The following is a 96,505-nucleotide window of genomic DNA, read 5'->3' as shown; positions in this document are numbered from 1 at the left end:
CGTGCCATCTAGAAGGTAATTCCGGCTTCGGCAATGAAGACTTCCAACGCTGGCGAGTCGCTGTCGAAGACGTCAGGACCGAACGTCTCGATGTGGAACGTGATAGCCGACTTGACATCAGAAAGGGCGTCTTCGTAGGTGTCGCCTTGGCCGGCGACGACGCCTCGCAGTCCGAGCGGATAGGCAACATACCCATCGCTGTGCTTCTCAACAATGACCCTGAGCTGTTTCGTCATATGGGCCCCCTGTCTGCGGGGATCTTTGCTCTCTTCCCGGACTCCCTCAGCGACCCCTTCCGTTAACTTTGCCCATTCAACCTGGATTATGCAAAGGTCTTCCGCACGAGAACGCTCCTCGCTTGCTTCCGCCTAGTGGATGATCCCGCCGCCTTCCACCACCAGCAACTGCCCGGTCATGAAGTCGCTGTCGGCGCTGGCCAGGAACAGCGCGGTGCCGGTGACGTCCTCGGGCACCTGGATACGCTTGAAGGCCCGGCGGCCGGCGCTGTCGGACCGCCGTTTGCGGATCTCGTCGGTGATGACGTCCTCGCTCATGGTGGAGCCCGGCGTCATGCAATTCACGTTGATGTTCCAGTCGCCGAGTTGCCGGGACATGACGCGCGTCAGCGCCACCACCCCGCCCTTGGAGCTGGTGTAGTGCGGCATGTTGCTGGTGCCGTTCAGGAACGTCCCCGAGGCGATGTTGATGATCTTGCCGGACTGCTGGTCCTTCATGACCGGGATGACGGCGCGGCAGCACATGAACACGCCCTTGAGGTTCACCTCCATGACCCGGTCCCATTCGTCCAGCGGGCAGTCCTCCACCCGTCCCATCCACATCTGCTGGGTCACGTAGATGGCGGCGTTGTTGAGCAGCACGTCGATGCGGCCGAAGCGGTCGAGGGTTTCGGCCACGAGGCCCTCGATGCTGTCGTATCGGCTCACGTCGGTGGAACGCGCCCACCCCATCTGACCCGCCCGATTCAGCTCTTCGGCCACGGATTCGCCCGCGGCGCCGTCGATGTCGGCGATGACGACCTGGCCTCCCTCCTCCGCGAACCGCTTCGCGTAAGCCTTGCCGAGTCCGTGTCCGCCGCCGGTGATGATGGTGACCTTGTCCTTGAGTCGCATGGATGCCTCCCGTTTCGGATGGCGGCGAGTATAGCACACCGGACGGAGCGATCGTCCGCGGCGCGGTCCGCCGATTGATCTATCCTTCCCTGTAGGCGTAAAAAGGAGAAGCGGCGCCGCCGCCGCGCATACGGGCAGACAGGAGGTTTACCGTGCAATTCGTTCGATTGTTCACCGGGGACGACGGCCAGTCCCACTTCGAGGATATGGATGCCAGCGCGGAAGGCGGCCGTTTCTTCGAAACCCTGCCGGTCACCGGCCTGGTCTTGAAGAACGATCCGGCCACCCATCTGGGAGACTTTCATACCGCTCCGCGGCGCCAATACTGCATCACCCTCGCGGGTTCCGCCGAGATCCGGGTGGGCGACGGCACCTCGCGGACCTTCGTGGCGGGCGACGTTTTCCTCGCCGAGGATGTTACCGGGCAGGGCCACACGCTGGTGCCGGACAACTGGGCCAGGGCCTTCGTTCACATCGACTGAGAAACGCCAAAGAGAACACGGGTCACGGGGGCTCCAAGACTTCCCCGTTCCTGCAAGGAAAGGAGACGGACATGAGCAGTGAGGAAATAACCCCGGTCAAGGTCAAGAAGATCGGGCACGTGGTGTTCAACGTGAGCGACCTCGAGCGCAGCACCAAGTTCTGGACGGAGATCATGGGGTTCCACGTGTCGGACGTGAACGAGCGCGGCATGATCTTTCTCCGCAACGCGTCGGATCACCATACCGTCGCGCTGTTCCCGTCCAAGTCCAACAAGGGGCAGCCCGAGCCGGACCAGGTGGCGTTCAACCATTTCGCCCTGGAGGTGGGAACCGTCACCGAGCTGTTCAAGATCCGCGACTTCCTGAAGGCCAAGGGCGTGCCCATCCTGTACGAAGGGCGCAGAGGGCCCGGCTGCAACCCGGGAGTGGAGTTCACCGATCCCGACGGCTTCCAGATCGAGCTCTATGCCTCCATGGACCAGATCGGCTGGGAGGGCGAGAGCCGGCCGGCCGAGCAATGGTCCCGCGCCACCACCCTTGAGGAAGTGCTGGAGAAGCCCATCCCCGGCGTCTTCTACGAGTGATCCGAACAACCCCGGGGCAGGGGCCGTGCGGCTCCTGCCCCGTCTCCTATCCAAGGCTACAGCAAAGCTGAACCCGATGGCGGTGAATGTCATAATGCCGGCCATGGGCGCGACCCAAGAAACGGGCCGGCTGGTGCGCTGGCTCAAGCAGGAAGGGGACTCCGTCACCAAGGGCGAGATGTTGATGGAGGTGGAGACGGACAAATCGGTGGTGGAGGTGGAGGCGCCGGCTTCGGGAATCCTGGCCCGCGTCACCGCGGTTCCGGATGACGACATCCCCGTGGGGCAGACCATCGCACTGGTCATGGAGCCGGGTGAGGCGACATCCGCGCCGGGGAAATCCGCAAGCCCGGCGCGTCCGGGCAAGCGCAAGGGTCGCGCGCCAACGCGGCAGCCAACGAAGGCCCCGGCGGTGGTAGCGCCATCGCACGCGGCCGACCCACGAACAGGACGAACTCTCGCATCTCCTGCGGCCAAGCGGCTGGCGAAAGAGCAGGGCCTGGATCTCGCCGGTCTGACGGGCACGGGACCGGAGGGCGCGGTGGTGGCCCGCGACGTGCTTTCCACGGCCACGGACGCGCCGGCGGAAGCCGGTGCCGGGCGTTCCGTCCCTCTCAGCCGCATGCGCCGCCTCATCGGCGAGCGCATGGCCTCCAGCAAGCAAACGGCGCCGCACTTCTACCTCGACATGGAGGTGGACATGACCGGCGTCGAGTCCCGGCGCGAGGCGTTGAAGCAGCAGGGGACGGGTTCGGTTCCGTCCGTCAACGACTTCATCCTGAAGGCCGTGGGCAGGGCGCTGGCGGAATCGCCGGCCATGAACGCGTCGTGGACGGACAAGGGAATCGAACAGTATGGCGAAGTCAACCTCGGCATGGCCGTAGCCGTCGACGACGGCCTCGTGGTCCCGGTGATCCGCAATGCCGACAAGCTGCCCCTGGAGGAGCTGGCGCTGCGCAGCCGTGAGCTGGCAACCCAGGCTCAGAACCGCAAGCTGATGCCTACGGATTACCAGGGCGGCACGTTCACGGTATCCAACCTCGGCATGTTCGGCGTCGACAGCTTCACCGCCATCATCAATCCACCGCAATGCGGCATCCTGGCCGTGGGCCGTGTGGCGCCCCGCGTGGTGCCGCATGACGGTCATATCGCCATCCGCTCCATGATGACCATGACCCTGTCCGCCGACCATCGCGTCGTGGACGGCGCCATCGGCGCCCGGTTCCTGCAACGGGTCAAGCTGCGTCTGGAGGACGGTTTGGAGACAGCAGTATCATCTGCCTGACTCTCGGTTGCGGGGATGCACCCTTAATGGAATTCGACCGAAACTACGATGCGCGAGTTAGAAACGCTGCTTTTGAGTGGCTTGCGCACCAGGTTTCACTCCATGGCGACGTATTGTCGCGTGAAAGGCTTGCACGGGGATTCGAGCTGGACCAACGACGGGTTCCGTTGCTAAGTCCGCAAGGGATATTCAAGCCCGCCGTCATGTCTGTGCCGTTGTCTATCACCATCGCTCCCGATGGGCCATACGACGATGAGTTCGGCTACGACAATCTCTTGAGATACCGGTATCGTGGAACGGATCCGCAGCACCGCGACAACGTCGGACTGCGGTTCACGATGCAACACAAACTCCCGCTCGCCTATTTTCACGGGATCGTTCCGGCGAGGTACTTGGCGATCTGGCCTGCGTACATCGTCCGCGACGCACCTGAGGATCTCGCATTTTCGGTAGCAGTGGACGATCCCGATCGGCTCGAGTTGTTCTCACAGGTGCCCTACGATACCGGAACCGTAGCCGATATTCGGCGAGAGTACCTCACGACAACGGCTGTGCGCCGGCTGCACCAACGCGCGTTCCGTGAGAGGGTCCTGCGGGCGTACCGTCATCAGTGCGCCTTCTGCCGACTGCGTCATGGTGAGTTGCTTGACGCAGCGCACATTATTCCAGATACGGAGCCGGACGGTCAGCCGGTTGTGCGCAACGGCTTGTCGTTGTGTCGACTGCACCACGCCACGTTCGACCGTTTCTTCGTAGGGGTGCGGCCCGACAGGACCATTGAAGTGCGTACGGATATTCTCAAGGAATTTGATGGTCCGACACTTCAGCACGCGATTCAGGGGCTTCACGACCAGCCCATTGCGCTACCCCGCAGACCCGCGGACAGGCCCTCCGTCGAGTTCCTCTCCAGGCGATATGATCGATTCCTCGAAGTGGCCGGGGCCGTTTGAACGCGCCTTGTCACGGGAACGCAGCCGTCCGCGATCGTATTCCGCTACGCCTTCCCCGCCGCGCAGCGTTGTCGGTCACATCCCCGGCCAGCTCTCCATCGGCTCCGTGGACTTCACCAAGCGCATGCCGGCGGAAGCGGCCTCGTCCAGGGTCTGTTCGGCGGCTTCGGTGAAGTCGGCGGCGATGGCGCCGTCTTCACCCCGGACCACCACCGATGACATGCAGTCGGTCATAAGGTAGACCTTGCCCGCCAGCGACGGATCCTCCCGCCGGATCTCTTCCAGCAGGTCCTGTACGGTGCTCTTGACGCAGTGGCTGGCGGCCTGGCCGCCGACGATGAGCGCGTCGGCCTCCACCAGGGTCTTGTAGAAGCGTGCGTTGCGCTCCGCAAGGACGCCGCCGTCCCAGGTGGTCAGGACCTCGGGGCGCAGCACGGAGTAGTTCTCCGTCAGGTTGTGGGAGCCCTTGATCTCGGCCCAGGACTGGGTCGAGCGCGCCAGCGAGTGCAGCGTTCTGGCCTCGTCGACGACGCCCGTGACGGTGTGGCCGGGGCTTCCCACCAGGCAGTGGGGCGGCCACAGGTAGAGGGTGTAGCGGCCGCCGGCCGCCAGCTCGTGGTTGTAGAATCGGCACTGCTCCACCAGCCAGTCGTAGCCCTTGTCGGTGACCCACGGGGTCATGGCCGGGTTGGGGAGGACGTCCTCCTTCAGGACATTACCCGCGGGATCGATGTTGACCAGCACCTTGGCGTCGCGGCCGTCCACTGTGATCAGTGTATGAGGCGCCAGCGGCTCGCCGTGGGGGTCCACCCAGAACCAGGGAAAGAAGATCTGCAAGTTGTAGTGGCTGTCCAGGGTGCAGCGGATGTGGGTGAGCCGCGCGAGGTTGCGGTAGATGAACTCCGCGATGCGCCGGTTGTCGTCCACCGCGCCGCGGCCGTCGCGGCCGCCCACGTAGAGCGTGCCCTCGGGGTGGCAGAAGTCCCGCTGGACGTCGATGAGGAGTAGATCGATCCTCCTGGCATCGGCCGCCGCCGGCGTGATCCCGAACTCCCGCCGGAAGCGGTTGGCCTCCTCGAAGACCGTCATGCGGTCCGGCGCGTACGAGAAGTCCGCCGCGTTGTCGGCGCGGTAGCAGGCAGGCGTCTGTTCCATGTCCTGTGCCATAATGAGCCCATTCTACCAGCGGCCCGTCCCCAGGCAACACCCGCGTTGCCTTCCCCCGGCGGCCGGCCCTGTGACATATAGGAAGGCATGGTGGCCCGCTGGTTCGAGCTTTCCGTCCAGGCCGAAGGCCCGGTGCAGGACACGATCTCCAGCTTCCTCGTGGAACAAGGCTCCACGGGTGTTGTCTGCGGCGACCGTTCCCTGCGCGCGTTCTTTCCCGACACCGCCGACGCCGCCGCCCTCAAGCTCGCGGTCCGGCGCTATCTGCGCGGGCTCCGACAGGTCTTCCCGGATTGCCTCGTGGGGCGCACCCGCTGGCGGGTGATGGCCGGGAAGAACTGGCACGATTCCTGGCGCGGCCGCTTCAAGCCCCAACGGATCGGGCGCCGGCTCGTGGTGACGCCGCCGTGGCTCCCACCGCCGGAGAACCGCCGCCACGTGGTTTTCATCGAGCCCGCCATGGCCTTCGGCACCGGCACCCACGAGACCACCCGCTGCTGCCTCGAGCTGATCGACGAGTTGTGCGCCGGTGCCGCGCCGGCCAAGGCACTGGACGTGGGCACCGGGTCCGGCGTCCTCGCCATCGCCATGGCCCGGCTCGGGGTGGACGAGGTGCTGGCGCTGGACAACGATCCGGTGGCGCTGGAGGCGGCCCGGGTCAACCTCGGGCTCAACGGGATGGACGGGCCGGTGACCCTGAGCGGCATGCCCGTCGCCCGCGTCCGGCGCCGCTTCCCGCTGGTGGTGGCCAATATCATTCTGGAGACCCTCGTGGAGCTTGCGGCTCCGCTGAACCGGCGCGTGGCCGCCGGGGGTTCGCTGGTCCTGTCGGGGCTGCTGCGCGAACACGTTCCCGTGGTGATGCCGCGTTTCCGGGACTTCCGAATCGCCCAACGCAAGGACCGCAAGGAGTGGAGCACCGTGCTGCTCCGCAGGGAACCATGAGCCTGCCGCGCTTTCTCGTTTCGCCCGATTCGGTGCGCGACGGCAGCGCCACGGTGGCGGGTCCCGAGCTCGCGCACATGCGCAAGGTCTTGCGCCTCCGCCCCGGTTCCAGGGTGCTGCTGTGGGACGGCGAGGGCACCGAGCACGAGGCCCTGATCCGCGCTTATGAAGGTGGAGTTGCCGCCATGACCGTGGTACGGTCCTATCGCCCGGAGCGGGAGTCCCCCCTGGCGGTCACGCTGGCCCAGGCCGTGGGCAAGGGCGACAAGATGGACTGGATCGTGGAGAAGGCCACCGAGTTGGGGGTGACCCGAGTGACGCCGTTCTTCTCGTCGCATACGGTGCCGCGGTTCGGCGGCGACAAGGGCGAGCGCCGCCGCGAGCGCTGGCGGAAGATCGCCGCCGCGGCGGCGCGGCAGTCCGGGCGCACCCGCATCCCGGAGATCGACGAGCCGGACCGGTTCGACGCCATACTCGACCGGGACTGGCGGTGCGATGTCCGGCTGTTCTTCTGGGAAGACTCGCAAGGCAGGGGACTGGCTTCCCTTGAGAGAGAATTGAACAGCCCGCGGTCCGTGCTGGTGATGGTGGGCCCGGAAGGCGGTTTCAGCGGGGAGGAGGCGGCGCGAGCCGAGGCCCGCGGGTTTCGCACCGTGGGGCTCGGCCGGCGCATCCTGCGCACGGAGACCGCGGCCCTGGCGGCGGTGTGTGCCGTGCAGTTGTTGTGGGGCGACCTGGGGTGAGGCGGAGGAGGTACGACGTCATCGAGAACAGGAGGTTCGTCATGGACAAGGATACCGAGGAAACCCTGAGCCGGCTGCTGCGCCGCGCCGGGCTGGAAATGGCCGAGAGCGACCGCGCGCGCTTCATCCCCATGCTGGAAGACTACATGGAGAGCCTGGACAAGCTTCACTCCATCAACCTGGCCGGCGAACAGGTGGGCGGGGTCTTCCGCCCCGACACGGACGAAGACCGGTAGGGCGGTCTGCGCAACGACGAGGAACGGACATGTCGGATTTGTGTTTTTCCAGCATTGACAGCATCGCCCCGCGCTTGCAGAAGCGCGAGGTGTCGCCCGTGGAGTTGACGCAGGCCTATCTCGACCGGATTCATGCCGTGGACGGCGACCTGCACGCCTACGTGAACCTCATGGAGGAGGGCGCGCTGGCAGAGGCGCGCACGGCGGAGCGGGAGATTCAGAACGGCCGCTATCGGGGACCGCTGCACGGGATACCCTTCGCCGTCAAGGACCAGTACGACGTCGAAGGGGCACTCTCCATGGTGCGCATCCCGCAACCGCCCGGACCGGGAGAAGACTGCGCCGCGGTGCGCCGCCTGCGCGAGGCGGGAGCGGTACTGCTCGGCAAGCTCAACATGAGCGGCCTTCCGGGAGGCATCAAGGGGGCGCGGAATCCCTGGAACCTCGACCACGTGCCGGGAGGCTCCAGCACCGGTTCCGGTGCCGGCATCGCCGGCGGGCTGTGCATGGGCTCGCTGGGCGAGGACACCGCGGGATCCATCCGCAATCCCGCGTCCTTCTGCGGCATATCCGGCCTGAAGCCCACCTACGGGCGGGTCAGCAGGTTCGGACTGGCGCCGCTGGGGTGGTCGCTGGACACCGCCGGCCCCATGACCCGGGTGGTGGAGGATCTGGCGCATATGCTCCAGGTCCTGGCCGGCTTCGATCCCAGGGACCCCACCTCGAGTCAGGTGGAGGTCTCCGACTACAGCGCGGACCTGCGGGCCGGCGTTTCGGGCATGGTCGTCGGGGTGCCGCGGGATTACTTCAAGCTCATCGACACCGACCCCGAGGTCCTGGACCTGTTCGACCGAGCGCTGGCGGACCTTGAGTCCCTGGGCGCCAAGGTCCGGGACGTGTCGGTGCCGAGCATGGAGTATGCCACCATCGCCAACGGTCTCATCTACTCGTGCGAGTTCTACAACATCTGCCGGGCCGACATGGACGCGGCCATGTCGGGTGAGGCGTCGGAGTCCCGCCGCGCGCGCCTGTTCATCGGCGCGGTGTCCACCTCCGGCGACTACGTCCAGGCCCAGCGGATGCGCAGCCGCCTCAGGCGGGAGTTCAACGCGGTGTTCCGTGAGGTCCACGTCATGGCCCTTCCGACCAATCCGACCCCCGCGCCGCTGGCCGCGGAACTGGACGGACTGGACGCCGTGAACAAGATGCTGCGCCCGGACTACCCCTCGCCGGCCAACCTCGCCGGTGTGCCGGCCCTGGCCATTCCGTCCGGTTTCAATTCCAAGGGCCTGCCGGTGGGCATGCAGTTCTGGGGCAAGGCCTTCGCCGAGTCCACGCTGCTGAGGGTGGGCTACGCCTACCAGCAGCACGCCCGCTGGTTCGAGCGCCGGCCGCCGGGGTAGCACGCGGGCCGAGCGTCCCGCCCGGTAGCATACGAGTCTGCCGGTGCGCGTTAGCGTGACCGCGGTGCTGGAGAAACCGGCTCGGAGTCTCCGCTTCCCACTGGAAGGAAGTGGCTCAAGGGCAGAACACTCTGCGCCGGGGGCTGACGCTGGGGCGGCATCGCGTTAGGGGGTGGTTTCAAGGATTGTGGCGGGTTGTCGTCCGTGGCCGCGATACGGATGGGATCTGGGCTCACCTTGCTGGACATCCTCGCGCTCGGCCCGGATCGGATACCCGCCTCCAGACTTTCTATGGCCAGGCGAACCGCGGGAAGGTGGGTGCGACTCACCCGCACCCTGTGTCCCCCGGTCAGTTCCAGGAACCTGCGATGTCGGTCCCGCACCAACGTCACCACGTGGCGAAAGGACACCCAGGAGGATCGGTGCACCTGCATTCCCGCGTCACCGAGCTCGGTGACGGCGTCGGCGAAGCGCATCAGGATGATGCCGCGCCCGGCGGAGGTGAACGCTTCGACGTAGTGATCGTTCATTTTGAGATAGATCAGGTCACGACCCAGCTTCGCGGGAAGTCGCGCGAAGAACGGGGAGTCGGGCTGAGATGGGTCTGCCGGCACGGCAACCGCCACCGAGCCTTCGTGGGGGTGCGCCGCGGGAATCCGACCGCGTGGCTCCGAGGCCGCCTCCGGAAACCGATCGACGGGATGGCCCTGGCGTTGGCGTCTGGAGATCAAATACGAGACGAAAATGCTGCCCAGTACCATCGGAGGAAAAACCCACACGTAGAGCGCGACCAAGTCATGGGCCGGGTACTCGGGCCACAGAACCCGGTCGAGCGTGTAGATGAGCGCGGTAGATGATATGGCCAAGCCCGCGGTCACCGCGGTCAAAGCGAATAGGAGCTGTCCCAACGGTCGCGAGTCCCAGAGATAAAGAGCCAGGACTGCCGTGGCGTAACAGATGGGGAAACAAAAGACGCCGGCGATTCCCCACAAGGCGAGACGTTGCGGCCAATCGAGGGTCGCGTAGGTCCCCGCCGCGCCGATGACGGTGTAAAGAACAACGAAGGCGGCCGTCGTCGTAATCGACAGGAGCACGACAGCCGGCGTTAGCATCTCGCGATACGCCGGTTGCCAGGTTCGTGAATTGTGTTTTACGCAGTCAACGTTACCAAAATCGTGGTTTGGGCAAGCTCTCGTTGTATTCACGTAGCCACTCCAGCGTCAAACACACCATACGTCCTGGGAGACGCGCCAAATGCAGTGCACAAACGATCAGGATTTTAACAAAAGTAGTTTCCTTACGCAAGTTGATGAAGTAATTTTGAATAAACAGCTTTGTTTCGCTACGGATCTTGTCCCTCACGCGGATTCCCGCGTATAGGCCCGGCCGAGAACCGTGCCCGGAGACGATCCGGAAGTCACCCCGAGAAGGAGCATGCCCGAAATGGTCGACAAGGATTTGGAAACCCTGACGATTGCCGAAGTAGCGCCGAAGATTCGTAGCGGCGAGGTTTCGCCAGTGGTACTCACGAAGCTCCATATCGAGCGGATCGAGCGGCTCAATCCGCTGCTGAGCGCCTATCTCACGCCGACGCCCGAGAGCGCCATGGAGGAGGCCGCGGCCGCGGAGAAGGAGATCGCCGCCGGCGATTACCGCGGCCCGCTTCACGGCATACCGGTGGCCATCAAGGACAATCTCGCCACCCGCGGGGTGCGCACCACGGCCGGCGCCAAGGCGCTGTCCGGGTGGATTCCGGACTTCGACGCCACCGTGGTGACCCGGTTGCGGGAGGCCGGGGCGGTGAACCTTGGCAAGACCCAAATGCACGAATGGGCCAAGGGAAGCCATGGGGTGAACCCGTTCTACGGCACCCCGCGCAACCCCTGGAACCTCGAGCGGATCCCCGGCGGCTCCAGCAGCGGCTCGGCCGTGGCCGTTGCCGCGGGCATGTGCATGGCGTCGGTCGGCACCGACGCCGCCGGATCGGTGCGCAATCCGGCGGCCCTGTGCGGCATCGTCGGGCTCAAGCCCACCTACGGGCGCGTCAGCGTGTTCGGCGGTGTCCCCGGCACGGGTGGATACTCCACCAACCATTTCGGTCCGCTGACCCGCAGCGTGACAGACTGCGCGCTGATGATGCAGGTCATCGCCGGATACGATCCCCAGGACCCGCTGAGTGCCGCGGCCCCGGTGCCCGACTATTCCGCCGGTCTCGGAATGTCCGTCGAAGGAATGCGCGTCGGTATCATCAAGGGATACTTCGAGAAGTTCGCCTCCGACGAAGTCAAGCAAGCCTTTGCCGGAGCGCTCGACACCCTGCGTTCCCTGGGGATGACGGTAGAGGATGTCACCGTTCCCCACATGGACCTGATCCCCGCGGTCCAGCTCTGCGCCAGCCGGGTGGAGAGCACGGGGGACGCCGAGTACTATCTGCGGCACCATGCCCGGGACTACAGCCCGAGCATGCTTTCCACCCAGATCCAGGCGCTGACGGTGTCCGGGCTGGACTACAACCAGTCGCAACGCATCCGCCGCCTCATCTGCGACGGATTCGACGACGCGTTGGAAGAGGTCGACGTAATCGTGGCGCCGACCGGCCCGGTGCCGGCCATTTCCATGGAAGATTCCCAGGCCGGTTACGTGACCGTCGACGGCGCGAAGATGCCGCTCCAGGGAGCCTACGGCAATTTCTTGACTCTGTGCACCATCCCGTTTAACGTCAACGGGCTGCCGTCGCTGAGCATCAACTGCGCCTTCTCGAAGGACGGCCTTCCCATCGGCGTGCAGATCGCGAGCGGTTCGTTTCGCGAGGACACGGTCATGCAGGTAGCGCACGCCTATGAGCAGGCATCGCCCGCTACCGGCAAGGAGCCGCCGCTGCCCTAGTGTTGTGTCTCACAAATAGGTTTGCAAAGATGCGCAGGATTTTTCGTTGTCGGCAAGGCGCGATGACGAGCAGTGGCGGGTACCACGCGAGGAAGAGCAACGCGGCCGACGGCGAAAGAGACCAGCAGATTTGTAAACCTATTTGTGAGACACAACACTAGTGTTTTGCCCAACGCCGAGAAGCAGGGTCGGATGGCTTGAGTTTCACGAGTCCGGCGCCGATGGCCGGAAAGGAGACGATCATGAACGGTTTCATCGATGCGGATACCCACGTCATCGAATCGGAAGCGATCTGGGAGCTCATGGACAAGGACGTCTACGACCGCCGGCCGATCCTTCTCAAAGCGCCAGGCGACACCGAGTACCAGACTTCCAATGCCTTCTGGCTCATCGACGGACAGATCTTCCCCAAGTCCGTGGGCAAGGGCAGCGCCCGGCTCAGCACGCCGGCCGAGCAGGAACGCCAGTGGACGCGCCAGGACATCGACCTGGGCGTGCGCCAGTTGACCGACCCGGCGGCGCGGGTACGGTCGCTGGACAAGCGCGGCGCCGAGGCCGAAGTCATCTACTCCACCCTCTGGGGCGTGTATCTCACCGATGACGTGGACTTGGACGTGGCGCTGTGCCGCGCCTACAACACCTGGATGGGGCAGGTGTGGGCTCAGGGCGACAACCGCCTGCGCTGGACCGCGGTCTTCCCGCTGACCTCCATCGAGGAGTCCATCAAGCAGTTACACTACGCCAAGGAGCACGGCGCCGTGGGCGTGAACATGCGCGGCATCGAAGGGGACCGTTCCCTGGCCGAGCCCTACTTCTACCCGCTCTACGAGGAAGCGAGCCGCCTGGACTTCCCCATCTGCATCCACATCGGCGCGGGCTCGCCGGCCATCACCAGCGTGTTCGACGTGCGCGTGAGCCACACGTTGCCGCACCTGCGCATGCTCCCGCTCATCGCCTTCCGCGACCTGGTGGCCAACCGCATCCCGGAGAAGTTCCCCGGCCTGCGCTTCGGCTTCGTCGAGGCCGGAGCCTCCTGGGTGCCCTACCTGCTGCACCAGCTCCGGCGGACGACCCGGGGACAGAACATCCCCATCGGCCCGGCGCTGTTCGAGGAGTGCCGCATGTGGGTGGTGTGCGAGGTGGACGAGGACCTGCCGATGCTGCTCAACTACATCCACGAGGACCACATCATGATCGGCTCCGATTACGGCCACCTCGACCAGTCCTTCGAGGACAACGTCGCCGCCAAACTGCGCGCCCGCGGTGACCTCCCCGCGCGGGTGGTGGAGAAGATCCTGGGCGACAACGCCCGGGCGTTCTACGGGATGTAGGGACGCAGGGCGTTCGAGGCGCCTACGTCTCCAGCATGGTGGGGTGGAACATGTCCTCGGGGGCGAAGCGCGCCCGGGTGAGGCCCTGCCGCTGGGCGTACTCCAGCATCTTGTCGACCTCGGCCCGCGTTTCCCGGAAACCCCAGCGATAGGGGTCGTCGCCGGCGGCGGCGTGCTCCTCTTCCCACAGGGCGCGGTACCAGAGGCCGGTCTGGTGCACGCGCTGCCACTCCAGCCACTCGTAGCAGCGCCTCTTGGACTCCTGCCACGCGTCGAACAGGCTGCGCGCCACCCACGGGTGTCGGTCCAGGATCGAGGTGCGGACGAGCAGGGTGTGCTGGATGGGGAAGAAACCGGTCCGGCGGTAGTACTCGCGCTCGCGCCGGGCGTAGTCGGGGAACAGGAAGTCCACGCGCGGGCGGTGCTCGGGGGCCAGGGTGGCGGTGGTGATGACCGCGTCGAGCTCTCCCGCCAGCAGCATCTCCCGCAGCTTGCCGTACCCGTCCACCACCTCCAGCTTGAGCCAGTCGGGCTGCGTCCACTCCTGGAGGTTCTCGGGAGGCCGCCCCGCCACCCAACGGATGGAGCGGAGGTCGACCCCGTGCTCCTCCTCCAGGATGCCGCGCGCCCAAAGGGCGGTGGTGGTGAACCAGCTCTGGATGCCCACGCGCTTGCCGTTGAGGTCGGTGGGCTCGGCGATGCCGGCGGCGGTGTTCACGTAGATGTAGGAGTGCCGGAACATGCGCTTCACGAAGATCGGGATGGCGGTGAAGCCCAGGGTCCTGAACGGCAGGTCGACGATGTAGCGCCCGGTGAAGAACTCGGCCACGTCGTAGTGGCCGCCGTGGCCGTCGAAGTGCCGGTTCACGTCATCGGCGTCCACGTGGACCCGCAGGTCGATGCCCTCCGGCTTGACGCTCCCCTCGATGAGTGCGCGGGCGCGGTCGTAGGGGGCGCAGATCATGCTCAGTTCCAGTGGCATGCGGTTCCCTTCATCCTGCGCATCTTCATCAATGTGTCCCTCAAGTGCAACTCCGGATGGGTGCAAGCGGCCGGCGGTTGATTCCGCCGGGCCGATGATTCACAATCGGTGCGCCACGGCCGCCGGTCGACGGCCTCGGAATCAGGGTCACGGGCATCGATCGGATGACCCGGCGGCGCGTACACAACGAGAGCGGGCATCATGCAATATCGGATGTTGGGTAGCACGGGACTTCGCGTTTCCGAGATCGGATTCGGCTGCGGCAACGTCGGCGGGTTGATGGTGCGGGAAAGCCACGACGAACAACTCGACGCGGTTCGCCATGCGCTGGACCTGGGCATCAACTATTTCGACACCGCCAGGGCCTACGGAGAGGGGAAGTCGGAGACCCACCTCGGGCGTGTGCTGGAAGAGGTCGGCGAAGACGTGGTGCTTTCGACCAAGATCCGCCTCGAAGCGGATGCCCTGGACGACATCGCCGCCGCCGCCGCGTTCGAGGTCGAGCAAGGGCTCGCGCGTCTGGGGCGCCCCTCGGTGGACCTGATCCAGCTCCACACCCGCTTGGCCATGAAGCGCGAAGACGGGCGTTTCGCCATGACCCCCGGCGAGGTGTTGGGGCCGGGTGGCGTCATCGAGGCGTTCAAGCGGCTGCGCGACCAGGGCCGCGTGGGCTTCTTCGGATTCACCGGCCTGGGCGAGGTCGAGGCCATCCACGCACTGGTGGACAGCGGCGAGTTCCATTCCTTCCAGGCCTACTACAACCTGCTCAATCCCAGCGCCGGCCAGCCCGTGCCCGAAGGCTTCAGCGCCCTGGACTACGGACGCGTCATCGACCGGGCCGCCGCCCGGGGCATGGGCGTCGTCGTCATCCGGGTGCTGGCCGCCGGCGTGCTGAGCCCGACGCCCGAGTCGGGAGGCGGCACCAGCCGCGAGCCCCTTTCCGCCGGCTCCGACTACGAGCGCGACGTCGCCCGCGCCCACAAGCTCGGCTTTCTCCAGGACCACCGACTGGAATCCCTGCCGCAAGCCGCCATGCGCTTCGCGCTCATGAAGCCCGAGGTGAGCACGGTGCTGGTAGGGTTCTCCAACAACGCGCAGATCGACGAGGCCGTCGCCTGTTCGGGCGCCGGCCCCCTGCCCGACGCCGCCATGGCCGGTTTGCGCGAGATGTGGGACAGCGACTTCGGCGACCGTTCATGACGTTCGACTCGTCATTGCCGCGAAACAGGCACCACCGCCCCGAATCGTCATTCCCGCGGAAGCGGGAATCCAGGGGTGGCGAGGCGGGAAACGCCGCCGTAGTGCCCCGCCGCCGCCCCTGGATCCCGCTTCCGCGGGAATGACGGAAAAGGGGCCGCTCAGCGCCCCTGGCCGATACGTTGCACGTGTTCCTGCACCACCTCGCGCGGGCACAGGGCGATGAACCCCTTGGATCCCAGGAACAGCAGCAGGATGTCGTCGAAGTGCCCCAGGGCGGGCAAGAGGTCGGGGACGAGATCGGCCGGCATGATCAGGTAGCCGACCACGCCCAAGGCCAGCAGCTTGGCCTTGAATCCGACCCGCCGATCCTTGAAGAGCCGCCAGAAGAGGCGCAGGAAGCTGGGCAAGTGCTGCACCAACCCCAACAGCCGGCGCGGCCCGAGGCGCAGGAGGTAAGCGAGGGAGCTCAGTCGAATCATGGGGTCTTGGGCCGTGCCGGGGATTCCGCCGCCGGGGACGGTTCCCGCCGGAACAACGTGCCGCGGTCGCCGGCCAGGAGCGCCTGTCCGTCGCCCACGGCTACCGCGGTGAGCCGCTCGGGGGTGCCGAGGCGGGTGCGTTGCCACCGGGCGCCGTCCCAGCCGAATAGTGCGCCCGCCGCCCCCGCGGCCCAGCAGTCGCTTGGCGAAGCGCAGGCGACGGTGCGCAGCCGGAAGAAGGAGCCGGGCACGTCCGTCTTCTTCCAGACGGCGCCGTCGTACTCGAAGATCGCGCCGTGGTCGCCCACGGCCCAGCCTCGGCCGTCGCCGGTAAGGACCACGTCGTACATGCGCGGGACGTCCCGCATGTTCGCCTTCCGCCAGTGGCTGCCGTCCCAGCGCGCGAAGAACCCGTCGCCCACCATCCAGCCGGAGCGGTGCGAAGCAAAGGCCATGCCGTGGATGCGCGCCTTGCCCGCCGGGCTCAGGGCGTGGCCCCACTCCTTGCCGTGCCACTCGATGAGGCGTCCGTCGCGGGTGCCCGCGAAGCAGCGGTCCGGCGCCGCGCACCCGGCGCCCCAGAGCATGCCTTCCGAAGGCTTGCGCCGGTTCAGGGGATTCTTCACCCGGGTCCACGCCGTGCCGTCGTAGTGCAGGGACAAGGCGTCGTCCCCGAACACCCACACGTCGTCGGGCGCGTTCACGACGAACTTCCTCGGGCTCACCTTGGCCGGATGGTCCACGGCGTTCAAACGGTTGCCGTCCCAGCGCAGCAGGCGGCCGTCGCTCGTGCCGAGGAACGCACGGCCACGGTCCAGGATGGCCACGGCGGTGACGTTCGGGGGAGGCTTCTTGCCCTGGCGCGGACTGCTCCAGGCGACCTTCTCCCAGGCACCCGCCCCGGCGGGCAGGGCGAGACAGGCGGCGATCAGCAACGCGGCACCTTGAGTCCGGGGGAACGCTGGCATGTAACTTCGTCCGCCTCTCTAGTGTGGTGTCTGGTTAATGCGAATTAACCAGACACCACACTTGCGCAGAGCAGTGACGATCGCACGGAGCAGTAGCCGTAAGCGGTTCAATGCACGGGTCGGATCGGCGAAGTGTAGACGGACATCGACTCAACTTGCGGCGCCGGCGCCCGCGCTCCATATTGCGATCAGTTCCGCGGCATCCACCACGTCGGCGAAGCGCTCCATGCGTTTCAGTGCTTCGTGATGCGCGTTCTCGCGGTTCGTACCCACGCAGTCGCGCGCCACGATCATGGACAGGCCGCGGTAGAACCCGTCGCGGACGCTGCCTTCCACGCCCGAATCGGTGCGGCAGCCGACGACGACGACCGCGTCCCGGTTCCAGTTGCCCAGCAACTGCTCGAACTCGGTGCCGAGGAAGATGGTGGGGCGGCGCTTCTCGATGCGGATGTCATCCTCGTCGGGCTGGAAGGGCTCGATGAGTCGCCAGCCGAAGCTGTCGCGGGTGCGCCGCGGCGCAAGCTCGCCCGGATGGTCGACGCCCTGGTCCTTCATGGCGCGGCGGATCATGGCGGGCGCCTCGTCGCGCCACGCGTAGGGCGTGGCGAAGGCGTAGACCACGGGCACGCCGCCGCCCTTGGCCGCGGCGACGAGCGGCGGGGTGGCGCGCAGGAGCTCGTCCTTGTTGAACGAGCTGCCGGCCTGGTCGTTCTGCATGTCCCAGACCAGCAGGACGGCCCTTCGCGGAGCCGCGACCTCGGCCAGGGTCATGGGAATGGTTCTGCCTTCGAATTCGATCATGGCTCTCTTTCACGGATGTCGAGAAGCGGCGGGCACGCCGAAAGTGGATCGTGGCAGAGGATAACGGCGGGCCGAAACCGTGTCAACAACGCATCCCGGTCGTTTTTGACAACGCCGGGGGTTCGCGCTACTTGTACGTTTCGACCGTCTCTAGTTCGGGAGAATAACGGATGGAATCTCGCGACGGCATGCAGGCCTCGGTACGCATCAGCGGCGGCAAGGGCAACCACAAGGCAGACGACTCGTTTCGCGCCAAGGATCCCCTGACGGTAGTGATCTTCGGGGCGTCCGGGGACCTGAGCAAGCGCAAGCTGATTCCCGCGCTGTACCACCTCGAGCAGGCGGGCTATCTGCCCGAGCGTTACGCGGTGGTGGGCTTCTCGCGCACGGAAATGACCGACGAGGCGTACCGGGAGCGCATGATCGGCGAAATGCGCGAGGACTTCGCGGACGTGGACGCCGGCAGCCCCCTGTTCGCGGCGCTCCACTACCAGCCGGGCAACAACACCGACATCGAGTCCTTTCACCGGCTCAAGGCCCGGCTCGACTCCCTCGACGCCGAACGCGACCTCCCCGGCAACCGGCTGTTCTACCTCTCGGTGGCGCCGGAGTTCTTCACGCCCATCATCCGGAACCTGAACGCCGCGGGCCTCATCCGGAATCCCGAAGAGCCCCAATGGTCCCATGTCATCATCGAGAAGCCGTTCGGACACGACCTCCGGAGCGCGCGGGAGATGAACGAGGAGGTCACCGGCATCCTCGACGAGAGCCAGATCTACCGCATCGACCACTACCTCGGGAAGGAAACGGTCCAGAACATCCTGAGCTTCCGCTTCGGCAACGCCATCTTCGAGCCGCTGTTCAACCAGAAGTACGTGGAGAACGTCCAGATCACGGTGGCCGAAACCCTGGGCATGGAAGGGCGGCGCGGCGCGTTCTACGACAACGCCGGAGCGCTGCGCGACATCGTGCAGAACCACATGCTGCAACTGCTGTGCCTCATCGCCATGGAGCCGCCCGCGGCGGTGGAGCCCGTGTCCATCCGCGACGAGAAGGTGAAGCTCTTGCGCGCGCTGATCCCCTGCGGCACGCCCGAGGAGGTCCGGGAATGCACGGTGCGGGGGCAGTACGGCTTCGGCGAGTTGCGCGGCGAGGTGGTCAAGGGTTACCGCCAGGAGGAAGGCGTGGACCCACTGTCCACCACCGAGACCTACGTCGCGCTGCGCGCCAAGATCGACAACTGGCGCTGGGCAGGCGTTCCCTTCGTGCTGCGCACGGGCAAGCGCCTGCGCAACCGCGTGTCGGAGATCGCGGTGCAGTTCAGGCATCCGCCGCTGCGTCTGTTCCGCCATCAGGCCGCGCCCAACGGACACGCCATGGCCGCGGCCAGCGCCAACGTGCTGATCCTGCGCATCCAGCCCCAGGAAGGCATCAGCCTGTCCTTCGCGTGCAAGCGTCCGGGAATGCAGATCAACCTGGCGAAGGTCAACATGGATTTCATGTACGAGGCCTTCGAACAGCGTTCGCCCGAGGCGTACGAGCGGCTCTTGCTGGACGCCATGCGCGGCGACGCGTCGCTGTTCACCCGCTCCGACGAGGTGGATTACGCGTGGCGCTTCACCGACTCGATCCTGTCGGGCTGGCAGGATCTGCCGGCGCCCCGGTTCCCCAACTATTATCCGTTCACCGACGGCCCCGACGAGGCCGACCGCCTGTTGCTGGACAGCAGCACCGGCTGGCGCCAGTTGGGCCAGATGGGCATCGCGGACGTGGGCAGGTAGGGGCGAACCTCGCGCTGGAGTTTGAAAAAGACCAAGAGGTGATGGAGTTGCGATCGGAATTTCGCGACGGGACCTTCGAGATCGACGGGACCCGGGTCCACTATCTGGAGGCCGGCGATCCGGAGCAGGAGACGTACGTCTTCGTCCACGGCAACCGCGACCACAGCCACACCTGGGACTTCCTGCTGGAGTCCTTCGACAAGGCGGGCTTCAGCCTGCCTCACATGGTGGCCCTGGACCTGCGCGGCCACGGCGACAGCGGCTGGGTCGGCCAGGAGCGCGGCTACCGGCACGAGGATTTCGTGCTGGACGTGGTGGGCCTGCTGCGCCACATCAAGAAGGACCGGATCACGCTGGTGGCCCACTCCCTCGGCGGCAGCATGGCCGTGGTCTTCGCCGGCGCGCTGCCGGAGAAGATCAAGCGGCTCGTGATCATCGAGTCGGCGGGTCCCTACGGCCGCACCGAGCGCGAGACCCCCGAGCTGTTCGGCCGCTGGACGCGCGACGACGGCTCGGACACGATCCTGACCTACTATGCCACCGTGGCGCAGGCCGCCGATGCGGTTTGCCGCCGCTTCCCGCTGATCCCGAACCGGGTGGCGATGCACATGGCGCGCCACGGCACCCGCCGGACCCCGAACGGCTTGGTGTGGAAGTACGATCCGCGGGCGCGCAACCCGTCGTACTCGTCCCTCTCCGAAGCCCAGGTCCAGGCCTTCATCGAGCGTATCGACTGTCCCACGCTGCTGGTGTTCGGCGCGGATTCGGGCTACCGGGCGTCGCCGCGCTACGACCGGATCGCACACTTCCCCAACAAGACCCTGGTGGAGATCCCCGGCGCCGGCCATCACGTGCAGCACGAAAAGCCCGACGAACTGGCCGCCGTGCTGATCCCGTTCCTGAATAACCACGGGTGACGCCCGCCCCCGGGAACGGCGTGAGCGCCGCTATTTTCCGTCATTCCCGCGAAGCTTGCCCCGGACTTCGATCCGGGGGCGGGAATCCATGGGTGGCGAGGGGTCACCACACCCAACCCCGCAACGAGGAGGAAATCATGGATTTTGAACTGCCCGAGGAACTGCAACTGCTTCAGGAAACCGTGCGGAAGTTCGTCGACCAGGAACTCATCCCGGTGGAGATGGAGTGCCGGGACGGCGTGAAGCTCAAGCCCGAGTACCGCGAGCGCTTCGAGGCCAAGACCCGCGAGATGGGGTTGTGGATGCTCGACGTGCCCGAGGAATTCGGCGGCGCCGGGCTGAGCCTGCTGGGCCAGGTCATCGTGTGGGCCGAGGTGGCGCGCTCGGTGGCGCTCCCGTCCCGCGGCCACAGCATCTTCGGACCCGAGGTGCGGCCGGTGCTCTACGCCATGAACGAAGAGCAGAAGGAACAATACCTCTACCCGCTGCTGCGCGAGGAGAAACGCGCCTGCTTCGCCCAGACCGAGCCCGATGCCGGCTCCGATCCCGGCTCCATGCGCACCCGCGCCGTGCGCGACGGTGACGAGTACGTGATCAACGGCGTCAAGCGCTTCATCAGCGACGCGGACGAGGCCGACTTCGCCCAGGTCATGGTGGCCACCGATCTCAGCAAGGGCTCCCATGGTGGCATCTCCTGCATCCTCGTGGACATGGACAACCCGGGGGTGCAGATCACCGCCAAGTACAAGACCATGATGGGCTACGAGCCGTGCGAGATCGTGTTCGACAACTGTCGCGTGCCGGCGGCGAACATGATCGGCGCCGAGGGCGAGGGCTTCAAGCTCGGGCAGAAGTGGCTCGGCATCGGCCGCCTGAAGCACGGCGGCCGCGCCATCGGTGTGGCGAGTCGCGCCATCGAGATGGGCGCGCGCTACGCCAAGCAGCGGGTGACCTTCGGCAAGCCGTTGGCCGAGCGGCAGGCCATCCAGTTCAAGCTGGCGGACTCCTACACCGAACTGCACGCCGCCACCCTGATGGTCTACCACGCGGCCTGGAAGTACGACCGGGGCGAGGACATGCGCAACGAAGGTTACATGGTCAAGGTCTTCGCCGACGAGATGTCCTTCCGGGTGGTGGACCGGGTGCTGCAGATCCACGGCGGCGTCGGACTCACTACCGACCTGCCCATCGAGTACTGGTTCCGCGATCAGCGCAGCCGGCTCATCACCGAGGGCGCGTCCGAGGTCATGCGCATGGTCATCGCGCGGCACGTGTTGCGGCAGTTCGACTGACGCGTGCTTGCGGGGGCGCGCGGCTCTAGTCAACCGGACACCACACTAGATTTGGCGGCGCACGCGCCTCGTGCTATAAACATGCAATTCCAGCGAGGTCGACCATGAAACCCGACATTCACCCCGAGTACAAACCCGTGAACGTGGTATGCGCCTGCGGCCACTCCTTCGAGATCCGCTCCACCGCCAAGGCCATCCATACCGAGATCTGCGCCAACTGTCATCCCTTCTATACCGGCAAGCAGAAGCTGCTCGACACCGCCGGCCGGGTCGAGAAGTTCAAGAGGCGATACGGTATCAAGGATTGAGGAAGTTCCCGACCGGCTCTGACGGCGAAGGGGCAAAGGGTGGCGCGAATTCCCTTTGCCCCTTTGCTTTTTGGCATCAGGCAAGACCGTGAGCATGCTCGACAAGATCGCTGAAGTGGAGAGCCGTTACGAGGAGCTGGAGACGCTCCTTGCGGATCCCAGGCTGCCGGAGGACCGCAAGGAGTTCTCCAGGGTCGCCAAGGAACGCTCCGATCTGGCCGAGGTGGTGACCTGTTACCGCGAGTGGCGCAAGCTCGATCAGGAGATCCAGGATAACCGCGAGCTGCTGGAAGACGGCGATCCGGAGATCCGGGAGCTCGCGGCCCAGGAGCTGGAGGACCTGAAGGAGCGCCAGGAGGCGCTGGAGCAGCAGCTCAAGATCCTGCTGCTGCCCAAGGATCCCAACGACGACAAAAACGTTCTCCTGGAGATCCGGGCGGGCACGGGCGGCGAGGAGGCGTCGCTGTTCAGCGCCGACCTCTTTCGCATGTACGGCAGGTATGCGGAAGAAAAGGGCTGGAAGGTGGAGATCCTGAGCTCCAACCCCACGGGCCTGGGAGGCTTCAAGGAGATCATCGCCCTCATCGAGGGGAAGGGCGCCTACAGCCAGCTCAAGTTCGAGGGCGGCGTGCACCGTGTCCAGCGGGTTCCGGTGACCGAGACGTCGGGGCGTATCCACACCTCGGCGGTGACGGTAGCCGTTCTTCCCGAGGCGGACGACGTGGACGTGGACATCGACCCGAAGGACCTGCGCATCGACGTGTTCCGCTCGTCGGGGCCGGGCGGCCAGAGCGTGAACACCACCGACTCCGCGGTGCGCATCACCCACGTACCCACGGGCATCGTGGTGTCGTGCCAGGACGAGAAGTCGCAGCACAAGAACAAGTCCAAGGGGCTCAAGATCCTGCGCGCGCGTCTGCTCGAGAAGACCCAGGAGGCGCAGCGCTCGGAAATCGCCGCCTCGCGCAAGCTCATGGTCGGCAGCGGCGACCGCAGCGAGCGCGTACGCACCTACAACTTCCCCCAGGGCCGCGTCACCGACCACCGCATCAACCTGACCCTCTACAAGCTGGACCAGATCATGGACGGCGGCGTGAAGGACCTGATCGACGGCCTGATCACGTACCACCAGGCCGAAGCGCTGCAGGCCACGGGGTGAACCGTTGGATGCGGCGAAAGCAGCGACGCGCGCGAACGTCACGACCGGGGAACAGCCCGCGCCAGGACCACCGCCCCTGGATTCCCGCTTCCGCGGGAATGACGAACCTGGAACGGCAGTCCCGGATGGCGCGAAAGACCCAGCCATTGTCATGGACGTCCTTCGTCGCGCCACCGCTCGGCTCGCGGAGGCGGGCTGCTCGACATCCAGGCTCGATGCCGAGTTGCTCTTGATGGAAGCGCTCGGATGGTCACGCGAGGATCTCTACCGGAGTCCCGAGACGGTACTGGATGCACGCGAGACGGAACGCTTCGTGGCGCTCGTGGGCCGGCGGGCGGGCGGTGAACCGGTAGCGTACCTGAGAGGGACGCAGGAGTTCTGGTCGTTGGAGTTCGCCGTGACTCGGGACGTGCTCATTCCGCGTCCCGAGACGGAGCATTTGGTGGAGGCCGTGGTTGATTCTCTATCCGAGCGCCACGGTTGGCAGCGAGTCCTGGACCTGGGGACCGGCAGCGGCGCCATCGCCCTGAGCGTGGCCAGGGAATGCCCGGAGGCGGAGGTGTGGGCCACGGACGTTTCCGCGCCGGCGCTGGCGGTGGCGCGGAAGAACGCGCGCCGGCACGGGGTCGGGCGGCGTATCCACCTATTCCAGGGCGACCTGTGTGCGCCGGTGCGGGATCTGCCGGGATACTTCGACGCGGTGGTGTCGAACCCGCCCTACATCTCCACCCGCGAAATGGCGCGGCTGCCCCGGGACGTGCGCGAATGGGAGCCGACCCTGGCTTTGGACGGCGGCGTGGACGGGATGGGGTTCTACCGGCGCATCGTCGAGGAAGCAATCCCGCTGCTCCGGGAAGGCGGATTGCTCGCCGTGGAGGTCGGCGCCGACCTGGGCGACGCCGTGTGTGAGCTGTTTCGCGCGCACCGGGACATCCGCGGGGTACGGATGCAGCGGGACTACGCGGGTCTGCCAAGAGTGGTAGCCGCGGAGAGAATACGGGTAACCGGTAGGGCGGGAAACTAGTCTGGGCGGACCACCAGACGAGGTCAGCGGACTTGGACAGCATCATCATCAACGGAGGGGCGGTTCTGGAGGGCACGGTGGCCCTCGGCGGGTCGAAGAACGCGGCCCTGCCGGTGATCATCTCGGCGCTGCTCTCCGCCGACAAATGTTCCTACCGCCGAGTGCCCGCCCTGCGCGACGTGAGCACGACCCTGCGCCTGCTGTCGCGGCTCGGCGTCACCATCGAGAAGGACCTGTTGGCGGACGGCCATCTGGAGCTCACCGCGGCCCACATCCACGACCTTGAAGCGCCCTATGACCTGGTCAAGACCATGCGCGCGTCCTTCCTGGTGCTGGGGCCGCTGCTGGCGCGGTTCGGCGAGGCGCGGGTATCCACACCCGGCGGCTGCGCCATCGGTTCGCGGCCGGTGGACCTGCACCTCCGGGGGCTGGAACGCATGGGCGCGTGCATCCGCCAGGACCACGGCTACATCGAGGCGCGGGCGAAGGAGCTCAAGGGCGCCGTCATCGATCTCGACTTCCCCTCGGTAGGCGCCACGGAGAACCTCATGATGGCCGCCACACTCGCTCGCGGGGAGACCGAGATCCGCAACGCGGCGTGCGAGCCGGAGATCGTGGAGCTGGCCGTGGTGCTGACCGAGATGGGCGCGCGGGTCGGCGGAGCCGGTACGGGGGTCATCTGCGTGGAAGGCGTTTCGGAGCTTCACGGGACGGAGCACGAGATGGGGCCGGACCGCATCGAGGCGGGCACGTTCATGGTCGGTGCCGCCCTGACCGGAGGCGACGTGCGGATCGAGGACGCCAGAGCGCACGACCTCGAAGCCTTTCTGGCCAAGCTCCGGGAGACCGGTGCACGGGTCACGGCCGAGCCCGGCGGCGTCCGCGTCACGGGCAACGGGCGGGTTCACGGCACGGACGTGGCCACGCAACCCTATCCGGGCTTCCCCACGGACCTGCAGGCGCAGATGATGGTGTTGATGGCGGTGGCGGACGGCGCCAGCGTCATCACCGAGAACATCTTCGAGAACCGGTTCATGCACGTCCAGGAGTTGAACCGCATGGGCGCGCGCATCGCCCTCGACGGCCATCAGGCCGAGGTCCGGGGGGTGCCCGAGCTTTCCGGCGCGCCGGTGATGGCCACCGACCTGCGCGCCAGCGTGTCGCTGGTGCTGGCCGGTCTGGTGGCGCGGGGCGTGACCGAGGTGGCGCGGGTGTACCACCTGGACCGGGGCTACGAGAACATCGAGGGCAAGCTCGCCGGTCTGGGCGCGGACATCCGAAGGGTGGCGCGTGACGATTGACATCGTGAAGACCACGGATGCGGGCTTCCGGAAGAAGCTCGACCGGATCCTGCGGCGGCGCGGCGAGATCGAGAAGGACGTCGAGGCGCGCGTGGCCGAGATCATCGACAACGTGCGCCGGCACGGAGACAAGGCGCTGGTGCGCTACGCCAAGGCGTTTGACGGCGTCGCCCTGAAAGCGTCCGGGCTGGAGGTGTCGGCGGACGAGATGGAACGGGCCTGCGAGGAGGTCTCCAAGGAGGACCTGCGGGCGTTGCGGCTTGCGGCCGCGCGCATCCGGCGTTTCCACCGCCGCCAGATCGAGAAGAGCTGGAGCTACCGCGATTCCCTGGGCCTGGAGCTGGGTCAGCGCATCCGCCCGGTGGAGCGCGCCGGCGCGTACGTGCCGGGCGGCAAGGCCGCGTACCCGTCCACCGTGCTGATGACCGTGATCCCGGCGGTGACTGCGGGCGTGCCGGAGGTGGCCGTCACCACCCCGGTGCGGGAAGAAGCCGCGCTGGTGCTGGCGGCCGCGCGCGTGGCCGGCGCTCACCGGGTCTTCCGCGTGGGCGGAGCCCAGGCCGTGGCGGCCCTGGCGTACGGCACCGAGACCATCCCGCGGGTGGACAAGATCGTCGGCCCCGGCAACGTCTACGTTGCGGCCGCCAAGCGTCTGGTCTTCGGCCAGGTGGACATCGACTCCATCGCCGGTCCCAGCGAGGTGCTGCTGCTGGTGGACGGCTCCGCGGACCCGCGTTACGTGGCCGCGGACATGCTTTCCCAGGCGGAGCACGACGAGCTCGCGGCGGCGGTGTGCGTCACGCCGTCCATGGCCACGGCGCGCAAGGTTCAGGCGGCCATCGAGGAGCAGCTCAAGAGCACCCGGCGCCAGGCCATCACCCTCGGGGCGCTGCGCCGGTTCGGCACCATCATGGTGACGCGTTCGCTGAAGGAAGCGGTGGAGATCACCAACGCCATCGCCCCCGAGCACGTGCAGATCATGGTGCGGGAGCCGGACAAGTACGTGGACGCGGTGCGCAACGCCGGCGCGATCTTCATCGGCGCCCACGCCACCCCGGCCTTGAGCGACTACGTGGCCGGCCCCAACCACGTGCTGCCCACCGGCGGGAGCGCGCGCTTCTTCTCGCCCCTGGGCGCCTACGACTTCCTCAAGCGCACCAGCATCGTGCGCGCGGAAGCCCGGGGCCTGAAGGCGCTGGCCCCGGCCGTGATCCATCTCGCGCGCCGCGAGGGACTGGATGAGCACGCGCGAGCGGTGGAGGCGCGGCTGGCGGACCGCTGAGGTGATGGATTTGGCGTCCTTCGACTTCGGCTCGCTACGCTCAGGACGCCATTCGCGACATAACGCTTACGCAGGTCAGGAGACATCAGATGGGTAGAACGGCAACGGTCCATCGCAAGACCAAGGAGACGGAGATCACCGCCACCCTGGACATCGACGGCAAGGGGCAGGCGCGGGTGGACACCGGCATCCCGTTCTTCGACCACATGCTGGAGATCTTCACGCGCCACGGGCTGTTCGACGTGACGGTGAGGGCGGTGGGTGACCTCGAGGTGGACTACCATCACACGGTGGAGGACGTGGGCCTGACCCTGGGACAGGCGTTCAAGGACGCCCTGGGCGACAAGCACGGCATCCGCCGGTTCGGCGAAGCCACAGTGCCGCTGGACGAGGCCCTGGCGCGGGTGGTGGTGGACCTGAGCGGCCGGCCCTACATGGCCTACCGCGTCAAGATCCGCGGCGGCCGGGTCGGCACCTTCGACACCGATCTGCCGCACGAGTTCTACCAGGCCTTCGTCAACCAGCTCGGCATGAACCTGCACATGGACGTCCAGCACGGCGAGAACCCGCACCACGTCATCGAGGCATGCTTCAAGGGGTTCGCCCGGGCCATGGACCGGGCCACGGGACTGGACGAGCGGATCGAAGGAGTGCTGTCCACGAAGGGGAGCTTGTAGAAACGTCCCGAATCGTCATTCCCGCGGAAGCGGGAATCCAGGGGATGTGGAGGGGGGCTACGGCGGCGTGTCCCCGCCGCACCCCTCCTGGATTCCCGCTTCCGCGGGAATGACGTTCCGTTACGGAATGGCGTCATGAATTTTGTCACAGCCTGTTCGGCGGGAAAGACGATTACAAGTTGTTTGACGGACTGGAGGACTCCTGGTGATCGCGGTTGTCGACTACGGCATGGGTAATCTGAGGAGCGTGCAGAAGGGGCTGGAGCGGGTGGGCTTCGAAGCCGGCGTCACGCGCGACCCCGGACGCATCGCGGACGCCCGGGGCGTCGTGCTGCCCGGCGTGGGCGCGTTTCACACTTGCATGGAGAACCTCCAGCATTTCGGGTTGGTGGACGTGATCCAGGACGTGGTGCGCCGCAAGCGGCCGTTCCTCGGCATCTGCCTGGGGCTGCAGCTCCTGTTCGATGAAAGCGAGGAGTTCGGCTCGCCCGATGGCCTGGGTCTGGTGCCGGGCAAGGTCCTCGGGTTCGCCGCCGGCGAGGACCTCAAGGTGCCGCACATGGGCTGGAACGCCATCGAGATCCGCAAGCGCACGCGCTTTCTGGAAGGCATCGACGACGCCTCCCGGGTGTACTTCGTGCACTCGTTCTACGCCGCGCCCGCGGATGAGTCCGTGGTGGCCACCATCACCTCCCACGGGACGCCCTTCGTTTCGAGCATCGCCACCGACCATCTCTTCGCGTGCCAGTTCCACCCCGAGAAAAGCCAGGCCATCGGCCTGCGCATCCTCGAGAACTTCGGGCGCTTCGCCGAGAACGGCTCCGCCTGACCGTTGGCCGGTTGCGCAGGATACGCCGCTCGATCGACATCGTTGAGACACCGTTGATACCGCCGACATGCTGATCATACCCGCCATCGACATCAAGGACGGCCGCTGCGTGCGCCTGTACCAAGGGGACATGGACCAGGAGACCGTCTACTACCAGGAACCCCTGGACGCCGCCCGGCACCTGGTGGAAGAGGGCGCCCGCATGATTCACGTGGTGGACCTGAACGGCGCGGTGGAGGGACGTCCGGTGCACCTGTCCGAGTTGGCCGGCATCTGCGCCGAGTCCGGCGTGGCGGTGGAGGTGGGCGGCGGGCTGCGCACTCTCGAAGCGGTGGAACAGGCCATGGCCGCGGGCGTGGCGCGGGTGGTCATCGGGACCAAGGCGTACGAGGACCCGGAGTTCCTGCGGGGAGCGTGCGAGCGTTTCCCCGGCCAAGTGGTGGTGGGCATCGACGCACGCGCCGGCAAGGTGGCGGTGCGGGGCTGGCGCGACGACACCGCCATGGACGCACTGGAACTGGCGCGCCGCTGCGAGCAGGACGGCGCCGCGCGCATCATCTACACCGACATCAGCCGCGACGGCACGGGCGCGGGCGTCAACGCGGAACAGACCGCGCAGGTGGCCCGGGCCGTGGGCATCCCGGTAATCGCGTCCGGCGGGGTCGGCTCCCTGGACGACATCCGCGCGCTGGCGGGGTTCGCCGGCGACGGCATCGAGGGGGTCATCGTGGGCCGGGCGCTGTACAACGGCGCCTTCACCATTGCCGAAGCCATGGCGGCGGCCGGAGGCGGCGATGCTGACTAAGCGCATCATACCCTGCCTCGACGTCGATGCCGGCCGGGTGGTGAAGGGGATCCGGTTCGTGGACATCCGCGACGCCGGCGACCCGGTGGAAGTCGCGCGCGCCTACGACGCCGCCGGCGCCGACGAGCTCTGCTTCCTGGACATCACCGCGTCCCACGAGCAGCGCGGCATCATTCTGGACGTGGTGGCGCGCACCGCCGACGAGATCTTCATGCCCCTCACCGTGGGCGGCGGCATTCGCGAAAACGCCGACATCCGCCGCCTGCTCCAGGCCGGCGCCGACAAGGTCTCCATCAACACCGCCGCCGTGTCCCGACCGGAGTTCGTGCGCGAAGCCGCCGAGACCTTCGGCAGCCAGTGCATCGTCGTGGCCATCGACGCCAAGCAGGTCGGCGATCACTGGGAGGTCTTCACCCACGGCGGCCGCAAGCCCACCGGCATCGACGCCTGCGACTGGGCCGAGCGCATGGCCGAGTACGGCGCCGGCGAGATCCTCCTCACCAGCATGGACCGCGACGGCACCAAGGACGGCTACGACCTCCCCCTCACCCGCGCCATCGCCGACCGCGTCACGATACCCGTCATCGCCTCCGGCGGCGTCGGCAATCCCGAACACATCCACGACGGCTTCGCTCAAGGCCACGCCAGCGCTGCCCTGGCCGCGTCCATCTTCCACTACGGCGAGTACAGTATCGGCGAGTGCAAGCAGTATCTGGAGGAGCGGGGAGTCCCGGTGCGGCCGGTGCAGGGCTGACGCTCGGCTCGACAACGCCGGCGGCACGTCCGGCGCATCTTACGAAACGTCATTCCCGCGAAAGCGGGAATCCAGGGGTGGAGAGGGGCCAACTGGCCGGTGTCCCCGCCCACCCGCCGCCTGGATTCCCGCTTTCGCGGGAATGACGTTTCGTAGGGCCGGTTTCGGATCGCTCTTTACGAACCTTTTTTGCAACATTGGGGTGACGATTCGGCGGCGTGTGCTTCGGATCGCCTTCACAGACGTCCATTGCAACCTTGGGGTCAGCCGCCGCTTTCGAGCTCGGTGAGAAACCGCTCTGCATCGATCGCCGCCATGCAGCCGCTGCCGGCCGCGGTGACGGCTTGGCGGTAAATCCGGTCCTGCACGTCGCCGCAGGCGAAAACCCCCTCCATGGCCGTCTTGGTGCCGTCGTGGGTCTTGATGTAGCCCAGTTCGTCCATTTCCAGGACGCCCTCGAAGAGCTGGGAGTTGGGTTGGTGGCCGATGGCGATGAAGACGCCGTCGCAGGCGAAGGTCGCGTCCTGGCCGGTCTTCACGTTCCGCAGGGTCACACCGGTGACTCCTCCGTCCTGGGCGTCGCCGTGGATGTCCTCCACGGTGGTGTCCCAGATGAACTCGATCTTGGGGTTGTTGCGGGCGCGGTCCTGCATGATTTTGGAGGCGCGAAGCTCGTCGCGGCGGTGCACGATGCTGACCTTGCTGGCGAACTTGGTGAGGAAGGTGGCCTCTTCGATGGCGGTGTCGCCGCCGCCGACCACGATGAGCTCCTTGTTCTTGAAGAAGAAGCCGTCGCAGGTGGCGCAGGCGGAGACGCCGTGGCCCATGAAGCGGTTCTCGGCTTCGAGGCCCAGCAGCTTGGCGGTGGCGCCGGTGGCGATGATCAGCGCGTCGCAGGTGTAGCGCTCCTTGCCGGCCTGCAGCGCGATGGGCCGCGCGCCCAGTTCCACGGCCGTGACGTCGCCGAAGATGATCTTGGTGCCGAAGCGTTCCGCCTGCTTGCGGAACTGGTCCATCATGTCCGGGCCCATGATGCCGTCCGGGAAACCGGGGTAGTTCTCGACGTCCGTGGTGATGGTGAGCTGGCCGCCGGGCTGGGAACCTTCGACCACCAGCGGCTCGAGGTTGGCCCGGGCCGTGTACAGGGCGGCGGTGAGCCCGGCTGCCCCGGAACCGAGGATGATGACGCGGTAGTGAGTCTGGTCTGCCATGGGGTCCGTTCATAACATACGGGCAGGTTCCCTTGTAGGTCGGGCGTGGCCTGCGCTTTTGCTTTGGCGGCTTTGGGAGCTAGACTGGTGCGAAGCGGGAGGACTCGGAATGGCAACGCTGTCCCATATCGATGAGCAGGGCCGGGTACGGATGGTGGACGTCACCGGCAAGGACGTGACCCAGCGCGTGGCGGTGGCCCACGGCGTGGTGAGCATGCGAGCGGAGACACTGGCGGCCATCGCCGAGGGGCAGATCCCCAAGGGCGACGTGCTCACCGTGGCGCGCATCGCCGGGATCATGGCCGCCAAGAAGACGTCCGAACTGATTCCCATGTGCCATCCCCTCAACATCAGCGGAGTGGAGGTCAAGCTGAACCCTCGCCAGGAGCCGCCGTCCGTGGAGATCGAGGCCAGCGTCCGCATCTCCGGCAAGACCGGGGTGGAGATGGAGGCGCTCACCGCGGTCTCGGTGGCGGGGCTCACCATCTACGACATGTGCAAGGCGGTGGACCGGGAAATGACCGTCGGCGAGATCCGCCTCATGCACAAGAGCGGCGGCAAAAGCGGCACCTTCGAGAGGCCATAGAGCGCCTCCCGCCGTCCCGCCAACCCCTCGTCATTCCCGCGGAACAGCCGGCGTCAGAACTCCCGACGCAACCACGTCACGGAACGTCATCCCCGCGAAACAGCCGTGTCAGAACTCCGCTCGGCGACGAACATGATACCACGCCCCGAACCGTCATTCCCGCGGAAGCGGGAATCCAGGGGTGGAGAGGGGTCGGACCGGCGAATTTCCCCCGCACCCCACCTGGATTCCCGCTTCCGCGGGAATGACGACTCGAGGTATCGGGCGGTGTCTCCTCCTAAAGTTCCCACCAAAAGCGCCGAACTATCTCATGAGCGCGGGTACCCGTGCGCCCGTCCGCCGGGATTGCCGGCCCCGGACGGGTGTCCGTCATGGTTCGTCAACCCGGGGTTCATGATGACGCGAATCAACCAATGGCCGCTGGAAGACCGTCCGCGGGAGAAGCTGCTCGAACGGGGCGCGGAGCATCTGACGGAGGCGGAACTGCTCGCGATCCTGCTGGGCACCGGTAGCGCCGGGGAGCAGCAGAGCGCCCTGGATCATGCCCGGCTCCTGTTGATGCATTTCGGCGGACTTCAAGGCATCGACGATGCCTCCGTCGCCGAGCTCACCGGTGTCAAGGGCATGGGGCACGCCAAGGCGGCGCGTCTCAAGGCATGCCTGGAACTGGGACGCCGGCGCGAGGACCTGCGCTGCGAGACGGGGCAGTTGCTCAGCTCGCCGGAGGAGGTGTTCCGCCACTTCCGGCCCCGGTGCATCAACGCCAAGCGCGAATCGTTCTACGTCGTCATGCTCAACAACCGGAACCGCAAGATCCGCGAGGTGAAGATCTCCGAGGGTTCGCTGACCGCCTCCGTCGTGCACCCGCGGGAGGTGTACAACCCGGTGATCCGGGAATCCGCCGCCGGGGTCATCTTCGTCCACAACCATCCCAGCGGCGATCCCTCTCCGAGCCGGGAAGACGTGGAGATCACGCACCGTCTCCGCCAGGTGGGCGAGGTGCTTGGCGTGCGTGTGCACGATCACGTGGTGGTGGGGCACGACCGCTTCTTCAGCTTCAACCGGGAGGGACTTCTGTGACGTGGCTTGACCGCCCACCGCGCGACGGAGTACGTTAACCGGTCTATTTCATTGAGAGACCGGGGTCCGCGCCCACGCACCCTGCATCCTTTGAGGGCATAGACGCGTTCATCCCCAATCGCGTTCAGGGAGGCCGAGCAGCATGTCACAGACCAAGCATTTCTCCACGGATGTCGCCATCATCGGGTCCGGTGGGGCCGGGATGGCCGCGGGCATCGAGGCCCGGGACGCCGGCGCCAGCGCCATCGCCTTCGAGAAGGCGGCGGACCTGGGCGGCGCCGCCATCATCTCCGGCGGCGGCTGCCTCATCGTGGGTACGCCGATCCAGAAGGCCAACGGCATCATCGACACGCCGGACCTGGCCTTCAACGACTGGATCAAGTGGGGCGGGCCCTCGGCCGACGAGGTGTGGGCGCGCTACTACATCGAGCATTCGCTTCATGACCTCTACTTTTGGGCCGAGCGCATGGGCGTCAAGTGGGTGGACATGAAGCAGCAGGAAGGCAACACGGTGTTGCGCTGGACCCGGGCCGAGAGCAGCGGCCTGGGCCTGATGACGCATCTCATCCAGGCCTTTCGCGAACGCGGCGGCGAGATCGTGTCCAACACCGAGATCGTCGAGCTCAAGCGCGACAACGGCCGGGTCACCGGCTTCGTGGGCAAGGACGCGTCGACGGGCGACGAGGTGCGCGTGGACAGCAAGGTGGTGGTGGTGGCCACCGGCGGGTTCAACTCCAACATCGACATGGTGCTGGAGGCCAACCCCAGGCTCAAGGGCGAGCGGGTCATGGAGGGCTCGGGCCGGGGCTCCACAGGAACCGGCCACCGGCTGGTGCGGCAGGCGGGCGGCTACCTCACCCACATGGACCACATCTGGTTCTATGTCTACGCCACGCCGGACTATCGCGATCCCGGTGAGCGGCGCGGCCTGGTCTTCCGACAGGCGCCCGGCTACATTTGGATCAACCAGCAGGGCCGGCGCTTCCACAACGAGGCGTTGTCGGGCGGCAACTCGGCGACGCCCGCGCTCATGGCCCAGGAGCCGCGGCACGCCTGGGCGGTGGTGGACACGCCCATGACCGCCAAGCTGGAGATCGCCGACCCCTATTACCGCGCCGGCGACAAGGTGGACCGGGACAAGGTGCAGGGGTTGCTGGACAACTCGCCGTTCATCAAGAAGGCGGACTCCCTGGAGGAATTGGCCCGGCGCATGGAGGTGGACGTTCCCACCTTCCTCGACAACGTGGAGCGCTACAACCAGGCGTGCGAGCAGGGGCTCGACAAGGAGCCGGAGTTCGGCAAGCCGCTCAAGCTCTCCAAGAAGTTCGACACGGCGCCGTACTACGCGATCCAGATCTTCCCGCTGGCGCGCAAGAACTTCGGCGGGGTCAAGACCGACATCCGCTGCCGCGCGCTGAACAAGCACTTCGAGCCGATTCCGGGCCTTTACGCCGCCGGCGAGGTGGCGGGCATGGCGGGCGGCCACATCAACGGCCGCGCGGGCCTGGAGGGGACCATGCTCGGGCCGTCCATCTTCAGCGGCCGGGTGGCCGGTGGCTGGGCGGCGCAGGAGGCGGGCTGGGGCGACGGGTTCGTCGGCATTCCCAACCGGGACTAGTGGACACGACACTAGGAGTTGGCGTGACGGAACCACAAATCGAGAAGGTCCGGGGCTATTGTGTGCTGTGCACCGCCCACTGCGCCACCGTCGCCACGGTGGAGGACGGACGCGTGACGCGTCTCGACCCCGACTACGACCATCCCAACGGCGGCGCCATCTGCGTCAAGGGCAAGGCCGCCCCGGAGTTGGTCTACAACGGGGAGCGCCTGGACTATCCCTTGCGGCGCACCAACCCCAAGGGAGCGGCGGATCCGGGCTGGCAGCGCGTGAGCTGGGACGAGGCCCTGGACGACATCGCGGCGCGCCTGCTGAACATTCGCGAGCGCTACGGCGCCGAGGCCATCGTCATGGCCCGGGGCACCGCCAGCGGCACCTCGGTGGACGACGTGAGCCAATGGTCCACGCGCCTGCTCAACCGCATCGGCAGTCCCAACGCTCTCTCCACCACCCACGTCTGCAACTGGCACAAGGATACCGTGTTCAGTTACACGTTCGGCGTGCCGCAGCCGTCGCCGGACGTGCTTCACAGCGGCGCCTTTCTCCTGTGGGGCCACAACCCGAGTTCCACGCAATTGATGCTGGCCCAGGACGTCGTCACCGCGCGCAAGCGCGGCATGAAGATCGTCGTGGTGGATCCGCGCCGGGTCGGCCTCGGCAGCCAGGCGGATGTCCTGCTGCAGGTGCGCCCGGGCGCCGACGGGGCGCTGGCCCTGGCCCTCGTCCACGTCATGATCGAGGAGGGACGGTACGACGAGGCCTTCGTGCGCGACTGGACGAACGGCCCGTTCCTGCTGCGCACGGACACCGGAGAGGCTTTGACCGAGGCGGACGTGGCGGCCGGAGGCAGCCCGGACCGCTACATGATCTGGGACGAGACGTCGGAGCGGGCGGCGGCCTGCGATCCGAGGTCTCCGGTGGCTACGGAAGACAACGTGCGTCCGGCGCTGTCGGGAACCTTCAGCGTGACCGGTCGGGACGGCGCCACGCATTCGTGCGAGCCGGCGTTCGCCGCCCTGGCGCGGCTCGCGTCGACCCACGCGCCGGAACGGTCCGAGGGCGTCACCCGGGTCCCCGCGGAGAAGGTCCGCGAGGCGGCCCGCGTCCTCGGCGATAGCCGGCCGGTGAGCATGTTCATGTGGAACGGCATCGGACAGCATACCAACGCGAGCCAGACCAGCCGGGCCGTTTCCATCCTCTACGCGTTGCTGGGTGACATCGACGCGCCCGGGGGTAACCTGATGCTGCCCATGGCGCCGCTTCGCGGGCTGGACGGCAAGGAGTTCCTCCCCGCCGAGGCCGCGGCCAAGCGTATCGGCCGCGACGAGAAACCGCTGGGTCCGCCGGCAACCGTGGGCGCGTGCGCCGCCCACGACGTCTACACCGCCATCCTCGAGGACAGACCGTATCCGGTCCGGGCCTTGATCAACCTGGGCTCCAACACCGTGCTTTCCAACGGAGACCCGGCACGCGGTCGGGACGCCTTGAGCGCCCTGGATCTGGGGGTGGCCACCGAGTTGTTCATGACGCCCACGGCCCAGCTCTGCGACTACGTGCTGCCGGCCACGAGCTTCCTGGAGATGGATCACCTCTGCGGCGGGTTCCGCCACCGCGTGGATGCCCGCACCCACGTCCAGTACCGGCCGAAGGCCGTGGAGCCCCTGGCGGAGCGGCGCTCGGACACCCGGGTGGTGTTCGAGCTGGCCAAGCGCATGGGCTTCGCCGACGATTTCTGGGGCGGCGACGTGGAGGCGGCCTTTGCCTACCAGCTCGAGCCCACCGGCATGACCCTGGGGGAACTCAAGGCGCACCCGGGCGGCGTGACCCTGGAGAGCCCCCGGCGGTACCGGAAATACGCGGATGCCGACGGAGAGGGCCGCCCGAAGGGCTTCAACAATCCGTCCGGCAGGGTGGAGATCTACTCGCACCGCATGGCGCGGCACGGGTTCCCGCCGCTGCCGGAATACCAGGAGCCGGCGGTGAGCCCCACGAGCAGGCCGGACGTCGCCGCCGAGTATCCACTGGTCCTCACCAACGCCAAGTTCACGACGTTCGTCCACAGCCAGCACCGGACGCTGCCGAGCCTGCGCAAAGCGGCGCCGGAGCCAAGCGCCGAGCTCCACCCGGATACGGCAGAAAAGCACGGCGTCGAGCACAAGCAATGGATGGTGGTGGAGAGCCCGAAGGGCGCGGTCAAGGTGCGGGCGAACCTGACCGCGCGGATCATTCCGGGGGTGGTGTGCCTGCAGCACGGCTGGTGGCAGCCCTGCCGGGAATTGGAGCTTCCGGGCCACGATCCCTTCAGCGAGCTCGGTGCCAACCCCAACGGGCTCGTGGACGCGGAGCACCGCGACCCCATCAGCGGCTCGCTGCCGCACCGGTCGTCCCTCTGCAGGGTACGGCCGGCCGACGGCTGAGTTTGCGCCGACGTTTCAAGAAAACGTCATTCCCGCGGAAGCGGCCGTGGCAAAACGTCGCCCGGACAAGAATGGGCACCAACCCCCGAGTCGTCATTCCCGCGGAAGCGGGAATCCAGGGGTGGCGAGACGGAGGAACGCCCCTGTAATGCCCCACCACCGCCCCTGGATTCCCGCTTCCGCGGGAATGACGACTCGATGGGGCTCTGCCTCATCAGTCTTGACACAGCCTGGGAAGCGGGAATCCAGGAGGGGTGGAGACAGAAACGGTTCAGCCGAGACTTCCGGAGGAGAAGAATGGTTCTAGTCCTCAAAAATGAACAACTCGAAGACTTGGTGCCGATGGCGGACGAGATCGACGCCATCGAGCAGGCATATCGGGAGATGGGCGAGGGCGCCGCGGTCAACTCACCCCGCGCGCGGATTCGGGTCCAGGCTCCCGGTAAGAAGCCCGGCTTCCAGTACTACTTCAACAACATCATGGGGCTCGTGCCGGGAATGAAGTCCATGGGGCTCCGCATCGATTCGACCTTCTCCGACGAGGAGGAGGTGGCCGGCACCAAGCGGCGGATCTACCCCGGGGACTACGTGGGCCTCGTCTTCCTGTTCGACATGGAAGACTGCTCGCTGTTGTCCATCATGGACGACCACTACATCTCCATCTTCCGCGTGGGCGCCACCAGCGGCGTGGCGGCCAAACACCTGGCGCGCAAGGACGCCCGGGTCATGGGTCTCGTGGGCTCGGGCGAACAGGCCAAGACCCAGCTCCTAGCCACGTGCGCCGTGCGCCAGCTCGACAAGGTCAAGGTGTTCAGCCCCACCCGGGCCAACCGGGAACGGTTTGCCGAGGAGATGACGGAGAAGGCGGGGGTCGAGATCGTGCCGGTGCACTCGGCCGAAGAAGCGGTGCGCGGCAGCGACATCGTCACCGCCGCCACCAACACCGTGGACCCGGTCATCAACGGCGAGTGGCTGGACAAGGGCGCCTTCGTCAACAGCATCGTGGGCGGCGACAGCTACCTCGCCCGCCACGAGTTGGACGACGCCGTGATCGAGCGCGCCGATCTCATCGTCGTGGGCTTTCGCAGGCAGGTCTTCCTCGACAAGCAGGCCGAGTTGTTCCCCCGCATCGAGCGTGGCCTCATCAAGGAAGAGGACCTTCACGAACTCGGCGAGCTGCTGACCGGCCAGTGCCGCGGCCGCGAGAACGACGACGAGATCATCGTCTTCAAGAACAACACCGGCATGGGCATCCAGTTCGCCGCCACCGCCCGCATCCTCTACGAAGCCGCCCGCAAGCAGGGCATCGGCGTCGAACTTCCTTCCGAGCTGTTCGTCACGGATCGCAAGGGGAAGACCTACTCGCCGTAGGCAGGGGAATTCCAACCGTCGCTCGGACGCCGAACATCGAGGGCCGAAGCGGTACTTGGCCGCGTCTTGGAACCGATTATTCGTTCCCCTGGCGCCTTGTCAACCATACGCGTGCCATTCGCCGCGCTTCTGCTACCTGCTCAGGTGCCATTTCCTTCACTAATTTGTCACGCGCGGCCATCCAGGGCTGCGTGTCACCGGCGGCCGCTAGGTCGAGCCACATGTACGCGAGCGCCAGATCTCGGCCAACCCCGAGTCCTTGAATGTACATAAGACTAAGTTGAAACTGCGCTAGCGCGAATCCCTCTTCAGCGGCCTTACGGTACCATTGGGCGGCCTTGACATAGTCCACGGGTAACCCGTGACCCTTCGAATGCATCAAACCGAGGTTGTATAGCGCGCCGACGTGTCGTTGCTCCGCAGCTATGCGGAACCAGTGAACGGCCTTGGTGTAGTCTCGGGCCACGCCGTGCGCCTTATCATACATCGTTCCAAGGTTGTATTGCGCGCGCGCGTCTCCTTGTTCGGCTGCCGAGCGGTACCAGCGTAGCGCCGCGGCGTAGTCCTGGGGCACTCCGCGCCCCGCATGGTACATGGTTCCGAGTTGGGTCTGCGCCAAGGGAAACCCTTGTTCGGCTGCCGAGTGGTACCAGCGCAGCGCTTCGGCATGATCCTTTTGCGGTCCATGTCCTCGATCGTACATGGTCGCGAGGTTGTACTGCGCGGCCGGATTCCCTTGTTCGGCGGCGGATCGGTACCAGCGCAACGCCGTGTCAAGGTCCTTGGGAATGCCTTGGCCCAACGCGTGCATGGTCGCGAGATTGTACTGTGCTTTCGGGTGGCCTTGCTCCGCAGCAAGTCGGTACCAACGTCTCGCTTGGTCAGCATCCTGCCGTACGCCGCGTCCCTTGAAGTACATGGCGCCGAGGCGGTACTGGGCTTCCGACAAACCCTGTTCGGCGGTTGTGCGGCATGCGTCTACCCGTGCGCTCCAGTCGCTGTTGTTGTCCAGACATACGTTGAGCGGTGTCTCTTGGGGTAGGGTCCTTGTTTGACCGGCGGCGGAGTTGGAGGCCAAGACGATCCAGAGCAGCCCCAGCCCCAGAGTCACAGATGATGAATGCTTCACGCGAAAGTGTTTGGTCATGGCGTTTCTCATCCTCGGTTTTCCGAACATTCGGTGAATGCCTATTGTGTTTGCATCCCTCCTGCGGGAGGGATGCAAACTGTCGACCGACTCCCCTTGCGGTATCGGCAGCCGTGTCCAATGCGTCAGCGACGAACAACCGCACGAACAACACCGTGGACCCGGTCATCAACGGCGAGTGGCTGGACAAGGGCGCCTTCGTCAACAGCATCGTGGGCGGCGACAGCTACCTCGCCCGCCACGAGTTGGACGACGCCGTGATCGAGCGCGCCGATCTCATCGTGGTGGGCTTCCGCAGGCAGGTCTTCCTCGACAAGCAGGCCGCGCTGTTCCCCCGCATCGAGCGCGACCTCATCAAGGAAGAGGACCTGCACGAACCCGGCGAGCTGCTGACCGGCCAGTGCCGCGGCCGCGAGAACGACGACGAGATCATCGTCTTCAAGAACAACACCGGCATGGGCATCCAGTTCGCCGCCACCGCCCGCATCCTCTACGAAGCCGCCCGCAGGCAGGGAATCGGCGTCGAACTTCCTTCCGAGCTGTTCGTCACCGACCGCAAGGGGAAGACCTACTGGCCGTAGAGCGTTTGTGATCCTCTGTGGCGGCGAGTGTTGCGGACGTTCCTTTGAGCCAAGCGGGGTCATTCAGTCGCCGGTTTCGGCCCGTTCGCCCATCAGTCCAGGGGCGCCGCCCGACCGCCCAGATGTTGGGCGAGGAACCGCTCGACTCGCCGAGCGTACTTGAGCTTGTTGGCCGTCTTCCTTATGTGGTGCCGCTCGTCTTGAAGAACGAGGTAATCGAGGGGCGCGCTTCCCTTCCGAAGTTCCACGAGGAGCCGGTCGAAGTGTTCCTTCGGGATTCTCATGTCCTTGGCGCCGTGGAACAGCAACAGGGGACGTTGAATTCGCCGGGCGTGGGTGACCGGTGAGTACTGCTTGAGCTCTTGATAATCGGCCTCATTGTGCGTGTCGCCAGCGAAATGGAGCCACCAAGCCGAGAGACGAGGGTTCCGGCGAGAGCTGTCCACCAGAAGTGTAAGGTCCGTGGGCGCCATGGCGCTGATGCCCGCGGCAAACTTGTAGGGGGTCTGCGCCATGGCCATCAGCGTGGCGTAGCCGCCATAGCTGTGGCCGAAAATGGCGATCCGTTCCGGATCGGCATGGCCCTTGGCGATGGCCCAGTCCACCGCATCGATCAGGTCCTCCTGCATCTTCCTACCGAATTGCCGGCGTCCCCGTTCCAGGAAACTCTTGCCGAAACCCGTTGAGCCTCTGAAGTTCACTTCCAGCACAGCGTAGCCGCGATTAGCGAGAAACTGGGTCTCGGGGTCGAACCCCCAGGAGTCCGACAGCCAGGGACCGCCGTGAACCTTCAGGACCATGGGCAGGCCCTTGCCGTCGGTGCCGTTCGGGAGGGTCAGGTAGCCGGTGATCGGGAGTCCGTCGCGTGCCTGGAAACGCACGGGTTGTGTTTCGGAGAGGATATCTGCGTGTTTGCGTAGCGGGTGTTCGGCCAGGATCTCCTTAGCTCCCGTTGACCGATCTACAAAGTAGGTGGCGGTTCCCTGGCGGTCGGATTCAGCATGGACTATGAGCCGGGTATGGTCGAGACTGCCACTGGAGAAATTATGCAAAACGGGGGCTGTCCCCAAGAGCCGCCTGAAATCCTCTTGCAACTCCCGGTCGAAGAAAAAATAAGACGGAAGGGGATCGAAGTACAGGACACTTGACACCTCGTAGCGACGGACGTCCGCCCAAAATTTCGTCGTGTCCACGTCCGGCGCCTCGAATATTACCTTCTGTTCCCCAGTGTTCAGGTTGAGTTCGATGACCGCAAGTTTGTCTCTGTTGGCGTTGGTCAGCATGTGTACCCTAGCGCCGTCTTCCGGCAGGTTGTGGACGGGAATGATCGTATCCCTGAACGTGCCGGTCAGCAGGGTCGTCCAGCCGGTGTCTCCAGGGCTTGCCTGGAGCTTCCAAGCGCCGTCTGCGACTGACTGCACTCGCCCCACCACCGAGCCGGTCCGACTGATCAGCCAGTACGCCGTCTCCCCGAGATTCGTGGCCCGCAGGTCGTAGTGGCCGGTTTCGATATTGATCTCGTAGAGGTCGTACATGTCGTGTTGTCGGCGGTTCATCCGCACCAATACGGACCCGGGTGTCTCCAGCAAGGCGAGATGCCAGTCGACATTGACGCCCTCGAACGGCGTGATGTCGCGAGCATCGCTTTGCGGCGAGTCGGTATCAGCCGCAAAAAGATGCACGTTAAAGTGTTTGTCTACGGCACGGCGAAAAGTCACGTGTCTGTTGTCGAGAGCCCACTGAAACCCTGGAACGTGTTTGAGCAGGCGCATGAAGTAGGTGTGGCCGGTGCCAAGTACGCGAATGTGTAGCTTGGGTTCGCCGTTGATTCGTTCAAACCACGCCAGTCGTTCTCCGTCGGGAGACAATTGGTGTCCCCAGCGTTGGGGTCGGTAAGTGTAGAACTCTTCGGCGGCAAGAAGCATTGGAGGTTGGGTGGCGCGGGGGGATGAATGGGTTGACGTATCGGCAGCCGTGTCGGCGTTTCCGCAAAGCGCGAGAAGCGGAAAAATCACATAGAAAAGACGTTGGAGGTGTTTCGTGAATACCGACGCCATCTTCATACCCTCCATGTAATTACGATGGGATCTGTCGAAGCCAGTGAACGACGGCTCGGTCATGACGACTTCGCCTTTGCTCGCGATTTGAAGCGACGACATAGCAAAAGAGTCATCGCCATACCGGTTAGGAGAATCATCGAATGAAGCGTGGTTTCTGGCCATGAATCATCCCCAAAATCAGGAAGGACTAGGGGAAGAGAAACATAAACCGACAGGAAGAAGATCAGAAGAGCCGTGAGTAACCCGAAGATGGACTCCGGGAAATTGAGTTTTGTGCCGTACGCAAACCAAAGAATAGGAACAAGACCAAATTCAACATGCCAAGTCGAGAAAAAGGAATCGAGGTAAAGCTCGTCCAACAGGAAGAGAGCGGCGAGGATCAGCGCGCCCAGCAGGTAACAAGCCGTGAACACAAGCGGTTGAATCGTCATGAATGCCTCTGTTTCATAGTGGCCGTGTTGATGGGTTGGAAGGGCCAGATCAGTCATGCGCCCACTGACGGCGAGCCATCATGACTGATCTGGCAGAGGGACGGTTACTTTCCGTCACCGTCGAGGTCGATGGACGTACAGGTTGAGACGACCGCCGTACCTGCAGTGAGCGCAACACCACCTCCGGCAGCAGCCCCGAGAAGCGGATTGGCAGTTGCAACCGTGGTGACGGTGGCGGTGCTCGTGGCCAGTACGGCGGTGGCGGCGCCACCTGCCGCGAGGCATGCACCTTGAAGGGCCACCTCAGCTATGGTGCTTCCTATGCCGGGCGTGTCGTCATCCCCTGCCCCTGAATCGTCGTGGTCCCCTGACCCGTGGTCGCCGGTATCATCGCTATTGGCGCCGGTGCTGTCGCATGAACACGAACAACTGCACGAACACGTGCACGAGCACCCGCACGAACCACATCCACCGTCGCCGCAGCCGCACCCACACCCATCGACCTCCAGGTCGAGGCCGTCGTGTTCGGGATCCAGGATCCATGGGATCACGACGGACCGTTTCTCTTCGGAATAGGCTAACATTTCCATTCTGTACTCCTCCTTCTGGAATTTTGAAAGCGGGTGTTTCCGCCCTCACAGTTTTAATCGCCGGGCGGAAACCGGACTTTAGGAAGAGATCGCGTTTTTTCTGAAGATGGATGGACCGTGGTTCACGAAACAGCCGGAGCCCAGTCCGGCTTCACCGGCCTTCGCACCAGCAGCGTCACCCCGGCGCAGATGACCTGCACGGCGATGAAGAGGACCAGCGACAGGTCGTAGTTGCCGGTGTAGTCGTAGAGGTAGCCGAAGAACGGGGCGCCGATGGCGGCGCAGAGGAGGAGGATGGGGAGGCTGAGGCCGCGGACGGTGCCGAGGGAGATGCGTCCGAAGTAGTTGGCCCACATGACTTCCTGGAGCACGTGGGCGCCGCCGAGGCCGGAGCCGTAGAGGAAGAAGGCGACGTACAGCCACATGAGGCCGCCGGTGTTCATGGCCACCACCAGGCCCACGGCCTGGACCACGAACATGAGCGCCGTGGCCCGGCGCACGCTGACCCGCTCGCTGATGAAGCCCCACAGGAGGCCGGAGCCAAGTTGGGTGGCGGCCATGACCGTGGCCACCGATGCCGCCGCCACCATGGAGTGGCCCAGGTCCGAGATGTAGGCGAGCACGTGCAGGTTGAAGCCGGCGATGCCGATGTCGACGGTGCTGAAGATGAAGGTGATGAGCCAGAACGTCGGCGTGTGCAGGGCTTCCCGGCGGGTCCAGGTGACGTCCTCGGGGGCCGGGCCAGGGGGCCGTGAGGCGCCCCGGTCCGGCGCCGCGGCATAGTCGGGGTCGCCGTCGGGACGCAGCCCCATGTCCTCGGGGCTCCGGCGCATCCACAGCGCCGCCGGGATCAGCGCGAGGACCACCACGAGCCCGCCGAAAAGCACCCACACCGAACGCCAGCCGATGACCGTCATGAGGTAGGCGACGGCGAGGGCGATGGTGGTCTTGGAAACGCCCTGGCCGACGTGGGCGATGGCCAGGGCCCGGCCGCGCCGGCGTATGAACCAGCGGGAGATGGCGACGTTGACCACGAAATAGCAGACGAAGGCGTGACCGATGGACACCAGGGCGACGCGCACGGCCGCGAACTCCCAGAAGTTCCGGGCGTAGCCCAGCAGCACGAAGCCGGCCACCGAGATGATCGAGCCGATGACCATGAGACGGCGCGCGCCGTGGCGGTCCAGCAACGAGCCGATCCACGGCGTCACCGCGGCGTAGGCCACCAGCTCGACGGAGCGCATCAGCGAGAACGTGCCCCGGGAGACCCGCATCTCGGCGGTGATGGCCTTGAGCATGACGCCCAGGGTGCTGGAGAGGTAGAAGGCGCACGCCACCTGCACGAGAAAGCCGGTGGCGACGATGTACCAGCCGTAGAAAACCCTGGGTCTGGCCGATGTCTGCATGCTCACGCCGCCGCTTCGACTCCAGCCGGCGGCCGCGGGCTCCGTATCGTCAGCGTGAGCACCGACGAGACCAGCAGCATGCCGATGAACATGTAGAACGAGATCGTGTAGGAGCCGGTGTAGTCATTCACGAAACCGAAGAACGGCGGGCCGCAGACGCCGCACAGCAGGATGATCTGCAGGGCGGCGCCGCGGACCGTGCCCAGCGAGACCCGGCCGAAGTAGTTGGCCCACATGACCTCCTCCAGCACCTGGGCGCCGCCGAGGCCCAATCCGTAGAAGAAGAACCCGAGGTAGATCGTCGAGAGGTCCTGCGCGTTCGCCGCCACGTACAGACCGGCGGCCTCCACCAGGAACAGGAACGAGACGACCTTGCGGACGGTGACGCGCTCGCCGACGAAGCCCCACAGCAGTCCGGAGGACGCTTGCGTCCCGGCGATTACGGTCATGGTCAGGGCGGCCGGGACGCCGCCGAATCCCAGGTCCGAGACGTAGGAGACGACGTGGAGGTTGAGACCGGTGATGCCGATGTCCACCATGCCGAATGCCAGGATGATCAACCAGAAGGTGGACGTGCGCCGCACCTCGCGTCGCGTCCAGCGAACTTCGGGTTCCGGCCCGTCCTCGGTGCCGGCCGCCCGCTCCTGCACACGACCCGCCGCCCCCGGGGCCTTCCGGGGGGGAGCGCCGTCCGGATGAAGCCCCATGTCCTCCGGGCTCCGGCGCATGAGGATCGCCACCGGGATGACCGCGAGCACCACCACGAGCGCGCCGAACAGGGTCCATACCTGGCGCCACGCGATGAACGTCAGCAGCCAGCCCACCACCGCCGAGATGACTATCTTGGCGATGCCGTGCCCCAGGTGGGAGATGGCCAGGGCTCGTCCGCGCATGCGCACGAACCACCGGGCCACGGTGACGTTCACCACGAAGTAGCACACCAGCGCATGGCCCACGGCCATCAGGGTCAGGCGCACCGACGCGAACTGAAAGAAGGAACCCACCTGCCCCAGCAGCAGAAACCCGATGGCCGAGAGGATCGCGCCGGCGACCATCATGCGCCGCGGTCCGTATTGGTCGAGCTTGGCCCCGATCCACGGCGCCATGCCGGCGTACAGCAGGTGTTCGCCCGAACGCAGGAGGGAGAAAATGCCCCGGGAGACACCGAGGTCGGTGGTGATCGGCTTCAGGAAGACGCTGAGGGTGCTGGAGAGGAAGAAGGCACAGGAGATGTTGGCCAGGAAGCCGGCGCCGACGATGTACCAGCCATAGAAGAGGCGTGGTTTCGTGGCGGGATGCGTGGAATCAGCGGTCACGGTGCATGCATCTTTCCTCGGCGTGCGTGAAATGGCCGGTGCGACAGCGGCCGGTGCGGCAGTGGCCAATGCGGCATTGGCCGGCGCGGGCGCGGGTGGCTCAAGGGAGTTTACTAGGCAATCGCCTCCCCGGAGTCAATCACCGCTTCAGGTGCCCGGGGGGCTGTCCGCCCACAGTCGCTGGTCGAAACGGCGCATCCAGTCGAGGCCGGTGATCCAGACCGCCACCACCGAGGAGATCAGGAGCCCGTTGGCGACGTTGAACGAGGCGGCGTAGTCGCCCGTGAGATCGTGCAGCGCACCGCCCAGCCACGCGCCGGTGGCGCCGCCGAATCCCACGCTCGCCACCGAGAGGCCGAAGATGGTGCCGAAGCCCCGGCCGGCGAAGATGTCGGCGGTGATCGCCGAGAGGATCACGGCGCGGGAGCCGAAGGCGATGCCGAAGCCGCCGACGTAAACGTAAAGCAGCCAAGGTTGCGCCGTGTCCGTGGCCAGGGTGAGGGCCGTGACGCCGACCGCCGCGCACACGATGTTGAGGGTGTAGGCCGCCCGCTTGGTGAAGGCGTCGGCGATGTAGCCGAAGGTCACCCGGCCGGCGGCGCTGACGAACGCCATCACGCCGAAGACGCCGGCGGCCCAGATGTGGCCATACCCGATGTCCACCACGTGGGCGACCTGATGGGTAATGACCAGCACCGTGCCGACGGAACCCAACAGCCGCGAGATGAACAGGCTCCAGAACTGGATGCTCCTCAACGCCAGGCGCACCGACCACTGGCCGGCCGGGGTGCCGCCGCCGCTTCCCGCCGGCGTATGCGCGTCGTGGGGGCTGGGGCGGTAGGTGCTCCACACCAGCGGCACCACGGCGATGAGGATGGCCGCCGCCAGCGCCTGGAACACCCGCGGCCAGCCCCACAGGGAGATCAGCCACTGGCTCAGGGGCGAAAGGATGAGGGTTCCCACTCCCACGGCTCCGTAGACGATGCCCAGCACCAGTCCCCGGCGCGTGGGAAACCAGTCCGCCACCACCAGCACGTGGGGCACCACGCCGCTGGCCGCGAACCCCAGCGACATCACCACCCCGAAGTAGAGATAGAGCTCCCAGGGGGTGCTCACCTGGCTGCAGAGGACCAGGCCCACAGCCAGGAGGACGCCGCCCGCGGCCACGACCCGCCGCGGCCCCAGGCGGTCGGTGAGCCGTCCGATGAAGGGCGACACCAGGGCATCCATGATCAGGCTCGCGGACTGAAGCCCGGCGGTCACCCCGCGGCTCCACTGGAACGTATCGAGGAGCGCCACGAAAAAGACGGCGAAGGACGTGTGCAGGCCGCGGACGAAGCCGAAGGTCAATGAGGCGGCGCCTGCGACGATCCAGGATGGGTCGGGTTTCCGCAGCATGAAGGCTCTCACGGTGCTGCCGCGTCCGGGGCGTCCGGCGCCGATCCGGGTTTCCGCGGAGGGCGCAGCAGCAGGACCAGGAACGCCGAGACCAGCAGGCCGGCGATGAAGGAGCTGAAGGACAGGAAGTAGCTGCCCGTGTAGTCGTAGAAAAAGCCGAAGAAGGGGGGGCCGGCGGTGGTGAACACGCGCGTGATCAGGAAGCCCAGTCCGCGCACCCGCCCTAGCGAGATGCGGCCGAAGTAGCTGGCCCACAGGAGCTCGCGGATCACCAAGCTTCCCCCGAGGCCGAACCCGTACAGGAGGAACCCCAGGTACACCGCGGTGATGCCCCCGGCGGACATTGCCAGGCCCAGTCCGCACGCCTGCACCACGAATTGGGCGAAGGCTGCCTTGCGCACGTCGATGCGGTCCGCGGTGAGGCCCCAGAACAGCGTCGCTCCCATCTGCGTCAAGGCCATCATGCCCATGACCGTCGCGGCCACCTCGGGCGAGTAGCCGATGTCCGTGATGTAGGGATAGACGTGGAGGTTCAACCCGATGATGCCGACGCTGACGATGCCGAAGGAGAGGACCAGCAGCCAGAAGGTGCTGGTGTGGACGGCTTCCTTGCGCGTCCACGGGATGTCCACGGACGGCGCCGGCGGGCTCTGCCGTTCCGGTGTCCGCCCGCGGGAAGGCTCGTAAGGGGCGAAGGCGCCGTCCGGCAGAAGCCCCATGTCCTCGGGACTGCGCCGGACCATCAGGAACGCGGGCAGCACGACCATCGCCCAGGTGAGGAGACCGAAAACGAGCCAGGTGTGGCGCCACCCCACCAGCGCGAAGAGCCACACGGCGAGGAGCGGCATGGTCGACTTGGCGATGCCGTTGCCGGTGTTGGCGATGGAGATGGCGCGGCCGCGCCTGCGCACGAACCAGCGCGAGATCATCACGTTGACCACCATGTAGCTGATGAGGGTGTCGCCCATGGTGACCGGTAGCCAGCGTATGACCATGAACTGCCAGAACTGTTGCACCTGGCTCAGCAGGACGAAGCCCGCCCCTCCCACCAGCGCGCCCGTGATGATGAGCCAGCGTGCCCCGTAACGGTCGATGAGGGGTCCGACCAGGGCGGCCACCACCGAGGACAGCATGACCTCGCCGCTGCGGATGAACGAGAACATGCCCCGGGAGATCCCGAACTCCGTGGTCAGGGGCTTGAGAAAGACGCTGAGGGTGCTGGAAAGGGCAAAGGAAGAGCCAAGGTAGCAAATGAAGCCGACGCCGACGATGTACCAGCCGTAGAAGATCTTGCGCGTCACGATATGGAGGAGTTCTTCGGAAGCCTTTGAAACGGATAGTTCCCCTTTACTGGTGCGCCGGGGATATGGCAAACGGCCTACCCGTGCTCGTCCGGCGTACCGCTCACGCAAGCGGGCCGCCGCGCAATGTACAGTCCACGAAAAAGTGCATGGTTCGAGGCGAAAATATGGAGAGAATTTCTTGACTTGGGAAGGGTGGCGCTTTACCCTTTAACTGAGAACAAATAGTAGGAAAAAGAAAAGGGAACCGGCCCTAGTCTAATGGGAAGGACGGTACCGGAGATGAAGCAAGAAACGCAAATAACCGAGGTTGCCGGCAAGGCCACGGAGCCCCGCGAACAGCCGCGGGAACGCTTGACGGCGGAAGCATTCGATGCGGTCACGCTGTTCGATGCCGACGGCGTGGACGCCGCACAGTACGCGGAGACCACCCAGCGGAAGACGCCGCTGGAGCCGGAGAAGCTGCTGCTGCTGGCTCTGCTGGAAGACGCCCTCTCCTGCTACCGGAAGTACCTTTTCGCCCGGACCGCCAAGAGGCAAACGGAGTTCCGGGAAGCCGAGGAATGGATCTTCGACACGGAGGACACCGGTTTCGTCTCTTTCGAGAACGTCTGCGGGATTCTGGGAATCGAGCCCAGCTACCTGCGCCGGGGCCTTCGGGAGTGGAAGGCGGAGAAGGTCGCGGCGCGCGCCAGCGCGATGGGCGAAGCTGCCTGACACACGCCGCCGGCGGCGGCCGCGCGACCGTTACCGCCCGGATTTCTTGAACTCCGTGCGCAGTTCCGAAGCGAGCCGCCCCAGCCGGTAGGTCTCCCAGTCGATGAACTTGGCGTAACCCGCCAATCGCGGGTGCACGCTTCGGATTTCACGCCACATTTTCTGCGTAATCTCCCGGTAGTCGGGATGCCCCTGGGGCAGCGTCCGCAGCTCGCCGACGTGCACCGCCTCCCGCAGATTCATCTTCATGTACCAGCGCACCCGATAGGCGAACGGCACCACGTACTGGGCTTCGCGCGGATGGTCCGCGTGAATGCGGTCGTGGCCCTCCGCCGCCCGCTCCATGCAGCGCCGGTACTCGTCGCCGAAGCCGGCCTCGACGATCGCGGGCGGCGTGTCGTAGCCGTGCGCCGTGGTGAAGTCCTGGCGTTCCTGGCTCAGCAGCCGGTGCCGTTGCAGGTCCCGGTAGATGCCCAGGTTGCCGGTGATGTCGAAGGTGTAGAACACCTGTTCCAGCGCGCGTCCGGGTTTCTCGCGCCGGTGCCCGCGGCCCTTCATGTAGGCGTCGAGCACCGCCTGCCGCCGCTCCTCCGGCATGTCCGCCGCCAGCTCGCGCAACCGTGACAGGGGCTGGCGCGTGTGCGGGTACAGGATGGCGGCGATGACCCGCTCCTCCGCCTGGTCGTCGTAGTCGACGAGTGTCACGTCCTCGGCCGGCAGCGCGGCTTCCGTCACCAGCTCCTGGGCCAACGCGCGCGTCCGGGTGAAGGTCTCCGACAGGTAGGCGCTGGCCCGCGCCCGCTTGACGAACGACGGGATGAGCGCGTCGAGCTCCCCGCGCATGGCGGATCCGAGGCCGCGCAGCTCGGCGAGGTCGCTGGAGTAGCACTTCGACAGCAGGTACTCGTACGCCTGTCCCACGCCGAAGAGCCCGACGTTGGTGCGGGTGGCCGCCGGCAGATAACCCCGCAGGATGTCGCACGCCTGGGCGCGCACGGTGGAGCGGTACGCGCTCTCGGCCCACTTGGCCAGCTTCTCGTCCTTTCGCGCCTCGGCGTAGGTGATGGGGTCGCCGGTCCGCGGGTTGCGCAGCGCCATCTCCTCGAGCGGCAGGGACCTGCGCACGTGCGCGATCACGGGTTCCATCTGGCGCGAGTACGTGTCGAACAGAAGCTCCATGAGCTCCAGGTAGTCGCGCCGGTGCGGCGAGGCATTCAGGGTCGGCTCGACATAATACAGGTAGCGGCCGGAAGCGTCCTTGCGGTCGAAGCGCACGTAGCGGGTGGACTTCTCCAGCGGCGCCATGCCGATGCGCGCGTCCTCCAGGACCTTGGCCGCCACGTTGGAGATGTCTTCGCAGGCGACGTGGGCGCCGCCGAGCTGCGCCACCGAGTCGTCGCCGTAGCCCACGAGCACCCGGTCGTAGAAGGCGCGGGCGCGTTGCACCGCCGGGTCGTCCGGTCCCGCGGACGCGGGCGTGCCGAGTGCGGGGGAGAGGTCGGCGTCGCCGAGGAACTCGTCCAGGAACGTGCGCCGGAGGTCCCGGGCCGAGCGGCTGTAGCGGGAGAACAGCGCGCCGGACACCTCCTGTGGCAGGCGCAGGCCGAAGACCGGCCGGTCCACGTTGGTGAAGAAGGGCGCGAGCCGCTCGCGCTCAGCGGGACTGAAGGGTTCCATAGGGCCTTGGTTCGAGAGATGTAGACCGAGTCCACAGGTGAAATCCAATCAGCCACAAAATGCAAGCGAAGTGGCCAAGAGAAAATGCTAAGCTTCGTTGTGCGCGGCGCGGATCATCTGGCACACTTGAGAAAAGGAGCTCACGCCACAAGGAGTCCACCGTCCATGAGCGACGCCCATCTCGACGAGTTGTCCATCAACACCATCCGCACCCTGTCCATCGACGGGGTCCAGCAGGCCAACTCCGGGCATCCGGGCACGCCCATGGCCATGGCGCCGGTGGCCTACTGCCTGTGGCAGCGCTTCCTTCGCTTCGATCCCGACGATCCCATCTGGCCCAACCGGGACCGCTTCGTGCTGTCCGCGGGGCACGCCTCCATGCTCCTCTATTCGCTGCTGCACCTGACCGGGGTCAAGGCGGTGAGCAAGGACTACGAGACGCTGGGCGACCTGTCGGTGCCGCTGGAGGCGTTGCAGCAGTTCCGCCAGTTGGACAGCCGCTGCCCGGGCCATCCGGAGTACCGCTGGACCTCGGGCGTGGAGACCACCACCGGCCCCCTGGGACAGGGCGTTGCCACCAGCGTGGGCATGGCCCTCGCCGGAAGCTGGATGGCCGCGCGCTACAACCAGCCGGGTTTCGACGACCTCATCGACTTCGACGTATTCGCCCTGTGCGGCGACGGCTGCATGATGGAGGGGGTGTGCAACGAAGCCGCCTCCCTCGCCGCGCACCTCAAGCTCTCCAAGCTGTGCTGGATCTACGACAACAACCGCATCACCATCGAGGGGCACACCGCCCTGGCCTTCTCCGACGACGTCGCCACGCGCTTCCTGGGGTACGGGTGGAACGTCGTGCGCGTGGGCGACGCCAATGACCTGGAGATGCTGGAGCGGGCGTTCCGCACCTTCCACGACACCACCGACCGGCCCACCCTGGTCATCGTCGACAGCCACATCGGCTACGGCTCGCCCAACAAGCAGGACACCAGCGGCGCCCACGGCGAGCCGCTGGGAGAGGAGGAGGTGAAGCTCACCAAGAGGCGCTACGGCTGGCCGGAGGACGCGCGCTTCCACGTCCCCGACGGCGTGCGCGAGCACTTCCGGACGGGCATGGGAGAACGCGGCAAGGCCTTGCGGGACGCCTGGTTCGCGCGCATCGACGACTACCGGGAGCGCTACCCGGAGCTGGCGGACGAGCTTTACCGGATGCAGCACCGCCAGCTTCCCGACGGCTGGGACCGGGACCTGCCGGAGTTCCCCGCGGACCCCAAGGGCTTGGCCGGCCGCGACGCCTCGGGCAAGGTGCTGAACGCGCTGGCGCGGAGCGTGCCGTGGCTCATGGGCGGCGCCGCGGACCTGGCGCCGTCCACCAAGACGCGCCTCACCTTCGACGGCGCCGGCGACTTCTCGGCCGAGAACCCCGCCGGGCGCAACCTTCACTTCGGCGTCCGTGAGCACGCCATGGCGTCGGTCATGAACGGCATGGCGCTGATCAAGGTGCGCGCCTTCGGCTCGGGCTTCCTGATCTTCAGCGACTACGCCCGCGGCGCCATCCGGCTGAGCGCGCTCATGGAGCTGCCGGTGGTCCACGTCTTCACCCACGACTCCATCGGAGTGGGGGAGGACGGGCCGACGCACCAGCCGGTGGAGCACCTGGCTTCGCTGCGGGCGGTGCCCGGCCTGATGGTGCTGCGCCCGGGCGACGCCAACGAGGTGACCGCGGCCTGGAAGGTCATCATGGAGCGGCACCACGAGCCCGCGGTGCTGGTGCTGACGCGCCAGGCGCTGCCGACCCTGGACCGCACCCGCTACGCCTCGGCCGACGGCGTGGCCCGGGGCGCCTACGTGCTCGCCGACGCGCCCGACGGCCAGCCCGAGGTGCTGCTGCTGGCCACCGGCAGCGAGGTGCCGCTGTGCGTGGAAGCCTACGAGACCCTGACCGCGGAAGGCGTCAAGGCGCGGGTGGTGAGCATGCCTTGCTGGGAACTGTTCGACGACCAGGACGAGGACTACCGCGACAGCGTGATCCCGCCGGAGGTCACGGCGCGGGTGTCGGTGGAGCAGGCGTCGGTGTTCGGCTGGAGCAAGTACACCGGCCTCACCGGGCACCAGATCGGCATGCGTTCCTTCGGCGCCTCGGCGCCGCTCAAGGACCTGCAGAAGAAGTTCGGTTTCACCGCCGCGGACGTGGTCGCCGCGGCCAAGGCGCAGCTCGCACGGAGGAAAGCATGAACCCGTTGAAAGACCTGAACGAACACGGCCAGTCCGTCTGGCTCGACTTCATCCAGCGGAAGCTGCTCACCGGCGGCGAGCTGCGGCGCCTGGTGGACGAGGACGGCCTCAAGGGGGTCACCTCCAATCCGGCCATCTTCGAGAAAGCCATCGCCGACAGCGACGACTACGACGACCTCATCGCGCGGCTCGGGGCCGACGGTGCGGCCGAGTCCAAGGCGGTCTACGAGGCCATCGCCACCCGCGACATCCAGGAGGCTGCGGACGTGCTGCGGACCGTGTACGACGAGACCGACGGCCGCGACGGCTACGTCAGCCTGGAGGTGTCGCCCTATCTGGCCCACGATACGGAGGGGACGGTGGCCGAAGCCCGGCGGCTGTGGAGCACCGTGGCGCGCGACAACCTGATGATCAAGGTACCCGGCACCGCCGCCGGGGTGCCGGCCATCGAGCGCCTGATCGGCGAGGGCATCAGCGTCAACGTGACCCTGCTCTTCGCCCGGGAAGCCTACGAGCAGGTGGCCCAGGCCTACATCCGGGGGTTGGCCAAGGCCGCCGCCGACGGCCGCGACGTGGCGCGCATCGCCAGCGTCGCGAGCTTCTTCATCTCGCGCATCGATTCGCTGGTGGACGACACCCTCACGAAGCGCATCGAGGCCGCCGCCGACGACCAGGAGAAGGAACGTCTGCGCGTCCTCATGGGCAAGGTGGCCATCGCCAACGCCAAGGTCACGTACAAGCGCTACAAGGAGATCCTCCAGGGCGAGGGCTGGCAGGCGTTGTCGGGCAAGGGCGCCCGGCCCCAGCGGCTCCTCTGGGCCAGCACCAGCACCAAGAACCCGGATTATCCCGACGTGCTGTACGTCGACGAACTCATCGGCAAGGACACGGTCAACACCATTCCGCCCGCCACGCTGGACGCGTTCCGGGACCACGGCAAGGCGCGGACGAGCCTGGAGGAGGACGTGGAGGGCGCGGCCGAGACCATGGCGGCGCTGGAGGCAGCGGGCGTGTCCATGAAGGAAGTGACGGACAAGCTCCTGGAGGACGGGGTGCGGCTCTTCTCCGAGGCGTTCGACAAGCTGCTCGCGGCGGTCGAGGCGGAATGCCGGAAGGCGGCGGACCGCGGCGGCGCTTCGTCCTGAACCATCGAGGCGTGAGGAGCCCGCGCAGGTCCGAGGCACACATGAGCGCAATCGAGATACTCCCTTCCGTCCTGTCCGCGGATTTCCGCGCTCTCGGGCAGCAGATCGCCGAGGTGGACGAGGCCGGCGCCGACGGCATCCACGTGGACGTCATGGACGGCCGCTTCGTGCCCAACATCACCATCGGGCCGCTCATCGTCGAGGCGGCGCGCCGCAGCACCGACTTGCCCCTGGACGTGCACCTGATGATCGTCGAGCCGGAGCGCTACCTGGAAGACTTCGCCAAGGCCGGGGCCGACACCCTGCTGGTGCACCAGGAGGCCTGCCCGCATCTCCACGGCACCGTGCAGCAGATCAAGTCCCTGGGCAAGAAGGCCGGCGTGGTGCTCAACCCGGCCACCCCGCTGGCCACCCTGGACGGCATCCTGCCGGACCTGGACCAGGTCCTGCTCATGAGCGTGAACCCGGGTTTCGGCGGCCAGAGCTTCATCGAGAGCAGCGTGGACAAGCTGCGCCGCCTCCGGCGCATGCTCGACGAGCGCGGCCTGGAGATCGCCGTGGAGATCGACGGCGGCATCGGCCCGGACAACGCCGCTCGGGTCGTGGGCGCCGGAGCCCGACTGCTGGTGGCCGGCTCCTCCGTCTACAAGGCGCCGGGGGGCGCCGCCGAAGGCGTCAGGCGCCTGCGGGCGAGCGTCCCCGCGGAGTCGTAGCTCTTCTCCGTTGGTCAGGGCGGCAGCAGCACGTCGAGCCGCCGTTCCGCTCCGGGTTCCACCACCACCCGCCGCGACGCCTCTCCCAGCCGTTCGTGCCAGAAACGCGCCTCGTAGGTCCCCGGCGGGATTCCCTCGATCGCGTAACGGCCGCGCGAGTCGGTCACGGCGAAGAACGGGTTGGGCGAGACCACGATGTAGGCGCTCATCCAGGCGTGGTGCAGCTCGCAGATGATCTTCAGGAGGCCGGGCCGGCTCAGGGTGCGCTTGACCCGGCGCCACCAGGGCAGGCCGTCGTTGAACACGGTGCGCCGGCCGAGGCGCGCGTGCGCGTCGTGGAGGATGGGGTCGCTGTTCAGGAGGAGCAGGGTGCTGCCAACCTGGGCCGCCTGCACGTGGGGAGCGAAGCGGCAGCCGACGTTGTCGAGCTGGATGGCGCCGGGTGGCCGCGCGTGTCCCTGTAGACCCGTTCCGCTCAGGGTCACGACGACGTTCTTCAGGCCGCCCGCGGGGTCGATGACGAGGCTCGGGTCGGGCACGCCGGAGCCGCAGAATGCCTGTTCCTTGTAGACGCGCAACACGCCGGGCGGCGGCGCGCTTCCGCCGAAGCGCAGGGTGCCGGCGAGGGTGCCGGCGTTGCCCGAAAGGCGGTGAGGCGCGGAGACGCGGGATTCAGCGGGGTTCACCGCTTGGCCCGCGGCCGGTGATGCGGCGGTCAGCATGAAACATGCGAGGACCAGCCGAAGGAATCGTCGCCCAAGCGGATACTGTCCTGGTCGCCGGCAGAGGCCCACTGACGACGGCGTGGTGGTCATGATGGTCGAGGGCCGGGACGGCGGGCATTCCGGTGGGAGAAAGCAGAAACGGGAAGACCCGATTGGGCCTTCCCGTTTCCCGGATGACTTGCCGTAGTGTGCCGGCCTCCTCACGGAGGCGCTCAAGCGGCCCTGCGGAGCGTTCCGCCGGCGCCGGCTACAGCGCGTGGCCGCTCGACTGGACTTCCGGGTTGACCAGCTCCACGGCCGGCTTGTCCTCGTCGAGCAGACCCCAGCTCTTGATCCAGGCAGCGGTCCGCTCCAGTTCGTCCGCGGGAATCGGCGCCGGATCCACCACCACGAGGCGGCTCTCGCGCAGGTCGTCGACGGTCAGCGCGGCGATCTCGGGATCGTCCTTGTGGTAGTCGATGAAGTACTGCAGGTACTTTCTCTTGTCGGCGTTGACCCGGCGTACGGCCTCGCACACGGCGCGGTTGAACTTGGCGTAGGTCTCGGCGTCCACGGAGTCCGCGGCGACCTCGGTGCCGTGGAGCGAGGCGGCCGCGACGATACGGCAGCCCTTCTTCTCCGCCAGCGTCAGGTACGGCTCGGTCAGCGTGGTGGCCTCGATCTCGCCCTTCATCACCGATTCCAGGCGGTAGCGCGAGCCGCGCGGCGCCTGGCAGAGGTTGATCTGGTCGCGGGTGAGGAAGCCCTCGAGCATGTGCATGGCCAGGTAGTGGGTGCCGAAGTAGAACGGCACGCCCACGAGGCGGTTGGCGAGCTGCTGGGCGGTCTGCACCGGCGAGTCGGGCCGCACCACGAGTCCGGAATACGCGATGATGGAGCGGCGGCCGATCTGCCGGCCGTTGTCGACCGCGGAATCCTGCACGCGGCAGTAGTTGCCCCACTCACACGCGTTGTACATGTCGGCCTTGCCCTGTTCGAAGAGCATGCCGTGGCTCGCGTGGGGGTTCGCGTCCTTGGGATTGGTGAGGTCGGTGTGGGTCCGCATGTCGCCGGTCCCTCTGTCGGCGAACTCGACCTGAATGCCTTCCTTCTCGAACAGTCCTTCGTTGTAGGCCACCAACTCACACAGCCCTTGAAACGGCGCGGTGCTTTCCAGAACCAGCTTCTTCATCGTTCCTCTCCTTTATCTTAGTTTTCTTGGGGGGTTACGATCAATCATCGTTCGTTTGATGATGCCATACCACAAGTCCGGCCCGGATCGCAAGAAGAGGGATGTCAGGGATTTGACGGGAGAGTTGTCTCCCAAAAGCCTACGTGCCACACTCCCTCCTGCGCCATGCCAGAGTCTCCCCCACGACCGGCCGACCCGCGGGTCCAAGCCGGGCAGTCGCCGGCCGTCGCCCAATCCACCGTCTCCTTTGGGGCATTGCGCCACGGCCACTTCCGCGCCTACTTCTGCTTTACGATGCTGTCCATGATGGCGGACAACATCGAGCACGTCATCAGCTACTGGGTCATATTCGAACTCTTCCGGTGGCCGGAGTTGCAGGGCTTCGCGGTCATCAGCCACTGGTCGCCGTTTCTGCTGCTGTCCTGGTACGTGGGCCTGCTCTCGGACCGTTTCGACTGCCGCCGGGTGATCCAGTGGGCCATGGTACTCTACTTCGTGCTGACCATCGCCTGGGCCTGGTTCATCATCACGGACACGCTCACGGTATGGCACGCGTGCGCGCTGCTGGTGGTGCACGGCGTCGCCGGGGTGCTGTGGAGCCCGGGCAGCCAGCTCATCCTGCACGACATGGTGGGTCCGGAGTTCCTCCAGAGCGCGGTCCGCCTCAACGCCACGGGGCGGCAGTTGGGAATCCTCGCGGGGCCGGCCGTGGGCGGCTACATGATGTGGAAACTGGGCCCGGCCTGGGGGCTGGTGGTGAACGCCATGTTCTACCTCCCCCTGACCCTGTGGCTCTTTACCGTCCCCTACACGGGACACGGCGCCAGCACCAAGACCGTGAAGGCGCGGCGGACCACCTGGGCGCGTTCCCTGGAGGCCCTGCGCGAGGCCCGTGCCAACCGCGTCATCGTCTCCATGGTGTGCCTCGTGGGTCTCTCCTCGCTGATCGTCGGCAACGCCTTCCAGGCGCAGATGCCCGGCTTCGCGCTCAGGCTGGGGCAGGGCGAGGCGGGCTACAGCCTGCTGCTAGCGGCCAACGGCGCCGGCGCTTTCGTGAGCGGCGTGCTGCTGGAGAGCCGCGGCTTTCTCCAGGCGCGGGCGCGCACGGCCGTGGTCCTGGCCATCCTGTGGTGCGCGGCCCTCGGCATCTTCGCGTTCACGCCGTACTTCTACGTGGCGGTGGGCCTGCTCTTCTGCGCCGGCTTCCTGAACCTGGCCTTCCTCACCATGTCGCAAACGCTGGTCCAGCTCATCTCGCCGGCGCATCTGCGCGGCCAGTTGATCGGCCTGTTCATCATGTCCGGCCTCGGGCTGCGCACCTTCAGCGGCGTCACCGTCGGCATCATGGGGGGCGTCGTCGGCATCCAGTGGTCCCTGGGACTGAGCTGCGCCGTCCTGCTCGCGGTCATGCTCTTCCTGCTCGTCGTCACCGCCCGCGCCCACGACGACACGGCCGCGGCCTGAACCACGCCGGGCGCGGCGAACGGCTGCGCCCTCTCGTGTGATGTCCAGCCTTTGGTAGACTCTTGCTTGCCGCCGTTGCGTTGCGTAGGTTCTACGGACGGGGCGCTGGCCGGTTTTCCTTGAAGAACGGGATCATGTCACTGCCGACCCTATTTGCCGATTCGGGCCTTCCAACCGCAGTGGTCGACAACTTGCGGCGGTTCAATCCGTGGTGGGAAGACGAGGCGATGCCGGTGCAACCGCCCACCCGGCGTCATCTGGTGGGGCAGATTCGGCGCCGTCTTGGGGCTCACGTGGCACCCATCGTCGTGGTACGAGGGCCGCGGCAAATCGGCAAGACCACGGCACAGTTCCAAATCATTGAGGATTTGCTCCGCGAGGGGGTAGATCCGCGGCGGATTCTCCGAGTTCAGTTCGATGATCTTGGTACTTTGAAGGGTTTGGTAGAACCCATTCTGCTCATCTCCGACTGGTTTCAACGTCGCATCGCTCCAAAACGGTTCAATGCGTTGGCTCAAGACGGTGAGTCCGCGTACCTCTTTTTTGACGAGGTCCAGAATCTGGACCGATGGGATGCCCAGCTCAAGTCTCTGGTGGACAACGCTTCGGTCAAGGCGGTGGTCACCGGGAGTTCGGCTTTACGGATCGAATTGGGTAGGGATAGCCTGGCCGGGAGGATCAACACCATCGAGGCAGGCGTGCTCTCGCTGACCGAGATCGCATCGTTGCGCGGGTTGGCGGCGCCGGAGCCGTTTCTCAAGGACAACGGCTTGGCGGATCTCTTGGACAAGGGGTTCTGGAGCGCCTTGCGGGAGCACGGGCTTGAACATCGGGAGGTCCGCGAGGAGGCGTTCAGACAGTTTGGGGAGAGAGGTGGTTATCCGGTCGTTCATCGCGAGAAGGATATCGAATTCGCGCAACTGGCGGATCACCTCAACGAAACCGTCATAAAAAGAGTCATCCAACACGACCTGAGAATCGGCGAGCGCGGGCGCAAGCGGGACCCGAACCTGCTCGAAGAATTGTTTCGTTTGGCTTGTCGCTATGCCGGCCAGACCCCGCGGATGGCCACGTTGGCGGAAGAGGCCCGCTTTTCCCTGGGAGCGAACATAGGCTCGCAACGAGTGACCCAATACCTGAGGTTTCTCGGCGATACTTTGCTCGTCCGCCTGATTCCCCCTTTGGAAATCCGCCTCAAACGGAGGAGGGGCAGTCCGAAACTCTGTCTCGTGGACCACGGCCTCAGGGCCAGCTGGTTGCAGGAACACATTCCGCTTGTGCCGGAGGCCCTGATGAGAAATCCCGAGTTGACGACGCTGGCCGGTCATCTGGCGGAGAGCATCTTCGGATCAGTGGCGTCGACCGTGCATGGTCTGGATGTGGCGCATTTCCCGGAGAGGGGGACGGATAGGGAGGTCGACTTTGTCCTCACCGTGGGTGGCACTCGGATACCGGTCGAAGTCAAGTATCAGCGGCGTATCGACCCGTTCCGCGATACCTTGGGAATCCGCTCGTTCCTCGACAAGTCTCTAAACCATGCACCGTTCGGGCTCCTCATCACACAGGACTACTTCGCGACGGTGGACGACCCACGGATCGTTGTGCTCCCTTTGTCCACTTTCATGATGCTCCGCTGACGGGTCATTAGCCGGCTACGCAGAATCGCCGCCGGTCGCTTGCGCGCGCGCTGCCGGCATGGCACACGAACCCCATGCCTTCCACAAAGATCGCGTCCGTGAAGACCCTCTACCTGGCCAATCCTTACGGCTTCTCGGCGCAGCAGCGGGAGGGGCCGCTGGCGGCGCTGGCGGCGGCGCTGGCAGCCCTCGGGGTGGAGGTGTGGGAGCCGTTCGCGCGCAACAACCAGGTGGACACGGCGGAGGCCGGCTGGGCATACCGCGTCGGGCAGGCCGACCTCCGGGACGTGCGCGACGCGGACGGGCTGTTCGCGGTGGTCAACGGCTGTCCTCCGGATGAGGGCGTCATGGTGGAGCTGGGCATGGCCATCGCCTGGGAGAAACCGGTTTTCCTCTTCCGGGACGACTTCAGGCGCTGCACCGACAGCGAGGTCTATCCGCTGAACCTGATGCTCTTCACCGGCCTTCCGCGGTCCGGCTGGGAGGCATACTGGTACACTTCCGTGGAGGATATCGCGGACCCGGACAAGGCTCTCGCGCGATGGGTGAAGGAAGGACACCCCGGTGGTTGTTGACAGGGTATCGTTTGATCTATTAACTTCTCACTGGTTCAAGTTGTGACCCCAAGTATAATAGAACACGTACGCTGTTCGAGATGACCGTCATGAAGACAGCGCTTCCCCGGCTTTCCGTCGACCTCGAGCCCGAGCTGTCGTCAGCGCTCAAGGACTTGGCCGAGGCGGTTGCGCGTTTCGGCGAGGCCAACGGACTTTCCGAGGCGCAGATTCACAACCTGAGCCTCGCGCTGGACGAACTGGCGACCAACACGATTTCGTACGGGTTCGCGGATTCGGACCGGCAGGAACTGCGGGTGGAGTTGCGCATCGAGGCCGACGAGGTGGTGGCCCAACTCGATGACAGCGGCATCGCCTTCAATCCGTTCGAGGAAGTCGGCGAGCCCGACCTCCTCGCCTCCATCGACGACCGTCCCATCGGCGGCCTCGGCGTCTTCCTGACCAAGACCCTTTTCCCGAACCCTGATTACCAACGTATCGACGGATACAATCGAATTACCCTACGCGCCCCCGTGAAAGGAGACAGTTGATGGCAACCGGAAGCGTTTTGGACCTCACTACTGAGACCGAGGGCGACACCACGGTCGTCATTCCCGCAGGCCGCATCGATGGCAGCACGGCCAGCCCGTTCCAGGAGTCTCTGCTGAAACTCATCGAGGGAGGCAAGGGCTCGCTCGTCGTGGACTTCGAGAATATCGAGTACATCAGCAGCGCCGGGCTGCGCGTGTTGCTGCTGGCGGCGAAGCAACTGCAGGCGGGAGGCCGCAAGATCGTCCTCTGCGCCATGCGGGACCACATTGCCGAGGTGTTCAAGATCAGCGGCTTCAGCGAGATCCTGGCGATTCACCCGACACGACAGGACGCCATCGATGCCGGATAACCTCGAAGAGGCGATCGTCGAGGCCTTGTCCGAGGCGACAGACGGCCCCATCAAGATCTTGGTCGTGGACGACGAGGTGGATCTCGAGACCCTTGTGTTGCAGAAGTTCCGCCGGCGCATCCGCCGAAACGAGTTGGTGTTCAACTTTGCGCACAACGGGCAGGAAGCCATGGAGAAGCTCGACGCGGATGACGACATCGCAATGGTCATCTCGGACATCAACATGCCGGTGATGGACGGCCTCGCGCTACTCAAGCAACTCAACGAGACCAAGCCCAACATTCGCTCGGTGATCGTGTCGGCCTACGGCGACATGAACAACATCCGCACGGCCATGAACCGCGGGGCCTTCGATTTCGTCACCAAGCCCATCGACTTCACCGATCTCGAGATCACCATCGACAAGACCCTGAAGCACTTGGCGCTCGTGCGCGAGGCGTTGTCCAACCGGGATCAGTTGGTGGCCCTGAGCCGGGAACTGGACGTGGCGCGGGACATGCAGGCGTCGGTGCTGCCGCGCAGCTTTCCCTCCACCGAGCGCTACAACACGCACGGGCTCATGGTTCCGGCGAAGGAGGTCGGGGGCGACTTCTACGATTTCGTGCCCTTGGGAGAGGACAAGATCGGCGTCGCCATCGGTGACGTATCGGGCAAGGGCGTCCCGGCCGCGCTGTTCATGATGGCCTGTCGCACGCTGCTCCGGAGCCACGCGCTGGAGGGCGGCCGGCCGGACGAGTGTCTCGCGTACGTCAACAACCTGTTGGCCGACGACAACGAGAGCTGCATGTTCGTGACCCTGTTCTACGGCGTCTTCGACTCCGGGAGCGGCGTCTTCAACTACTGCAACGGCGGCCACAACCCGCCTCGCCTCGTGCACAGGGGCGGGCAGGTGTCGGCCCTGCCCACCACCCACGACGTGGCGCTGGGCGTGCTTCCCGGCCATGAATTCAGCCAGGAAGCCCTTCAGCTCGAGGCCGGCGACGTGCTGTTCTTCTACACGGACGGCGTCACCGAGGCCGAGGGACCGGGGGCGGAGGAACTGGGCGAGCAACGGCTCGACGCGTTGCTCAACACGCTCGCCGAGGCTCCGTGCGACGATGTCACCTCCCGGGTGCTCGACCAGGTGCGTGAGTTCGCCGGCGGGAACCCGCAATCGGACGACATTACCTGTGTGGCGTTGCGCTATCTCGGAGGATAGTGTCCCCTCCGGGAAGGACACCAGGGTCCCCGTCGACGTGAGAGGAACCGCGCGCTACGTGGCGTTGTTGCTGCTGCCGGTCCTGGCCGCCTTCGTGTCCGTGGCCGCGGCGGCACAGGGCGAGGCGCCGGCGGAGCCCCCGGCGGCGTCCGCGACCACCCTGGGCGTAAGCTCGAGTGCCGTCGTGTTCGGGCAATCCTGCGCCTTGAGCGGCCCCGCCAAGGCGTTGGGAGAAGGGATGCGCCTTGGCATTACGGCGGCCTTCGAGGAGGCCAACCGGGCTGGCGGGATTCACGGACGGCAACTGCGCCTCGAGACCCTCGACGACCGCTACGAGCCCGAGGCGGCCATCGCCAACACCGACCAGCTCGTCGGCGAGGAGCAGGTCTTCGCGCTGATCGGCGCCGTGGGCACGCCCACATCGAAGGCCGCGGAGCCCATCGCGACCGAGGCCGGCGTTCCCTACGTCGGCGCCTTCACGGGGGCGGAGTTCTTGCGCGACGCGCGCCGGCGTCCTACCGTCATCAACGTGCGCGCGTCCTACTATCAGGAGACCGAGGAGATGGTCGAACGCCTCACCCGCGACCTCGGGGTGAAGCGCATCGGCATCCTCTACCAGGACGATTCCTACGGACGCGCCGGGCTCGCGGGCACGCTGCAGGCGCTCCACCGGCGCGGCATGACGCTGGCGGCGGAGGCCACTTACCCGCGCAATACCCGCGCGGTCAAGACCGCGGTGCTCGACCTGCGCGAGGGCCGTCCCGAGGCGGTGATCATTGTCGGCGCCTACGAACCCGTGGCGGAATTCATCAAGTGGTCCCGCTATCTCGACTTCAATCCCGTCTTCGTGAACATATCCTTCGTCGGCAGCTCGGCGCTGGCAAGGGCGCTGGGCCCGTCGGGCAAGGACGTCATCGTGACCCAGGTGGTGCCCTTCCCCCACGACCGCTGGATCCCCGTCGTCGGGCAATACCATGAAGCGCTGCGCGCGGTGGCCGCAAGCGCGGAACCGGGCTTCGTCTCCCTCGAGGGATACCTGACCGGCAGAGTCGCCGTGGAGGCACTGCGCCGAGCCGGAGCGAATCTCACGCGCAAGGGTTTCATCCGCGCCCTGCAAAAGGCCGGCACCATGGATCTTGGCGGCTTCATGCTGCTTTACGGGGAGTCCGACAACCAGGGCTCCGACCGGGTGTACCTGACCGTGATCGACGGCTCCGAGCGGTTCCGCTCGATCCGGCGTCTGGAGCGGCCTTGAGTCTCGTCAACGTTCTTACACGCGTCGAGAGCTGGCGCATCGGCATCGGCGTCAAGATGTACACCGCCTTCGGCGCGGGCGTGCTGCTCATGCTGGCGGCCAGCGCGGTGGCGCTGGTCGCGTTCGGGGTCGTGAGCAATTCGCAACGGCGGATTACCGAGAAGAGCGTGCCCAGCCTGGTAGCCGCCATCCGCGCCGCGCAGCAGAGTTCGGCGCTCGTCAACGCGGCGTCGCGTCTTGTATCGGCCTCGTCCGCCGAGGATCTGACCGAGGTCAAGACAACCATCGCCCGGGACAAGGAGTTGCTCGGCAAGTTGATCGAGGAGCTCCAGACACAGGACTCGCTGGGAAATCAGCAACAGGCGGACCGGCTTCGTTCCCTCTCCGACGCCCTCACCACGAATCTGGACAAGATCGAACAGTCGTCATCGCGGCGGCGGGAGATCGAACTCCGGCTGCACGCGCGGGAGGTCGAGATCCCTGTCATGACCCGGCAGATCGACCGCATCCTCGTGCCCGAGATCGACGACCAGGCTTTCTTTCTCGCCACGGGCCTGAGGGCGATCGGCGACAGTCCGGTACCTGCCGAGGAACGCACGTCGTACGCGGAACAGGTGCGCTATCGCGATCTGCTGACTCTGCACACGCAGGCCAACCTCGCCGCGAGGCTGCTGGCCGAAGCCGCGGTGCTGAACGACCGCACTCTGATCCAGCCGCTGCGGGAGCGCTACAACGCGGCCCTCGGCTCGTTCGAGCGCGCCTTCGGGGCCTCCGAGGCACACGCCGCTCCCACGCGGATGCTCGACTTCGAGTTCGAAAGGCTCAAGTCGTTGGGGCGCGGGGCCGAAGGAATCTTCGACCTGCAGGAAGCCATCCTGCGCGAAGCGGAGTTGCAGGCAAAGTACATCGAGGATAACCGCTCCACCGCGGCTGGTCTGTTGGCAACCATGGACCGCGTGGTGGCGGTGGCGGACCGCCACGCGGCCGAGGCCAGCCAGGCCTCCAGCGCGGCGGTGAGCACCAGTATGATCGTGCTGGTGGTGCTCAACGTGGTGAACGTCGTCGGCGCCGTCGCCCTCGGGTGGATCTTCGTCGGTCGCTACCTGATCCGGCGCCTCACCGGGTTGGCCGCGTCCATGCGGTCCATGGCCGACGGCAACCTGGAGGTGCCGGTGGAGGTCCGGGGTAACGACGAGGTGACCGACATGGCCGAGGCGCTGGAGGTATTCCGGCGTCACTCTCTGGAAGTGCAGCGCCTCAACCTTGTGGAGAAGCTCGCCGACGAGTTGAAGGACAAGAACGGGGAGTTGGAGCAGACCCTCCAGGACCTGAAGACGGCGCAGCACCAGGTGGTCATGCAGGAGAAGCTGGCCTCCCTGGGTCAGCTCGCCGCCGGCATCGCGCACGAGATCAAGAACCCGCTCAATTTCGTCAACAATTTCTCCGAGGTGTCCGGCGAGTTGATCGAAGAGGTTCGGGAGGTGTTGGGCGAGGTCCGTGAACAGCTCCCCGAGGACGCGCGTGATGAGATCGAGAGCATCCTCGACGATCTGACCTCCAATCTCGGCAAGATCAACCAGCACGGCAAGCGCGCCGACGGCATCGTGCGCAGCATGCTGGATCACTCGCGTGCGCAATCCGGCGACCGGCGCGCGGTGGACCTCAACGCGCTGCTCAAGCAGTACGCCGATCTCGCCTATCACGCCATGCGCGCCAAGGACCAGCGGTTCAACGTAACCTGGGAAGAAGACTTCGACATCGCTGTCGGCGAGGTGGAGGTGGTGCCTCAGGACTTGAGCCGCGTGTTCCTCAATCTCATCACCAATGCATGTCAGGCGACATTCGAGCGCGCCAAGGGCGATAGCCAGTATGAGCCGCGCATCCGGTTGTCGAGCAAGCGTCAGGACGACCAGGTCGAGTTCCGCGTCCGCGACAACGGCCCCGGTGTCCCGCAGGACATGATCAAGAAAATCTTCGAACCCTTCGTCACCACCAAGCCCACGGGAGAAGGCACGGGACTGGGTCTGTCTCTTTCCCAGGACATCGTGTCCCAGCACGGGGGGCTCATGGGGGTCGAATCGGACTCCGGCGTCTATACCGAGTTCTGGGTCACCCTTCCCGCGCCCGCGACATCGTCCGCCGGCACGCAGCCCGGCTGATTGCCCGCTTCCTTCACATGAGAGGACGGCGTGGCGGCCGGCATTGCCGACCGCCACGCCGTCCTCTTTTCCAGCGCGGTGCTCGCGGTGCCGCGCTCGTCACTCGTCGCCGCGGATCGCGGCCACGTCGTCCGGATCGGGCATGAGCATGAACTCCGGATACGCCTCGATACCGAGCTCTCCCGCGTCCTGCCCGAGTTCCTCCACCGAGTAAGACACCCGCACCTCCATGATCAGCTTCAGTCCGAACCACAGGGCGTACGAGGCTCCGAAGGCGAACGCACCCACGGCGACGACGCCGAGAAGCTGGACGCCGAAGTTTCCGCCCGCGACGATGCACGTCGCCAGCGTCCCCCAGATGCCCGCGAACAGGTGCACCGGCACCGCCCCCACCACGTCGTCCACCTTGAGCGCATCCAGGAGCCTCATGCCCGCGACGCAGATCCCGCCGCCGATGGCGCCGATGACGACGGCCCAGATGTGCGTGGTGAAGTCCGGTCCGGCGGTGATGGACACGAGCCCCGCGAGAGCGCCGTTCAGGCCGGCGAGCAGGTCGATGCGGCCCAGTATGGGGCGGGCCATGACCAGGGCGACGAGGAACCCCGCGCCCCCCGCCAGGTTGGTGTTGACCAGGATATGGCTGATGGCGATGGCGTCCGCGGCGCCGCTCAGTGCCAGTTGCGAGCCGCCGTTGAAGCCGAACCACCCGAACCACAGGATGAAGATCCCGAGCGTCACGATGGGGATGTTGGACGGCGGCGTGCTCTTGACGCTGCCGTCGGGACGGAACTTGCCGCGTCTCGGTCCCACCACCAGCGCCCCCGCCAAGGCCGCCCAACCGCCCGTGGAGTGGACGATGGTGGAGCCGGCGAAGTCCTTGAACTCCATCGCTCCGAGCCATCCCGCGCCCCAGGTCCACGCCCCCACGATGGGATAGACGACGCCCGTGAGGATCGCGATGAACAGAAAGAAGGTCCAGAGCTTTACCCGTTCCGCCAGGGTGCCGGAGACGATGGACGCGGTGGTGGCCACGAACACCATCTGGAAGAACCAGTCGGACATGGTCGAGTAGTTGTTCTTGAGGACCGCCTCCCGCGCCTCTTCCTGGCCGGCCAGCAGGGCTACCTCGCTGGCCGTCGGTCCGTAGAGGCCGGTGAAGGTGCCGATGAAGCTGCCCACGTCCACGTACATGAGGTTGTAGCCGATGAAGAAGTACATCAGCCCGGCGATGGAGTAGAGGCCGATGTTCTTGAGGCAGATCATGGAGACGTTCTTGGTCCGCACCATGCCCGATTCCAGCATGGTGAAGCCCGCGCACATCCACATGACGAGTGCGCCCCAGATAAGGAAGGAGAAGGTGTTCAGGACGAACTGCACCTCCTTTTCCACGGCGGCGTGCGCGGACGTGGCCAACCAGACGAAGCCCAACGCGGCCACCAGTCCTCCCGCCGCCGCCAAGCGGCTCCAATGCCCACCCAATACGGAAACCCTTGTCGGAAAACCATGAATGCTCATGTTACCGGCACCTCCCGTTGCATGGATTAGGGACACTCGATGGGGTTGCTACTCCTAGATGTGGAAGTAGTGGAAGAACTCCGCCGGCACCGGGTGCAGGAAGACATCCTTCGATTCCTGTTCCTTGAACGCGATGTAGTGGTCGATGACATCCTGGGTGAAGACATCGCCCACGAGCAGGTAGTCGTGGTCCGCGCCCAGCGCCGCGACGGCCTCTTCCATGGACGTGGGTACGGAAGGGATCCGCGCCGCTTCCTCCGGGGACAATTCATAGATGTCCGTGTCGGTGGGATCGCCGGGGTCGATGCGGTTGCGGATGCCGTCGAGCCCCGCCATCAGCAAGGCCGAGAAGGCCAGGTAGGTGTTGGCCGAGGGGTCGGGCGAGCGGTACTCGATGCGCTTGCTGGCGGGTGAGGTTTCGTACGTGGGAATGCGCACGGCGGCGGAACGGTTGCGCGCCGAGTACGCCAAATAGACCGGCGCTTCGAAGCCCGGCACCAGCCGCTTGTAGGAGTTGGTCGTGGGGGCGCAGAAGGCCAGCAGCGAGGGACTGTGCTTGAGCAGGCCGCCGATGTAGAAGCGCGCCAGCTCCGACAGGTCCGCGTAGGCGCCGGCCTCGTAGAAGAGCGGCGTGTCCCCGAGCCACAGCGACTGGTGCACGTGCATGCCGCTGCCGTTGTCGCCGAACAGCGGCTTGGGCATGAAGGTCGCCGTCTTGCCGTGGGCCCTGGCCACGTTGCGCACGATGTGCTTGTACCACTGGGTCTCGTCGGCCTTCCGGCGCAGGGTCTGGAAGCGCGTCGCGATCTCGCCTTGCCCGCCCGTGGCCACCTCGTGGTGGTGGACTTCGAACTCGAGACCCACTTGCTCCATCTTCTCCGACATCTCCCAGCGCAGGTCGGCGAGCTGGTCGAACGGCGGGACGGGCGAATAGCCCTGCTTGGGCGGGATCTTGTAGCCCAGGTTGCGATCGCCCTCCTCCCGCGCCGAGTTCCAGTCGGCCTCATCGGAGTCGACGGTATGGAAGGACGAGTTGGGCTTGAGCCCGAAACGCACGTTGTCCAACACGAAGAACTCGAGCTCCGGGCCGAAGAACGCCTTGTCGGCGATGCCGGTGGTGGCGAGATGGGCCTCCGCCTTGGTGGCGACCCAGCGCGGATCGCGGCTGTAGCGATCTCCGGTCAACGGGTCGACCACGTCGCAGATGAGCTTGAGCGACGGCTCCGGCTCCACCGGATCGATGCGCGCCGAGTCGAGGTCGGGCACCAGCAGCATGTCCGACTGGTCGATGGACTGGAAGCCTCGCAGGCTGGAGCCATCGAAGCCCTGGCCGCGTTCGACGAGGCTTTCCTTCACCTTGGAAGGGGGTATCGAGAAGTGTTGCCAACGGCCGATGAGGTCTGTGACGAGCAAGTCGACGCGCCGCACGTCGTTGTCGGCCATCAGTTGTTGGATTTCAGAAAGTGTCATGATCGCCTCCCATGCGTGTTCGCGTCAGTGCTGACCCCTCTGTGACAAGGAACTGTGGTCGCGGCCTGCATTTCAGGTCCGGGACCCTCGACCCTTGATAGATAGCTGCGTCTCAATCCTTGAAACAACGTCCGATATCATAGTTCTCGCGCCTTTCCGAGAGAGAATCGGTGAAAAAGCGTGTGGCGCGGGCCGAGGTCCGCGCCTGCTCCTTCAGTTCCACGGGCCTTGGCCGTCCGACTCCGAGTCGTCGACGCGTTCGATCGCCACCTCCGTGTCGAGGATCGAACCGCCGGCGCCACGGAACGTGCCGCGCGTGGGCGGCACGTCGGCGTAGTCCCGCCCCACGGCGACCCGGATGTGACGCTCGTCGCCCTCCGTATCGTTGGTGGGGTCGAACCCGTTCCACCCGGCGCCGGGAAACCAGGCTTCCACCCACGCGTGGCTCTCGCCTTCCGACACCCCCGCCGCGCTCGGTCCCAAGTACCCCGAAACGTAGCGGCACGGTATGCCCCATCCCCGCAGGACCGCGGCCATCACGTGGGCGTAGTCCTGGCATACGCCCCGGCCGGTCTCGAGGATACGGTCGATGGGCGAGTCCACCGTGGTTTCGCCCGGCGCGTACTCCAATACGCGGTAGAGCGTGGTGCAAAGCTCGCGCGTGCTGACCAGCGGGTCGTCGCCGGGTGCGATGCCGTGGGTTTCCAGGAACTTCTCCAGGGCCGGCGTCGGTGCCACGAAGCGGCTGGGGTGCAGCATCGGCCAGAGCGCGACGTTGTGGGCGGTGCGCCGCAGGAGTGTCCATGCCGCGGGGTCCAACCGTTTCGGGGCACGCGCCACCGGTCCCAACTCCACCGTCGAACGAGCGACGACGCGCAGTTCTTCACGAACCCGCGGCCGCTCGAGGAAATGCCCGGTGTTGCCGAAGGGATCGGTGAACTCGAACAACGCGCCGTCCGGTTGGGTCTCGACAAGAAACTTCCGCACCAGTTGCACGCGGTCACGGAGCGGACAGACGTAGAGCGTCATCACCGAGTCCTCCGCCGGCGCGGGATAGCGAAAGCACATGCGGTGCTCGATCTGGTAGGTCACGGTCACGTCGCGAGCTCCCGCGGAAGAGTATGGGTGACGTAGGCGGCCATGGTGAGATCGTGGAGCCCGCGGCCGTGCTGTCCGACGGCGCGGAAGAATTCACCGGCCTCTCCGGAGAGGCCGGTGGGTTCCACCTCGATGGATGCGGCCAGACGCAGCGCCATGCGGTGGGGCGCCGCCATGGGGTAGCGGGCGCCCACCGGATCGATTCCGGACAGCAGCCGGGCGATGCGCTGAGCGGCGAAGTGCAGTGAGCGGGGGAGTTCCGGGTCCTGGGTGAGAAGGCCAATCGTCTGCTGCCGCTCCACGTTGGTGGAATGGCGGCGGCAGTAGACTTCATAGGCGCCGCACACGCGCAAGAGGTCCGCCCATGAGAGGGCGCTGGCCCCCGCTTCCTCGCGGTTGAACTCGACCCAGCCCGCCAGCAGCTCGGCCTGATGCTGCAGCCGCTCGATGAACCGGCCCAGCTCCAGGAAGCGCCACGCTTCGTCCCGCGGCATGACCGCCTCCACGACCCCGGCCAACAGATGCAGCCGATCGACGGCCTCGCCCACCAGGGCCGACGGTCCGCGGGTCCACGCGGTGTTGAAATCGCTGTCTCGTATCCACAGATAACCTTGGTTGAGACAGGTCCATACCGGCAGCGGCAGTTGCGCCCTTACGCGTTGCCCGTTCTCTCTCGCGTGCTCCCAACAGGACAGCAGCGAGTCGGGATTCGCCCGCTCCTCCACGAGCTTGCCGGCCAGGGTGTAGGCGTCCGGTATGACGACCGTTTCGGCGTCGTCTCCGCTGGCGATCATGCTCACGGACGTTTGTCCCAGGATCCGATAGACCGCCTGCCATCCCAGGGTCAACTCGTCCGCCGGCCGGTCCGGGAGGCGGTTGAGCTGAAAGCGCAGCAGCCGCGCCGTGTGCTCGATGCGCTCCGCGTGACGGCCCAGCCAGTAGAACTCGGCCGCTAGACGTGCGAGCATAGTCCGTTCCTCGGTGCCGACCGCACTCAATCCTCCACGATCCACAAATCCTTGCAGCCGCCACCCTGGCTGGAATTGACCACGAGGCTGCCGCGGCGCAACGCCACCCGACACAGCCCGCCGGGAACGACGTGCTGCTCGTCGCGGCCCTGCAGCACGAAGGGACGCAGGTCGACGTGGCGCGGCTCGATGGCGCCGTCGATGAAGCACGGCGCACGGGACAGCGCGAGCACCGGTTGCGCGATGAAGTTGGCCGGATCGGCGCGCAGCCGCTCGGCGTAGCGGGCGCGCTCGTCCGCGCTCGCATGCGGGCCCACCAGCATGCCGTAGCCTCCGGCCCCGCCCACTTCCTTGACCACCAGCTCTTCGAGGTGCTCCAGGGTGTAGGCCAACCCCGAAGGCTCGCGGCACAGGTGGGTCTCGATGTTGGCGAGGATGGGCTCCTCGCCCAGGAAGTAGCGGATGATCTCCGGGACGTACGCGTACAGGCTCTTGTCGTCGGCTACTCCGGTACCGGGCGCGTTGGCCACCACCACGTTGCCGGCGCGATAGGCGTGAAAGACCCCCGCCGCCCCCAGGACCGAGTCGGAGCGGAACTGCACCGGATCGAGGAAGTCGTCATCGATCCTCCGGTACAGCACGTCCACGCGGCGCAGGCCGGAGGTGGTGCGGCTGTAGAGCGCGCTGTCGCGCAGGATCAGGTCCTGCCCCTCCACCAGGTCGATGCCCATCTCGCCGGCGAGAAACGCATGTTCGTAGTACGCGGCGTTGTGCATGCCCGGAGTCAGGATCGCCACGCGGGGAGCCTGTTGAGAAGGTCGCAGCGAGGCCAGTGTTCTGTAGAGCAACTCGGCGTAGTCGGAGACCTCGCGTACCCGGTTGGCGCGATAGAGCCGCGGGAAGGCCTCCTTGATGGCGTTCCGGCAGGCGAGCATGTACGACACTCCGGAGGGCACGCGCAGGTTGTCCTCGAGGACGGCGAAACCGTCGTGGGTGCGCACCACGTCGGTGCCGCAGACCGCGACGTAGACGTCATGGGGTACGTTGAGGCCGCGCATCTCCATGCGGTATTGCGGGCAACCCAACACCAGGTCGATGGGAACGATCCTGTCCTTGAGGCACCGCCCCTCGTGATAGACGTCCTTGAGGAAGAGGTTGAGCGCCGCCAGCCGCTGTTTGAGGCCGCGTTCGAGGTGTTGCCACTCCGTCGCCGTCAGCACCCGCGGGACACAGTCGATGGGAATGATCTGCTCGGTTACATTGTCGGCGTCGAGCACCGTGAACGTGATGCCTTCGTGCAGGAAGTGCCGATAGACGCCGTCTTGGAGCTTGACGAGGTCTTCGGGCGCCAGCTCGGCCAACGCCGCGTGCAGTCCGCGGGATGAGTTGCGGGGGTTGCCGTGGGGTTCGAACATTTCATCGTAGAAGCACGCATCCAGGTCATAGCCTGAAAAGACCCCGCCTCCCGCTGCTCGAAGCTGCGACACACCACCTCCAGACAGGTTTCTGGAAACGTGGTGGAGCCGACCGGGATCGAACCGGCGACCTCTTGAATGCCATTCAAGCGCTCTCCCAGCTGAGCTACGGCCCCACGCTCGGAAACTTGGGCGGTACGGATCCCGCAGGATCTTCGACCGCCGGTTGGATGACAAGCATAACCGATACGCGGGCCGCGAGGCAAGGGGGATGCGTTGGCGGGCTCGGGCGCGGCGCGCTACGTCCGGCCGGGCTGGTCGACCTTGAGCATCTCGGCGGCATGCCGTTCCGCCTGCGCGGTCACCTCCACGCCCGCCAGCATCCGTGCCAGCTCGCGCACGCGCTCCGCCTCTTCGAGCTTCCGTACCGTGGTGAAGGTGCGGCCCCGATCGACGGTCTTCTCCACCACGTAGTGAGAGCGCGCCAGGGCAGCGATGGGGGCGAGGTGGGTCACGCAGATCACCTGGCGGGACTGCGCCACGGTGGCGAGCTTGCGGCCCACCATCTCGGCCACGCCTCCGCCGATGCCGGCATCCACCTCGTCGAACAGCAGGGTGGGGATCTCGCTCCCGCTCAACACGACGGACTTGAGCGCCAGCATGAGGCGCGACAGTTCGCCGCCCGAGGCGATCCTGGCGAGGGGCCGGACCTCGTGGCCCGGGTTCGGCGAGAAGAAGAACTCGATGTCGTCGACCCCGTCCGGCCCGATGCGCCTGTCTCCCATCACGAACGGCGGCTGGTCGCGGGTGTCGGCGCGCGCGCGAAAACGCACCTCGAAGGTCGTGTTGGGCAGTCCTATCTGGGCGGTTTCCTGCTCCATGCGGCGCTGGAGCGTCTTGGCCGCGCGCCTGCGCAGGCGCGACAGTTCCTCCGCCAGTTTCCACGCGGCATCCCGGGCCGCCTCGAACTCCCGCGTCAGCGCGGCCAGACTCTCCTCGCCGCGGTCGATGGCCGTGAGCTCTTCCCTCGCCCGTTCGGCCAGCGCCAGGATCTCTTCCACCGACGCGCGGTATTTTCGCCTCAGCCGGTTGATCTCGGCCAGACGGTCTTCGAGCCGTTCCAGCTCCCGCGGGTCGAAATGCAGCCGGTCCGCATACTGGCGGATTGCTGCCGCGGCCTCATCGAGTTGCGCCACCGATCCTTCCAGCAGCGTCACCGCCTCGGACAGCGTGCCGTCGATCTCCGCCATGTCACGGAGGCGCGGGAGGAACCGTCCCAGCGCTCCCACCACGGCGTTGTCATCCTCGTAGAGGAGGCTCTCGCCTTCCTTGCAGGTCTGGTAGAGCTTCTCGGAATGGACGATCAGCCGGCGCCTGTCGAGCAGGGCATCCTCTTCGCCGGGTTCGAGCCTCGCGTCTTCGATCTCATCCGCCTGGGCACGCAGGAAGGCTTCTTCCCGAGCCGCGTCCGCGAGCTTCTCCCGGAGATCGCACACCCGTCGCCAGGCGTCCGCGAACGCCGTGAAGCGCTCCCTCATGGCGGCGGCCTTGTGCTCGAGGCCGCCGTGGGCGTCGAGCAGGGCGAGGTGGGTTTCGGTGCGCAGCAGCGTGTGCTGCTCGTGTTGTCCGTAGATGTGGATGAGGCCGGGGGCGATTTCGGACAGGAGCGAGCGCGAGGCCAGGCTGCCGTTGAGATAGATGCGGCCGCGGCCCCCGCGGTTCACGACTCTCTTCAGCACCAGTTCGTCGTCGTCTCCGCAGCCGGCCGCCTCGAGGGCGCCGCGCGTGGGCGCGGGCAGGTCTCCGAACAGGGCCTCCACGGTGGCCTCGGTTTCGCCTTCGCGGATCAGGTCGGACGACGCCCGGCCTCCGAGGATGAGGTTCAAGGCGGCGAGGACCATGGTCTTGCCGGCGCCCGTCTCGCCCGTGAGCACGTTCAGCCCAAGCCCAAGCTCCAGCTCGGCCTGGTCGATGACGGCGATGTTGCGGATGCGAAGCTGCTGCAGCATGGATGCGACCGCCAGTGCGACGCGTCACGCTAGTGTCCTGTCTGGTTAATCAACCAGACAGGACACTAGCGCTCTCCCCACTTGAGCTTGTTGCGCAGCACGTCGAAGTACGACCGCGTCGGGAGGCGTACCAGCGACACCGGCGACTTGTGCCGGCGCACCTCCACGCGGTCGCCGTTGTTCAGGAGTATGCCTTCCTGGCCGTCGGGGATCAGGATGACGGTGTCCCCGGAGGACCTCAGGGTCGACCGGATACGGGCGTCGCTGGCGATGACGATGGGCCGGTTGGTGGTCAGCGTGTGCGGACAGATGGGACAGAGGATGATGGCGCTCATGGCCGGGTGAAGAATCGGGCCGCCGGCCGCCAGCGAATACGCGGTCGATCCCGTGGGCGTGGAGATGATGAGACCGTCGGCCCGGTACGTGCACAGGTAATCACTGCCGACGTAGGTCTCCAGGTCGATGATCTTGGAGCGGGCGCCCTTGGTGATGACAGCGTCGTTGAGGATACGGAGGTGCTGTACGCCGTCCTTGCCCGAAATGCTGACCTGCAAGGTCATGCGTTTCTCGATGGTGTAGTTCTCCGCGATGGTGCTGGCGAGCACCTCTTCGAGCTCGTCCAACGCGATCTCGGTGATGTAGCCGAGGCCCCCGAGGTTGACCCCGACGATGGGCACCTCGGGCCGTTCCACCAGGCGGGCGATGCTCAGGAGCGTGCCGTCTCCGCCCAGGACGACGATCAGGTCGGCGCGTTCGGCCATTTCCTCCTTGCGCGCGACGCTGCCGCCCGCGGTGCCGAACTCGGCCTCCACGAGCACCTCCATGCCGCGGCCCTCCAGCCACGGAATGGTCCCGCGCATGATCTTCTCGGCCTTCTCCTCTCCGTACTTCGCAACGATTCCGACGACGTTGATCATGGTCCTGCGGCAGAAGTACCACAGGGTAGTCAAGGATGCCATCTTGTGTTTGGAAGTGGTGTCGGCAGGCAGTCGTGTCGACAGGCGCGGAGAGAAGGGAGGCAACGATGGACACACATGGACTGCTGGATGTGATGGCGGCGCGCCGCAGCGTGCGCGTTTACAAGAGCGGGCGGGTGACGGACGAGCAGCTACGGCTCATGTTCGAGGCGGCCCGGCTCGCACCGTCCGGAGCCAACAGCCAACCGTGGGAGTTCATCGTGACCCGGGACCGGGCGAAGATGCGCAAGGTCCGGGCGATCTATTCCGCCGAGTGGAACCAGCGCAAGCTCGAGGATCCGGTGAACTACAAGGGGCTCAAGAAGGACTACGTGGGCGACGTGAGCGCCCTGGTCCTGGTGTGCGGCGACGCCCGCACCCGCCGGGTCTACCTCACCACGCGTCAGCCCTCGGACCGTGAGAAGCTCTTCCAGGCCAACGTGGCCAACGCGGTGGAGCACATGATGCTGGCGGCGGCGAGCATGGGCTTCGGCACGGTGTGGGTCTCGGTGCGCAAGGAGGTGGAGCCGGAGCTGCGCGCGCTGTTCGAGGTGCCGCGCCCGCTGCGCCTGCTATGGGTGATGCCCGTGGGGCTCCCGCGCGCCTGGCCCAAACCCAAGCCGCGCCGCAAGGTAGACGACTTCGTCCACTGGGAAACCTACGACCGGGACAAGCTGCGCCCGGAGTCGCGGATCACGTCCTGGCCCAAGTCGTAGGGGAAACGGCGGCGGAGACTCGCCACGACACCGTCATTCCCGCGGAAGCGGCTGTGTCCATACTCCCGAGGCAACGGTGCCCCCGAAACGTCATTCCCGCGGAAGCGGGAATCCAGGCGGGGCGGGGCCGGAGGCCGTTCACCCCTCCTGCAACGCGTTGTACACCTTCTCCGCGGTGATGGGCAGGTCCAGGATGCGCACCCCCACCGCGTTTTCCACCGCGTTGGCGATGGCCGGCGCCGTGGCCACGATGCTCATTTCCCCGATGGCCTTGGCGTTGTAGGGACCGGGACCGGTCTGGTCCTCCACCAGCACGGTCTCCAGCGCTGGCAGGTCCTTGACGCACGGCACGCAGTAGTCGCCGAGGTTGAGGGTCGTGACCCGTGGCCCGTCCTTGACCATCTCTTCCATCACCGCGTAACCCAGGCCCTGCACGAAGCCGCCGTCGATCTGTCCCTGGTGCCCCAAGGGGTTGATGACGGTGCCGACGTCGTGGGCCGTCACCACCTTCTTCACGTCCACGGTGCCGGTCTCCCGGTCCACCGCCACCTCCGCCACCTGGACGAAGAAAGCCGGCACCGGCGAGCGCTCGGGACGGTAGGACTTGCGCACGGACAGCGCCTTCTCCTCGGCGATGAGCTTTCCGGCCACGTCGGCGAACGCCAGCGATGCGGCGCCGGCCGTGAAGAGGCCGTCCGCCAGGGCGACCGCGTCGGGCTTGCAGGCGAGGGCCTGGGCGGCCGCCTCGGTCATCCGGTCGCGCAGTTCCTGCACCGCTTCCACCAGGCCGCGCCCCACCATGGCGGTGATCTTGCTGCCGCCGGGCTCGGCGTCGGTCTCGAAGGTGTCGGTGTCGCCGCGCGCCACCTGCACGCGGTCCGCCGGCAGGGTCAGCATCTCGGCGGTGATCTGGCGCAGCAGGGTGTGCGTGCCCGTGCCGATGTCGGGGATGGCGGTGAGCACCGTGACCCCGCCGCCGGCGTCGCAGGTGAGCTCCAGGTTGACCGTGCCGCTGCCGCCGGTGTGGCGGAAGGAGAGGGCCATGCCCCGGCCGGTGTCGGGGCCGGCGGGCGCGTCGTTCCATCCCGCCGCCGCGAGCGCGGCCTCCAGGGTCTCGCGGCAGCGGATCTTCTGCATGGCGCGCTTGTTGGGCAGCTCGTCGCCGTCCTGCATCAGGTTCTGGAGCCGCAGCGCCACCGGGTCCATGTCCAGCTCCCGCGCCAGCATGTCCAGCAGCGACTCGATGGCGAACACCGTCTGCGGCTGCCCCGGCGACTTCATGTAACCGCCGGGCACGCCGTTGGTGTAGACGTTGTAGGTACGGATGGCGTAGTCGGCGATGCGGTAGGCGTTGACGATGAAGGTGCCATCGATCTCCGAGGGCTTGAAGCCGGAGTAGGCGCCGGTGTCGAAGTAGATGTCGCTGTCCAGGGCCGTCAGGGTACCGTCGCGCCGGGCCCCGAGCTTGACGCGCATCACCGAGGGGTGGCGCGGGTCGCCGGCCATGAGTTCCTCGGTGTAGTTCATCACCATCTTCACCGGGCGCCCCGCGGCCCTGGACAGGTAGTAGCAGACCGGCACGTCCATCTGGGAGCCCTTGCCGCCGAAGTCGCCGCCAAGGGCGACGCCGTGGACGTGGATGTTCGCCTCGTCCAGCTCCAGTTGCGCGGCCAGCATCTGCTTGAGCCGGAACGGCGCCTTGCACGACGCCCACACGTCGATGCGGCCCGGGTCTCCGGCCGATACCACGGTGGCGTGGGGTTCCAGGTACACTTGGTGCACCCCGGGCGTGCGGAAGGTGTGCTCGACCACGACCTCGGCGTCCGCCATGGCGCGCGCCGCGTCGCCGGCGCTGTGTTCCTTGAGGGACAGGGCGTTGGCCCGGTCCTCCGGGCGGCCGGGCACGCCGGCGTAGTCCGCGAGCCCCTCGTGGATCACCGGCGCCCCGTCGGCCAGGGCTTCCTCGATGCCGGCCACCGCGGGCAGCTCCTCGTACTCCACCTCGATGAGCGCCAGCGCCTGTTCGGCCGCGTCCGCCGTCTCCGCCGCCACCGCCGCGATCTTGTCGCCGATGAAGCGCACCTTGTCGCGCGCCAGCACGGGCAGGTCCTGAAGGCTCACGCCCACGCGGAAATCGGGCACGTCGGCGCCCGTCAGCACCGCGCGTACCCCCGGCACCTGCCGCGCCCGGGACGCGTCCACGCGCGCCAGCCGGGCATGCGCCATGGTGCTGCGCAAACACCTGCCCCACAACGCCTCCGGCACGTCCACGTCCGCCGTGTACACCATTCGCCCGGAAACCTTGTCCGGCCCCTCCACGCGTCCTACCGGTTGCCCTACGACCTTGAGATCCATGGTTGCTCCTGTTCGTTTTCGCCGGTTGAGTGGGTATCGAGGTCGGCGACTCCGGCTGGAAAGTGTGGCCGATTGATCCGAAAAGGGCAATGACGCAACGTGTTGCACAACCCCCCGCGATTCAATATGCTCCGCCAAGGCGGTTCGGCCTCCGCGGAGGTTCCGTTCGCTGATGTCCAGACGTTGCGACGAAGGAGGACTTGTCCATGGAATATGATCTGCTGATACGCGGCGGGCGCGTGGCCGACGGTTCCGGGCTGCCGTCCCATACGGCGGACGTGGGCGTGAAAAACGGCAAGATCGTCGGGGTGGGCCGCCTCGGCGGCTCGGCGAACAGGACCATCGACGCCAGCGGGCTGGTGGTGGCGCCGGGTTTCATCGACCACCACACGCACATGGACGCGCAGATCCTCTGGGATCCCTACGGCACTTCCGAGCCGCAGCACGGCATCACCTCCATCGTCATGGGCAACTGCGGGCTGGCGCTGGCGCCGGTGAGCGACGGCGGCGAGGAGGCCCTGGTGAAGAGCTTCGTGCGCGTGGAGGCGATCCCGCGCTTCGCCCTGGAGAAGGGCGTGACCTGGGGCTGGCACAGCTACGGCGAATACCTCGATTCCCTGGAGGGCAAGCTCGGCATCAACGCCGGCGGCCTGGTGGGGCACATCGCGGTGCGGCAGAACGTCATGGGCGAGGAATCGGTGGAGCGCAAGGCCACGGCCGGCGAGGTGAAGACGATGAAGGGCCTCGTGCGCGGGGCCATGGAGGCGGGCGCGCTCGGGTTCTCCACCAACCGCAACGAGCGGCACATGCGCGAGGACGGCAAGCCCGTGGCGAGCCGGCTGGCGGACGACGAGGAGCTCTACGCCCTGTGCGACGTGCTCGGAAAGATGAACAGCGGCATCATCGAGACCATCCTGGGCCGCAACAAGATGGAGCACTTCGACATCTACCACGATCTGGCGAGCCGGACGCAGCGCCCGATCATCTGGCAGAGCGTGCACCATCGCTGGGCCGAGCCCACCCTCTGGCAGGAGCAGTTGGACGCGGTGTCGCGCATCTTCCGGGACGGCTACCGCGCCTACGGCCTCAGTCAGACGGTGCCGCTGGTGCGCCACTTCAATCTGCAGAACGCCCAGCTCTTCGACGAGTTCCCCACCTGGAAGAACATCATGTTCCTGCCCGTGGAGGTGCGCCAGCAGGCCTTCGCCGACCCGGACACGCGCGCCAAGCTGCGTGAGGACCTGGCCACCAAACGCCTGACCAATTTTCACCGGCGCTGGGACATCGTGCAGGTGGAGAAGGTGGTCAAGGAAGAGAACAAGCGCTACGAGGGCAAGAGCGTGGCGGACATGGCGGCCATGCGCAACCAGGATCCGGTGGACGCCTTCCTCGACCTGTCGCTGGACGAGGGGCTGCTCACCACCTTCCAGAACGCCAACACGGGCGGCGATGCCCAGGCCATGGGCGAGATCCTGCGCAGCCCCTATGTGCTGGTGGGGACGTCGGACGCCGGCGCCCACGTGATGTACGGCGCCGACTTCGGCTACGGCACCACGCTGCTGGGCCTGTGGGTGCGCGAGCGCGGCATCATGACGCTGGAAGAGGCGGTGCACAAGCTCACCTTCCACGTGGCCTCCGTCTACGGGCTGGAAGGCCGGGGGCTGATCCGGCCGGGCTACGCCGCGGATCTCACCCTGTTCGATCCCGACACCGTGCGCGCCTACGAGCCGGAGTGGGCCGATGACTACCCGGCCGGGACCAAACGGCTGATCCAGCGTTCCGACGGCATCCACTACACCATCGTCAACGGCGGCGTGATCTACGACGACGGCCGCCTGAGCGGCGACCTGCCGGGCCAGGTGCTGCGCGGCGGCGGTTACGCGCCCAGCAGGGCGGCGGCCGCGTAGGGCTACGCTCGGGACGAACGGGGGATGGGGAAGCGGTCCGTCAGGGGCCGTAACCGTTTGCCTTGACTCGGTTCATGATGCGATTGGGTTTCTTGCAGGGGCGGCCGCGTGGTCGCCCCTGCGTGCATCATGGCAGCCGGGATCGATTGGGAGGAAAGCGTGGGAGTGACCTACATACCGGTGGCGCGCGCGGATGAATTGGAGCCGGGGCAGCGCAAGGCGGTGGAGTTGAACGGGCGCGCGCTCGTGGTGACGCGCCTGGAGAACGATTACTTCGCGTTCTCGCGCTACTGTCCGCACGAGAGCGCGGACCTGATGAACGGCCCGATCCTTGCGGGCAAGGTGCGCTGCGACAACCATGGCTATTGTTTCGACCTCCACTCGGGGGAGTGCGTGCTGCCCAAGGGCGCGGACCCGCTGACGGTGTTGCCGGTGGAGGAGCGCGGCGAGGAACTTTGCATCCGCATCGAGTGGTAGCCGCCGGATTCCGGCTCATCCGTACGAATATCCGGGAGACATGAACCGTTTCGACGCGATCCTGCTGATCGCTTTCGGCGGCCCGGAGAATCCCGACGAAATCCGTCCGTTCCTCGAGCGCGTGACCGAGGGGCGGGGCATTCCGCCGGCGCGCCTCGAAGAGGTGGCGCGCCACTACGAGCAGATCGGCGGGCGCTCGCCGTTGAACGACCTGACGCGCCGCCAGGCGCAAGGGCTGCGCGAGCGGCTTCAGCGGGACGGCCGCGCGACACCCGTGTACGTGGGCATGCGCAACTGGCGTCCGTTCCTGGACGAAACCCTGGAGGCGCTCGCGGCCGACGGTCGCCGGCGCGTGCGCGGCATCGTTCTTTCCGCCTTCCGGACCGAGGCCTCCTGGGACCGCTACATCGCCAGCGTGGAGGCCGCGCGCGAGGCCCTGGGGCAACGGGCTCCCGTGGTCGAGTACGCCGAACCCTGGGCCGGCCATCCGCTGTTCATTCGCGCGGTGGCCGGCCGCGTCACCGCCACACTCGAAGGGCTGCCGCCGGCGTCCCGCGGCGCCCCGCTGGTGTTTACCGCCCACAGCATTCCCCGGTCCATGGCCGACGCTTCCCCCTACGTGGAGCAGTTCGCCGACGCCTCGCGGCGGGTGGCCGAGGCCGTGGGGAGCGCGCGCTGGGCGCTGGCGTACCAGAGCCGCAGCGGCAACCCCAGGGATCCCTGGCTCGAACCCGACGTGTGCGATTCGATCGAGGACCTCGCCCGGGCAGGCGAGAAGGCGGTGATCGTGGTGCCCATCGGTTTCGTCTGCGACCACGTTGAGGTGCTCTACGACCTCGACGTGGAGGCCCGGCGGAAGGCGCTCGATCTGGGCATGGAGTACCATCGGGTGCCCGCGGTGAACGATCACCCGCTCTTCATCGACATGCTCGCGGAAGGGGTCTAGCCTCCTGCCTGTCAGACAGGCTTGCGAGCACCCGGCGGCCGTATTGACCGTGCCCGTTTCCGCCTATAGGATGGCGGTGCGGACGGCGCGGGTGCTCCGCTCATTGCCGGCCGCGGGGAGGGGCTCATGTTCCGTCGATTCCTGAGTGTGCTTGCGGCAGCGGCCGTCGCGGTGCTGACCGTCGTTTCCGTCGCTTCCGCGGCCGACTCCAGGACGGTTCGCGTGGCCTTCGCCGGCTTCGGTGCCGGCACCGTGGTCACCTGGATTGCCCGGGACACGGAGCTCTTCGCCAAGTACGGCCTCGACATCGATCCCGTGTACATCGACGGTGCCACCGCGGGCGGCGTGCAGAGCCTGCTGGGGGTGGATATCTTCGTGGCCTCCGAGGACGTGATGCCCACGCTGGAGGCCATCAGCGGCGGCGCCGACCTGGTGTTCGTCGGCGGCCACGCGAGTCCCGAGAACTACCATTTCGGCGTGGCCTCGTACGTGGATGACCTCGCCCAGCTCAAGGGCAAGAAGGTCGCGGTGTCGAACCTGGGGCGCAAGTCCGACCTGATCGCGCGGATTCTATTGAGGCGCGCGGGACTGAACCCGGTGGAGGACGTGGAGATGGTGCCCATCGGCTTCTCTCCCCAAAGGGCCGCGGCTCTTTTTCGCAACGTCGTTCAGGCCGCGCCGCTGGTGCGGAGCGTGGCGGCGCAAGTCCAGCACTGGGGCATCAAGGTGCTCGACCTCGGCCAGGTCCACCTGACCACCGACCTGCTGGTGACCAGCCGTTCCTTCGTCGAGCGCCGCCCCAACGAGCTGCGGCGTTTCCTCATGGCCTACCTCAACGGCATCCAGCACTTCCTCGCCGAACGCGCCGACACCATGCGCATCATCGACAAGTACGTGACCCTGGCCCAGGGCGCGACCCTCCCGGGCACGTACAATGCGCTGGCGCAACGCCTGGAACCGCTGCCGGTCCCGCGCATCGAGGGGGTGCAGGCGCTCATCGACGCGGTGGCGGTGACGGACGAGCGCGCGCGCCGGCTCGACCCGCAACGCTTCCTGGAGCTGGACACGCTGAAGCGGCTGGACAAGGGCGGCTTCGTCAAGGGTCTTTACGCGGAGAAGATCAAACTCTAGCGTGGTGTCCGGGCCGGCAACTTTGCATTCACCGGCCGTATCCCCTAAAATAAAGGCACTGTGGGCTTCGGGCCGCTCCCAAGCTCGTCGGATTCGCCTTCAAGCGCATGTACACGCTCAAGCTGGCCCTGATTCTCGGCCTAAGCCTTCTGGAAAGCATTCCCATCATTATCCTCGGACTCGCCGATCCCTACGGCAGGCGTGTCTATCCGTTATTCCGTTTCTGGTCCTGGTGCATTCTCAAGACCGGCGGCGTGGCCGTACGGGTACGCCGGACCGGGGACCTGGACCCGGCCCGGGCCTACGTCTTCATGGCCAACCACCAGAGCAACATCGACATTCCGGTGCTGGTGCAGGCGCTGGCGCCGATCCAGTTGCGCTGGATGGCGAAGCGCGAGCTGCTGCGCGTCCCGTTCTTCGGCTGGGCGCTGTGGGCGTCCAAGCACGTCCTGGTCAAGCGCACCCGCTCCAAGGACATGGTGGCGGCGATGGAAAACGCCCGCGACAAGCTCGCGCGGGGAATCTCCGTGGTGGTGTTCCCCGAGGGCACGCGCAGCACCGACGGCGAGCTGCTGCCCTTCAAGCGCGGCGGCTTCCGCCTGGCAGAGACGGCCGGCGCGCCCATCGTGCCCGTCACCGTCATCGGGTCGGGTGTCCTGATGCCGCCGGGCGATTGGCGCCTCCGGTCCGGCCAGGTGGAGGTCCACATCGGCGAGGCCATCGCCGCCGAGACTCATGACGACCGTTCACGCGGGCAGATGGAGCGCGTCCGCGAGGCCATCGCCGCGCGGCTGGCGCCGCGGCACGAACCGGACCCGGCCGAAGGCTGCCGGACCTGGCAGGCCCAGTAAATGGACTCCTTGAGAATCATACCCCTGGGAGGACTGGGCGAGTTCGGCAGCAACATGCTGGCGCTCGAATGGGGCGATGACATCATCGTGGTGGACTGCGGCGTCATGTTCCCGAGCCCCGACCAACTGGGCATCGACCTCGTCATTCCCGACATCGGCTACCTCACGGAGCAGGGCAAGATGCCCCGGGCGATCATCCTCACCCACGCCCACGAGGACCACATCGGCGCCTTGCCCTACGTCCTCCGGCACTGTCCGGTGCCGGTTTTCGGCACGCGCCTCACTCTGGGCTTCGTGCGTCACAAGCTGCGCGAGCACCGGCTCGAGGAGGCCACGGAGCTGGTGGAGATGGTCCCGGGCGAGCGCTTCTCCGTGGGTCCCTTCACGATCGAGGGGATTCCGGTCACCCACAGCCTGGTGGATTGCGTCGCCCTGGCCATCGAGACGCCGGTGGGCATCGTCGTCCATAGCGGCGATTTCAAGATCGACAACACTCCGGTGGCGGGGGAGAACTTCGACTTCCACCGCTTCGCGGCCTACGGCGACCGCGGCGTCCTCATGCTGCTGTCGGACTCCACCAACGTCGAGAGCCGGGGCACCACGCCTTCGGAGCGCAGCGTCGGGCAGGGGCTCCGGAGCATCTTCGCGTCCAGCCCGGGCCGCGTCTTCATCGCCACTTTCGCCTCGCACATCCCGCGCATCCAGCAGGTGGCGGAGGTGGCGGCGGATTTCGGGCGCAAGCTGGTGCTCAGCGGGCGGAGCATCATCAACAACTCGGGCATCGCCTCGGACCTGGGCTACCTGCGCCTTCCTCACGACGTGATGACGGACGGCCAGAGCTGGCGGGACGTGGCCGACGACCGGCTCTGTTTCCTCACCACCGGGAGCCAGGGGGAGCCCCTCTCCGTGCTCCACCGGATCGCCTTCGACGAGCACCGCTCCATCCGGCTGCACCCGGGCGACACGGTGGTGCTGTCGGCGCGGTTCATCCCCGGGAACGAAAAGATCATCAGCAACCTCATCAACCACCTCTACAAGGGTGGCGCCCAGGTCCACTACGAACGCACGTCGGATATCCACGTATCGGGGCACGCGAGCCAGGAGGAGCTGAAGACCATGCTCCAGCTCACCCGTCCGCGCTACTTCGTGCCCCTGCACGGGGAGTACCGGCAGCTCTGCAAACACGTGGAACTGGCGCGCGCCGTGGGCATCCCCGCCGACAACTGCTTTCTGCTGGAGAACGGCGACGTGCTGGAGCTGGACGGGGAGGACGCCTGGCGCGTGGAGCCGGTGTCCACCGGCAAGGTCTTCGTGGACGGCAAGGGCGTCGGCGACGTGGAGGACATCGTCATCCGCGACCGCCGGCACTTGAGCGAGGACGGGCTCGTGGTGGTGGCCATGGCGGTGCACCCGCGCACCGGCGAGGTGACCGCGGGGCCGGACCTCCTGGCGCGCGGCGTCATGCGTTCGGAGGAAGAGGAAGACGTCCTGGGCACGGCGAAGGATGCGCTGTGGGCGTACCTCGACGGCTGCGGTTCCGAGACGCGCATGGATTCCGTGGAGTTGAAGGAAGGCATCCGCCGATCGCTGCGGCGGTTCTTCGAGAAACGGCTCCACCGCCGGCCGGTGATCGTGCCCTATATCATGGAGATGTAGGCGAGGCGCTCATGGAGAACGGCACTCGAATCAATCGTGAACTGTGGGGCGCGGTGGCGCTGGTGGGCGCGTGCTTCGCGGTTCTGAGCCTCGCTTCCTACAGCCCCCTGGACCGTTCCTTCAACGTCCCGTCGGGTTCGCAGGATACCCTCAACCTTGGGGGCGTGGTGGGTGCCTACCTGGCGGATGCGCTGCTCCAGGGTTTCGGCCTCACCGCCTACCTGGTGCCGCTGCTGCTGGTGTGGATGGCCCTGCGCCTGTTTCGCCGAGAACCGCGCAGGTTGCGGCTCCTCCAGCTCTTCGGCAGCGGCGTGCTGCTATGGGGCGTGGCGATCCTGATCAGCCTCGTGCACGAGGTGGAGCTGGCGCGGGACGGCGGCGGCGCCCTGGGGGGCTTCTCGCGGGCGTTGCTCACGGAGATGTTCGGCTACGCCGGGACGTGTGCGATCACGGTGTTCCTGTTCTTGCTCGCGGGCATGCTGCTGTCCCAGACGTCCATGTTGAACTGGTGGGGTCGTGTCGCGGGTGCACAAGGCCAGCTTCGCTCTTCGATGGGCGCGGCCGCGGCTTCCGCGCGGCGGCTGAAACCGGGACGGGAGGCCCCCGTCAACGTCAAGAAGGAGCACAAGGACTTCGAGCCGCCGCCGATCATCCTTGACGAGGTCATCGAGCAGGAGGCGCCGGAGGAGCCCAAGGCACGCAGGAAGAAGGCCAAGGCCAAACCCAGGCCCAGGCGGGAGCCCGAACAGTTCGTCTTCCCGGAACTCGGCAACGGTTACACCTTGCCGCCGATGGCGTTCCTCGATTCGCCTCCCATGGACAAGGCCGGCGTGGACAAGGCCTCGCTGGAGGCCAATTGTCTCGTGCTGCAGCGGAAGCTTCAGGACTTCGGCATCGAGGGCGAGGTGCTGGCGGCGCGGCCCGGACCGGTCATCACGGTGTACGAGTTCCGCCCCGCTCCCGGCGTCATGGTGCGCCGCATCGTGGGCGTGGCGGACGACCTCGCCATGGCTCTGAGCGCGGTGAGCATCCGCATCCTGGCGCCGATCCCGGGCGAGTCCGTGGTCGGAATCGAGGTGCCCAACACCCGGCGGGAGACGGTCGTTCTGCGGGAGATCCTGGAAGACCCGGTCTACTCCGATTCCGGGGCGAGCCTGCCCCTGGCCTTGGGCAAGGATGTCTCCGGCGCTCCGTTCGCCACCGACCTCGCGCGCATGCCGCACCTGCTGGTGGCCGGCGCCACCGGCACGGGCAAGTCGGTGTCGCTCAATTCGATGATCCTGAGCATCCTCTATCGGGCCACGCCGGACGACGTGCGCTTCATCATGATCGACCCCAAGATGCTCGAGTTGACGCCGTACGAGGGTCTGCCCCACCTCCTGACGCCGGTGGTGACCGACCCCAAGGAGGCGCGCGCCGCCTTGTTCTGGGCGGTGCAGGAGATGGACCGGCGCTATCGCCTGATGCGCGACAAGGGCGCGCGCAACATCGACAACTACAACCGCATCCTGGAGAAGGAACCGCCGCGCGCCCCGGCGTCCGCCGACCCCGCCGAGGAGGAGTTGGGGGGACGCCTGGACGGGCGCGAGGAACTGGTGCACGTGCGCATGCCGCGGGTGGTGATCCTCATCGACGAGTTGGCGGATCTCATGATGTCCGTGGGACGGGATATCGAGGAGCACATCACGCGGCTGGCCCAGAAGGCCCGGGCCGCGGGGATCCACATGGTGCTGGCCACCCAGCGGCCCTCGGTGGACGTGATCACCGGACTCATCAAGGCCAACTTCCCCGCCAGGGTGTCCTTTCAGGTGACCTCGCGCATCGACTCGCGCACGATCCTGGACGGCCAGGGGGCGGAACAGCTCCTGGGCAACGGCGATCTGCTGTTCCTGCCGCCCGGCACCGCGCGCCTGATCCGGCTCCACGGCCCTTACGTCTCCAACCGGGAGATCGGCAAGGTCACGGACTTCATCAAGCAGCAGGGGAGGCCCGAGTACCGGCCGGACATCCTCGAGGCGGCCGCGGAAGGGGGCGGCGATCTCGGGGGCCTGGACGACGACTACGACGAGATGTACGACCAGGCGGTGGCGGTGGTCACCGAGACCCGGCAGGCCTCCATCTCCATGGTCCAGCGGCGCCTGAGGGTGGGCTACAACCGCGCCGCGCGCATGATCGAGAAGATGGAACGGGAGGGCGTGGTGGGACCGGCGGAGGGCGCCAAGCCGCGCGAGGTTCTGGCGCCGAAGATCGAGGAATGACGGAACAGACTACGAAAGGACGACATGCGGACTCTCCTCGACCCTGACGGAGGTCGCTTGCCGCGGCCGTGGGGCAGCCGACGGGCGGGATTGGCGGTTGCGCTCGGATGCGCGGCGATCCTGGCGGCGCTTGTGCCCCAAGCCGGCGCACGGAATGCGGCGGAAGTGGTGCGGGAAGTGCAGCGGCGCTACGACTCCACGCGGGACTACAGCGCCGAGTTCCACCAGACCACCGAGTACCGCACGCTCAACCGGAGCATCGAGGGCAGAGGCAGCTTCTACTTCAGCCGGCCCGGGAAGATGCTCTGGCGCTACGAAGAGCCGGCGGGGCAGTTCGTCCTTTCCGACGGGCGCCATCTCTACTTCTACCAACCCGCCGAACGCCAGGTCATCAAGACGGCCGTGGGTGGGGCGTTTCGATCGGACCTGCCGTTGTCGTTCCTGCTGGGCATCGGCAAGCTGCAACGGGACTTTCGCGCCGAGTTGCTGGAAAGCACCGCCGACGGCCACCGGCTCAGGCTGATCCCCCGGCGGGCCAACGCCGGGCTCCGCGAGATCATCCTCACCGCCGACGCCGAGCGCTACGACATCCGCCGGGTGCGCATCGAGGACGAGGGCGGCAACCTGTGGACCTTCGGTTTCGAGAACATCCGCCGCGGGTTCGCCCTGGATCCCTCGGTATTCCGGCTGAAAATACCGCAAGGTGTCGATATCGTTGAGTTCGGCTCCTGACTCGCCGGAGGCGCCCAATTTGGTTGACTCCGCTTTCAAATAGTGGTCAATTGGGTCCCTTCCCAGGAGACACGACCATGAGAAAAGACGTACTGAAGAAGTTCCGGGAGACCCTGCTCGACATGAAGAGCCAGCTCCTGGAAGACCTTCCCGACCGGCTCAAACAAGAAGTGGAAAGCACCAAGGACGAAGGGCGCGACACTTACGATCTCGCCAGTGACGAACGGGACCGCGAGATCAACATGATCCTCAACGACCGGGAGCGCACCAAGCTGATGGCCATCGAAGACGCGTTGGCCCGGCTGGGCGAGGGCTCCTATGGAGAGTGCGAGGAGTGCGGCGAGGATATCGGGGTGGGCCGGCTCAAGGTGATGCCGTTCACGCGGCTGTGCGTGCGCTGCCAGGAAGAGCTGGAACGGGAATCCCGGATGATGAAGAACTTTGACGACGACCGTACGTTCCGCCGCCTCACCACGAACGATACCGAGGAAGAGAGCTACTAGGCCATGAAGTATTTCTTCTCCAAGGAGGATGCCGAGGTCGTGCGCATCGAGGGAGAGGCTCCGCGCACGCTCTATCCCTGCGTCGAACCCCGCACGACCGGGACGCACCACTTCTCCATGGGCCTCCAGCAAGTCGATCCGCACAGCGAGATTCCCCTGCACTCCCACGACGACGCCGAAGAGATACTGTTCGTGTTCGGCGGTCGGGCGATGGCCACCGTGGGAGACGAGACCACGGAGATCGTCCCGGGCTCGGTCGTGTTCATTCCGCCCCGCACCAACCACGGGTTCGTCAACGACCATGATGAACCGCTGTGGATCACGTGGACCTTCTCGCCCCAGGGCTTTGAAGGCTATATTCGCGGCGTGGCCCAGGGCACGGTGCAGCTCAAGACCGTATAGCCGCGTTCAGGAATTGCCTTTCGGGCGGCGGCGTTCCGTGGTGAATGCCGCCGCCGTTCTGTTTCGGCCAGCGTAACGTTGCGGTGACACGCGCGCGGTCCCGCGAGGAGGCCCCATGCTCCAGGACAGGATCGGTTTCATCGGCGCCGGCAAGATGGGCAGCGCCATCATCCAGGGAATCCTGCGCGCCGGTCTGGTGGACCGGAACCGGTTGGCCGCGAGCGATCCCATCGAGGCGTTGGGGAAGGCTCTGGTCGACGAAACAGGCGTCCGGTTCCTCCAGGACAACGTCGAGTTGGTGAACTCGTCGGACATCGTGATTCTCGCGGTCAAGCCCCAGGTCATCGACGCGGTGTTGCAGGAACTGGCCGGCACCCCGCTGGACGGCAAGCTGGTGGTGTCCATCGCGGCCGGAGTGCCGCTGGCGCGTATCGAGGGGCTTCTGCCCGAGGGCACGCGCGTGGTCCGGGTCATGCCCAATACGCCCTGTCTCGTGGGCGAGGCCGCCTCGGCGTACGCCGGGGGCCGCTGGGCGCGGAGCGAGGACCTCGATCGGGTGGGACAGATCCTTTCGAGCGTGGGGCTCGCGGTCACCGTGGAGGAGCATCATCTCGACGCCGTGACCGCCTTGAGCGGCAGCGGCCCCGCCTACGTCTTCCTGTTCATCGAGGCGCTCACCGCGGGCGGCGTGCAGATGGGACTCGGCCGGGACGTCGCCCTGAAGCTGGCGCTGCAAACCGTCTACGGCTCCGCCGTCATGGCACGGGAATCCAAGGAACACCTCGCCGAGTTGCGCGATGCCGTCACGTCGCCGGCCGGGACCACGGCCGCCGGCCTTTTCGCCCTGGAACAGGGCGCTTTTCGTGCCACCGTCATGGAGGCGGTGCTGCAGGCGGCGGAACGTTCGGAAGCCCTGGGGAGAGGCGAGCACTAGTGTCGTGTCCCGTAAATTCCTGGCATAAGTTGCGCAGGATATTTCGTCGTCGGCAAGGCGCGATGACGAGCAGTGGCGGGCACCACGCGAGGAAGAGCAACGCAGCCGACGGCGAAAAAGACCAGCAAATTATGCCAGGAATTTACGGGACACGACACTAGCGCGGCCCAGGGCACCGGGTGTCCCGGCCGCCGCTTCGAGGACATGAACGGCCATCTGTTGAACGGACTGCGAGTGTGCCGCCGGGGGCTTGTGCTGGCGTGGCTCTTGGCCGCGGCGACCCTTGCGCACGCGCAGACCGGTCCGGCGCCCGGCAACGGCGCCGCGCCCGATCTCGAAAAGCAGGCATACGAAAAAATCGTCGAGGCGCGAGGGAATGCCCGCGCCGAACGCTACGTGGAAGCTCTGGGCCAGCTCGACGAGGCGGTGTCGCTGGCCGAGGGGGCGGGGAGCACCCTGTCCCTGGCCCTGGCGCTCCACAATACGGCGGAGGTGCGTCTGCTCAAGGGTGAGCCCCTGAAGGCATTGAGGGACTACTACCGCGTCCTGGGCGTCTACACCGAGCTCGGCCATCGATCCGGCGCCAAGCTGGCGCGAGATCGTATCGACATGCTGTCGCGCCTCTTCACGAAGCCGCGCACCCCGCCCACGCCCGTGGCCGAAGCGCCGGCCGCGGCCGGCTCCGGGGACGGGACCGGCCCATCGCCGGTGGAACCGCCGCGGACGGAAGAGACGGATCGGCTGGTGCTCATCGACCAGGCCGTGGAGCGGATCCGGCGGCGGCAACGGGGTGAGGAAACGCCCGAGCTTCCACCGGTCGAGGGCGTCCGCGTGATCCGGACCGAGCCCCGGGAAGAGCCGGGCAACCCGCGCGAGCGGGCCTACGTCGAGTCGCTGCGGCGGAAGATCGGCGGCAACGCGCGCTACCCGGAATACGCCAAGCGCACACGGCAGCAGGGCGCGGTGGACGTGGTCTTTGCCGTGCACGGGAACGGGGAGGTCGAAGGCGTCAAGCTGTCCAGGTCGTCGGGTTTCATCGTGCTGGACGTGGAGGCGTTGCGCAACGTTCGGGAATCCGCGCCCTTCGGCCCCATGCCCGGCAGCGTCGCCGGGGACCCCGTGACCGTGCGCCTGACGTTGAACTACGAGCTGCCGGATACCGCCGGCGTCGCGCCGTGATCCAACGCGGGCCCCCCGCGATCGTTTATCCCAAGAGATGAGTTTCCGGCCGTGGACCGGGTCCCGATGACGCGTCGTCAGGGGGTGCGGTTCGCGCGCGCGGCGGGTTCGATGGTGGTGAGGCGCGCCAGGGCGTAGCCGTGGAACGGCTGGATCTCCAGCGCGCGCACGTAGTCGAGATCGGCGCGCGCGTGGAAACCGAGAGCGGTGGCGCTGCGAGCGCGCAGGACATACACCTCCGCGAGCCACCTGTCATCCACGGCCAGCCCCGATTCCGCAACTTCGAGAAAGTTCAGGGACTCGCGATAGTTGCCCAGGAAGTAGTGCGCGCGGGCAACGAAGTAATGGCTGTAGGGATTGCTCGAGTCCACCCGGATGCCTTGTTCGAAGCGCGCCAGCGCGGCTTCGTGCCGCTCCGCCCGGAGAAGGGCCTGGCCCTGCTGCAACAGCTTCATCGACGCCTCGCGCTGCGGCACACCGGAACCCACTACCGCGGCCAGGTCCGGGAGCGGGTAGGAGTCCCCGGTGCCGCGGTCCGACGGGGCATCGGACCCGGTGGCGGGCACGGTCGGCGCCTGCACGGCGGGCCCCCGTCGCGGCGCGAGAGCCGTGGTGCCGGCGCGCGGCGCCGCCGCTCCCTCCGACTCCCGGCCCGGGATTCTTGCTGCCGGCCCGGGCCAAGTCGGCGTTCCCGTCACGGCGGGTGTCTTGGACACGGTCTCGCCGGCGGGCGGTGCCGGTTTCGGTTCCGAGCCGGTCAGATCCTGCTCCTCAATGGTTCCCTGCCGCAACAGCGGTGACGCCGGGTCGTCCGGGACCGCGGGCCGGGTCTGGGCCATAGCCGCCCCGGACAAGAACAATGCCGCCATCCAGAGCGCCCCGGCCGCCGTCCACGCCCGCGCGAAGGGTTTCGTCATTCTCTCGGCTCCACTCCCGGCACCGGCCGGCGGCGTCTCACAAAAGGATCACCGCCACCACCGTGCCCAACGCGAACGGCACCAGCGCCGCCGGAGGCAGGTTCCCGCTCACCGTATCGAGAATCACCAACATCGACAGTCCGATGAACACAAGACCCGGATAGGTCACAAGAAGTTCGATCATGATCCATGCCGGCACGCATCGGCCCGGCCCGGGAAGAGCCCGGACCCCGCGGCGCAGCAGCAGCTTTCATTGTGGGTTGCGGGGGTCCGGGTGTCAAGGAGAGAGATGGGGCGCCGGGGACGCTTCCATAACCCGCGGGGTGCCGGGAGCCCCGGACCCTGGGACGAAGGCTTGTTGACAGTACGCTCTACCGCATCTATTATTCGTACATTCAATAGGTCCAGTTGAGGAGACGCAAGTGAAGTTCTCTCAAGACATCGTTCCCCTGACCGACCTGAAATCCAACCCCGGGCGCGTCGTGAGACATGCCGCGGAGTCTCACCGTCCCGTTCTCGTCACTAGTCGCGGGCGAGGCGTCGCAGTCGTCCAGTCCGTCGAAGAATTCGAGGCAGCCGACGATGAGCGCGCTTTCATGCGGGCGGTTGTCGAAGGGTTGTCGGATATCGAAGAAGGACGCGAGGTCTCGTTGGCGGAAGCGAAGTCCCGGCTCGGCCTCAAGTAGTCGTTCCCGTGGAGATTCGACTGGCCGATTCCGCCTTGGCCGACCTGAACGAGATCCAGGATTGGTACGCCGGCGAGGGCGTTCCGGACGTGGGCTTGCGCTTGATCCGAAGGATCATGGAACGTGTCGAGAGCCTGGCATATCACCCCGACATGGGGCGCATCGTACCCGAGTTCGGGCAGGCTTCGCTCAGAGAACTGACGAATCCGCCATTCAGGATCATCTATCGACGGGATCGGGACGCCGTGCGGATCGTTCGAGTGTGGCGTGGTGAACGCCTGTTGCGGCTGCCCGAAGACGAAGACGGAACGGTTTGATCGGCCACCCGCAGCCATGCGCATGATGGAAAGCCGCCAGGGAAACAGGAGCCGGTAACCCTCCGTGCGTTCCCGGGAAAGCCCGCGTTGACACGCATGGGGCCGCGTGTTACGAGCCGTTCGAGAGCCATGGGCTCGCCCGCGTGCATCCCCTGACAGACAGTCGCAGATCGGAGGAACTGCCGTGAAGGAACGGATTCGCGAGATCGACAAGGAGTACGGTTTCAACCTCACCGAGGACGAGATCGAGTCCATCGCCAAGCAGGCGGAGGAGACCCACCTGCTGTTGCAGGACCTCTACAAGGTCGACGTCACCGGGGTCATGCCCATCATGAAGATCGACAAGCAGCGTAAGAGCTGACAACGTATCGAGAGCATCGAACGCACTCCGACCTACCACGACACCATGGACAACGACGCCAGGGAACGAATTCTTCAGCACATCGACGGCCAGGAACTGGCCGAACTCACCCGCGACCTCGTGGACATCCTGAGCCCCACCGGCTCGGAGAAGGAGATCGGTGAGTTCATCCTCGACTGGTACCGGGCCAACGGCCTCAAGCCCATCCGCCAGGAGATCGACCCCAACCGCGTGAACGCGGTGGGCGTGCTCCAGGGCACGGGCGGCGGCGTGTCGCTGATGATCAACGGCCACATGGACACGAGCTTCACCGGGCAGGAGGACGACCTCATGCTGTGCCGGGAGCTCGAGCCCCAGAGCGAACTGCGCGGCGCCATCCGCGACGGCAAGGTGTTCGGCCTGGCCGCGTCCAACATGAAGTCGGGTCTGGCGGCGTTCATGGTGGCGGGCAAGGCGCTCAAGAAGAGCGGCGTCGCCATCAAGGGGGACCTGATCCTCGCGGCGGTGGCGGGCGAGATCTCCCGCACCCCCATCGGGCCGTACCAGTCGGGATTGTATCGCGGCGAAGGCACCGGCACCCGGCACCTGCTGACCTACGGGGTCCAGTCCGATTACGCCATCGTGGCCGACCGTTCGGCCTTGTCCATCATCTGGACCCAGTCCGGCGTGGCCCAGTTCAAGATCGACACCTTCGGCAATCCCCATGCCGCCTGGGGCGTTACCCGGAAGCAGGAGCCGCCCGAGGAGCACAACGCCGTGCTGAAGATGGCCAAGGTGGTGCAGGCGGTGGACGCGTGGGCCGAGGAGTTCGAGGCCAACCACGTGTACCAGTCGGCCAACGGCCCGATCATTCCCAAGGTCAATCTCGGCTCGGTGCAGGGAGGCGCTCCCTACCGGCCCAACTACCACCCGGGTATCTGCTCGTTGTACGTAGACGTGCGCATTCCGCCGGAGCTTCGGCCCCTTGAGGTGCAGCGCCAGTTGCGCGCGGTGATGGATGCCACCGGCTACGAGTACGACATCGAGATGTACACGTCGAAGATGGGCTACGAGGCCAAGGGCATCGAGCCGGTCGTGGAGGTCATCGAAGACACGCACCAGGAGCTGTTCAACGAGAAGACCACGCCGGCCAACACCTTCCGCTCCAGCATCTGGACGGACACCAACATCTACAACGAGATGGGCATCCCCGCCTGCAAGTTCGGGCTCGGCGGTGGCCGTTTCACCACCCGGTCGGAACAGATCGACATCGACGAGATCGTGCGCGCGGCGAAGATTTATGCGCTGTCCGCCGCGACCATCTGCAATTGGGCGCGATAGCCTTCGGATCAGGAGTCACGCATGGAACCGGTACTCGCTGAGAAGATTGTCCACGGCTTGAAGGCGGCCGGCATCGATTTCATCACCTACCTGCCGGAGAGCCGCCTGAGCCAGATCCTGCCGCTGTTGCGCGAGGACGGCACCGTACAGATGGTGGCGACGGCCAGCGAGCAGGAGGCCATTACCATCGCCGCGGGCGCGGCCCTCGGGGGCAAGCGGGTGGCCTGCTATATGGAGAGTACGGGTCCCTACGTTTCCGCCTACTCGCTGCTCACCGTGGGCAAGCAGATGGGCGTGCCGATCCTGCTGCTCATCGGCTTCCTCGGTAGTTTTGCCGATCAACGGAACAGCTTCCTCTACGTCACCATCGGCATGCGCATGATCCCCACCATCGAAGGGCTGGGCCTCGAATACCGCGTCGTCGAGAACGCCGACAACCTCGAGCGGCACATCCGGGACGCCCAGCGGGTCAGCGACTCCATGCGCGCGCCGGCCGCCCTGATCTTCTCCGCGGAGTTCGCCCGATGATACGGTACGACTGCCTCGAGCTCATGGCGCCGTTGATGACCGATCAACTGGTGCTCTCCTCCCAAAGCGGCCAGCGCATCGAATGGTTCCACCTGTCCCAGCACGAGGGAAACCTGTTGGTGGGAATGATGGGTTGCGCCACCGGCGTGGGCATGGGTTTGGCGCTGGCGTTGCCCCGCCGCCGCGTCATCGTGCTCGAATCCGACGGCAGCGTGCTGCTGTCGCTGTTCAATCTTCCGACCCTGGGCAACCTCAACCTGTCCAACCTGACGGTGTTCGTCTTCGACAACGAGGTCTACAGCGGCAGCACCATGAGCGAGCCCACGGCAACGGCCGGGAAGACCGACCTCGCCGCCGTCGCCCGGGCCTCGGGGATCGACAACGCCGTCACGGTGCACGATATCGAGGGCTTCAAGGAGCACGGCTTGCCGGGCGTGACCGGTGAGGGGCTCCACTACGTCGTGTGCAAGGTCGAGGAAAGTCTCATCCACCGCGAGATCCCGCGCCCCAACGTCGATCTGGCGGAGTACAAGTACCGGTTCGTTCGCTATATCGAGCGCACCGAGGGCATAACCATCCCTTTCGTCGGCCTGGGATAGGGTTCCGCCCCATCCCGGATACGCGAATGCCAAAGTATCAATTCACACCACAAGGAGGCGAGGCATAATGGCAACGAACGAAGAAGCGGTCAAACGGCAGGAAGCCGAGAAAACCGAGTACGACTGGGGCACGCTGTGGCCGCACTATCACAAGGAGAGGATGAATTGGGCCACGGGTTTCCGCACCCGGGGTGACGTGGATATCCTGTTCCTTTCCGGCTCCACCGGACGCGATCCGTTCGAGGACGCGCCCTGCCGGGAACCCAACGAGGAGCGGGCGGGCCGCGGCAAGGTGGTCGGCGGCATCAAGGAGCAGACCACTCAGGCCTGGCAGGACATCAAGGACAATCTCGAGATGATGGGCGGAGAGCTCAAGCACATCGTCATGATCCGCTACTTCCTCACGCGCCGTGAGGACGTGTTCGACATGCGCGACGCGATGTACGCGTTCTTCGAGGAGCACGAGCCCGATCTGCGGGCGCATCCCCGTCCCGCCACCCTGCTGCGCGGCGTCGGCATCGATCTGCAGGACATGCT

At 66.4% G+C, this 96,505-nt stretch carries 90 protein-coding genes and 1 tRNA gene; 61 read left to right on the top strand and 30 right to left on the bottom strand.

The window, feature by feature from the left end; genetic code table 11:
* Positions 1-8: 8 nt before the first annotated feature.
* Positions 9-236, bottom strand: coding sequence for a type II toxin-antitoxin system HicB family antitoxin (locus OXF11_06260; protein MCY4486707.1), 228 nt, complete (start codon positions 234-236; stop codon positions 9-11).
* A 132-nt stretch (positions 237-368) separates the two neighbouring features.
* Complete coding sequence (locus tag OXF11_06255; GenBank protein MCY4486706.1) at positions 369-1,130, bottom strand: SDR family NAD(P)-dependent oxidoreductase; 762 nt, start codon at positions 1,128-1,130, stop codon at positions 369-371.
* Positions 1,131-1,282: 152 nt separating this feature from the next.
* On the opposite strand from OXF11_06255, the gene OXF11_06250 reads away from it, so the two are divergent.
* The 4 genes from OXF11_06250 to OXF11_06235 all read left to right on the top strand — a co-directional run bounded on the left by OXF11_06250 (position 1,283) and on the right by OXF11_06235 (position 4,431).
* A complete protein-coding gene (locus OXF11_06250; protein ID MCY4486705.1) occupies positions 1,283-1,612 on the top strand; it encodes a hypothetical protein in 330 nt (109 codons plus the stop codon).
* Positions 1,613-1,683: 71 nt separating this feature from the next.
* On the top strand, positions 1,684-2,196 hold the full coding sequence (locus OXF11_06245) for a VOC family protein (protein MCY4486704.1): 513 nt from the start codon (positions 1,684-1,686) through the stop codon (positions 2,194-2,196).
* A gap of 94 nt (positions 2,197-2,290) precedes the next feature.
* The gene (locus OXF11_06240) at positions 2,291-3,481 is read left to right on the top strand and encodes a dihydrolipoamide acetyltransferase family protein (GenBank protein MCY4486703.1); all 1,191 of its coding nucleotides are present in this window, start codon (positions 2,291-2,293) and stop codon (positions 3,479-3,481) included.
* Between the two features lie 26 nt (positions 3,482-3,507).
* Positions 3,508-4,431: an HNH endonuclease gene (locus tag OXF11_06235; protein ID MCY4486702.1), complete on the top strand. Its 924-nt coding sequence runs from the start codon at positions 3,508-3,510 to the stop codon at positions 4,429-4,431.
* 75 nt (positions 4,432-4,506) lie between these two features.
* Here the strand turns inward: OXF11_06235 and OXF11_06230 are convergent, their stop codons facing one another.
* Positions 4,507-5,598, bottom strand: coding sequence for a nicotinamidase (locus OXF11_06230; protein ID MCY4486701.1), 1,092 nt, complete (start codon positions 5,596-5,598; stop codon positions 4,507-4,509).
* Between the two features lie 87 nt (positions 5,599-5,685).
* Here OXF11_06230 and OXF11_06225 point away from each other — a divergent pair, with 87 nt between their 5' ends.
* The 4 genes from OXF11_06225 to OXF11_06210 are packed head-to-tail and all read left to right on the top strand — an operon-like array spanning position 5,686 to position 8,925.
* Positions 5,686-6,543, top strand: coding sequence for a 50S ribosomal protein L11 methyltransferase (locus tag OXF11_06225; GenBank protein MCY4486700.1), 858 nt, complete (start codon positions 5,686-5,688; stop codon positions 6,541-6,543).
* Positions 6,540-7,286 carry a 16S rRNA (uracil(1498)-N(3))-methyltransferase gene (locus OXF11_06220; protein ID MCY4486699.1) on the top strand — a complete coding sequence of 249 codons (747 nt, stop codon included), beginning with the start codon at positions 6,540-6,542 and terminating at the stop codon, positions 7,284-7,286. Before OXF11_06225 ends, OXF11_06220 begins: the two co-directional genes overlap by 4 nt.
* 41 nt (positions 7,287-7,327) lie before the next feature.
* Positions 7,328-7,522 carry a hypothetical protein gene (locus OXF11_06215; protein MCY4486698.1) on the top strand — a complete coding sequence of 65 codons (195 nt, stop codon included), beginning with the start codon at positions 7,328-7,330 and terminating at the stop codon, positions 7,520-7,522.
* Positions 7,523-7,551: 29 nt separating this feature from the next.
* The gene (locus OXF11_06210) at positions 7,552-8,925 is read left to right on the top strand and encodes an amidase (protein MCY4486697.1); all 1,374 of its coding nucleotides are present in this window, start codon (positions 7,552-7,554) and stop codon (positions 8,923-8,925) included.
* Between the two features lie 50 nt (positions 8,926-8,975).
* On the opposite strand, the gene OXF11_06205 is transcribed toward OXF11_06210, so the two are convergent.
* Positions 8,976-10,130 (bottom strand): LytTR family DNA-binding domain-containing protein, encoded by a 1,155-nt coding sequence (locus OXF11_06205; GenBank protein ID MCY4486696.1) that lies wholly within the window; start codon positions 10,128-10,130, stop codon positions 8,976-8,978.
* 238 nt (positions 10,131-10,368) lie between these two features.
* Here OXF11_06205 and OXF11_06200 point away from each other — a divergent pair, with 238 nt between their 5' ends.
* Together OXF11_06200 and OXF11_06195 are read left to right on the top strand one after the other, a co-directional pair.
* Positions 10,369-11,811, top strand: coding sequence for an amidase (locus OXF11_06200; protein ID MCY4486695.1), 1,443 nt, complete (start codon positions 10,369-10,371; stop codon positions 11,809-11,811).
* 242 nt (positions 11,812-12,053) lie between these two features.
* Entirely contained in the window at positions 12,054-13,142 is a 1,089-nt protein-coding gene (locus OXF11_06195) for an amidohydrolase family protein (GenBank protein ID MCY4486694.1), read from the top strand.
* A 22-nt stretch (positions 13,143-13,164) separates the two neighbouring features.
* On the opposite strand, the gene OXF11_06190 is transcribed toward OXF11_06195, so the two are convergent.
* Positions 13,165-14,124 (bottom strand): hypothetical protein, encoded by a 960-nt coding sequence (locus OXF11_06190; protein MCY4486693.1) that lies wholly within the window; start codon positions 14,122-14,124, stop codon positions 13,165-13,167.
* A 201-nt stretch (positions 14,125-14,325) separates the two neighbouring features.
* Here OXF11_06190 and OXF11_06185 point away from each other — a divergent pair, with 201 nt between their 5' ends.
* Positions 14,326-15,324, top strand: coding sequence for an aldo/keto reductase (locus OXF11_06185; protein ID MCY4486692.1), 999 nt, complete (start codon positions 14,326-14,328; stop codon positions 15,322-15,324).
* Between the two features lie 158 nt (positions 15,325-15,482).
* Here OXF11_06185 and OXF11_06180 read toward each other — a convergent pair whose 3' ends face one another.
* The 3 genes from OXF11_06180 to OXF11_06170 form a co-directional block, all read right to left on the bottom strand.
* Positions 15,483-15,803, bottom strand: a complete 321-nt coding sequence (locus OXF11_06180) for a DUF1232 domain-containing protein (GenBank protein ID MCY4486691.1) — start codon at positions 15,801-15,803, stop codon at positions 15,483-15,485.
* On the bottom strand, positions 15,800-16,771 hold the full coding sequence (locus OXF11_06175) for a hypothetical protein (protein MCY4486690.1): 972 nt from the start codon (positions 16,769-16,771) through the stop codon (positions 15,800-15,802). Before OXF11_06175 ends, OXF11_06180 begins: the two co-directional genes overlap by 4 nt.
* A gap of 150 nt (positions 16,772-16,921) precedes the next feature.
* Positions 16,922-17,572, bottom strand: a complete 651-nt coding sequence (locus OXF11_06170) for a cysteine hydrolase (GenBank protein ID MCY4486689.1) — start codon at positions 17,570-17,572, stop codon at positions 16,922-16,924.
* Positions 17,573-17,742: 170 nt separating this feature from the next.
* Here OXF11_06170 and zwf point away from each other — a divergent pair, with 170 nt between their 5' ends.
* The 12 genes from zwf to hisF all read left to right on the top strand — a co-directional run bounded on the left by zwf (position 17,743) and on the right by hisF (position 29,701).
* Entirely contained in the window at positions 17,743-19,353 is a 1,611-nt protein-coding gene (gene zwf / locus OXF11_06165) for a glucose-6-phosphate dehydrogenase (GenBank protein MCY4486688.1), read from the top strand.
* 41 nt (positions 19,354-19,394) lie between these two features.
* A complete protein-coding gene (locus OXF11_06160; GenBank protein ID MCY4486687.1) occupies positions 19,395-20,270 on the top strand; it encodes an alpha/beta hydrolase in 876 nt (291 codons plus the stop codon).
* Between the two features lie 137 nt (positions 20,271-20,407).
* Entirely contained in the window at positions 20,408-21,562 is a 1,155-nt protein-coding gene (locus tag OXF11_06155) for an acyl-CoA/acyl-ACP dehydrogenase (GenBank protein ID MCY4486686.1), read from the top strand.
* Positions 21,563-21,666: 104 nt separating this feature from the next.
* Entirely contained in the window at positions 21,667-21,870 is a 204-nt protein-coding gene (rpmE, locus tag OXF11_06150; GenBank protein MCY4486685.1) for a 50S ribosomal protein L31, read from the top strand.
* A 94-nt stretch (positions 21,871-21,964) separates the two neighbouring features.
* Positions 21,965-23,029: a peptide chain release factor 1 gene (gene prfA / locus OXF11_06145; protein ID MCY4486684.1), complete on the top strand. Its 1,065-nt coding sequence runs from the start codon at positions 21,965-21,967 to the stop codon at positions 23,027-23,029.
* Positions 23,030-23,180: 151 nt separating this feature from the next.
* Complete coding sequence (gene prmC / locus OXF11_06140) at positions 23,181-24,053, top strand: peptide chain release factor N(5)-glutamine methyltransferase (GenBank protein ID MCY4486683.1); 873 nt, start codon at positions 23,181-23,183, stop codon at positions 24,051-24,053.
* 32 nt (positions 24,054-24,085) lie between these two features.
* On the top strand, positions 24,086-25,354 hold the full coding sequence (gene murA / locus OXF11_06135; GenBank protein MCY4486682.1) for a UDP-N-acetylglucosamine 1-carboxyvinyltransferase: 1,269 nt from the start codon (positions 24,086-24,088) through the stop codon (positions 25,352-25,354).
* Entirely contained in the window at positions 25,344-26,636 is a 1,293-nt protein-coding gene (hisD, locus tag OXF11_06130; GenBank protein ID MCY4486681.1) for a histidinol dehydrogenase, read from the top strand. Before murA ends, hisD begins: the two co-directional genes overlap by 11 nt.
* A gap of 89 nt (positions 26,637-26,725) precedes the next feature.
* On the top strand, positions 26,726-27,313 hold the full coding sequence (gene hisB, locus OXF11_06125; GenBank protein MCY4486680.1) for an imidazoleglycerol-phosphate dehydratase HisB: 588 nt from the start codon (positions 26,726-26,728) through the stop codon (positions 27,311-27,313).
* A gap of 205 nt (positions 27,314-27,518) precedes the next feature.
* A complete protein-coding gene (hisH, locus tag OXF11_06120; protein MCY4486679.1) occupies positions 27,519-28,142 on the top strand; it encodes an imidazole glycerol phosphate synthase subunit HisH in 624 nt (207 codons plus the stop codon).
* 67 nt (positions 28,143-28,209) lie between these two features.
* Positions 28,210-28,947, top strand: coding sequence for a 1-(5-phosphoribosyl)-5-[(5-phosphoribosylamino)methylideneamino]imidazole-4-carboxamide isomerase (hisA, locus tag OXF11_06115; protein ID MCY4486678.1), 738 nt, complete (start codon positions 28,210-28,212; stop codon positions 28,945-28,947).
* Positions 28,937-29,701: an imidazole glycerol phosphate synthase subunit HisF gene (gene hisF / locus OXF11_06110; protein MCY4486677.1), complete on the top strand. Its 765-nt coding sequence runs from the start codon at positions 28,937-28,939 to the stop codon at positions 29,699-29,701. Before hisA ends, hisF begins: the two co-directional genes overlap by 11 nt.
* 263 nt (positions 29,702-29,964) lie before the next feature.
* On the opposite strand, the gene trxB is transcribed toward hisF, so the two are convergent.
* On the bottom strand, positions 29,965-30,912 hold the full coding sequence (gene trxB, locus OXF11_06105) for a thioredoxin-disulfide reductase (GenBank protein ID MCY4486676.1): 948 nt from the start codon (positions 30,910-30,912) through the stop codon (positions 29,965-29,967).
* 109 nt (positions 30,913-31,021) lie between these two features.
* Between trxB and moaC the strand changes: the two genes are divergently transcribed.
* The 5 genes from moaC to OXF11_06080 all read left to right on the top strand — a co-directional run bounded on the left by moaC (position 31,022) and on the right by OXF11_06080 (position 37,984).
* Positions 31,022-31,498 (top strand): cyclic pyranopterin monophosphate synthase MoaC, encoded by a 477-nt coding sequence (moaC, locus tag OXF11_06100; protein ID MCY4486675.1) that lies wholly within the window; start codon positions 31,022-31,024, stop codon positions 31,496-31,498.
* A 393-nt stretch (positions 31,499-31,891) separates the two neighbouring features.
* The gene (gene radC, locus OXF11_06095; GenBank protein MCY4486674.1) at positions 31,892-32,578 is read left to right on the top strand and encodes a DNA repair protein RadC; all 687 of its coding nucleotides are present in this window, start codon (positions 31,892-31,894) and stop codon (positions 32,576-32,578) included.
* Between the two features lie 142 nt (positions 32,579-32,720).
* Positions 32,721-34,196 (top strand): FAD-binding protein, encoded by a 1,476-nt coding sequence (locus tag OXF11_06090; protein MCY4486673.1) that lies wholly within the window; start codon positions 32,721-32,723, stop codon positions 34,194-34,196.
* A gap of 23 nt (positions 34,197-34,219) precedes the next feature.
* Positions 34,220-36,613 (top strand): molybdopterin-dependent oxidoreductase, encoded by a 2,394-nt coding sequence (locus OXF11_06085; GenBank protein ID MCY4486672.1) that lies wholly within the window; start codon positions 34,220-34,222, stop codon positions 36,611-36,613.
* A gap of 297 nt (positions 36,614-36,910) precedes the next feature.
* Positions 36,911-37,984, top strand: coding sequence for an ornithine cyclodeaminase family protein (locus OXF11_06080; GenBank protein ID MCY4486671.1), 1,074 nt, complete (start codon positions 36,911-36,913; stop codon positions 37,982-37,984).
* Between the two features lie 76 nt (positions 37,985-38,060).
* Here the strand turns inward: OXF11_06080 and OXF11_06075 are convergent, their stop codons facing one another.
* The gene (locus OXF11_06075) at positions 38,061-39,143 is read right to left on the bottom strand and encodes a hypothetical protein (protein MCY4486670.1); all 1,083 of its coding nucleotides are present in this window, start codon (positions 39,141-39,143) and stop codon (positions 38,061-38,063) included.
* Positions 39,144-39,244: 101 nt separating this feature from the next.
* On the opposite strand from OXF11_06075, the gene OXF11_06070 reads away from it, so the two are divergent.
* Positions 39,245-39,712 (top strand): hypothetical protein, encoded by a 468-nt coding sequence (locus OXF11_06070; GenBank protein ID MCY4486669.1) that lies wholly within the window; start codon positions 39,245-39,247, stop codon positions 39,710-39,712.
* A 92-nt stretch (positions 39,713-39,804) separates the two neighbouring features.
* Here OXF11_06070 and OXF11_06065 read toward each other — a convergent pair whose 3' ends face one another.
* The 6 genes from OXF11_06065 to OXF11_06040 form a co-directional block, all read right to left on the bottom strand.
* A complete protein-coding gene (locus OXF11_06065) occupies positions 39,805-41,832 on the bottom strand; it encodes a S9 family peptidase (protein MCY4486668.1) in 2,028 nt (675 codons plus the stop codon).
* Positions 41,829-42,260, bottom strand: a complete 432-nt coding sequence (locus OXF11_06060) for a hypothetical protein (GenBank protein ID MCY4486667.1) — start codon at positions 42,258-42,260, stop codon at positions 41,829-41,831. The genes OXF11_06065 and OXF11_06060 overlap by 4 nt, the downstream gene beginning before the upstream one ends.
* A 655-nt stretch (positions 42,261-42,915) precedes the next feature.
* A complete protein-coding gene (locus tag OXF11_06055) occupies positions 42,916-44,199 on the bottom strand; it encodes an MFS transporter (GenBank protein ID MCY4486666.1) in 1,284 nt (427 codons plus the stop codon).
* Positions 44,200-44,201: 2 nt separating this feature from the next.
* Entirely contained in the window at positions 44,202-45,515 is a 1,314-nt protein-coding gene (locus tag OXF11_06050) for an MFS transporter (protein ID MCY4486665.1), read from the bottom strand.
* A 147-nt stretch (positions 45,516-45,662) separates the two neighbouring features.
* Complete coding sequence (locus OXF11_06045) at positions 45,663-46,913, bottom strand: MFS transporter (protein ID MCY4486664.1); 1,251 nt, start codon at positions 46,911-46,913, stop codon at positions 45,663-45,665.
* 8 nt (positions 46,914-46,921) lie between these two features.
* Positions 46,922-48,214 (bottom strand): MFS transporter, encoded by a 1,293-nt coding sequence (locus OXF11_06040; protein MCY4486663.1) that lies wholly within the window; start codon positions 48,212-48,214, stop codon positions 46,922-46,924.
* Positions 48,215-48,496: 282 nt separating this feature from the next.
* Between OXF11_06040 and OXF11_06035 the strand changes: the two genes are divergently transcribed.
* Positions 48,497-48,931 (top strand): hypothetical protein, encoded by a 435-nt coding sequence (locus tag OXF11_06035; protein MCY4486662.1) that lies wholly within the window; start codon positions 48,497-48,499, stop codon positions 48,929-48,931.
* 30 nt (positions 48,932-48,961) lie between these two features.
* On the opposite strand, the gene OXF11_06030 is transcribed toward OXF11_06035, so the two are convergent.
* Positions 48,962-50,608: an FAD-dependent thymidylate synthase gene (locus tag OXF11_06030; GenBank protein ID MCY4486661.1), complete on the bottom strand. Its 1,647-nt coding sequence runs from the start codon at positions 50,606-50,608 to the stop codon at positions 48,962-48,964.
* A 165-nt stretch (positions 50,609-50,773) separates the two neighbouring features.
* On the opposite strand from OXF11_06030, the gene tkt reads away from it, so the two are divergent.
* From tkt to rpe, 3 genes are read left to right on the top strand one after another with little or no spacing between them, the layout of a single operon-like run.
* On the top strand, positions 50,774-52,840 hold the full coding sequence (gene tkt, locus OXF11_06025; protein MCY4486660.1) for a transketolase: 2,067 nt from the start codon (positions 50,774-50,776) through the stop codon (positions 52,838-52,840).
* A complete protein-coding gene (tal, locus tag OXF11_06020; protein MCY4486659.1) occupies positions 52,837-53,985 on the top strand; it encodes a transaldolase in 1,149 nt (382 codons plus the stop codon). Before tkt ends, tal begins: the two co-directional genes overlap by 4 nt.
* Positions 53,986-54,026: 41 nt before the next feature.
* Complete coding sequence (gene rpe, locus OXF11_06015; protein MCY4486658.1) at positions 54,027-54,698, top strand: ribulose-phosphate 3-epimerase; 672 nt, start codon at positions 54,027-54,029, stop codon at positions 54,696-54,698.
* Positions 54,699-54,712: 14 nt separating this feature from the next.
* On the opposite strand, the gene OXF11_06010 is transcribed toward rpe, so the two are convergent.
* Positions 54,713-55,420: a carboxypeptidase regulatory-like domain-containing protein gene (locus OXF11_06010; GenBank protein ID MCY4486657.1), complete on the bottom strand. Its 708-nt coding sequence runs from the start codon at positions 55,418-55,420 to the stop codon at positions 54,713-54,715.
* A gap of 250 nt (positions 55,421-55,670) precedes the next feature.
* Complete coding sequence (locus OXF11_06005) at positions 55,671-56,594, bottom strand: hypothetical protein (protein ID MCY4486656.1); 924 nt, start codon at positions 56,592-56,594, stop codon at positions 55,671-55,673.
* Positions 56,595-56,759: 165 nt separating this feature from the next.
* On the opposite strand from OXF11_06005, the gene OXF11_06000 reads away from it, so the two are divergent.
* The 8 genes from OXF11_06000 to OXF11_05965 all read left to right on the top strand — a co-directional run bounded on the left by OXF11_06000 (position 56,760) and on the right by OXF11_05965 (position 65,762).
* On the top strand, positions 56,760-58,058 hold the full coding sequence (locus OXF11_06000; protein MCY4486655.1) for an MFS transporter: 1,299 nt from the start codon (positions 56,760-56,762) through the stop codon (positions 58,056-58,058).
* A gap of 134 nt (positions 58,059-58,192) precedes the next feature.
* Positions 58,193-59,695 carry an ATP-binding protein gene (locus OXF11_05995; protein MCY4486654.1) on the top strand — a complete coding sequence of 501 codons (1,503 nt, stop codon included), beginning with the start codon at positions 58,193-58,195 and terminating at the stop codon, positions 59,693-59,695.
* 74 nt (positions 59,696-59,769) lie between these two features.
* Positions 59,770-60,270, top strand: a complete 501-nt coding sequence (locus tag OXF11_05990; GenBank protein MCY4486653.1) for a nucleoside 2-deoxyribosyltransferase — start codon at positions 59,770-59,772, stop codon at positions 60,268-60,270.
* Between the two features lie 89 nt (positions 60,271-60,359).
* Complete coding sequence (locus tag OXF11_05985) at positions 60,360-60,800, top strand: ATP-binding protein (protein MCY4486652.1); 441 nt, start codon at positions 60,360-60,362, stop codon at positions 60,798-60,800.
* Positions 60,800-61,150: an STAS domain-containing protein gene (locus OXF11_05980; protein MCY4486651.1), complete on the top strand. Its 351-nt coding sequence runs from the start codon at positions 60,800-60,802 to the stop codon at positions 61,148-61,150. The genes OXF11_05985 and OXF11_05980 overlap by 1 nt, the downstream gene beginning before the upstream one ends.
* Positions 61,140-62,348, top strand: a complete 1,209-nt coding sequence (locus OXF11_05975) for a SpoIIE family protein phosphatase (GenBank protein ID MCY4486650.1) — start codon at positions 61,140-61,142, stop codon at positions 62,346-62,348. The genes OXF11_05980 and OXF11_05975 overlap by 11 nt, the downstream gene beginning before the upstream one ends.
* A 37-nt stretch (positions 62,349-62,385) precedes the next feature.
* Complete coding sequence (locus OXF11_05970; protein MCY4486649.1) at positions 62,386-63,603, top strand: ABC transporter substrate-binding protein; 1,218 nt, start codon at positions 62,386-62,388, stop codon at positions 63,601-63,603.
* A complete protein-coding gene (locus OXF11_05965) occupies positions 63,600-65,762 on the top strand; it encodes a HAMP domain-containing sensor histidine kinase (protein MCY4486648.1) in 2,163 nt (720 codons plus the stop codon). Before OXF11_05970 ends, OXF11_05965 begins: the two co-directional genes overlap by 4 nt.
* 99 nt (positions 65,763-65,861) lie before the next feature.
* Here the strand turns inward: OXF11_05965 and OXF11_05960 are convergent, their stop codons facing one another.
* The 8 genes from OXF11_05960 to OXF11_05925 form a co-directional block, all read right to left on the bottom strand.
* Entirely contained in the window at positions 65,862-67,277 is a 1,416-nt protein-coding gene (locus tag OXF11_05960; protein MCY4486647.1) for an ammonium transporter, read from the bottom strand.
* Positions 67,278-67,331: 54 nt separating this feature from the next.
* The gene (gene glnA / locus OXF11_05955) at positions 67,332-68,747 is read right to left on the bottom strand and encodes a type I glutamate--ammonia ligase (GenBank protein MCY4486646.1); all 1,416 of its coding nucleotides are present in this window, start codon (positions 68,745-68,747) and stop codon (positions 67,332-67,334) included.
* Positions 68,748-68,960: 213 nt separating this feature from the next.
* On the bottom strand, positions 68,961-69,845 hold the full coding sequence (locus OXF11_05950; GenBank protein MCY4486645.1) for a transglutaminase family protein: 885 nt from the start codon (positions 69,843-69,845) through the stop codon (positions 68,961-68,963).
* Positions 69,842-70,813 (bottom strand): alpha-E domain-containing protein, encoded by a 972-nt coding sequence (locus OXF11_05945; protein MCY4486644.1) that lies wholly within the window; start codon positions 70,811-70,813, stop codon positions 69,842-69,844. The genes OXF11_05950 and OXF11_05945 overlap by 4 nt, the downstream gene beginning before the upstream one ends.
* A 26-nt stretch (positions 70,814-70,839) precedes the next feature.
* Entirely contained in the window at positions 70,840-72,228 is a 1,389-nt protein-coding gene (locus OXF11_05940; protein MCY4486643.1) for a circularly permuted type 2 ATP-grasp protein, read from the bottom strand.
* Positions 72,229-72,328: 100 nt separating this feature from the next.
* Positions 72,329-72,404, bottom strand: a tRNA-Ala gene (locus OXF11_05935).
* Between the two features lie 123 nt (positions 72,405-72,527).
* On the bottom strand, positions 72,528-74,237 hold the full coding sequence (gene recN, locus OXF11_05930; protein ID MCY4486642.1) for a DNA repair protein RecN: 1,710 nt from the start codon (positions 74,235-74,237) through the stop codon (positions 72,528-72,530).
* Between the two features lie 65 nt (positions 74,238-74,302).
* The gene (locus OXF11_05925) at positions 74,303-75,196 is read right to left on the bottom strand and encodes an NAD(+)/NADH kinase (protein ID MCY4486641.1); all 894 of its coding nucleotides are present in this window, start codon (positions 75,194-75,196) and stop codon (positions 74,303-74,305) included.
* 65 nt (positions 75,197-75,261) lie between these two features.
* Here OXF11_05925 and OXF11_05920 point away from each other — a divergent pair, with 65 nt between their 5' ends.
* Complete coding sequence (locus OXF11_05920) at positions 75,262-75,909, top strand: nitroreductase family protein (GenBank protein ID MCY4486640.1); 648 nt, start codon at positions 75,262-75,264, stop codon at positions 75,907-75,909.
* Between the two features lie 138 nt (positions 75,910-76,047).
* Here OXF11_05920 and OXF11_05915 read toward each other — a convergent pair whose 3' ends face one another.
* Positions 76,048-78,264, bottom strand: a complete 2,217-nt coding sequence (locus tag OXF11_05915; protein MCY4486639.1) for a xanthine dehydrogenase family protein molybdopterin-binding subunit — start codon at positions 78,262-78,264, stop codon at positions 76,048-76,050.
* Between the two features lie 206 nt (positions 78,265-78,470).
* On the opposite strand from OXF11_05915, the gene OXF11_05910 reads away from it, so the two are divergent.
* From OXF11_05910 to OXF11_05855, 12 genes are all read left to right on the top strand, one after another.
* Complete coding sequence (locus OXF11_05910; GenBank protein ID MCY4486638.1) at positions 78,471-80,171, top strand: amidohydrolase family protein; 1,701 nt, start codon at positions 78,471-78,473, stop codon at positions 80,169-80,171.
* Positions 80,172-80,330: 159 nt separating this feature from the next.
* Positions 80,331-80,648, top strand: coding sequence for a Rieske (2Fe-2S) protein (locus OXF11_05905; protein MCY4486637.1), 318 nt, complete (start codon positions 80,331-80,333; stop codon positions 80,646-80,648).
* Positions 80,649-80,688: 40 nt separating this feature from the next.
* Complete coding sequence (hemH, locus tag OXF11_05900; protein MCY4486636.1) at positions 80,689-81,594, top strand: ferrochelatase; 906 nt, start codon at positions 80,689-80,691, stop codon at positions 81,592-81,594.
* A 126-nt stretch (positions 81,595-81,720) separates the two neighbouring features.
* The gene (locus OXF11_05895; protein MCY4486635.1) at positions 81,721-82,725 is read left to right on the top strand and encodes an ABC transporter substrate-binding protein; all 1,005 of its coding nucleotides are present in this window, start codon (positions 81,721-81,723) and stop codon (positions 82,723-82,725) included.
* Between the two features lie 107 nt (positions 82,726-82,832).
* On the top strand, positions 82,833-83,576 hold the full coding sequence (locus OXF11_05890) for a lysophospholipid acyltransferase family protein (GenBank protein ID MCY4486634.1): 744 nt from the start codon (positions 82,833-82,835) through the stop codon (positions 83,574-83,576).
* On the top strand, positions 83,577-85,232 hold the full coding sequence (locus tag OXF11_05885; GenBank protein MCY4486633.1) for a ribonuclease J: 1,656 nt from the start codon (positions 83,577-83,579) through the stop codon (positions 85,230-85,232).
* 11 nt (positions 85,233-85,243) lie between these two features.
* Entirely contained in the window at positions 85,244-87,490 is a 2,247-nt protein-coding gene (locus OXF11_05880; GenBank protein ID MCY4486632.1) for a DNA translocase FtsK 4TM domain-containing protein, read from the top strand.
* Positions 87,491-87,580: 90 nt separating this feature from the next.
* Positions 87,581-88,222 (top strand): outer membrane lipoprotein carrier protein LolA, encoded by a 642-nt coding sequence (locus tag OXF11_05875; GenBank protein MCY4486631.1) that lies wholly within the window; start codon positions 87,581-87,583, stop codon positions 88,220-88,222.
* Between the two features lie 77 nt (positions 88,223-88,299).
* Positions 88,300-88,725 (top strand): TraR/DksA family transcriptional regulator, encoded by a 426-nt coding sequence (locus OXF11_05870; GenBank protein ID MCY4486630.1) that lies wholly within the window; start codon positions 88,300-88,302, stop codon positions 88,723-88,725.
* Positions 88,726-88,728: 3 nt separating this feature from the next.
* Positions 88,729-89,127 carry a cupin domain-containing protein gene (locus tag OXF11_05865; protein MCY4486629.1) on the top strand — a complete coding sequence of 133 codons (399 nt, stop codon included), beginning with the start codon at positions 88,729-88,731 and terminating at the stop codon, positions 89,125-89,127.
* A gap of 115 nt (positions 89,128-89,242) precedes the next feature.
* Positions 89,243-90,061, top strand: a complete 819-nt coding sequence (proC, locus tag OXF11_05860; protein ID MCY4486628.1) for a pyrroline-5-carboxylate reductase — start codon at positions 89,243-89,245, stop codon at positions 90,059-90,061.
* Between the two features lie 204 nt (positions 90,062-90,265).
* Complete coding sequence (locus tag OXF11_05855; protein MCY4486627.1) at positions 90,266-91,240, top strand: TonB family protein; 975 nt, start codon at positions 90,266-90,268, stop codon at positions 91,238-91,240.
* Positions 91,241-91,317: 77 nt separating this feature from the next.
* Here OXF11_05855 and OXF11_05850 read toward each other — a convergent pair whose 3' ends face one another.
* The gene (locus OXF11_05850) at positions 91,318-92,157 is read right to left on the bottom strand and encodes a hypothetical protein (protein ID MCY4486626.1); all 840 of its coding nucleotides are present in this window, start codon (positions 92,155-92,157) and stop codon (positions 91,318-91,320) included.
* 37 nt (positions 92,158-92,194) lie between these two features.
* Complete coding sequence (locus tag OXF11_05845; protein ID MCY4486625.1) at positions 92,195-92,341, bottom strand: hypothetical protein; 147 nt, start codon at positions 92,339-92,341, stop codon at positions 92,195-92,197.
* A 238-nt stretch (positions 92,342-92,579) separates the two neighbouring features.
* Between OXF11_05845 and OXF11_05840 the strand changes: the two genes are divergently transcribed.
* From OXF11_05840 to OXF11_05810, 7 genes are all read left to right on the top strand, one after another.
* On the top strand, positions 92,580-92,843 hold the full coding sequence (locus OXF11_05840) for a type II toxin-antitoxin system prevent-host-death family antitoxin (GenBank protein MCY4486624.1): 264 nt from the start codon (positions 92,580-92,582) through the stop codon (positions 92,841-92,843).
* Between the two features lie 8 nt (positions 92,844-92,851).
* The gene (locus tag OXF11_05835) at positions 92,852-93,160 is read left to right on the top strand and encodes a type II toxin-antitoxin system RelE/ParE family toxin (protein ID MCY4486623.1); all 309 of its coding nucleotides are present in this window, start codon (positions 92,852-92,854) and stop codon (positions 93,158-93,160) included.
* Between the two features lie 184 nt (positions 93,161-93,344).
* Positions 93,345-93,521: a hypothetical protein gene (locus tag OXF11_05830; GenBank protein ID MCY4486622.1), complete on the top strand. Its 177-nt coding sequence runs from the start codon at positions 93,345-93,347 to the stop codon at positions 93,519-93,521.
* A 45-nt stretch (positions 93,522-93,566) separates the two neighbouring features.
* Entirely contained in the window at positions 93,567-94,841 is a 1,275-nt protein-coding gene (locus OXF11_05825; GenBank protein ID MCY4486621.1) for a M20/M25/M40 family metallo-hydrolase, read from the top strand.
* 21 nt (positions 94,842-94,862) lie between these two features.
* Positions 94,863-95,369, top strand: coding sequence for a thiamine pyrophosphate-binding protein (locus OXF11_05820; GenBank protein ID MCY4486620.1), 507 nt, complete (start codon positions 94,863-94,865; stop codon positions 95,367-95,369).
* Positions 95,366-95,968: a thiamine pyrophosphate-dependent enzyme gene (locus OXF11_05815; GenBank protein MCY4486619.1), complete on the top strand. Its 603-nt coding sequence runs from the start codon at positions 95,366-95,368 to the stop codon at positions 95,966-95,968. Before OXF11_05820 ends, OXF11_05815 begins: the two co-directional genes overlap by 4 nt.
* 67 nt (positions 95,969-96,035) lie before the next feature.
* A partial coding sequence (locus OXF11_05810) for a RidA family protein (protein ID MCY4486618.1) occupies positions 96,036-96,505 on the top strand: 470 nt, incomplete at its 3' end.

This window comes from Deltaproteobacteria bacterium (assembly GCA_026712905.1).
Taxonomy (GTDB): domain Bacteria; phylum Desulfobacterota; class Binatia; order UBA9968; family JAJDTQ01; genus JAJDTQ01.
This window is presented reverse-complemented; position numbering and strand designations above follow the sequence as displayed.

What these genes read in the sequence shown, in the direction of transcription:
- recN (MCY4486642.1), bottom strand. Translation starts at nt 74,237, where the DNA reads ATGCTGCAGCAGCTTCGCATCCGCAACATCGCCGTCATCGACCAGGCC.
- radC (MCY4486674.1), top strand. Translation starts at nt 31,892, where the DNA reads ATGATGACGCGAATCAACCAATGGCCGCTGGAAGACCGTCCGCGGGAG.
- OXF11_06065 (MCY4486668.1), bottom strand. Translation starts at nt 41,832, where the DNA reads ATGACCGAGCCGTCGTTCACTGGCTTCGACAGATCCCATCGTAATTAC.
- OXF11_06010 (MCY4486657.1), bottom strand. Translation starts at nt 55,420, where the DNA reads ATGCTGACCGCCGCATCACCGGCCGCGGGCCAAGCGGTGAACCCCGCT.
- OXF11_05915 (MCY4486639.1), bottom strand. Translation starts at nt 78,264, where the DNA reads ATGGATCTCAAGGTCGTAGGGCAACCGGTAGGACGCGTGGAGGGGCCG.
- OXF11_06255 (MCY4486706.1), bottom strand. Translation starts at nt 1,130, where the DNA reads ATGCGACTCAAGGACAAGGTCACCATCATCACCGGCGGCGGACACGGA.
- OXF11_05870 (MCY4486630.1), top strand. Translation starts at nt 88,300, where the DNA reads ATGAGAAAAGACGTACTGAAGAAGTTCCGGGAGACCCTGCTCGACATG.
- OXF11_06030 (MCY4486661.1), bottom strand. Translation starts at nt 50,608, where the DNA reads ATGGAACCCTTCAGTCCCGCTGAGCGCGAGCGGCTCGCGCCCTTCTTC.
- OXF11_05960 (MCY4486647.1), bottom strand. Translation starts at nt 67,277, where the DNA reads ATGAGCATTCATGGTTTTCCGACAAGGGTTTCCGTATTGGGTGGGCAT.
- proC (MCY4486628.1), top strand. Translation starts at nt 89,243, where the DNA reads ATGCTCCAGGACAGGATCGGTTTCATCGGCGCCGGCAAGATGGGCAGC.
- OXF11_06090 (MCY4486673.1), top strand. Translation starts at nt 32,721, where the DNA reads ATGTCACAGACCAAGCATTTCTCCACGGATGTCGCCATCATCGGGTCC.
- OXF11_06245 (MCY4486704.1), top strand. Translation starts at nt 1,684, where the DNA reads ATGAGCAGTGAGGAAATAACCCCGGTCAAGGTCAAGAAGATCGGGCAC.
- OXF11_05865 (MCY4486629.1), top strand. Translation starts at nt 88,729, where the DNA reads ATGAAGTATTTCTTCTCCAAGGAGGATGCCGAGGTCGTGCGCATCGAG.
- zwf (MCY4486688.1), top strand. Translation starts at nt 17,743, where the DNA reads ATGGAATCTCGCGACGGCATGCAGGCCTCGGTACGCATCAGCGGCGGC.
- OXF11_05920 (MCY4486640.1), top strand. Translation starts at nt 75,262, where the DNA reads ATGGACACACATGGACTGCTGGATGTGATGGCGGCGCGCCGCAGCGTG.
- prmC (MCY4486683.1), top strand. Translation starts at nt 23,181, where the DNA reads ATGGACGTCCTTCGTCGCGCCACCGCTCGGCTCGCGGAGGCGGGCTGC.
- OXF11_06080 (MCY4486671.1), top strand. Translation starts at nt 36,911, where the DNA reads ATGGTTCTAGTCCTCAAAAATGAACAACTCGAAGACTTGGTGCCGATG.
- OXF11_05975 (MCY4486650.1), top strand. Translation starts at nt 61,140, where the DNA reads ATGCCGGATAACCTCGAAGAGGCGATCGTCGAGGCCTTGTCCGAGGCG.
- OXF11_06170 (MCY4486689.1), bottom strand. Translation starts at nt 17,572, where the DNA reads ATGATCGAATTCGAAGGCAGAACCATTCCCATGACCCTGGCCGAGGTC.
- OXF11_06230 (MCY4486701.1), bottom strand. Translation starts at nt 5,598, where the DNA reads ATGGCACAGGACATGGAACAGACGCCTGCCTGCTACCGCGCCGACAAC.
- OXF11_06055 (MCY4486666.1), bottom strand. Translation starts at nt 44,199, where the DNA reads ATGCAGACATCGGCCAGACCCAGGGTTTTCTACGGCTGGTACATCGTC.
- OXF11_05855 (MCY4486627.1), top strand. Translation starts at nt 90,266, where the DNA reads ATGAACGGCCATCTGTTGAACGGACTGCGAGTGTGCCGCCGGGGGCTT.
- hemH (MCY4486636.1), top strand. Translation starts at nt 80,689, where the DNA reads ATGAACCGTTTCGACGCGATCCTGCTGATCGCTTTCGGCGGCCCGGAG.
- OXF11_05850 (MCY4486626.1), bottom strand. Translation starts at nt 92,157, where the DNA reads ATGACGAAACCCTTCGCGCGGGCGTGGACGGCGGCCGGGGCGCTCTGG.
- OXF11_05985 (MCY4486652.1), top strand. Translation starts at nt 60,360, where the DNA reads ATGAAGACAGCGCTTCCCCGGCTTTCCGTCGACCTCGAGCCCGAGCTG.
- OXF11_05890 (MCY4486634.1), top strand. Translation starts at nt 82,833, where the DNA reads ATGTACACGCTCAAGCTGGCCCTGATTCTCGGCCTAAGCCTTCTGGAA.
- OXF11_06225 (MCY4486700.1), top strand. Translation starts at nt 5,686, where the DNA reads ATGGTGGCCCGCTGGTTCGAGCTTTCCGTCCAGGCCGAAGGCCCGGTG.
- OXF11_05945 (MCY4486644.1), bottom strand. Translation starts at nt 70,813, where the DNA reads ATGCTCGCACGTCTAGCGGCCGAGTTCTACTGGCTGGGCCGTCACGCG.
- OXF11_06215 (MCY4486698.1), top strand. Translation starts at nt 7,328, where the DNA reads ATGGACAAGGATACCGAGGAAACCCTGAGCCGGCTGCTGCGCCGCGCC.
- hisA (MCY4486678.1), top strand. Translation starts at nt 28,210, where the DNA reads ATGCTGATCATACCCGCCATCGACATCAAGGACGGCCGCTGCGTGCGC.
- OXF11_05880 (MCY4486632.1), top strand. Translation starts at nt 85,244, where the DNA reads ATGGAGAACGGCACTCGAATCAATCGTGAACTGTGGGGCGCGGTGGCG.
- OXF11_06180 (MCY4486691.1), bottom strand. Translation starts at nt 15,803, where the DNA reads ATGATTCGACTGAGCTCCCTCGCTTACCTCCTGCGCCTCGGGCCGCGC.
- OXF11_06060 (MCY4486667.1), bottom strand. Translation starts at nt 42,260, where the DNA reads ATGACTGATCTGGCCCTTCCAACCCATCAACACGGCCACTATGAAACA.
- OXF11_06240 (MCY4486703.1), top strand. Translation starts at nt 2,291, where the DNA reads ATGCCGGCCATGGGCGCGACCCAAGAAACGGGCCGGCTGGTGCGCTGG.
- OXF11_06000 (MCY4486655.1), top strand. Translation starts at nt 56,760, where the DNA reads ATGCCAGAGTCTCCCCCACGACCGGCCGACCCGCGGGTCCAAGCCGGG.
- OXF11_06155 (MCY4486686.1), top strand. Translation starts at nt 20,408, where the DNA reads ATGGATTTTGAACTGCCCGAGGAACTGCAACTGCTTCAGGAAACCGTG.
- OXF11_06045 (MCY4486664.1), bottom strand. Translation starts at nt 46,913, where the DNA reads ATGCTGCGGAAACCCGACCCATCCTGGATCGTCGCAGGCGCCGCCTCA.
- OXF11_05885 (MCY4486633.1), top strand. Translation starts at nt 83,577, where the DNA reads ATGGACTCCTTGAGAATCATACCCCTGGGAGGACTGGGCGAGTTCGGC.
- OXF11_05940 (MCY4486643.1), bottom strand. Translation starts at nt 72,228, where the DNA reads ATGTTCGAACCCCACGGCAACCCCCGCAACTCATCCCGCGGACTGCAC.
- OXF11_06075 (MCY4486670.1), bottom strand. Translation starts at nt 39,143, where the DNA reads ATGAGAAACGCCATGACCAAACACTTTCGCGTGAAGCATTCATCATCT.
- moaC (MCY4486675.1), top strand. Translation starts at nt 31,022, where the DNA reads ATGGCAACGCTGTCCCATATCGATGAGCAGGGCCGGGTACGGATGGTG.
- OXF11_05845 (MCY4486625.1), bottom strand. Translation starts at nt 92,341, where the DNA reads ATGATCGAACTTCTTGTGACCTATCCGGGTCTTGTGTTCATCGGACTG.
- OXF11_05980 (MCY4486651.1), top strand. Translation starts at nt 60,800, where the DNA reads ATGGCAACCGGAAGCGTTTTGGACCTCACTACTGAGACCGAGGGCGAC.
- rpe (MCY4486658.1), top strand. Translation starts at nt 54,027, where the DNA reads ATGAGCGCAATCGAGATACTCCCTTCCGTCCTGTCCGCGGATTTCCGC.
- OXF11_05820 (MCY4486620.1), top strand. Translation starts at nt 94,863, where the DNA reads ATGGAACCGGTACTCGCTGAGAAGATTGTCCACGGCTTGAAGGCGGCC.
- OXF11_06035 (MCY4486662.1), top strand. Translation starts at nt 48,497, where the DNA reads ATGAAGCAAGAAACGCAAATAACCGAGGTTGCCGGCAAGGCCACGGAG.
- trxB (MCY4486676.1), bottom strand. Translation starts at nt 30,912, where the DNA reads ATGGCAGACCAGACTCACTACCGCGTCATCATCCTCGGTTCCGGGGCA.
- OXF11_05925 (MCY4486641.1), bottom strand. Translation starts at nt 75,196, where the DNA reads ATGGCATCCTTGACTACCCTGTGGTACTTCTGCCGCAGGACCATGATC.
- OXF11_06210 (MCY4486697.1), top strand. Translation starts at nt 7,552, where the DNA reads ATGTCGGATTTGTGTTTTTCCAGCATTGACAGCATCGCCCCGCGCTTG.
- OXF11_05990 (MCY4486653.1), top strand. Translation starts at nt 59,770, where the DNA reads ATGCCTTCCACAAAGATCGCGTCCGTGAAGACCCTCTACCTGGCCAAT.
- OXF11_06195 (MCY4486694.1), top strand. Translation starts at nt 12,054, where the DNA reads ATGAACGGTTTCATCGATGCGGATACCCACGTCATCGAATCGGAAGCG.
- OXF11_05995 (MCY4486654.1), top strand. Translation starts at nt 58,193, where the DNA reads ATGTCACTGCCGACCCTATTTGCCGATTCGGGCCTTCCAACCGCAGTG.
- OXF11_06160 (MCY4486687.1), top strand. Translation starts at nt 19,395, where the DNA reads ATGGAGTTGCGATCGGAATTTCGCGACGGGACCTTCGAGATCGACGGG.
- OXF11_05895 (MCY4486635.1), top strand. Translation starts at nt 81,721, where the DNA reads ATGTTCCGTCGATTCCTGAGTGTGCTTGCGGCAGCGGCCGTCGCGGTG.
- OXF11_06005 (MCY4486656.1), bottom strand. Translation starts at nt 56,594, where the DNA reads ATGAAGAAGCTGGTTCTGGAAAGCACCGCGCCGTTTCAAGGGCTGTGT.
- rpmE (MCY4486685.1), top strand. Translation starts at nt 21,667, where the DNA reads ATGAAACCCGACATTCACCCCGAGTACAAACCCGTGAACGTGGTATGC.
- prfA (MCY4486684.1), top strand. Translation starts at nt 21,965, where the DNA reads ATGCTCGACAAGATCGCTGAAGTGGAGAGCCGTTACGAGGAGCTGGAG.
- OXF11_05815 (MCY4486619.1), top strand. Translation starts at nt 95,366, where the DNA reads ATGATACGGTACGACTGCCTCGAGCTCATGGCGCCGTTGATGACCGAT.
- OXF11_06235 (MCY4486702.1), top strand. Translation starts at nt 3,508, where the DNA reads ATGGAATTCGACCGAAACTACGATGCGCGAGTTAGAAACGCTGCTTTT.
- glnA (MCY4486646.1), bottom strand. Translation starts at nt 68,747, where the DNA reads ATGACACTTTCTGAAATCCAACAACTGATGGCCGACAACGACGTGCGG.
- OXF11_06260 (MCY4486707.1), bottom strand. Translation starts at nt 236, where the DNA reads ATGACGAAACAGCTCAGGGTCATTGTTGAGAAGCACAGCGATGGGTAT.
- OXF11_05825 (MCY4486621.1), top strand. Translation starts at nt 93,567, where the DNA reads ATGGACAACGACGCCAGGGAACGAATTCTTCAGCACATCGACGGCCAG.
- OXF11_06190 (MCY4486693.1), bottom strand. Translation starts at nt 14,124, where the DNA reads ATGCCACTGGAACTGAGCATGATCTGCGCCCCCTACGACCGCGCCCGC.
- OXF11_06185 (MCY4486692.1), top strand. Translation starts at nt 14,326, where the DNA reads ATGCAATATCGGATGTTGGGTAGCACGGGACTTCGCGTTTCCGAGATC.
- hisF (MCY4486677.1), top strand. Translation starts at nt 28,937, where the DNA reads ATGCTGACTAAGCGCATCATACCCTGCCTCGACGTCGATGCCGGCCGG.
- OXF11_06175 (MCY4486690.1), bottom strand. Translation starts at nt 16,771, where the DNA reads ATGCCAGCGTTCCCCCGGACTCAAGGTGCCGCGTTGCTGATCGCCGCC.
- tkt (MCY4486660.1), top strand. Translation starts at nt 50,774, where the DNA reads ATGAGCGACGCCCATCTCGACGAGTTGTCCATCAACACCATCCGCACC.
- tal (MCY4486659.1), top strand. Translation starts at nt 52,837, where the DNA reads ATGAACCCGTTGAAAGACCTGAACGAACACGGCCAGTCCGTCTGGCTC.
- OXF11_06200 (MCY4486695.1), top strand. Translation starts at nt 10,369, where the DNA reads ATGGTCGACAAGGATTTGGAAACCCTGACGATTGCCGAAGTAGCGCCG.
- OXF11_06220 (MCY4486699.1), top strand. Translation starts at nt 6,540, where the DNA reads ATGAGCCTGCCGCGCTTTCTCGTTTCGCCCGATTCGGTGCGCGACGGC.
- OXF11_05910 (MCY4486638.1), top strand. Translation starts at nt 78,471, where the DNA reads ATGGAATATGATCTGCTGATACGCGGCGGGCGCGTGGCCGACGGTTCC.
- hisB (MCY4486680.1), top strand. Translation starts at nt 26,726, where the DNA reads ATGGGTAGAACGGCAACGGTCCATCGCAAGACCAAGGAGACGGAGATC.